This window comes from Arthrobacter sp. CDRTa11 (genome assembly GCF_026427775.1).
GTDB lineage: Bacteria > Actinomycetota > Actinomycetes > Actinomycetales > Micrococcaceae > Arthrobacter.
The window spans coordinates 4580432-4690375 of the sequence record NZ_CP044532.1 but is presented as its reverse complement, the minus strand read 5'-3'; the positions used below and the strand labels follow the sequence as shown (position 1 = coordinate 4690375).

General features: G+C 63.1%; 120 protein-coding genes and 3 pseudogenes (1 of these 123 running past the window's edge). 60 read left to right on the top strand and 63 right to left on the bottom strand.

The genetic code is table 11. From position 1 onward, the window contains the following. Positions 1 to 85: 85 nt before the first annotated feature. From F8G81_RS21345 to F8G81_RS21330, 4 genes are read right to left on the bottom strand one after another with little or no spacing between them, the layout of a single operon-like run. Complete coding sequence (locus F8G81_RS21345; protein ID WP_267276625.1) at positions 86 to 508, bottom strand: ATP-binding protein; 423 nt, start codon at positions 506 to 508, stop codon at positions 86 to 88. Beyond that, positions 501 to 833 carry an STAS domain-containing protein gene (locus tag F8G81_RS21340; protein WP_267276624.1) on the bottom strand — a complete coding sequence of 111 codons (333 nt, stop codon included), beginning with the start codon at positions 831 to 833 and terminating at the stop codon, positions 501 to 503. The genes F8G81_RS21345 and F8G81_RS21340 overlap by 8 nt, the downstream gene beginning before the upstream one ends. After that, positions 823 to 2793 (bottom strand): glycosyltransferase, encoded by a 1971-nt coding sequence (locus F8G81_RS21335; protein WP_267276623.1) that lies wholly within the window; start codon positions 2791 to 2793, stop codon positions 823 to 825. The genes F8G81_RS21340 and F8G81_RS21335 overlap by 11 nt, the downstream gene beginning before the upstream one ends. Beyond that, positions 2790 to 3905: a PP2C family protein-serine/threonine phosphatase gene (locus F8G81_RS21330; RefSeq protein ID WP_267276622.1), complete on the bottom strand. Its 1116-nt coding sequence runs from the start codon at positions 3903 to 3905 to the stop codon at positions 2790 to 2792. Before F8G81_RS21330 ends, F8G81_RS21335 begins: the two co-directional genes overlap by 4 nt. 376 nt (positions 3906 to 4281) lie before the next feature. Between F8G81_RS21330 and F8G81_RS21325 the strand changes: the two genes are divergently transcribed. Further along, positions 4282 to 4476, top strand: coding sequence for a hypothetical protein (locus tag F8G81_RS21325; RefSeq protein ID WP_267276621.1), 195 nt, complete (start codon positions 4282 to 4284; stop codon positions 4474 to 4476). A 166-nt stretch (positions 4477 to 4642) separates the two neighbouring features. Continuing rightward, positions 4643 to 4786, top strand: coding sequence for a hypothetical protein (locus F8G81_RS21320; RefSeq protein ID WP_267276620.1), 144 nt, complete (start codon positions 4643 to 4645; stop codon positions 4784 to 4786). Positions 4787 to 4798: 12 nt separating this feature from the next. Here F8G81_RS21320 and F8G81_RS21315 read toward each other — a convergent pair whose 3' ends face one another. After that, the gene (locus F8G81_RS21315) at positions 4799 to 5371 is read right to left on the bottom strand and encodes a GNAT family N-acetyltransferase (protein ID WP_267276619.1); all 573 of its coding nucleotides are present in this window, start codon (positions 5369 to 5371) and stop codon (positions 4799 to 4801) included. Between the two features lie 198 nt (positions 5372 to 5569). Between F8G81_RS21315 and F8G81_RS21310 the strand changes: the two genes are divergently transcribed. After that, positions 5570 to 5956, top strand: a complete 387-nt coding sequence (locus tag F8G81_RS21310) for a DUF1801 domain-containing protein (protein WP_267276618.1) — start codon at positions 5570 to 5572, stop codon at positions 5954 to 5956. 165 nt (positions 5957 to 6121) lie between these two features. Here the strand turns inward: F8G81_RS21310 and F8G81_RS23640 are convergent, their stop codons facing one another. From F8G81_RS23640 to F8G81_RS21265, 10 genes are all read right to left on the bottom strand, one after another. Next, positions 6122 to 6571, bottom strand: coding sequence for an HXXEE domain-containing protein (locus F8G81_RS23640; protein ID WP_416377154.1), 450 nt, complete (start codon positions 6569 to 6571; stop codon positions 6122 to 6124). Between the two features lie 300 nt (positions 6572 to 6871). Continuing rightward, positions 6872 to 7354: a hypothetical protein gene (locus F8G81_RS21305; RefSeq protein ID WP_267276617.1), complete on the bottom strand. Its 483-nt coding sequence runs from the start codon at positions 7352 to 7354 to the stop codon at positions 6872 to 6874. A gap of 120 nt (positions 7355 to 7474) precedes the next feature. Further along, positions 7475 to 7954 carry a thioredoxin-dependent thiol peroxidase gene (gene bcp, locus F8G81_RS21300; RefSeq protein WP_267276616.1) on the bottom strand — a complete coding sequence of 160 codons (480 nt, stop codon included), beginning with the start codon at positions 7952 to 7954 and terminating at the stop codon, positions 7475 to 7477. Positions 7955 to 8033: 79 nt separating this feature from the next. Continuing rightward, a complete protein-coding gene (locus tag F8G81_RS21295) occupies positions 8034 to 8408 on the bottom strand; it encodes a winged helix-turn-helix domain-containing protein (RefSeq protein WP_416377075.1) in 375 nt (124 codons plus the stop codon). A 10-nt stretch (positions 8409 to 8418) separates the two neighbouring features. Then, positions 8419 to 9762, bottom strand: coding sequence for an allantoinase AllB (gene allB / locus F8G81_RS21290; RefSeq protein WP_267276615.1), 1344 nt, complete (start codon positions 9760 to 9762; stop codon positions 8419 to 8421). Next, entirely contained in the window at positions 9755 to 10954 is a 1200-nt protein-coding gene (locus F8G81_RS21285; RefSeq protein ID WP_267276614.1) for a glycerate kinase, read from the bottom strand. Before F8G81_RS21285 ends, allB begins: the two co-directional genes overlap by 8 nt. A gap of 1 nt (position 10955) precedes the next feature. Next, entirely contained in the window at positions 10956 to 12746 is a 1791-nt protein-coding gene (gene gcl, locus F8G81_RS21280; RefSeq protein WP_267276613.1) for a glyoxylate carboligase, read from the bottom strand. A 133-nt stretch (positions 12747 to 12879) separates the two neighbouring features. Continuing rightward, positions 12880 to 13758, bottom strand: a complete 879-nt coding sequence (locus F8G81_RS21275) for a 2-hydroxy-3-oxopropionate reductase (protein ID WP_267276612.1) — start codon at positions 13756 to 13758, stop codon at positions 12880 to 12882. Positions 13759 to 13811: 53 nt separating this feature from the next. Beyond that, positions 13812 to 14612, bottom strand: a complete 801-nt coding sequence (locus F8G81_RS21270) for a hydroxypyruvate isomerase family protein (RefSeq protein ID WP_267276611.1) — start codon at positions 14610 to 14612, stop codon at positions 13812 to 13814. 170 nt (positions 14613 to 14782) lie between these two features. Beyond that, positions 14783 to 16063, bottom strand: coding sequence for an ATP-binding protein (locus F8G81_RS21265; protein ID WP_267279320.1), 1281 nt, complete (start codon positions 16061 to 16063; stop codon positions 14783 to 14785). 270 nt (positions 16064 to 16333) lie between these two features. Here F8G81_RS21265 and F8G81_RS21260 point away from each other — a divergent pair, with 270 nt between their 5' ends. Next, positions 16334 to 16711 (top strand): hypothetical protein, encoded by a 378-nt coding sequence (locus F8G81_RS21260; RefSeq protein WP_267276610.1) that lies wholly within the window; start codon positions 16334 to 16336, stop codon positions 16709 to 16711. A gap of 6 nt (positions 16712 to 16717) precedes the next feature. Here F8G81_RS21260 and F8G81_RS21255 read toward each other — a convergent pair whose 3' ends face one another. Next, positions 16718 to 16852: a hypothetical protein gene (locus F8G81_RS21255; RefSeq protein ID WP_267276609.1), complete on the bottom strand. Its 135-nt coding sequence runs from the start codon at positions 16850 to 16852 to the stop codon at positions 16718 to 16720. Positions 16853 to 17343: 491 nt separating this feature from the next. On the opposite strand from F8G81_RS21255, the gene F8G81_RS21250 reads away from it, so the two are divergent. The 3 genes from F8G81_RS21250 to F8G81_RS21240 all read left to right on the top strand — a co-directional run bounded on the left by F8G81_RS21250 (position 17344) and on the right by F8G81_RS21240 (position 20272). Beyond that, a complete protein-coding gene (locus F8G81_RS21250) occupies positions 17344 to 17916 on the top strand; it encodes a hemerythrin domain-containing protein (protein WP_267276608.1) in 573 nt (190 codons plus the stop codon). A 366-nt stretch (positions 17917 to 18282) separates the two neighbouring features. Beyond that, positions 18283 to 18681: a cupin domain-containing protein gene (locus tag F8G81_RS21245; protein WP_267276607.1), complete on the top strand. Its 399-nt coding sequence runs from the start codon at positions 18283 to 18285 to the stop codon at positions 18679 to 18681. A gap of 133 nt (positions 18682 to 18814) precedes the next feature. Then, positions 18815 to 20272 (top strand): cation:dicarboxylate symporter family transporter, encoded by a 1458-nt coding sequence (locus tag F8G81_RS21240; RefSeq protein WP_267276606.1) that lies wholly within the window; start codon positions 18815 to 18817, stop codon positions 20270 to 20272. A gap of 15 nt (positions 20273 to 20287) precedes the next feature. Here F8G81_RS21240 and F8G81_RS21235 read toward each other — a convergent pair whose 3' ends face one another. Next, positions 20288 to 20884, bottom strand: a complete 597-nt coding sequence (locus F8G81_RS21235; RefSeq protein WP_267276605.1) for a thymidylate kinase — start codon at positions 20882 to 20884, stop codon at positions 20288 to 20290. Positions 20885 to 21055: 171 nt separating this feature from the next. On the opposite strand from F8G81_RS21235, the gene F8G81_RS21230 reads away from it, so the two are divergent. The 8 genes from F8G81_RS21230 (at position 21056) to F8G81_RS21195 (ending at position 28883) form a co-directional block, all read left to right on the top strand. After that, complete coding sequence (locus tag F8G81_RS21230; RefSeq protein WP_267276604.1) at positions 21056 to 21319, top strand: hypothetical protein; 264 nt, start codon at positions 21056 to 21058, stop codon at positions 21317 to 21319. Positions 21320 to 21356: 37 nt separating this feature from the next. Beyond that, on the top strand, positions 21357 to 22289 hold the full coding sequence (locus F8G81_RS21225) for a threonine/serine dehydratase (protein ID WP_267276603.1): 933 nt from the start codon (positions 21357 to 21359) through the stop codon (positions 22287 to 22289). A 211-nt stretch (positions 22290 to 22500) separates the two neighbouring features. After that, complete coding sequence (locus tag F8G81_RS21220; RefSeq protein WP_267276602.1) at positions 22501 to 23538, top strand: LacI family DNA-binding transcriptional regulator; 1038 nt, start codon at positions 22501 to 22503, stop codon at positions 23536 to 23538. A gap of 186 nt (positions 23539 to 23724) precedes the next feature. Then, a complete protein-coding gene (locus F8G81_RS21215; RefSeq protein WP_267276601.1) occupies positions 23725 to 24957 on the top strand; it encodes a sugar ABC transporter substrate-binding protein in 1233 nt (410 codons plus the stop codon). A gap of 11 nt (positions 24958 to 24968) precedes the next feature. Continuing rightward, the gene (locus F8G81_RS21210) at positions 24969 to 25931 is read left to right on the top strand and encodes a carbohydrate ABC transporter permease (protein WP_267276600.1); all 963 of its coding nucleotides are present in this window, start codon (positions 24969 to 24971) and stop codon (positions 25929 to 25931) included. Between the two features lie 139 nt (positions 25932 to 26070). Then, positions 26071 to 26823 (top strand): carbohydrate ABC transporter permease, encoded by a 753-nt coding sequence (locus tag F8G81_RS21205; RefSeq protein WP_267279319.1) that lies wholly within the window; start codon positions 26071 to 26073, stop codon positions 26821 to 26823. Positions 26824 to 26892: 69 nt separating this feature from the next. Further along, positions 26893 to 27687, top strand: coding sequence for a ThuA domain-containing protein (locus F8G81_RS21200; protein ID WP_267276599.1), 795 nt, complete (start codon positions 26893 to 26895; stop codon positions 27685 to 27687). Further along, positions 27684 to 28883, top strand: coding sequence for a Gfo/Idh/MocA family protein (locus F8G81_RS21195; protein WP_267276598.1), 1200 nt, complete (start codon positions 27684 to 27686; stop codon positions 28881 to 28883). Before F8G81_RS21200 ends, F8G81_RS21195 begins: the two co-directional genes overlap by 4 nt. 70 nt (positions 28884 to 28953) lie before the next feature. Here the strand turns inward: F8G81_RS21195 and F8G81_RS21190 are convergent, their stop codons facing one another. Next, a complete protein-coding gene (locus F8G81_RS21190) occupies positions 28954 to 29595 on the bottom strand; it encodes an NADPH-dependent F420 reductase (RefSeq protein WP_267276597.1) in 642 nt (213 codons plus the stop codon). 55 nt (positions 29596 to 29650) lie between these two features. Next, complete coding sequence (locus F8G81_RS21185; RefSeq protein ID WP_267276596.1) at positions 29651 to 30325, bottom strand: FMN-dependent NADH-azoreductase; 675 nt, start codon at positions 30323 to 30325, stop codon at positions 29651 to 29653. A gap of 212 nt (positions 30326 to 30537) precedes the next feature. Between F8G81_RS21185 and F8G81_RS21180 the strand changes: the two genes are divergently transcribed. After that, positions 30538 to 30900, top strand: a complete 363-nt coding sequence (locus tag F8G81_RS21180; RefSeq protein WP_323809218.1) for a helix-turn-helix domain-containing protein — start codon at positions 30538 to 30540, stop codon at positions 30898 to 30900. A gap of 135 nt (positions 30901 to 31035) precedes the next feature. On the opposite strand, the gene F8G81_RS21175 is transcribed toward F8G81_RS21180, so the two are convergent. Together F8G81_RS21175 and F8G81_RS21170 are read right to left on the bottom strand one after the other, a co-directional pair. Next, a complete protein-coding gene (locus F8G81_RS21175; RefSeq protein WP_267276594.1) occupies positions 31036 to 31818 on the bottom strand; it encodes an SRPBCC family protein in 783 nt (260 codons plus the stop codon). 149 nt (positions 31819 to 31967) lie between these two features. Beyond that, positions 31968 to 32897: an SRPBCC family protein gene (locus F8G81_RS21170; RefSeq protein ID WP_267276593.1), complete on the bottom strand. Its 930-nt coding sequence runs from the start codon at positions 32895 to 32897 to the stop codon at positions 31968 to 31970. 190 nt (positions 32898 to 33087) lie between these two features. On the opposite strand from F8G81_RS21170, the gene F8G81_RS21165 reads away from it, so the two are divergent. Next, positions 33088 to 33588, top strand: coding sequence for a GNAT family N-acetyltransferase (locus tag F8G81_RS21165; protein WP_267276592.1), 501 nt, complete (start codon positions 33088 to 33090; stop codon positions 33586 to 33588). An 82-nt stretch (positions 33589 to 33670) separates the two neighbouring features. Here F8G81_RS21165 and F8G81_RS21160 read toward each other — a convergent pair whose 3' ends face one another. Beyond that, entirely contained in the window at positions 33671 to 33853 is a 183-nt protein-coding gene (locus F8G81_RS21160) for a hypothetical protein (RefSeq protein ID WP_267276591.1), read from the bottom strand. Positions 33854 to 34048: 195 nt separating this feature from the next. On the opposite strand from F8G81_RS21160, the gene F8G81_RS21155 reads away from it, so the two are divergent. After that, entirely contained in the window at positions 34049 to 34660 is a 612-nt protein-coding gene (locus tag F8G81_RS21155) for an NADPH-dependent FMN reductase (protein WP_267276590.1), read from the top strand. Positions 34661 to 34712: 52 nt separating this feature from the next. On the opposite strand, the gene F8G81_RS21150 is transcribed toward F8G81_RS21155, so the two are convergent. Continuing rightward, positions 34713 to 35186, bottom strand: a complete 474-nt coding sequence (locus tag F8G81_RS21150) for a sensor histidine kinase (RefSeq protein ID WP_267276589.1) — start codon at positions 35184 to 35186, stop codon at positions 34713 to 34715. A gap of 109 nt (positions 35187 to 35295) precedes the next feature. Next, complete coding sequence (locus F8G81_RS21145) at positions 35296 to 37329, bottom strand: glycogen debranching N-terminal domain-containing protein (protein ID WP_267276588.1); 2034 nt, start codon at positions 37327 to 37329, stop codon at positions 35296 to 35298. A 383-nt stretch (positions 37330 to 37712) separates the two neighbouring features. Here F8G81_RS21145 and F8G81_RS21140 point away from each other — a divergent pair, with 383 nt between their 5' ends. The 6 genes from F8G81_RS21140 to F8G81_RS21115 all read left to right on the top strand — a co-directional run bounded on the left by F8G81_RS21140 (position 37713) and on the right by F8G81_RS21115 (position 43824). Continuing rightward, positions 37713 to 38960 (top strand): sugar ABC transporter substrate-binding protein, encoded by a 1248-nt coding sequence (locus tag F8G81_RS21140; protein ID WP_267276587.1) that lies wholly within the window; start codon positions 37713 to 37715, stop codon positions 38958 to 38960. 59 nt (positions 38961 to 39019) lie between these two features. Further along, positions 39020 to 40108 carry a carbohydrate ABC transporter permease gene (locus F8G81_RS21135; protein WP_267279318.1) on the top strand — a complete coding sequence of 363 codons (1089 nt, stop codon included), beginning with the start codon at positions 39020 to 39022 and terminating at the stop codon, positions 40106 to 40108. Between the two features lie 86 nt (positions 40109 to 40194). Beyond that, positions 40195 to 41004 carry a carbohydrate ABC transporter permease gene (locus F8G81_RS21130; protein WP_267279317.1) on the top strand — a complete coding sequence of 270 codons (810 nt, stop codon included), beginning with the start codon at positions 40195 to 40197 and terminating at the stop codon, positions 41002 to 41004. A 189-nt stretch (positions 41005 to 41193) separates the two neighbouring features. Further along, positions 41194 to 42240, top strand: coding sequence for a LacI family DNA-binding transcriptional regulator (locus F8G81_RS21125; protein ID WP_267276586.1), 1047 nt, complete (start codon positions 41194 to 41196; stop codon positions 42238 to 42240). Between the two features lie 365 nt (positions 42241 to 42605). Then, complete coding sequence (locus F8G81_RS21120) at positions 42606 to 43655, top strand: glycosyltransferase family 2 protein (RefSeq protein ID WP_267276585.1); 1050 nt, start codon at positions 42606 to 42608, stop codon at positions 43653 to 43655. 4 nt (positions 43656 to 43659) lie between these two features. Then, positions 43660 to 43824, top strand: a complete 165-nt coding sequence (locus F8G81_RS21115) for a hypothetical protein (protein ID WP_267276584.1) — start codon at positions 43660 to 43662, stop codon at positions 43822 to 43824. Positions 43825 to 43920: 96 nt separating this feature from the next. Here the strand turns inward: F8G81_RS21115 and F8G81_RS21110 are convergent, their stop codons facing one another. Next, positions 43921 to 45012, bottom strand: a complete 1092-nt coding sequence (locus F8G81_RS21110; RefSeq protein ID WP_267276583.1) for a hypothetical protein — start codon at positions 45010 to 45012, stop codon at positions 43921 to 43923. A gap of 424 nt (positions 45013 to 45436) precedes the next feature. Here F8G81_RS21110 and F8G81_RS21105 point away from each other — a divergent pair, with 424 nt between their 5' ends. Both F8G81_RS21105 and F8G81_RS21100 read left to right on the top strand, forming a co-directional pair. Further along, positions 45437 to 46273 carry a response regulator transcription factor gene (locus F8G81_RS21105; protein WP_267276582.1) on the top strand — a complete coding sequence of 279 codons (837 nt, stop codon included), beginning with the start codon at positions 45437 to 45439 and terminating at the stop codon, positions 46271 to 46273. A gap of 57 nt (positions 46274 to 46330) precedes the next feature. Then, positions 46331 to 46765 carry a YkvA family protein gene (locus F8G81_RS21100; protein ID WP_267276581.1) on the top strand — a complete coding sequence of 145 codons (435 nt, stop codon included), beginning with the start codon at positions 46331 to 46333 and terminating at the stop codon, positions 46763 to 46765. A gap of 16 nt (positions 46766 to 46781) precedes the next feature. Here F8G81_RS21100 and F8G81_RS21095 read toward each other — a convergent pair whose 3' ends face one another. After that, complete coding sequence (locus F8G81_RS21095; RefSeq protein WP_267276580.1) at positions 46782 to 47711, bottom strand: aldo/keto reductase; 930 nt, start codon at positions 47709 to 47711, stop codon at positions 46782 to 46784. Positions 47712 to 47814: 103 nt separating this feature from the next. Here F8G81_RS21095 and F8G81_RS21090 point away from each other — a divergent pair, with 103 nt between their 5' ends. Beyond that, entirely contained in the window at positions 47815 to 48030 is a 216-nt protein-coding gene (locus F8G81_RS21090; RefSeq protein WP_267276579.1) for a hypothetical protein, read from the top strand. 30 nt (positions 48031 to 48060) lie between these two features. Then, positions 48061 to 48777 (top strand): putative glycolipid-binding domain-containing protein, encoded by a 717-nt coding sequence (locus tag F8G81_RS21085; RefSeq protein WP_267276578.1) that lies wholly within the window; start codon positions 48061 to 48063, stop codon positions 48775 to 48777. 18 nt (positions 48778 to 48795) lie between these two features. Here F8G81_RS21085 and F8G81_RS21080 read toward each other — a convergent pair whose 3' ends face one another. Further along, entirely contained in the window at positions 48796 to 49404 is a 609-nt protein-coding gene (locus F8G81_RS21080; protein WP_267276577.1) for a TetR family transcriptional regulator, read from the bottom strand. 99 nt (positions 49405 to 49503) lie between these two features. On the opposite strand from F8G81_RS21080, the gene F8G81_RS21075 reads away from it, so the two are divergent. Next, complete coding sequence (locus tag F8G81_RS21075) at positions 49504 to 50280, top strand: SDR family NAD(P)-dependent oxidoreductase (protein WP_267276576.1); 777 nt, start codon at positions 49504 to 49506, stop codon at positions 50278 to 50280. A gap of 81 nt (positions 50281 to 50361) precedes the next feature. Here F8G81_RS21075 and F8G81_RS21070 read toward each other — a convergent pair whose 3' ends face one another. The 8 genes from F8G81_RS21070 to F8G81_RS21035 all read right to left on the bottom strand — a co-directional run bounded on the left by F8G81_RS21070 (position 50362) and on the right by F8G81_RS21035 (position 59894). Further along, positions 50362 to 51435, bottom strand: a complete 1074-nt coding sequence (locus F8G81_RS21070; RefSeq protein ID WP_267276575.1) for a LacI family DNA-binding transcriptional regulator — start codon at positions 51433 to 51435, stop codon at positions 50362 to 50364. A gap of 27 nt (positions 51436 to 51462) precedes the next feature. Beyond that, positions 51463 to 52596, bottom strand: coding sequence for a Gfo/Idh/MocA family protein (locus F8G81_RS21065; protein WP_267276574.1), 1134 nt, complete (start codon positions 52594 to 52596; stop codon positions 51463 to 51465). Next, positions 52593 to 53345 carry a sugar phosphate isomerase/epimerase family protein gene (locus F8G81_RS21060; RefSeq protein WP_267276573.1) on the bottom strand — a complete coding sequence of 251 codons (753 nt, stop codon included), beginning with the start codon at positions 53343 to 53345 and terminating at the stop codon, positions 52593 to 52595. The genes F8G81_RS21065 and F8G81_RS21060 overlap by 4 nt, the downstream gene beginning before the upstream one ends. Before the next feature lie 54 nt (positions 53346 to 53399). Continuing rightward, positions 53400 to 55376 carry a discoidin domain-containing protein gene (locus F8G81_RS21055; RefSeq protein WP_267276572.1) on the bottom strand — a complete coding sequence of 659 codons (1977 nt, stop codon included), beginning with the start codon at positions 55374 to 55376 and terminating at the stop codon, positions 53400 to 53402. 97 nt (positions 55377 to 55473) lie between these two features. After that, complete coding sequence (locus F8G81_RS21050; RefSeq protein WP_267276571.1) at positions 55474 to 56370, bottom strand: carbohydrate ABC transporter permease; 897 nt, start codon at positions 56368 to 56370, stop codon at positions 55474 to 55476. Positions 56371 to 56382: 12 nt separating this feature from the next. Then, positions 56383 to 57342: a carbohydrate ABC transporter permease gene (locus tag F8G81_RS21045; protein ID WP_416377074.1), complete on the bottom strand. Its 960-nt coding sequence runs from the start codon at positions 57340 to 57342 to the stop codon at positions 56383 to 56385. Between the two features lie 2 nt (positions 57343 to 57344). Continuing rightward, complete coding sequence (locus tag F8G81_RS21040) at positions 57345 to 58640, bottom strand: sugar ABC transporter substrate-binding protein (RefSeq protein WP_267276570.1); 1296 nt, start codon at positions 58638 to 58640, stop codon at positions 57345 to 57347. A gap of 165 nt (positions 58641 to 58805) precedes the next feature. Continuing rightward, positions 58806 to 59894 (bottom strand): LacI family DNA-binding transcriptional regulator, encoded by a 1089-nt coding sequence (locus F8G81_RS21035; RefSeq protein ID WP_267276569.1) that lies wholly within the window; start codon positions 59892 to 59894, stop codon positions 58806 to 58808. Between the two features lie 103 nt (positions 59895 to 59997). On the opposite strand from F8G81_RS21035, the gene F8G81_RS21030 reads away from it, so the two are divergent. Beyond that, a complete protein-coding gene (locus F8G81_RS21030; RefSeq protein ID WP_267276568.1) occupies positions 59998 to 60588 on the top strand; it encodes a hypothetical protein in 591 nt (196 codons plus the stop codon). A gap of 46 nt (positions 60589 to 60634) precedes the next feature. On the opposite strand, the gene F8G81_RS21025 is transcribed toward F8G81_RS21030, so the two are convergent. Then, on the bottom strand, positions 60635 to 61162 hold the full coding sequence (locus tag F8G81_RS21025) for a class IV adenylate cyclase (protein WP_267276567.1): 528 nt from the start codon (positions 61160 to 61162) through the stop codon (positions 60635 to 60637). Positions 61163 to 61270: 108 nt separating this feature from the next. Here F8G81_RS21025 and F8G81_RS21020 point away from each other — a divergent pair, with 108 nt between their 5' ends. The 4 genes from F8G81_RS21020 (at position 61271) to F8G81_RS21005 (ending at position 63200) form a co-directional block, all read left to right on the top strand. Continuing rightward, positions 61271 to 61588: a pyrophosphatase gene (locus F8G81_RS21020; protein ID WP_267276566.1), complete on the top strand. Its 318-nt coding sequence runs from the start codon at positions 61271 to 61273 to the stop codon at positions 61586 to 61588. Between the two features lie 29 nt (positions 61589 to 61617). Next, on the top strand, positions 61618 to 62151 hold the full coding sequence (locus tag F8G81_RS21015; protein WP_267276565.1) for a hypothetical protein: 534 nt from the start codon (positions 61618 to 61620) through the stop codon (positions 62149 to 62151). 73 nt (positions 62152 to 62224) lie between these two features. After that, a complete protein-coding gene (locus tag F8G81_RS21010; RefSeq protein ID WP_267276564.1) occupies positions 62225 to 62755 on the top strand; it encodes an AAA family ATPase in 531 nt (176 codons plus the stop codon). Between the two features lie 268 nt (positions 62756 to 63023). Continuing rightward, positions 63024 to 63200, top strand: coding sequence for a hypothetical protein (locus F8G81_RS21005; protein WP_267276563.1), 177 nt, complete (start codon positions 63024 to 63026; stop codon positions 63198 to 63200). Positions 63201 to 63955: 755 nt separating this feature from the next. On the opposite strand, the gene F8G81_RS21000 is transcribed toward F8G81_RS21005, so the two are convergent. Continuing rightward, complete coding sequence (locus F8G81_RS21000) at positions 63956 to 64429, bottom strand: DUF1990 family protein (protein ID WP_267276562.1); 474 nt, start codon at positions 64427 to 64429, stop codon at positions 63956 to 63958. A gap of 94 nt (positions 64430 to 64523) precedes the next feature. On the opposite strand from F8G81_RS21000, the gene F8G81_RS20995 reads away from it, so the two are divergent. Next, the gene (locus F8G81_RS20995) at positions 64524 to 65306 is read left to right on the top strand and encodes an alpha/beta fold hydrolase (RefSeq protein WP_267276561.1); all 783 of its coding nucleotides are present in this window, start codon (positions 64524 to 64526) and stop codon (positions 65304 to 65306) included. 49 nt (positions 65307 to 65355) lie between these two features. On the opposite strand, the gene F8G81_RS20990 is transcribed toward F8G81_RS20995, so the two are convergent. Next, positions 65356 to 65760, bottom strand: a complete 405-nt coding sequence (locus tag F8G81_RS20990) for a VOC family protein (protein WP_267276560.1) — start codon at positions 65758 to 65760, stop codon at positions 65356 to 65358. 89 nt (positions 65761 to 65849) lie between these two features. Here F8G81_RS20990 and F8G81_RS20985 point away from each other — a divergent pair, with 89 nt between their 5' ends. Both F8G81_RS20985 and F8G81_RS20980 read left to right on the top strand, forming a co-directional pair. Then, the gene (locus F8G81_RS20985; protein ID WP_267276559.1) at positions 65850 to 66551 is read left to right on the top strand and encodes a TetR/AcrR family transcriptional regulator; all 702 of its coding nucleotides are present in this window, start codon (positions 65850 to 65852) and stop codon (positions 66549 to 66551) included. 143 nt (positions 66552 to 66694) lie between these two features. After that, on the top strand, positions 66695 to 67168 hold the full coding sequence (locus F8G81_RS20980; RefSeq protein ID WP_267276558.1) for a carboxymuconolactone decarboxylase family protein: 474 nt from the start codon (positions 66695 to 66697) through the stop codon (positions 67166 to 67168). A gap of 15 nt (positions 67169 to 67183) precedes the next feature. Here F8G81_RS20980 and F8G81_RS20975 read toward each other — a convergent pair whose 3' ends face one another. The 7 genes and pseudogenes from F8G81_RS20975 to F8G81_RS20945 form a co-directional block, all read right to left on the bottom strand. Next, complete coding sequence (locus F8G81_RS20975; protein ID WP_267276557.1) at positions 67184 to 67498, bottom strand: DMT family transporter; 315 nt, start codon at positions 67496 to 67498, stop codon at positions 67184 to 67186. Continuing rightward, the gene (locus F8G81_RS20970; protein ID WP_267276556.1) at positions 67498 to 67866 is read right to left on the bottom strand and encodes a DMT family transporter; all 369 of its coding nucleotides are present in this window, start codon (positions 67864 to 67866) and stop codon (positions 67498 to 67500) included. The genes F8G81_RS20975 and F8G81_RS20970 overlap by 1 nt, the downstream gene beginning before the upstream one ends. After that, positions 67863 to 68477 carry a TetR/AcrR family transcriptional regulator gene (locus F8G81_RS20965; protein WP_267276555.1) on the bottom strand — a complete coding sequence of 205 codons (615 nt, stop codon included), beginning with the start codon at positions 68475 to 68477 and terminating at the stop codon, positions 67863 to 67865. Before F8G81_RS20965 ends, F8G81_RS20970 begins: the two co-directional genes overlap by 4 nt. A 122-nt stretch (positions 68478 to 68599) precedes the next feature. Next, positions 68600 to 69349, bottom strand: coding sequence for a ThuA domain-containing protein (locus F8G81_RS20960; protein ID WP_267276554.1), 750 nt, complete (start codon positions 69347 to 69349; stop codon positions 68600 to 68602). Next, positions 69349 to 70317, bottom strand: a pseudogene (locus tag F8G81_RS20955) (Gfo/Idh/MocA family protein). The gene F8G81_RS20960 and the pseudogene F8G81_RS20955 overlap by 1 nt, the downstream one beginning before the upstream one ends. Beyond that, positions 70314 to 70529 (bottom strand): ABC transporter permease subunit, encoded by a 216-nt coding sequence (locus F8G81_RS20950; protein ID WP_416377073.1) that lies wholly within the window; start codon positions 70527 to 70529, stop codon positions 70314 to 70316. Before F8G81_RS20950 ends, F8G81_RS20955 begins: the two are co-directional and overlap by 4 nt. 14 nt (positions 70530 to 70543) lie before the next feature. Next, complete coding sequence (locus F8G81_RS20945) at positions 70544 to 71323, bottom strand: hypothetical protein (RefSeq protein ID WP_267276553.1); 780 nt, start codon at positions 71321 to 71323, stop codon at positions 70544 to 70546. A gap of 80 nt (positions 71324 to 71403) precedes the next feature. Here F8G81_RS20945 and F8G81_RS20940 point away from each other — a divergent pair, with 80 nt between their 5' ends. Then, positions 71404 to 72048 (top strand): LysE family translocator, encoded by a 645-nt coding sequence (locus tag F8G81_RS20940; protein WP_323809217.1) that lies wholly within the window; start codon positions 71404 to 71406, stop codon positions 72046 to 72048. Continuing rightward, a complete protein-coding gene (locus F8G81_RS20935; protein WP_267276551.1) occupies positions 72049 to 72579 on the top strand; it encodes an adenylyl-sulfate kinase in 531 nt (176 codons plus the stop codon). A gap of 20 nt (positions 72580 to 72599) precedes the next feature. On the opposite strand, the gene F8G81_RS20930 is transcribed toward F8G81_RS20935, so the two are convergent. From F8G81_RS20930 to F8G81_RS20920, 3 genes and pseudogenes are all read right to left on the bottom strand, one after another. Next, positions 72600 to 72998, bottom strand: a complete 399-nt coding sequence (locus tag F8G81_RS20930) for a GNAT family N-acetyltransferase (protein ID WP_267276550.1) — start codon at positions 72996 to 72998, stop codon at positions 72600 to 72602. 126 nt (positions 72999 to 73124) lie between these two features. Beyond that, positions 73125 to 73253, bottom strand: a pseudogene (locus F8G81_RS20925) (ATP-binding protein); the annotation flags it as partial. Positions 73254 to 73347: 94 nt separating this feature from the next. Further along, a complete protein-coding gene (locus F8G81_RS20920; RefSeq protein ID WP_267276549.1) occupies positions 73348 to 73779 on the bottom strand; it encodes a YybH family protein in 432 nt (143 codons plus the stop codon). A gap of 328 nt (positions 73780 to 74107) precedes the next feature. Here F8G81_RS20920 and F8G81_RS20915 point away from each other — a divergent pair, with 328 nt between their 5' ends. From F8G81_RS20915 to F8G81_RS20905, 3 genes are all read left to right on the top strand, one after another. Then, positions 74108 to 74419 (top strand): hypothetical protein, encoded by a 312-nt coding sequence (locus F8G81_RS20915; protein ID WP_267276548.1) that lies wholly within the window; start codon positions 74108 to 74110, stop codon positions 74417 to 74419. A 78-nt stretch (positions 74420 to 74497) separates the two neighbouring features. Next, positions 74498 to 74911 (top strand): four-helix bundle copper-binding protein, encoded by a 414-nt coding sequence (locus F8G81_RS20910; RefSeq protein WP_267276547.1) that lies wholly within the window; start codon positions 74498 to 74500, stop codon positions 74909 to 74911. A 100-nt stretch (positions 74912 to 75011) separates the two neighbouring features. Next, entirely contained in the window at positions 75012 to 75383 is a 372-nt protein-coding gene (locus F8G81_RS20905) for a hypothetical protein (RefSeq protein WP_267276546.1), read from the top strand. A 346-nt stretch (positions 75384 to 75729) separates the two neighbouring features. On the opposite strand, the gene F8G81_RS20900 is transcribed toward F8G81_RS20905, so the two are convergent. The 5 genes and pseudogenes from F8G81_RS20900 to F8G81_RS23635 all read right to left on the bottom strand — a co-directional run. Next, the gene (locus F8G81_RS20900; protein ID WP_267276545.1) at positions 75730 to 76113 is read right to left on the bottom strand and encodes a PAS domain-containing protein; all 384 of its coding nucleotides are present in this window, start codon (positions 76111 to 76113) and stop codon (positions 75730 to 75732) included. 833 nt (positions 76114 to 76946) lie between these two features. Beyond that, positions 76947 to 77456, bottom strand: a complete 510-nt coding sequence (locus tag F8G81_RS20895) for a universal stress protein (RefSeq protein WP_267276544.1) — start codon at positions 77454 to 77456, stop codon at positions 76947 to 76949. Positions 77457 to 77468: 12 nt separating this feature from the next. Continuing rightward, positions 77469 to 78842, bottom strand: a complete 1374-nt coding sequence (locus tag F8G81_RS20890; RefSeq protein ID WP_267276543.1) for an MFS transporter — start codon at positions 78840 to 78842, stop codon at positions 77469 to 77471. A 151-nt stretch (positions 78843 to 78993) separates the two neighbouring features. Next, a complete protein-coding gene (locus F8G81_RS20885) occupies positions 78994 to 79917 on the bottom strand; it encodes a LacI family DNA-binding transcriptional regulator (RefSeq protein ID WP_267276542.1) in 924 nt (307 codons plus the stop codon). 33 nt (positions 79918 to 79950) lie between these two features. Beyond that, positions 79951 to 80025 (bottom strand): annotated as a pseudogene (locus F8G81_RS23635) (LacI family DNA-binding transcriptional regulator); the annotation flags it as partial. 544 nt (positions 80026 to 80569) lie between these two features. On the opposite strand from F8G81_RS23635, the gene F8G81_RS20880 reads away from it, so the two are divergent. The 4 genes from F8G81_RS20880 to F8G81_RS20865 all read left to right on the top strand — a co-directional run bounded on the left by F8G81_RS20880 (position 80570) and on the right by F8G81_RS20865 (position 82416). Next, the gene (locus F8G81_RS20880; RefSeq protein ID WP_267276541.1) at positions 80570 to 80953 is read left to right on the top strand and encodes a hypothetical protein; all 384 of its coding nucleotides are present in this window, start codon (positions 80570 to 80572) and stop codon (positions 80951 to 80953) included. Next, on the top strand, positions 80953 to 81735 hold the full coding sequence (locus F8G81_RS20875) for a hypothetical protein (protein WP_267276540.1): 783 nt from the start codon (positions 80953 to 80955) through the stop codon (positions 81733 to 81735). The genes F8G81_RS20880 and F8G81_RS20875 overlap by 1 nt, the downstream gene beginning before the upstream one ends. Before the next feature lie 141 nt (positions 81736 to 81876). Beyond that, positions 81877 to 82254, top strand: a complete 378-nt coding sequence (locus F8G81_RS20870; RefSeq protein WP_267276539.1) for a hypothetical protein — start codon at positions 81877 to 81879, stop codon at positions 82252 to 82254. Between the two features lie 36 nt (positions 82255 to 82290). Next, the gene (locus F8G81_RS20865; protein WP_323809216.1) at positions 82291 to 82416 is read left to right on the top strand and encodes a hypothetical protein; all 126 of its coding nucleotides are present in this window, start codon (positions 82291 to 82293) and stop codon (positions 82414 to 82416) included. Positions 82417 to 82423: 7 nt separating this feature from the next. Here F8G81_RS20865 and F8G81_RS20860 read toward each other — a convergent pair whose 3' ends face one another. Further along, positions 82424 to 83008 carry a hypothetical protein gene (locus F8G81_RS20860; RefSeq protein WP_267276538.1) on the bottom strand — a complete coding sequence of 195 codons (585 nt, stop codon included), beginning with the start codon at positions 83006 to 83008 and terminating at the stop codon, positions 82424 to 82426. Positions 83009 to 83199: 191 nt separating this feature from the next. Here F8G81_RS20860 and F8G81_RS20855 point away from each other — a divergent pair, with 191 nt between their 5' ends. Further along, positions 83200 to 83478, top strand: a complete 279-nt coding sequence (locus F8G81_RS20855) for a hypothetical protein (protein WP_267276537.1) — start codon at positions 83200 to 83202, stop codon at positions 83476 to 83478. Here F8G81_RS20855 and F8G81_RS20850 read toward each other — a convergent pair. The 4 genes from F8G81_RS20850 to F8G81_RS20835 form a co-directional block, all read right to left on the bottom strand. Next, entirely contained in the window at positions 83475 to 84737 is a 1263-nt protein-coding gene (locus tag F8G81_RS20850) for a cation:proton antiporter (RefSeq protein WP_267276536.1), read from the bottom strand. The two genes, F8G81_RS20855 and F8G81_RS20850, sit on opposite strands and share 4 nt — an antisense overlap. Positions 84738 to 84886: 149 nt before the next feature. Beyond that, positions 84887 to 86296: an aldehyde dehydrogenase family protein gene (locus F8G81_RS20845; RefSeq protein WP_267276535.1), complete on the bottom strand. Its 1410-nt coding sequence runs from the start codon at positions 86294 to 86296 to the stop codon at positions 84887 to 84889. Positions 86297 to 86339: 43 nt separating this feature from the next. Then, positions 86340 to 87143 carry a MoaF C-terminal domain-containing protein gene (locus F8G81_RS20840; RefSeq protein WP_267276534.1) on the bottom strand — a complete coding sequence of 268 codons (804 nt, stop codon included), beginning with the start codon at positions 87141 to 87143 and terminating at the stop codon, positions 86340 to 86342. Positions 87144 to 87199: 56 nt separating this feature from the next. After that, the gene (locus F8G81_RS20835) at positions 87200 to 88618 is read right to left on the bottom strand and encodes an APC family permease (RefSeq protein ID WP_267276533.1); all 1419 of its coding nucleotides are present in this window, start codon (positions 88616 to 88618) and stop codon (positions 87200 to 87202) included. Positions 88619 to 88871: 253 nt separating this feature from the next. Here F8G81_RS20835 and F8G81_RS20830 point away from each other — a divergent pair, with 253 nt between their 5' ends. Together F8G81_RS20830 and F8G81_RS20825 are read left to right on the top strand one after the other, a co-directional pair. Continuing rightward, on the top strand, positions 88872 to 89480 hold the full coding sequence (locus F8G81_RS20830) for a TetR/AcrR family transcriptional regulator (RefSeq protein ID WP_267276532.1): 609 nt from the start codon (positions 88872 to 88874) through the stop codon (positions 89478 to 89480). 142 nt (positions 89481 to 89622) lie between these two features. After that, complete coding sequence (locus F8G81_RS20825; RefSeq protein WP_267276531.1) at positions 89623 to 90390, top strand: hypothetical protein; 768 nt, start codon at positions 89623 to 89625, stop codon at positions 90388 to 90390. Positions 90391 to 90663: 273 nt separating this feature from the next. Here F8G81_RS20825 and F8G81_RS20820 read toward each other — a convergent pair whose 3' ends face one another. Together F8G81_RS20820 and F8G81_RS20815 are read right to left on the bottom strand one after the other, a co-directional pair. Further along, the gene (locus F8G81_RS20820; protein WP_267276530.1) at positions 90664 to 91038 is read right to left on the bottom strand and encodes a DoxX family protein; all 375 of its coding nucleotides are present in this window, start codon (positions 91036 to 91038) and stop codon (positions 90664 to 90666) included. Positions 91039 to 91083: 45 nt separating this feature from the next. Then, entirely contained in the window at positions 91084 to 92130 is a 1047-nt protein-coding gene (locus F8G81_RS20815; RefSeq protein ID WP_416377072.1) for an LLM class flavin-dependent oxidoreductase, read from the bottom strand. An 88-nt stretch (positions 92131 to 92218) separates the two neighbouring features. Here F8G81_RS20815 and F8G81_RS20810 point away from each other — a divergent pair, with 88 nt between their 5' ends. The 5 genes from F8G81_RS20810 to F8G81_RS20790 all read left to right on the top strand — a co-directional run bounded on the left by F8G81_RS20810 (position 92219) and on the right by F8G81_RS20790 (position 97401). After that, the gene (locus F8G81_RS20810; protein WP_267276528.1) at positions 92219 to 92713 is read left to right on the top strand and encodes a MarR family winged helix-turn-helix transcriptional regulator; all 495 of its coding nucleotides are present in this window, start codon (positions 92219 to 92221) and stop codon (positions 92711 to 92713) included. A gap of 62 nt (positions 92714 to 92775) precedes the next feature. Beyond that, positions 92776 to 93228 (top strand): D-aminoacyl-tRNA deacylase, encoded by a 453-nt coding sequence (gene dtd / locus F8G81_RS20805; RefSeq protein ID WP_267276527.1) that lies wholly within the window; start codon positions 92776 to 92778, stop codon positions 93226 to 93228. 369 nt (positions 93229 to 93597) lie between these two features. Beyond that, positions 93598 to 94794 carry a methylhydantoinase gene (locus F8G81_RS20800; protein WP_267276526.1) on the top strand — a complete coding sequence of 399 codons (1197 nt, stop codon included), beginning with the start codon at positions 93598 to 93600 and terminating at the stop codon, positions 94792 to 94794. Further along, positions 94791 to 95873 carry a DUF917 domain-containing protein gene (locus F8G81_RS20795; protein WP_267276525.1) on the top strand — a complete coding sequence of 361 codons (1083 nt, stop codon included), beginning with the start codon at positions 94791 to 94793 and terminating at the stop codon, positions 95871 to 95873. The genes F8G81_RS20800 and F8G81_RS20795 overlap by 4 nt, the downstream gene beginning before the upstream one ends. Beyond that, positions 95866 to 97401 (top strand): PucR family transcriptional regulator, encoded by a 1536-nt coding sequence (locus F8G81_RS20790; protein ID WP_267276524.1) that lies wholly within the window; start codon positions 95866 to 95868, stop codon positions 97399 to 97401. The genes F8G81_RS20795 and F8G81_RS20790 overlap by 8 nt, the downstream gene beginning before the upstream one ends. 77 nt (positions 97402 to 97478) lie before the next feature. Here the strand turns inward: F8G81_RS20790 and F8G81_RS20785 are convergent, their stop codons facing one another. From F8G81_RS20785 to F8G81_RS20775, 3 genes are all read right to left on the bottom strand, one after another. Further along, entirely contained in the window at positions 97479 to 98477 is a 999-nt protein-coding gene (locus F8G81_RS20785) for a zinc-dependent alcohol dehydrogenase family protein (RefSeq protein ID WP_267276523.1), read from the bottom strand. Between the two features lie 362 nt (positions 98478 to 98839). Next, on the bottom strand, positions 98840 to 99664 hold the full coding sequence (locus F8G81_RS20780) for an aspartate/glutamate racemase family protein (RefSeq protein ID WP_267276522.1): 825 nt from the start codon (positions 99662 to 99664) through the stop codon (positions 98840 to 98842). After that, positions 99661 to 101013 (bottom strand): MFS transporter, encoded by a 1353-nt coding sequence (locus F8G81_RS20775; protein WP_267276521.1) that lies wholly within the window; start codon positions 101011 to 101013, stop codon positions 99661 to 99663. Before F8G81_RS20775 ends, F8G81_RS20780 begins: the two co-directional genes overlap by 4 nt. 551 nt (positions 101014 to 101564) lie before the next feature. Here F8G81_RS20775 and F8G81_RS20770 point away from each other — a divergent pair. The 6 genes from F8G81_RS20770 to F8G81_RS20745 all read left to right on the top strand — a co-directional run. Then, positions 101565 to 103616 carry a hydantoinase/oxoprolinase family protein gene (locus F8G81_RS20770; protein ID WP_267276520.1) on the top strand — a complete coding sequence of 684 codons (2052 nt, stop codon included), beginning with the start codon at positions 101565 to 101567 and terminating at the stop codon, positions 103614 to 103616. A gap of 10 nt (positions 103617 to 103626) precedes the next feature. After that, positions 103627 to 105300 (top strand): hydantoinase B/oxoprolinase family protein, encoded by a 1674-nt coding sequence (locus F8G81_RS20765; protein WP_267276519.1) that lies wholly within the window; start codon positions 103627 to 103629, stop codon positions 105298 to 105300. 44 nt (positions 105301 to 105344) lie between these two features. Beyond that, positions 105345 to 105800, top strand: a complete 456-nt coding sequence (locus F8G81_RS20760) for a GAF domain-containing protein (protein ID WP_267276518.1) — start codon at positions 105345 to 105347, stop codon at positions 105798 to 105800. Between the two features lie 63 nt (positions 105801 to 105863). Then, complete coding sequence (locus tag F8G81_RS20755; RefSeq protein WP_267276517.1) at positions 105864 to 107117, top strand: metal-dependent hydrolase family protein; 1254 nt, start codon at positions 105864 to 105866, stop codon at positions 107115 to 107117. 417 nt (positions 107118 to 107534) lie between these two features. Then, positions 107535 to 109283 carry an ABC transporter ATP-binding protein gene (locus tag F8G81_RS20750; RefSeq protein WP_267276516.1) on the top strand — a complete coding sequence of 583 codons (1749 nt, stop codon included), beginning with the start codon at positions 107535 to 107537 and terminating at the stop codon, positions 109281 to 109283. Next, on the top strand, positions 109280 to 109944 hold the start of the coding sequence (locus F8G81_RS20745) for an ABC transporter ATP-binding protein (protein ID WP_323809215.1). 1375 nt of this gene lie beyond the right edge of the window; the window shows 665 of its 2040 coding nt (coding positions 1–665); its start codon is at positions 109280 to 109282; its stop codon lies off the right edge, out of view. The genes F8G81_RS20750 and F8G81_RS20745 overlap by 4 nt, the downstream gene beginning before the upstream one ends.

The following is a 109944-nucleotide window of genomic DNA, read 5'->3' as shown; positions in this document are numbered from 1 at the left end:
GCATACGTAATAGTGAAGCTGACGGCGATACAGGCTGTCAAGGCAACGGCGTTCCAGTTCGGCCCTTTGGGCTGAGTCCTGGAACTTAGCCTTGGGACGACCGGGACAGGATCCAGGTGTTCGTGCCGTCCTGGCGCTCGAACGTCACAGTAGTCACCAGTGCCTGGATCAGGGCGAGCCCGCGGCCGGACTCCGATTCATCGTCCGGCACTCCCGGTTCCATGGGTCCGAACGGCGGTTTGGCGTTGAAGGCGCTGACCCGCGCCTGCAGGAGTGCCGCCTGTACGCTGATGTCCACCCCCAGCTCAACCGCCAGTTCCTTCGCCGGTTCAGCGTGCTGGACGATGTTGGTGGCGGCCTCGATCACGGCGGTTGTGAACGTCATCTGGTCCATGTCCTGGACGAAGGGAGCATCTGCCCAGAGCCCATCCAAGTGATCATGGATCGAATCGATGGCCTCTCCAGTGGCCAATCCGCGGAAGCTGCTGTGGGCCAGGATTTCAGTCATTGCCGAACGCCTCCTCCGGGGAAGTGTAGGAGGTAAGCACCCGGTCCATGCTGGTCAGCTCAAGCACCATCTTCACCTGCGGCTGGACAGCGGCGATCCGAAGGTCCCCGCCCGCCTGGCGGGCTGCCTTGAGACAGCCGATCAGGGCCCCCAGCCCGGAGGAATCCATAAAGGCGGTGTTTTCCAGGTTGACAACAATCCTGTTGGACCCGCCCGCGATGACGTCCGTGACAAACTCGCGGAGCTTGGGCGCGGACACCATGTTGAGCCGCCCGTCGGCCTTCACCTCCGCATACGAGTCCTTGATTTCGTAGCTAAACTCCACCGGATTTCCTCTCTTCAGGCTCTGCTTGCGGAACGGGTTCAAACCCCTTGTACCGAACGGCCTGGACCAGGACGCTCATCACCGCCAGGTCAAAAATAACCCAGGCAACGTTGACCAGCGTGCCTAGCGGCTCGGCCAGTCCCGCGGCGAGCCGCACCAGGCCGACGACGGCGGCCACCGCCAGGAGTGCGGACACCACGATCTGTGGCCGGATCAGGCTCCAGGAGGGACCGCCGCTTTGGCGCGACTTGGGCGTGACGGCGAACCCCAGGGGACGTCCGAACCAGACATTCCGGGCCGCCGTCGAGCAGGCCTTGATCCAGGTGGGAAACAGCGCCAGGCTGTACTGCTGGCCGCGCCAGGTGCTGATTCCGCGGCCGGCAACGGCAAACAGCAGCTGGTTCACCACCATGAAGGGGATGAAGCGGATAAAGAAGTCCGTGCTCAGGCTGATTACCGGCAGGGTTCCCACCAGGAGGTAGATGATGGGGGCTGCGAAGTAGATGATGGCCGCGTATCCGCTGAGGTAGGTCCACATGGTGGCGAAGTACATCAGGCGCTGGCCAATCTTGAGGCCGCGCTGGACCAACGGGTTTTCCCGCAGCATTACCTGGATGGTTCCCTGTGCCCAGCGGAGCCGCTGGGTCAGCATGGTCTTGAGGTCTTCCGGCGCCAGCCCGTAGGCAAGGATCTCGTGGTGGTAAACACTCTCCCAGCCCATCGAGTGCATGCGCATGGCCGTGGCCATGTCCTCGGTGACGGAAATGGTGGCGAGCGGCATCACGGGCTGCGCCTCGTCATTCCGTTCCACGGACAGCGCGTCCAGCACTGCCTGCACGGATTCCAGTGCGCCCAGCGGAGACCAGTCGCGGGCTGCCATCCGCTTCACGGCGTCATCGGCCACCACCGGTACGCCGGCTTCGCCAACATGTGCGAGCTCCATGGCGGCGATCTCCTCAAGATCCGCCTGGAGGGCCGAAACGTCAGCCATGACGAGGGCCTGGACGGCCTGGTCCACGCGGCGCCGGACCCGGTACGTGATTTCGCCCAGCGGGGCCCCGTTGTCCAGTTCCTGCTGGGCTTCCAGAGTGGCCACCTGGACCTCGTCCAGCACCTGGGCCACCAGCGGCGATTCCATGTCCGCCGATTTCCTGGCCTGCCTGATGGCCGACCGCGACGCCGCCAAGGCCCGCCGGATGCTCTTTTCGGTCTCCTTGACATAGCCCACCAGGCCCAGCTGCATCAGGGCCTCACGGCGCAGGATGGCGTTGGAGCCACAGAAGAAGGCCGCATTCCAGCCGTCCTTGCCCTGCTGGATGGGGCCATAGAACAGGGGAGCCTGGCTGCCCAAGGGGTCTGAGGGAGGGACGTTGCTGAAGTACTGCGGGGTCTGGACCAGCGCCACGCGGCGGTTGTTGAAGTAGCCCAGGGTTTTTTCCAGGATGTCCGGCTCGGGGATCTGGTCCGCGTCCAGGATCAGGAGGAATTCGCCGTGCGTCTGCATCAGCGCGTTGTTTAGGTTGCCTGCCTTGGCGTGCCGGGGAAAGTTGGAGGTCCAGTCCTCGCTGCGCGTGACGTAGCCCAGGCCGTGTTCCTCAGCGAGGGCTTTGAGTTCCGCGCGCGAGCCGTCGTCCAGGATCCAGGTGCTGTGCGGGTGGCGGATCCGTTGGGCCGCCAGCGCCGTGGTCATCACCATGTCCAGCGGCTCGTTGTAGGTGGTGATGAAAACGTCCACGGTGGCATCCCGGGGAGCCTCCGGAGCACCCTTGCGCAGCTTCAGTTTCCACACCGTCATGCCAAACAGCATGACGTCGATGAGGCTGTAGGTTTCTGCAATCACCAGCGGAACCGAGATCCACCACGCGTCCCAGTTCAGCGAGGCTGACCACCGCCAGGCCACATAGTTCAAGCCAAGGACAACCGTCAGAACTACTATCAGGCGGGTCCAGAACCGTGTCACGCTCCGGCTGCCACCGGAAGGCGCCGAACCACCACCACTGTGACGTCATCGTCTGCGGATTCCGCCGGTGCCAGGGACAGGATGGCATCGCTGGCGGCGACGGCGGAGTCCTGGCCGTGCGTGGCCTGCAGCACTGCTTCCGTGAACGCCTCCACGGAATCAAAGACATCCAGCACGCCGTCGCTCACCACCACCAGGGAATCGCCCGGAGCCAGGACCAGTGCCGATTGCGGCCAGGTTGAACCGCCCCATGCCCCGACCGGCGGGCCTCCGGAGGCAAGACGGCGGGCCGTCCCGCCGGCGTCCACGTGCAGCGCAAGCCCATGGCCGGCGTCGACATAGCTGACGGTTCCGGAGACGGCGTCAAGGCGGGCATGGAACAGGGTCACAAAGGAACTGGACGAATCGAGGTCTGAGGCGATGGCAGTGCTCGCGGCTGTAAAGGCCTCGTCCAGGTTGGTGAGAGGACCCATGGAGCGCATCACGGCACGCACAGTGGCAGCGATGAGGGCTGCTCCCATGCCCTTGCCCATGGCATCGGCGAAGGTCAGGTGCAGGCCATCAGGCGTGCGGTACCAGTCGTAGAAGTCCCCGCCCACGCTTCGGGAAGGGCGGAACATCCCGGCGAGGTCGTAACCGTCCACCCTGACGTCCTCCTTGGGCAGCAGGCTCAGCTGCACCTCGGTGGCCCGCGCCAGCTCATCCTGGGCGGCGGGGTCCGCCACCGCCGTGGGCTGGCGGCGCCGGAAGAGCGCATTGACCCGGGACTGGAGTTCCCGGGGGCTGAACGGCTTGCTGATGTAGTCATCAGCACCGTTGTCCAGCCCCGTCAGTTTGTCCAGTTCATCCGTCCGGGCGGTGAGCATCACAATAAAGGCGTCCGAAAATTCCCGAAGGAGCTTGCAGACCTCAAGGCCGTCAAGATCCGGCAGGTTCAGATCCAGGGTGACTAGGTCCGGCTTGGCTCTGCGGACTTCCTCCACGCCCGGCAAGCCCGCAGCCGCCTCGGTGACCTCGAAACCCTGCTTGGTCAGGACCCGCACCAGCAGCCCGCGGATGTCCGGGTCATCCTCAATCACAACGGCACGGCGGGTCTCGGGAAGGTAAGGCATGCTCCTATTAACTACTGTCTTTACAGGCTTGTCACGCCGGGCACGCATCCTGCGGTGAACTGCGACGCATATGACACCCGACGCAACGAATTTTCACTGCGCTGGTTGAGCCGGTTTTCGTCCAGGCGCCCCTGCCTGAGTCGCGCCTTCCCACAGGATTGTCGAAATCCTTGGTCCTCCTTGAGGGGATATTGAGCAACCCTCGGGACACTCGAAGTGAAGGTTCAACGGCCAAAGGTCGGCTTGCGGGAGGACGGTGCAGGAGCATATGCGGAGAATTCGAACCGGGTGGAGGCTGGTGGCCGTTGTGCTGTGGCTTTGGGAACTGATGGTGCTTCTGAGGCAGCGCCACTACCCTCAGCGAACCTTTCACTACTTGAAGCATTCATGGCGGATCCGTTTGCTTTCGCGTGCCCTGGCCAAAGCCCTGGGGGACTCCAGGGAGGCCTCGAGCTGGCCCGGCGACAGGCTGGCTGTGGGGATCGAATTCTCGGAGAAAGTGGAGCGGCTCACCCGTCTTGTCAACCGCGAAAACGAAGTCCATGGCCGTGTGGTGGCGCTCCTGAAGTAGCCACCCGGCAACGACCCGGCCCATACCGGCCAGCGGCTCTCGCCAAGGCCGCAAAGTACGCTGCGGTGACCCACATACTGTCGGGGACTACGTTCCTCGGCGGCCTTTTCCATGCCACACTTGGGGACAATCGAGCGGCTGGGGATTACAGGGTCAGGAGATTGCCATGCTGCTTATCGGGTGGGGCTACCTGATTGCAGGCCTTATGACGGTGGATGGGCTTCTTCTGGCCCTCTGGCTAATGGACATGGACTGGCGCAGGCGCTGGGAAAAAATTGCACGACTCTGGAAGAAAATAGTGCGGCACTGAAGAAGCGCGGCGTCAGTGCAGGTCCAGGCGCATCAGCACCCGCGGGAAGCCGTTAAGCACCGACTCTGTATCGGCGGCCTTGACGAACCCGGCCCGTTCAAAGAGCTGGCGGGTGCCCACGTAGGCCATGGTGAGGTCCACCTTTTTACCGTTGTTGTCCACCGGGTACCCCTCGATGGCAGGTGCGCCGTACGCGCGGGCCATGGCGACGGCGCCCTCCAGCAGGTGATGGGAGATGCCCTTGCCGCGGTGCCCGGGCCGGACCCGGATGCACCACACGGACCAGACGTCGAGCTCATCCACATGCGGGATCTTGCGGTTGCGGGCAAAACTGGTGTCCGCGCGCGGGTGGACTGCCGCCCAGCCCACCACGTCGTCGCCGTCGTACGCGAGGACGCCGGGCGGCGGATCCTGCGCCACCAGCTCCTTCACCAAGTCCCCGCGGGCCGGGCCCTGCAGCTCCAGGTTCTGTTTGGAAGGGATGCGGTAGCTCAGGCACCAGCACACATTGGCGTCGGGCCGCTTGGGTCCCACCACCGCCTTCAGGTCTTCAAACTCCGTGGCCGGCCGGATTTCTATCCCCATGCGGCAATCCTGTCACCGGCGCAGGACGCCCACAACGCTACCGGGGCGATTCTGGGCGGCTTTTGGTTGAGCTCCTTACTGTCGTAACCGTCGGATACGAGCGTTGAGGAGTCCTGGTCATGGCGCGGGTTCTGAGCAGTTCATCTCTTTGTGAGACGGCCCATTAGCCCTTTTACCCGCAGGGTGTTGACTAGCCTTATGACGCTAAACCGAAACCCGATTGTTGATTCGTTCCTTGAGACGCTGGTTCATCCCATGAAGCCATCGATTGAACACCTGCGGTTGGCTGTTCTGGACGCCGATGATGCAATAACCGAGCAGATAAAATGGAAGGCACCGAGTTTCTGCTTCAATTCCGTTGATCGGGTCACGTTTAACCTGCGGCCGCTGCATCACATTCAGCTGATTTTTCACCGCGGCGCCAAGGCCATCGAGGACGACATGCATTTTGATGCCCCGAAATGGAGTGGTCTGTTGGAAATGATCGGCCAAGACCGCGGCCAAGTAATCTTTCCAGATGCGCAGGCCGCGATGGCTCGCGAGCAGGAATTCGTCGAGCTTGTCCGGGAATGGGTCCGGGCCTAGATACAAACCGAACCCTGACGGGACTGCTTGTGGTAGCCGAAGCCTTGAAACTTAGTTCGCGTAATGAATTTCAGGGATAGCATCCCTCTCATAACACCAAGACTGCTTTCTTGAAGCAGCAGTTTCCCCCCGCCTGCCCAGTGCTGGAAGTCCTTGGATTTGTAGCTATTGGCGGTCGCGTCTGCCGCTCAAAACGCGAGCCAAGGTGTGGCAGGCAAAGGTTGCCGGCAGCAAGAGGACGCCGCCGAGCACGTATGGGTACGGGCCTTCGATCAGCGATCCATTTGCCCGCAACACGCGGCGGGCATGAAGGCTATAGGGGAGCATGACGGCAATAGCTGTTACTACGCCAGTCGAGTATCCTCTCAGGCGGAAGCTGGCGGCGATGTGAGTGTAAACATGGCCGTGCAGCCCAGCCAGGACGTATTGAAAAAACGGACTGCGCCCGTTGGTAGCCGCACCATGGACGGCGGCTCCTGCCACAAGTGTGCCCATCAATAGGATGGCAAGCGCCGATTCCTTGGTGCTTGTACGAACGTGGTTGGCCAAGGCAACGGCTGGGGCCCACTGCGTTCGCTCCAGCTGCGTTGCAAGGACTTCCGAGGTGGCAGGCATAGTCGCCATTTCCTCAAGGTCATGAATTGCCCACGCGACGAAAAGCCCCCCCGCCACGCAGGCAGGGTTACCGGTAGAGGACTTACTCACGTCCTAACCCTAGTGGTGCCGGTAAAGCGGCGTTCAGGCAGGGCAGCGGTTTGCGGAACACAGGGCAACATCTAGCGCCGCGAAAATGCAGCCAGGGATCGCTGCGATTCACACCTCATTCACGCTCCCGGTGGTCCCCCCTCTGCCCCTTGGCGCAGCAGAGGCCCATCCGAAAAGGATCGGACGGGCCTCTGTCAGGGAGCAGGCACATCAGCTGTAGGTGCAGGACCCCGTGCTGTGGTTGTAGCCGCCGGTGCCGTTCGCTTCCACGAGGTTGGTATCGAGGACACAGGTCAACCCGTCAGCGAAGGACAGGACATCAGACCCATCAACCCTTGCCACCTGGGGGTCAAAGTAGATGGTCCCGTCTGGAACTTCAACCCTCGACGAGTAGACGTAGACGTACCTGCGCGTCCCGTCACTTGTGTAGGAGCCGTCAGGGTACGTGGTGCTGGTTGAATACTCGCGGTAACCCTGGAGCACGCTGATGCCGGACGGCGCATGGACTTCGATCCGGCGCTCCGTCATCGAGAGGCATGACGTCATGTCAGGTGCCAGTTCCGTGCACGTATCGCGGACGGTGATTTTGGTGCCTTCGGTGCTGGCCGCCTGGGCCGGGCTGATGGCCGTGGCCATCAATGCCGCTACTGCCGCCCCGCAGGCCGAGAGTCGGAGCATGGTTTTTGCAGGCATAGGAGTTCCCCCGTTTTCACTGCGGCCCCAGCGGCCGCTCCCGTGATCTTACTGGGTCCTTCCGACAGGACTTATACGGCCCACTAAGACGCCCGTCCAGGCGCCCGCCTAGATGCCCGCCTAGACGCCCAGCGCTTCCTTGAGCGCAGCGACGTGGCCCTCGGCCTTGACCTGGTACTGGGTCAGAGTGACCTTACCCTCGGGGTCAAGGACCACGGTGGAGCGGACGATTCCTTCGGTGATTTCGCCGTTGACCAGCTTTTCACCCCAGGCGCCGTAGGCGAGGGCCACCCGGTGATCCTCGTCCGAGAGCAGCGGGAAGGTCAGGCCAAAGTCTCCTGTGAAGCTGGCCAGCTTTTCCGGGGCGTCGGGTGAGATGCCGATGACTTCATAACCGGAGCCCTGCAGGGATGCCAAGCTGTCACGGAAGTCGCAGGCTTCAGTGGTGCAGCCGGGGGTGGCCGCTGCCGGGTAGAAGTAAACAATGACGTGTTTGCCGCGGTAGGCGGCCAGGGACGTGGTGTTGCCCTTGGCGTCTTTCAGGGAGAAATCAGGGGCCTGGGTTCCGGGCTGAAGCTTGGTGGTCAGTGTGGGGCTCATGGCAATCCTTCGCGAGACTCTGGCATTAGAGGCAAAACAACAAGTGAAGCGGCTTCCCGCTCTAGCAACAACTCCGGCGTCATATGCAGTATTCCGCCGGTCCGCGAATGGTGGCACACGGACCTTGGATAAACCTGTATCCGCGGCCCCGCACGGTGGTGACGGCATGGCCTGCATTTCCGAGCTTCCGGCGCAGCCTCCCCACATACACGTCAATGGCCCGGAGTGAAGCGCCAGGGGTATCAAAAGAGTCAAGGAACCGCTGAAGTTCTGTTCTGTCAACAGCGCGCGAACAGTTCTGGGCAAGGTAGCGAAGCAGCTGGAATTCCACGCCGGACAATGGAACCTCCCGGCCGTCCAGCAGGACCTGGCAGGCAGCCAGATCAACAGCCATCCGGCTGACAGCACCGCGCGACGGCGGAAGCCGGGTGCCGCCGTCGGCCACCACAGTCATGCTGCCGCCCTCAGACCCCGCCGCGGCGGATGAGCTTGCCGGTGGGGGTTTTGCCGTCCACCCGGTTCCCGCGCAGGAACGTCTGACGGACCACACCGGAGAGCGCTTTACCGTCGTACGGGGTGATGGGGTTTTTGTGCTTGAGCTTGGAGGCGTCCACCACGAACGCCTCGTCCGGCGCAAAGACCGCAAAGTCGGCGTCGTAGCCCAGCGCCAGCTGGCCCTTGGTGGAAAGCCGGGCCAGGGCGGCCGGCTTCTCGGCCATCCAGCTGACCACCTGCTCCAGCGGAATGCCGCGGTGCCGGGCCTCGGTCCAGACCAGCGACAGGCCCAACTGGAGCGAAGAAACGCCGCCCCAGGCCACGGCGAAGTCACCGTTCTCCAGGTCCTTTAAGTCCAGCGTGGAGGGGGAGTGGTCCGAGACGATGCAGTCGATTGTCCCGTCCTGCAGGCCCTGCCACAGCAGCTCCCGGTTGGACGCCTCACGGATGGGCGGGCAGCACTTATAGGCGGTGGCGCCGTTGGGGATCTCCTCCGCCACCAGAGTGAGGTAGTGCGGGCACGTCTCAACGGTGAGGCGGACGCCGTCGCGCTTTGCGGTGGCGATCATGGGCAGCGCGTCCGACGACGACAGGTGCAGGATGTGCGCCCGCGCACCCGTCCAGCGGGCCCGCTCAATGACTTCGGCGATGGCCTTGTTCTCCGCGCCGCGGGGACGGGAGGCCAGGAAGGTTGAGTACTGGTCGCCGCCCGGGTGGGGTGCGTGGTCGATGGCGTGCGAATCCTCGGCGTGGACAATCATGAGTGAATCGAAGGACTTCAGCTCGGCCATGTCCTCCTCCATCTCGTCCGCGTCCAGGTGCGGGAACTCGTCCACGCCGGAGTGCAGCAGGAAGCATTTGAAGCCGAACACACCCTCATCGTGCAGGGGGCGGAGGTCAGGCTTGTTGCCCGGGATGGCACCGCCCCAGAACCCGACGTCCACAAAGGCCTGGTCCTCGGCGACCTCGCGCTTGAGCTTGAGGCCTGCCACCGTGGTGGTGGGCGGGATGGAATTCAGCGGCATGTCGATGATGGTGGTGACGCCGCCGGCTGCCGCGGCACGGGTGGCGGACGCGAAGCCCTCCCACTCGGTGCGGCCGGGCTCGTTCACGTGGACGTGGGTGTCCACCAGGCCCGGAAGCAGGGTTTCGTCGTCGGCAAGTTCGATGATCTCGGTGCCGTCCAGCCCGTTGCCCAGCGGCTCGATAGCAACGATCCTGCCGCCGCGGACGCCCACCTCCCGGGCCGCGATGCCGGCCGTGGTGAGGATCCGCTGGCCCCGGATGACGAGGTCAAAGCGCTCTTCAGACATGGAGGTCCTCCTTACTGCGAGCGGGCCGTGGCAGCCTGTTGGCCGCCAGCTGTCCGCCGATCTGCTTGCCCAGCTGCTCCAGAAGCTTTCCCGCCTCTGCTATGCACCTGTCTACATTGCTTTCAAGCCCAGTCAAAGCGTAAACATCCTGGAACCCGGCTTCCACCAGCTGTCCGCGGTCAAGGGTGGTACGGCCGCATACGGCAATTACGGGCACGCCGGCTGCCGCGGCCGCCCTGGCCACGCCCGTCGGGGTTTTGCCCAGCAGGCTTTGTTCGTCCAGGCTGCCTTCCCCGGTGATGACAAGATCCGCGCCCTCCATCCGCCGCGCCAGTTGGGTGAATTCAAGCACGACGTCGATGCCCGGCCGGCGGCTTGCGGCCAGGGCCGCTATTGCAGCGAAGCCCACGCCACCTGCCGCCCCGGCGCCTGGGGCCTCCGCGGCTTTGATGGCGCGGATCCCGATTTCCCTGGCCAGGACTTCGACGAACCTGGCCAGGGCGGCGTCGAGGAGCTCGACGTCCTGTGGTGTTGCGCCCTTTTGGGGCCCAAATACGGCGGCGGCGCCCTGGGCGCCCAGCAGGGGATTGTCGACGTCGGACGCCAGCACAAAGCGGGCGTCCACCAGGCGGGGTTCAAAGTGCGTGAAGTCGATGCTGTGCAGGTTGGCCAGCGCAGCGCCGCCCGGCGGGAGTTCGTTGTTCGTTGCGTCCAGGAACCTGGCGCCGAGCCCCTGCAGAAGCCCCGCGCCGCCGTCGGTATTCGCACTGCCCCCAACACCCAACACGATGCGCCGGCAGCCGGCGTCCAGTGCGGCACGGATCAGCTGCCCGGTGCCCAGGCTGGTGGCGGTGGTGGCCGCCGTCGAGCCTGGCCGTCCGTCAACCAGAACCCCTGCGGGGAGGAGCGCCAGGCCCGAGGCAGCCGCCATCTCAATGACCGCCTCGTGGCCGCGGACGGCGAAATCCGCCTCGATCACTTGGCCGGTGGGCCCGCTGACAGTGGCGATCCGGCGGGTGAAGCCGGAGCCGACGGCGGCGTCGAGGGTGCCCTCGCCGCCGTCAGCCACTGGAATGCCGACGACGTCAAGGTTCCCGCCAGAAGCCAGCTGCAGTCCCCTTTCCAGGTGCCTGCACACGTCCGGTGCCGAGAGTGATCCCTTGAACTTGTCCGGTGCAATCACGATCCGCATGTCAGGCCTGCAGCGCCAAGATGGCGGTGGGCGCGTCCGCGGCCGTCTCGGCCAGTTCTTCGAACTCGTTGATGGCGTTGATTTCCACACCCATGGAGATGTTGGTGACCTTTTCCAGGATCACCTCCACCACCACGGGAACCTGGAACTCGCCCATCAGGGCCTTGGCCTTGTCGAACGCGGCGGCGAGGTCGTTGGGGTCCTCCACGCGGACGGCCTTGCAGCCCAGGCCTTCGGCCACCTTGAGGTGGTCCACGCCGTAGCCGCGGGTGGTTTCGGACAGGTCCGCGCTGTTGATGTTCTCGAACGCCAGGGACACGTTCTGCTCCATGCTGAAGCCGCGCTGCGACTGGCGGATCAGGCCCAGGTAGGAGTTGTTCACCACCACGTGGATGTACGGCAGGTTGAATTGCGCGCCCACGGCCAGTTCTTCGATCATGAACTGGAAATCGTAGTCGCCGGAGAGGGCAACCACCGTCTCGTCAGGCTTGCCGCGCACGACGCCGAGGGCTGCCGGGGCGGTCCAGCCCAGGGGCCCTGCCTGGCCGGCGTTGATCCACTTGCGCGGGCCAAACACGTGCAGCATTTGGGCGCCGGCGATTTGGGACAGGCCGATGGTGGACACGTAGATGGTGTCGCGGCCGAAGGACTTGTTCATCTCCTCGTACACGCGCTGCGGCTTGATGGGGATGTTCTCGAAGTGGGTCTTGCGGTGCAGGGAGGCCTTTCGCTCCTGGCACTCGGCAACCCAGCCGGAGTAGTCCGGCAGGGACCCTGCCGCCTTGCGCTCGCGGGCGAGCTCAATCAGCCCGGCCAGCGCCGCACCGGCGTCGGACGCGATGCCCAAGTCCGGCGAGAACACCCGGCCGATCTGCGTGGGTTCGATGTCGATGTGCACAAACTTCCGGCCGGCCGTGTAGGTGTCCAGGCCGCCGGTGTGGCGGTTGGCCCAGCGGTTGCCGATGCCGATGACGAAGTCGCTGCGCAGGTAGTTCTCGTTGCCGTAGCGGTGGCTGGTCTGCAGGCCCACCATACCGGCCATCAGCTGGTGGTCGTCCGGGATGGTGCCCCAGCCCATCAGTGTGGGGATCACCGGAACGTTGAGGGTCTCGGCCAGTTCCACCAGCTGCGCGGACGCACCGGCGTTGATGATGCCGCCGCCGGCCACGATCAGCGGGCGCTCGCCGGCAGTCAGCATGTCCAGGGCCTTTTCCAACTGCTTGCGGGAGGCCTTCGGCTTCTCGGCGGGCAGCGGCTCGTAGGTGTTGATGTCGAATTCGATCTCGGCCAGCTGCACGTCGATGGGCAGGTCCAGGAGCACGGGGCCGGGGCGGCCGGAACGCATCAGCTGGAAGGCCTTCTGGAACGCGCCGGGAACCTGGCCGGGCTCTAGGACGGTCATGGCCATCTTGGTGACCGGTTTGGCGATGGACTCAATGTCCACGGCCTGGAAGTCTTCCTTGTGCAGCTTGGCCACGGGTGCCTGGCCGGTGATGCAGAGCATGGGGATGGAGTCGGCCCACGCAGCGTAAAGCCCGGTGATCATGTCGGTGCCGGCGGGTCCGGACGTGCCGATGCAGATGCCGATGTTGCCGTCCTTGGCGCGGCTGAAGCCGTCGGCCATGTGGCTGGCGCCCTCAACGTGGCGGGCCAGGGTGTGGCGGATGCCGCCGTGGGCGCGCATGGCCGAATAGAAGGGGTTGATGGCGGCGCCTGGCAGGCCGAACGCCTCGATGGCGCCTTCCTTTTCCAGGATGGCCACCGCTGCATCAACGGTACGCATCTTGCTCATGGTGTGCTCCTACTAAGTCTGGTGGGGAAGTCTGTTTTTGGGTGTGCCGAAGCGAGTTTTTGTCCAGATACGGCGAGATAAAGGGCGTTTTGGTCGCCGTATCTGGACAAAAACTCTTGGGGGCGGGAGGGGGCTAGTTGCGGCCGCTGAGCTGGAGGACCTGTTTGAAGAGTCCTGAGTGGTCCAGTGCGCCGTCGCCCTGGTTGACGGTGGCGGCGACGAGCTGTGCGACGACGGCGCCGAGGGGGACGGCGACGTTGGCTTCGCGGGCGGCTGAGGTGACGATGCCCAGGTCTTTGTGGTGGAGGGCCAGGCGGAAGCCGGGGTCGAAGTTGCGGTCGAGCATCTTCTGGCCCTTCTGGTCCAGGACCTTGGAGCCGGCCAGGCCGCCGCCGAGGACCTTGAGGGCGGCATCGGTGTCCACGCCGTAGGCCTCGAGGAAAGCGATCGCCTCGCCGAGGACTTCGATGTTGACCGCGACGATCAGCTGGTTGGCTGCCTTGACGGTCTGGCCGGAGCCGGAGGGGCCCACGTGGACGATGGTTTTGCCGACGGCGGTCAGGACCTCCGAGGCTGCGTCGAAGTCTTCCTTGTCGCCGCCGACCATGATGGAGAGGGCGGCGTCGATGGCGCCCTGTTCGCCGCCGCTGACGGGTGCGTCGAGGGGGCGGATGCCGGCTTCGCGGGCCTGGTCGGAGAGGCGCTTGGCGACGTCGGGGCGGATGCTGGACGCGTCGATCCAGAGCGCGCCCTTCTTGGCGTTGGCGAAGACACCGTCGTCGCCGCTGACCACGCCTTCAACATCGGGGGAGTCCGGCACCATGGTGATGACGACGTCGGCGTCCTTGACGGCGTCCGCGATGCCGGTGGCGCCCTTGCCGCCTTCGGAGACGAGCTTGTCGATCCTGTCCTGGCTGCGGTTGAAGCCGGTGACGGTGTGGCCGGCCTTGACGAGGTTGATGGCCATGGGCAGGCCCATGATTCCGAGTCCGATAACTGCAACGTTGCTCATGATGGTTCTCTTTCTGAAGTCTGTGAGGCCGGCTTTTTAGCGCGGTTGTGCTATTAGCGCGTGGCGCGCTGGCGGATGGCCCAGTTGAAGGCGGTTTCCTGCGGTTCCTTGTATTCAAGGCCGATGTAGCCGTTGTAGCCGAGTTCGCGGCTGCGGGCGATCCATTCGCCGAGGGGAAGCTCGCCGGTTCCGGGAGCCCCGCGGCCGGGGTTGTCGGCGATCTGGATGTGGCCGAAGTCCTTGGCGTGGTTTTCGATGACGGATTCCACGTCGTCGCCGTTGACTGCCAGGTGGTAGAAGTCGGCGAGCAGCTTGACGTTGGTTGCGCCGGATTCGGCCTTCACGCGGGCGATAACCCTGAGCGCGTCATCAGCCGTGAGGAGGGGATACCTGGGTGCGCCGCTGACCGGTTCCAGAAGGACAGTGCCGCCGATCCGCGCGACGCCGGCTGCCGCCGTCGCGAGGTTTTCCGCGCCAATGGCGTCCTGCTTCTCGGGCGATTCACCGTCGATCCTGTTGCCGTAAAGGGCGTTGAAGGCCTTGCAACCGAGCCGCTCACCGATGCCGGCCACAACGTCGATGTTGTCCAGGAATTCGGTGGAACGTTCCGGCCAGGAGACAAGGCCGCGGTCGCCGCCGGGCATGTTGCCGGCGTTGAAGTTCAGTCCGGTGAGCTGGACGCCGGCGTCGTTGATGGCGTTTTCAAACCCGTTTATCTGGGCGTCGGTGGGGACGGACGTGTCGAACGGCCACCAGAACTCGACGGCGTCAAAGCCGGCTGCCTTCGCGGCGGCGGGGCGCTGGAGCAGGGGCAGCTCCGTCAGCAGGATGGAGCAGTTCACTGTGTACGTCATGGGGTGGTCCTTCCGGGTGGGCTTTTCTCCAGATCCCTAAGCTTCAGCGTCCGCTGCTTTCCGCTTTGTGGAATTTAGATTCTGCTTTATGAAAAGTGTAGGGAAGGAAGGGCGGACCAGTCAAGGGGGCAGGCTTTGCTCACAGGCAACCGGGCAGACCGAAGAGCAGGCTAAACCCTCGCTATCCGGTCTATATCTTCGAAGAAGTCCCTGGCCACGACTTCAGTGATGGTGGCGCGGGTTCCGTCGATCGCCTGAAGGTAGGCCTCCGTCGTCAGTGCCGGTTCTCCGGAGTTGGCCGGGGCCTGCACTGCCTGCTCAAGTGCTTGCTGGGATGCTTTTCTGGCGGCGAACTCGATGTCCGCAGGGGAGAAGCGTTCGCTCGCCTGAGCCAGCGCGTCGAGGTTGATCCGGGGCGAGATGGCAGGGGGGATGTAGCGGTTCCAGATGGCTAACCGCGCGGTGAGATCGGGCGGGCCGATGGGGATCACATAATCGAAGCGGCCATGGCGCAGGAAGGCCTTGTCCAGGGAGCGGATAAAGTTCGTCGCGCAGATCAGCAATCTGCCTTCCTTCTCCCTGAAGGCCGGAATGATTTTCAACAGTTCGTTGGTGACTCCCTGCAGTGATGACGCGTCACCTTTACGGGCAGAGGCTATCTCCTCCACCTCGTCGATGAACACCACTGCGTGCTCAAGCTGGCCAATGTCCAGGAACACTTGTCGTAGAGCCCCGGCGAGGCCCCGGGGATCGGAGGCAAGCCGTGAGGGGAATACCTCCACGAAAGGCCAGTCCAGGCGGGACGCGACGGCCTTGGCAAACGTCGTTTTACCCGTGCCGGGAGGACCAAACAGGACTACGGAACGCGGCGGAATGACACCCAGGGACTTTGCGAGTTCGGTCCGGGCCAATGGCAGGATCAGGCGCTGTTCGATCAGGTCCTTTTCGTGTTGCATGCCCGCGAGGGCGTTCCACAGTCCATGCGGGAGGAGACGGCCTCCCAGTTGGCTCAAGGGTTTGATTTCCCGGGGCTGAAGCGGGACGGTTCTCTCAAAATAATGCAGGTCCTCCTCTACCCGGTATTCGCTGTTCCTGAAAGCCTCAATCCGCGTCTCGGAGGCCGGGAGAAGCGCTGAAATCCTTCGTATCCCCTGGCTGGTGAGCCTGCCTTCAATTCCGGCGAGGAGTGCGCTTCCCAGTCCCTGCTGCCGCCAATCCATGGCCTGGGCGAGCATGACTATCCACGCCCGGTCGTCCTGTATTTTGCAGGCTGCCGCCCCCACAACCCGCCCCTCGTTCACGGCTACCGCTGCCACCCCGTTAGAGCAGGCATCAATAATCTCCGCCAGGCTGTAGACCGGACGCACCCCCTCGATCCTGGACTCCTGCCAGACGCCAATGAGCTGGTCCAGATCGTCAGGATGGAAATCGCGGATGTGCCAGGGCTGCATGGCTGCCGTGGTTTTCGTTGCCCGGGTCATATCCGTCGTGGAATTCATTGGTGCGTCGCATTCGCTCGGAGGGAAAGGGGGCGGGCGGCGCGAACCTGACTCACGCCGTCGTGGTCTGTTCAGTATGGAACGTCCCCAACATAAGCAAAAGCAATGAAAACTGACGCGTAAGGATTAGAAAACCTGATGAAAGACTCAGCCTGCAGCCAGCCGGCATGACGACGAAAACAGGGTCTTCCTGACATCTTGCTCTGGTGGGACGATGCCAGTATGAGCGAGAAACAGCACCAGAATCCGCCGGAACCAAGCCACCATGTGGAGGGCTACGCCGGTTCATCAACCACCCAGCAGATGCGCACCGTGGGCCAGCGCCGGCGGGATGCAGAGGAGAAACTGGAGCACCATTTAGAGGAAGCGCGGCACAAGGAGCCCAGGCACGACGACGACGCTGCCCAGAAGGAAAGCACCGGGAAGGAAACCGAAAACACGAGCAGGGAACGGGATGACGCCGTCGAAAGTCCCGACGTCGCTGCTATTCAAAACGATGATGCGCTGACGGCAGCAGACCGCGTGGATTTGATCGCCAACCAGATTGTTCCCGAGCCCGGGGACAAGGGGGAAAAGCCGGGGACCTCCGGCAAGCCTTGATCCGTGTCATGGAGATGGAATAACGCGTTGGTAGGTTCCGTCAACGCGGAGTGCTTCAGCGTCGCCAAGAAGGACAAGATCGAAGCGGTCCCGGTAGGTTTCCACCGTTTGGGTGATGATTCCAGGCGGGAAGAAAGGCATTTTGCCATCCGCATGCGGTATGACTACAGATCCGATCAGCCCAAGGCCCTGATAGTCCGACAGGTCCGGCGCATCTGATGACGGCGTCCACATCTTCAGGGACCGCAGCTACCTCAGCGGACGAGGAAGTGGCAAGGGCAAGATCCACCACGTCGTAGCCGAACTCATGGATCCGAGCCCTTTCCTCTGTGGCGAAGGGAAGGTCAAGCATCGCGCCGGCGGCGTCCGCAATGTAGGCGAGCTTTAGAGGGTCGGCGCCGGAGGCGACCACATCCCTGAGGAAGCCAGGGATGGCTCCGGCACCAGAGGAGAGGAGAAGAAGGGAAGGCACGTTTCTACGGTAACGCCCCTGCACGAAGCAAAAACGAGCTAGCGGCACCTCCATCGGTGGCAGGGCCCGCATCAATGTGCCATGGATCGTGCCGGCGGGCGGTGGTACCTTGGCTCTCATATTTGCGTTCCCGAACGGCGATCTACAGGAGGGCCGCGTCATGACGGAATCCAATGTTGGGCCTGGGTTGGATGTCGTGGACATCCTCACCGCTGACCACCAGGAAATGGTTGACCTGTTCAGCCAAATCGAGGGCACCCCGGACGCTGAGCAGCGCAAGGACTTGGCGGACACCCTGATTGCTGAAGTGATGCGCCATGCTGTCGCCGAGGAGATGTACGTCTACCCCGCGATGGAAAAGCATATTCCGAATGGTGCTGAGGAGGTGGAGCATGACAAGAAGGAACATGCCGAGATCGTTCGGCTGATGAAGCGGATAGAAGGCGTCGATCCCGCTGAGCCGACGTTCATGGAGTTGGTTGGGCAACTGGAGGCACTGTTGCGCCACCATGCGAACGATGAAGAATCCGAACAGTTCCCGAAACTCCGGACTCATATCCCTGCCGAGAAACTCGTTGAAATGGGCGAAAAGGTGCAGAAGGCCAAGAAGCTGGCACCCACCAGGCCGCACCCCAGCGCTCCCCACTCGGAACTTTTCCACAAGACCGTCGGGCCGGGCGTGGGAATGGTTGACCGGCTCTTGGACAAGCTCACAGGAAGACATACCGACTAGCTGGACCACTAAATGCGGAGGGAGCGCGAGTCGCTGTCAGCGGATGCGCCTCGGCACTGTACAGTTGATGCCGTAGCCCGGAATGTCCCCCAATGTTCCGGGCTACACCTTTGTCCGGGGCATGCAGGTCTGCGACCTCTCCTGACGCTCCCTTGGCCCATTGACTTCAGGGGCCGGATGGATACGGTGGTAGATACATCTTCACCACTTAACGTCCGTGTGGTTCCGCGTCCACGGGACCACAACACCAGGGCCCGCCCCACATTGCTTTGCGCCCCCGCAGTGCTTTGCGTCGGCGGCCCGCGCCCTTCCTTGGTCTCGCCCCCAGGCATCCCGCACCCCTATTTCATAGGCAGCGTCTCAAAAATGGCCGCAAACTTTGTTAGAGCTTTGGCAGTGAAATCCTTTGATATTCCGGACAAGAAACGGTGTCCAGACAAGGCCGAGTTCGACTTGGTCACTGTGGACGACTATTCCGTGGCCCGGCTGATCCTGGCTCCGGGCTGGCGCTGGTCCACGTCCGTCAAACCCACCGAGATGACCGAGTTCTGCGAGCATAACCACCTCGGATACTGCGTCTCCGGCTCGCTGGAAATTGAAACGTCAGAGGGCGTCCGCTCAACCATCCATGCGAACGACACGTACGCCCTTCCGCCCGGCCACGACGAATGGGTTGTGGGCAGCGAACCTTTTGTCGCCGTCGAATTCCTGGGTGCCGCCTCATTCGGCAGGCCCCGGAGCCACGGACTGCATGCCCTGACCTAAGGTTGGCTCAAAATTCCGTTTTACGGTTAAACATTTCCGCATAGCGGATGTAGCTTTCCGGAAACACATGCTCTCTAGCGTTGCTGGTGACATCCGGCGCACACAGTGCCGTCCCCTCAGCGATAGGCAGCACATGATTCCCGTCCCCGCGCCCAGCAAAGTCCCACAGCCGGTCGAAACAGGTACAACCGGCAGGAAACCGCTGTACAAGTCCCTCTTCGCCCAGATCCTGGTGGCCGTTGTGGCCGGCATCCTGATCGGACATTTCTGGCCGGACCTCGGGTCCGGCCTGCGGCCGCTGGGAGACGGGTTCATCCAGCTGATCAAGATGATCATCGCACCACTGATCTTCCTGGTGATCGTCACGGGCATCGCGGCCGTGGGGGACGTGAAGGCGGTAGGGCGAGTGGGCGTGAAGGCGCTGATCTACTTCACGGCGGCCACCCTCTTCGCGCTGGTGTTTGGACTTGTGGTGGGCAACATCGTGCAGCCGGGTGCGGGCCTGAACATTGATCCGGCGTCGCTCTCCCAGGACGCCCTCAACGCCAAGACGGCCACCGCGCCGCCCAAGGACGCCGGCCAGTTCCTCCTGGGCATCATCCCCACCAGTGTGGTGGGGGCGTTCGCCTCCAACACCCTGCTGCAGGTGCTTTGCTTCTCGGTGTTCTTCGGCGCCGCGATCGTTGTGGTGGGCCGGGAGCGCTGCCTGCCGGTGGTCACCCTCCTGGAAACCGTCCTTGAACTGTTTTTCAAGATCATGACCTGGGTCATGCGGGTTGCCCCCATCGGTGCATTCGGCGCGATGGCCTTTATCATCGGCCAATACGGCCTGGGCTCGCTCAGCACCTACGCGCTCCTGATTGCGGCCTGCTACGGTGCTGCGATCGTGTTCATCGGGCTGCTCTTCATTGTGGCGTGGGTGTATCCGCGGGTGCCGCTGTGGCAGTTCATCAAGTACTCCCGGGAAGAATTCCTGCTGGCCCTGGGGACCGCCTCCACGGAGTCCGTCCTGCCGCGCATCATGACCAAACTGACCAACGCCGGGTGCTCCCGGGCCACCACCGGCCTGGTTGTCCCCACCGGATACTCGTTCAACCTGGACGGTGCCGCCCTTTACCTGTCCATTTCGCTGCTCTTCCTGGCCCAGGCCTTTGGGCACCAGCTGGACCTCGGGCAGCAGCTGGTTGCCCTGGGCATCCTGATGCTCACGTCCAAGGGTATGGCGGGGGTCCCCGGGTCTGCCTTCCTGGCACTTTCCGCCACCGCCGGGGCATTGGGCATTTTCCCGGTGGCGGGTGTTGCCCTGCTGCTCGGCGCCGACCGCCTCATGGACTCCATGCGCGTCTCCGTCAACCTGCTGGGCAACTGCGTGGCCACGTTCGTGGTGGCCAAATGGGAGGGGCAGTTCGACCGCGAGGCCATGCTCCGGGCGTTCCGCGGGGAACTGCCAGCGGAGGAACTGGCGGCGGATGCCGCCGAACTGGAGCCCGCCGTCGGCTCTTCAGTAACGCACGCAGTAACGGAAAACGCGGAAACGCACGACGGCGGGCCCTCCGCAGCGCCGGACAGCGTTCCCGTTCCGGCACGCTAGTTGCCGCCGTACCAACTAGCGGGGCTGAGGTGAGGCAGTAACGGCACTGAGGCTATTGACGATACCCGCCAGCCGGGCAACCAGCTGGGCTGGCGGGACGTTGGCGTCAACTTCCACAAAGTCTACATATTCGGGCAGCGAGCGGTAGGCGTTCTGGAAGGCCACCAAATCTGCCAGCGACTCCACATCGGTGCCGCGGGCCACGATCCGCCGGTGTGCCAGTTCCGGTTCGATGTCCAGGTGGATCACAGCATCGGGTGACGGGAGGGCCGAGAGCAGCCAGGGGAGCAGGCGGCCACGCGGCAGGTCCTTGGTCTCCTTCAGCGCCAGCTGGCAGTACAGGTGGCGGTCCATCACCACCAGTCCGTCAAACCTGCCGGCCCTGGCGTGGGAGACCAGAACATTCACTATGCGGAAGGTTGTTTCGACGGCGTCGGCCAGCCGCGCGGGAAGCCGGAGGCCCAGCTTGGCGCTGAGCACGGACATGCTCCGCCGCCCGGCGTGGTTGCTCAGCAGCAGTGCATTCCTGCCCCCGGCACGGGCAGCGGACACCAGGGCGTCGGCGGCCGTTGATTTTCCCGAACCGTCGATTCCCGTCAGAACAATAAGCATCTGGCCTCCTTTCGCCACCGGTTAAACGGCGGGCGTTGCCGGATTGTGCCGCTATCGGCCGCCTTGAGGCGGACCTCACACCTTACCTGTAGCCCGGCAGAACGTAGGCTGGAATCCTCCCGGGAACCTCCGGGGCCGACAAAGCGCAGTTTTCCCAGGTGAAAGGCAGCCATGACCACTTCAAGCGAAGAGCCGCAGAACTCCGCAGACCTCCGCGGCCCCGGCGATCCGGACCACGCAGCGGAGCCGAAGGGCGGACAGCAGCCCAAGCCGGAGGCGGGAACGGCCACAAACATCCGTGAGGAGCAACAGACTCAGGCGCCAGGGACGGTGCCGGCGTCGTACGTGGGCAGCGGCGGCCAGGCTGGCCAAACTGCAGAACCAAAACCGGAAGAGGCTGCCGACGAATCGGGAATGTGGGACGACCAGGCCTAGTTGTTCCCGTCCGCCCCGTCCCGAAAGAGGAGCACCGTTGATCACCCGCAACGACGTGGACCAGGCAGCAGCCAGGATCGCTGGACTGACCCGGCAAACACCCATCCTGGAAGCCGATTCCGGCACCTATCCCGGACCGCTCTGGTTCAAATGTGAATTTATGCAGCATACCGGGACGTTCAAGGCGCGTGGGGCACTCAACCGCATCCTGGCCACCAAGGAGCGCGGGGAGCTCAAGCCCGATGTTGGCGTGGTGGTGGCTTCCGGCGGAAACGCCGGCCTGGCCAACGCTTATGCCGCCGCCCAGCTCGGAGTCCCCGCCACGGTCTTCGTTCCTGAGACCGCCCCTGCCGTTAAAGTGAAGAAGCTCGAAGCGACCGGTGCCATGGTCATCCAGGCCGGTGTCGAGTATGCCGTGGCCTATGAAGCCGCCGTGAGGCATGCCGCCGAAACCGGAGCGGTCTACTGCCATGCCTACGACCAGCCGGAGATCGTCGCCGGTGCGGGGACAGTGGGACTGGAACTTCTTGAACAGCTCGACGGCGTGGACACAGTCCTGGTGGCGGTGGGCGGCGGCGGGCTGATGGCTGGGATAGCTGCCGCCGTTGAAGGCCGCGCCAGGGTGGTGGCAGTGGAACCGGAAACCGCGCCCACCCTGCACTCCGCGCTCGCCGCCGGGGCACCGGTGGACGTTGCAGTGTCCGGCATCGCCGCCGATTCCCTGGGCGCCCGGCGCATCGGCGAGATCGCGTATGCGGTGGCGGTCCGCGCCGGCGTCGAAAGCGTTCTAGTGTCCGACGCCGATATCGTCGCCGCCCGCTCGGAACTGTGGGGCCAGTACCGCCTGGTGGTGGAACATGGTGCCGCCGCGGCTTTTGCCGCCCTGCACTCCGGCGCTTACGTGCCCGGCGCAGGGGAGCGGGTGGTGGTGGTCCTCTGCGGGGCCAACACCGATCCCGCCACATTGTGAGGCGCTGACCGCCGCCGCGCACGGCTGTTTCCCTTCGCCTGCAGGGCCCAAAAAAATGAAGAAGGAAAAGGTCTTGCGCTAGGCCGTAACGGCTGTCACACTTTTATCGATACGCGTCGACGATACGCATCGACGACGCAAGCGTCCGGTCCCCGAAAGCGTACAGCGCAGGCGATGACCACGCCCGAAGCCCGTGGAGGAAGGAAACGCAGTGCCGACAAGCAAGGACGTTGCCGCCGTTGCGGGCGTTTCCCAGAGCACTGTCTCCTACGTCATGAGCGGGAAGCGGCCCATCTCGGAAAAGACCCGGCTGCGGGTGGAGGCCGCCATTGAGCAGCTGACGTACCGGCCGAACGCAGGGGCCCGTGCCCTGGCCAGCCGCAAGTCCCAGGTGATCGGCCTGGTTATTCCCCTCACACCGGAATCCCACTTTGGGTCCCTGATGGAGTTCATCGCGGTGATCGCGGCCACCGCCCGGCGCCACGATCACGACGTCCTGCTGGTGACGGATGAGGAGGGCAACCAGGGCCTGGAGCGGGTGGTGGGGCAGCAGCTCTGTGACGGGTTGATCCTGATGCAGGTCCACGCGGAAGACGAGCGGATTCCCGTGGTCCGGAAGCTGCGGGTACCGGTGGTGTTCATCGGCATCCCGAATGACTCCGCCGGGCTCAACTGCATCGATGCGGACTTCGCAAGGGCGGGCGAACTCTGCGTCGAGGAGATGTCACAGGCGGGGCATACCAGCGGAGTCATTATCGGCTGGCGCACCCAGCTGGTGGGAAGCAAGCTGAACTATGTGGACAGATTCCTTGGGGGTGCGAAAGGGGCCGCCCAGGGGCTGGGCGTGACACTTGACCATCTTCCGGCCAGCACTGACCGCAGAAGTATTGAAGCCGCCGTTGATGCCTGCGTTGCCGGCTCTGACGGAAGGCCGGCGTTTATATCTCCGGACATGACCACCCTGGAACTCCTTCCCCGGATCCTTCGTGAAAAGGGCCTGGAGCCGGGCAGGGATGCATCGGTCATCGGGGTTGGCGCCGTTTCGGAGGCCTTGGTTGAACTCCAGGAATCCACCATCCTGGACATCCAGCCCAGGCTGGTGTCCCAACGCGCCGTTGAGATCCTCTTCAACCTCATGAATGCAGACAACCCTGATGCGGGCGGAACGCTCGAACTGATACCACCGCTGGTAACCCACCGGCATGGCACTGCGGGGCATTCAGCCACTGCCCCCCAATCCACAGGCTAGGACAGGGTCGCGGTCCGGCTCATCCATACTTTGAAACCGGATGCACCATCTAGAAATGCACCATCTAAAAATGTGCATCGTCGATACGCATCGATGATCGCGTTTCCCACAAGTCACACCCTGCAGTTCCCTCCAAGAAATGAATAACCGCGGCGCAGCCCCGGTCCGTCAGAAAAGGATCTGATAATGAAGTCAGCTTTCGTCAGCACCAAAGCCGCCGCGCTCGCCGTCACGGCACTCGCGGGGATACCCCTGGTTCTCTCCGGCTGTGGTGCGAGTCCTGCACCAGGTGGCGGGGCGGTATCGGAAATTACCGTTGTGGACTACTACAACAACGAGCCGGACAAGTCGGTCATCGGCAACACCCTGGAGGCCTGTGGTTCCCAGTCCGGCGTGAGCATCAAGCGCGAAACCATCCCGGGCAAGTCCCTGATCGCCAAGGTGCTGCAGCAGGCATCCTCAAAGACCCTGCCTGATGTCCTGATGCTGGACAACCCCGACCTTCAGCAGATTGCCGGCACCGGCGCCCTGGCACCCCTGAGCGATTTCAAGATCAGCACCGACGGCTATCCGGAGGGAATCCTCAGCGCCGGAACGTACAAGGACAAGGTGTACGGCCTGGCCCCCACGGTGAACACGATCGCCCTTTTCTACAACAAGGACGTTCTGGCCCAGGCCGGAGTGACCCCGCCCAAGACCTGGGAGGAGCTGAAGTCAGCGGCGGCAAAGCTCACCTCCGGTGACCAGTACGGGCTCGCTTTCAACGCCAACGCGACCTACGAGGGCACCTGGCAGTTCCTTCCCTTTATGTGGTCCAACGGCGGCGACGAGAAAAACATTGACACCTCCGAAACCGCCGAGGCACTCCAGCTTTGGACCGATCTTGTGGATAGCGGCTCAGTGTCCTCATCGGCGTTGAACTGGACCCAGGCGGACGTTAATGACCAGTTCGTTGCAGGGAAGGCTGCCATGATGGTCAACGGCCCATGGCAGATTCCGGTGCTGGAAAAGCAGGCATCCCTTCAGTACGGGGTGGTTAACATCCCGGTCAAGGATGCCAGCAAGACGGCGGTCGGGCCGCTGGGCGGAGAAGTGTGGACCGTGCCGCAGACCGGCAACAAGGACAAGCAGGCAAAGGCCGCGGAAATCGTGGCCTGCATGAACAGCGATGAAAACCAGCTGGCCATGGCGAAGGCCCGCAACACCATTCCTTCCAAGACCGCGGTTGCCGAACAATTCGCGGCCGAGAACCCGAAGCTGGCTTCATTTGCCGATCTGGTCAAGGACGCGCGGGCCAGGACCGGCCAGCTCGGTGAGGACTGGCCCGCCCAGGCCACCAAGATCTACACGGCCATCCAGACCGCACTGACTGATAAGGCCACCCCCGCTGACGCCCTCAAGCAAGCCCAGGAAGGTTAAGGGCACCTCCCATGTCAACAACCGTCGAACGCGTATCCCACCGCGCAGCGGAGGCGATTCCGGGTCCCACCGGTGCCCGCCGCCTGGGATACCGGCGCCGGGAGCGGGTCTACCAGTGGCTGTTTCTCCTGCCTGCCGCCGCCTATCTCGTGCTGTTCTTTGGCTACCCGGTGGTGAAGAACGTCCTGATGAGCTTCCAGGACTACTCCACGAGCACTTTCTACACCGGGGAAGCCCCCTGGGTGGGGTTCGCCAACTACGCAAGTGTTCTGTCGTCGTCGCTGTTTTCCACGTCGCTGATCAACACGGCCCTGTTTACTGCCGGTTCCATTGCCGGACAGTTCGTGCTGGGGCTGGGCCTCGCGGTGTTCTTCAAGCAACGGTTCCCGCTCAACGGCATTCTCCGCTCACTGCTGCTTCTGCCGTGGCTGCTGCCGCTCATCGTGTCCAGTGCCGTGTGGCGCTGGATCCTGGATAAGGACAGCGGGGCCCTGAACAACTTCCTGGAAAGCCTTGGCCTCATCAGCACCGGCATTCCCTGGCTCACCAGCACCTCGCTGGCCCTGGCCGCGGTTGTCGGAGTCAACATCTGGATCGGCATTCCGTTCAACGTCACCGTTCTCTACGGCGGGCTGCAGGATATCCCGGATGAACTGTATGAAGCGGCAGCGCTGGATGGTGCCACAGGGTGGAGGGCTTTCCGCCACGTCACGTGGCCCATGCTCCGCCCCGTGGTCAGTGTGGTCCTGGTGCTGGGAGTCGTCTACACCCTCAAGGTCCTTGACATCATCCTGGGCCTGACCAACGGCGGGCCCGCCAATTCCACCCAGACCATCGCCACCCAGTCCTACGCCTTGTCCTTCCAAGACTTCAAGTTCGGCGAAGGCGCGGCCATGGGCAACGTCCTGGTGCTGATCTCCCTGGTATTCGCGGTTCTCTACCTGCGCGTAAACCGTCGCGCCGTTGACGAGTGAGGATTCCATGACCATCAAAACAACGCTCGACGGCGCCGGAACAGACCGACGGCTGCGCAGCACGGCAGGCCACGCCGGCCAGTCCGGAGGATTACGGCGGTGGGGGAACACGGGCCTGGCACTACTGTTCCTGGCCATCATGCTTTTCCCCGTCTATTGGATGATCAACGCATCCCTGCAGCCCAATGGGGCCACGTTGCAGACCTCGTGGCTCCCGTTGTCGCCCGACTTCAGCGGCTACGCCACGGCCATCAGGGAACAGGGGCGGAACCTGGCAACCAGCCTGGTGGTGGCACTGGGCAGTGTGCTGTTCAGCCTGGCCATTGCGGCACCGGCGGCGTATGCCTTGGCCTATTTCAAGGTCCGCGGTGCCGGCGTTGTGCTTTTTGCGATCCTGATCAGCCAGATGATCCCGGGCATTGTGGTGGCCAACGCTCTTTATACGGCGTACAACGACCTCGGGCTGCTGAACTCCATTCCCGGACTCATCCTGGCCGATTCCTCGCATGGAATCCCCTTTGCCATCCTCATCATGAGGGCGTTCATGAACAACATGCCGGCCTCCGTGATCGAGGCGGCCAAGGTGGATGGAGCGGGGCATCTCCGGGCTTTTTGGTCCATTGTGCTTCCGCTGAGCCGCAACGCGCTGATCACGGCCGGGCTCTTCACGTTCCTCTTCACCTGGAGTGACTTCCTCTTTGCCCTCACCCTAACCACCACCGACGCCGTCCGTCCGGTCACCCTGGGCATCTTCCAGTACATGGGTGCGTACGTGAACGACTGGAGCTCGGTCATGGCCACGGCGGTCCTCGCCTCCATCCCCGCCATCATCCTGCTGATCGCGGCGCAAAAGTACGTGGCTGCCGGCACCACCGGCGGAGCCGTCAAATAGCGCGCGGCAAGCCCCCACGCCGGCAACGCCTGCCGACGTCAAAAACCCATCAGAACCATAGGAGAAGCAATGACTGACACTGCCCCGATCCGGGTCACCGTCTGGAACGAAAACCGGCATGAGCAGGAACACGAGCAGGTGGCAAAGCTGTACCCGCAAGGAATTCACGGAGCCGTGAAGGAGGGCATCGAGGAGAACCTGGGCGCCGCCGTCGTGGTCCGCACCGCCACCCTTGACGAACCCGAACACGGCCTCACCGAGGAAGTCCTGGCCAATACGGACGTCCTGACCTGGTGGGGGCACATGGCCCACGGCGCCGTCGACGATGAAATTGTGGAGCGGGTCCACCGCCATGTCCTGTCCGGCATGGGCCTGATCGTCCTTCACTCCGGCCACTGGTCCAAGATCTTCACCAAGCTCATGGGCACCACCTGCACCTTGCGGTGGCGCAGCGAGCAGGACCGCGAACTCGTCTGGACTGTGGACCCCACCCACCCGATCGCCAAGGGCGTCCCGCATCCGATCATCATCGACGAGCAGGAAATGTACGGCGAGTTCTTCGACATCCCCGCGCCGGAGGAACTGGTTTTCATCAGCTCCTTCAGCGGCGGCGAAGTGTTCCGGTCAGGCTGCACGTTCCGCCGCGGCCACGGCAAGATCTTCTACTTCAGCCCCGGGGACCAGGACTACCCCGTGTACCACCACAAGGACATCCGCCGGGTCATCTCCAACGGCGTCCAGTGGGCCGTGACGGACCGGGACCGGCGTGAGCTGCCGGAACTGTTGCGTTACGACACCAACGAGTTCTTCAAGGGCGCCGGGTACCGGGGCGCTACTGCAATCTACGAGGAGAGCGACGCATGAGCCGCCCCTTTGCAACCATCGACGACGACGGCACGCCACTGAAAGTGGTGGTGGTGGGCGCCGGAGCCATGGGCCGTGCCTGGCTGGGTGCCGTGGAAGCCTCGCCGCTGGTGGAACTCCGCGGCATCGTGGACCTTGACCTGGCAGCGGCGCACGCGAGCGCCGCTGCCATCGGAAAGCCGGACCTGCCCGTGGGGACGGGAACCGCGCAGCTGGCGTCCGACGTCGGCGCCCAGGCTGTTGTCAACGTCACCGTTCCGGCTGCCCACCATCCGGTGACCACCGAAGCCCTTTTTGCCGGGCTGCCGGTGCTGGGGGAGAAGCCCGTTGCTTCCACGGTGGCCCAGGGGCTGAGCCTTGCGGCCGCTGCCGAAGCCACCGGCCAGCTGTTTATGGTCAGCCAGTCGCGCCGGTACAACCGCAACCTGTTTGCGGCCAAGGCTATGGCCGGCGGGGTGGGGCGGCTGGGAATCGTCTCCGCTGACTTCTTCAAGGCCCCCCGTTTCGGCGGGTTCCGCGATCAGATGGACCATCCGCTGCTGCTGGACATGGCCATCCACCAGTTCGATATGGCGCGCTTCCTCCTGGACGGTGATCCCGTCTCCGTTTTCTGCGAGGAGTACAACCCGCCCTGGAGCTGGTACCGCGGCGACGCGGCGGCCGTGGCGTCCTTCGAGATGTCCGGGGGCCAGCGGTTCGTCTTCAACGGAAGCTGGTGCAGCCCCGGGCAGGAAACGTCATGGAACGCGGCCTGGCGGCTGGGTGGCGAACACGGGACCGTGCTGTGGGATGGCGAGAACCAGCCGACGGCGGAGACCTCCCTGATGGGGGAGGCTTCGGGCTCGACCGGCACCGGCTTGCCCGTGGATGGCGGGGCTTTTGCATTGAGCAGCGTGGCGGACCCGGGGATTGAAGTCCACGGTTCCCTCCGGGAGTTCGCCTCCGCCCTCCGAACGGGAGCGGCACCCATGGGCCAGGTACACGACAACATCCTCAGCCTGGCCATGGTGGAGGCTGCGATTGAAAGCGCCGCCACGGGCCAGCGCGTCAGTATCGACGCTCTGCTGCAGCGCTCCTACGACCAGGCGATCCTGGACGAGAAACGGCCCGACGTCGCGGCAGTCCTTGCCTCCTGGGCCACCGTGGGCGCGTTTACCGCGGCGGCCCTTCGTCCGGCGCACCAACCCATCCACTGAGGCCCAACTGACTGGCAGCAGACGTCGTGAAACACCGGTTTCGCAGCGTCTGCTGCCAGTCACTTTCGAATCAGATGGTGCGGGTTGCGTTGGCGAGGTTTTCCTTGAGTTCGGCTTCGTCCTGGCGGATGACATATGCCGGCCGGTCCCGCTCCACCCGCCAGCTCTCGGACAGCAGCCCGATGTTGACAGTGTCGAAGCCGAACTCGTCATACAGCCGGGTGACCAGTTCAGCCGCCTCCGGGTAGTCGCTGGCCGTGGCCAGGGCCCGGCGGTTCGGCGTGCCGGCGGGGGTGCCGTCGGTGGTGATCTCCGAGGCCATGATGTGGTTGAAGCCCTTGGCCACCTTGGACTCCGGCAGGTGTTCCTGGAGGAGCCCGGAGGTTGTTGCCTCGCCACTGTCCAGAGCCGGAATTCGACCGTCGCGTTCCCAGTAGTAGTTGTTGGTGTCGACCACGATCTTGCCCGCCAGCGGCGCCACCGGGATGTCCCGGTAGTTCCTCAAAGGGACGGTGACGACGGCGTAATCGCCCGCCGCTGCTGCCTCTGCCGCCGTTGCGGCCTGGGCGTTGGGGCCAAGTTCCGCCACCAGGCCGCTGAGGGTTTCGGGTCCCCTGGAGTTGCTGATGACCACGTCATAGCCGAGTTCAACCGCCTTCCGGGCAATCTGGCTTCCAATGTGTCCTGCACCGATGATTCCTATTGTTGTCATGTCCGCCCCAACAGCCCCTCCCGCCAAGATATTTCAGCCGATCCGCGGGAATATTTCAGCCACGGGCTGCCAGTAGTTCTGCGGGGGTGAGTTTCGCAGCGAAAGCCGGCGCGGCGTCGTCGAGCTCTTCTTCCGCGAGGCGGCGCGTCTCTTCAGGGTTGGCGTTGAGGACGGTGGGCGCGAAGCGGACATGAACGGCATCGCTGATCCCCACGAAGTCCAGCCAGTCCGCGAAGAAGGTGCTGCTGAAATCCTGGCCGAAGGCCGGCGGAACTCCCGGTGAATACACGCCACTGGTGTGGATGGCCATGGCATGCTTGCCCTCCAGCAGGCCGCTGTAGCCATCCTTCGGATCAAAGCCGAAGCTCCAGCCCGGCTGCGTCACCAGATCGATCCACTGTTTGAGGGCATACGGGACGCCGGCATTCCACATCGGGATGTTGAAGACGTAGGCGTCGGCAGCCGCAAACTGGTCAAAGACGGCACGGGCTGACTCCCATGCGGTGAGCTGCTCCAACGTCTGCTCCTGGCCTGAGAACACCGCCATCTTGGCCGCGGCGGCGGTGGTGCCGAACTCGGGCAGGGCGCCGGGATCGAACACGTTCAGGGTCTGGATATCAATGTCCCCGGGGGTGGAGGCCTGCACGGTTCTGATGAAATGCCGGGCCAGTTGGAGGGAGCCGCTGCTGGCGCCTCGGGGGGACGCGTTGACATGGAGGATGGTGGCCAAAGGATTTCCTTTCGAAATGGGCGGGGCTGAACGCCCGTCCATCCGATCCTTCCTGCGCGTGGCGGGTGACGTAAGAACGCACTCTGAAGTGCCTAAGGCACGCTGAGGTGCCGCCCGCGGCGCGGCCGAGTACGCTGGTGTCCGCACGCTGGACTATGAGGGGGACATTGACCATGACGCTGACGGCCGATCAGAGGCGCCAGGAATCGCAAGTGGCCTACAATGCCGGGCTGGAGCACTGTCCGGCGCGCCAACTCCTGGAAACCATCAGCAGCAAGTGGGTCACCCTGGTGGTGCTGGAGCTCGCGGAGGGGCAATTGCGGCACAGCGAACTGCGGCGCCGGATCCCCGGGGCCAGCCAAAAAATGCTGACCTCCACCCTTCGGGCCCTCGAGCGCGACGGCCTGGTGCAGCGCCACATCACCCCGTCGGTTCCGGTGCGCACAGATTACGAGCTCACACCGCTGGGGCGCTCGCTGCTGGGCCTGGTGTACGGGCTCAAGGACTGGGCCGAAACGAGCATGCCCGCGGTGGCACTTTCCCGGACGGAGCATGACCGGAACTTGCCGTCCTGACGTCCACGCACAGGAACGGTGCTGCCCCGCATAAGCGTTGCGGGGCAGCACCGCCTGTGCGGGGCAGGACCGCTGTTGCCTGGCAGAACCGGTTACAGATGAGACTTCCGACGGCGGCCCGTTGCGGCCGGGTGGTCAGAACTGCCCTGTTGTTCCTCCCGTGGGCGGCGGGATGAAGCCCCGGCCGCGCTGCTCGTCCTCCCGGCGCTGGGCTGCGCTGCGGAGCTCGCCGTCGGCGGTTTCGTCGGACTCGCCCTCGACGTCCACCAGGCCGTTGGTCTGGTCAAACGGGTGGGCAAACCGGTTGTGCTCCGGCTGGTCCACGCCCGCCGGGCCCGCAACGCCCGGGCCCGCCGCTGTTGTCCCGGCCGCTGTTGTCCCGGCCGCTGTTGTCCCGGCACCGCCGGCGCCAGCGCCAATGCCTGCGTCAGCACCGGCGTCGTTGATTCCGGAACCCACCTTGCCGCCATGGACGGTTCCCCGCCAGGCGCCGCTCGCGTGGCCTTCGTGCTCGATAAACTCCTTGAATTTCTTCAGGTCCGCCTCGGCCTGCCGGGCCACCACGTGGAGCAGGTCGCCCACCTTTTCCACCACGCCCTCGGGCTGATAGTCCAGGGTCAACGCGATGGCCGTCTTGCCACCGCCAGCGTCCTCGAACTCAACGGCGCCGGCATTCGTGGCGCCGCCGGTGGATGCCCACGCTATCTTGCGGTCCGGCACCTGTTCCAGGATCCTGGCTTCCCATTCGCGGCGCACACCGGCGATCCGGGCAACCCATTTCAGGCGGTCATCACCGACTTGCCTGACGCTCTCCACACCGCCCATGAAGTGCGGGAAGTCCTCAAACTGGGTCCACTGGTTGTAGGCGGTACTTACCGGTACTTCCACCACAATCCGCTTCTCGACTTTTGTGCTCACAACGTCTCCTTACACGTGACGTGAATCTGACGAAGAAACCCGCAGGAGCGGCCCTGGCCCGCATAAGCGGTGCGGGGCAGGGCCGTCCAAGCGGGGCAGGGCCGCTCTCAGGGCGCTGCAATCAGCAGAGCCCGACGGCGACCGCTCACTCAGTGCTGGCCGAGGCCGCCTGCCACGGGCGGAAGGCCGCCGTCGGGCCTGCGGTCGTTCTCCCGGCGCTCACCGGCGCTCAGGTTTTCACCCTCAACCGTCTCATCGGATTCCCCCGTCGTGTCCACCAGTCCGTTGGTCTGGTCGAAGGCGTGCCCGATCCTGTCATCGCCCAGGTCGGCGACCGAACCGGTGGAGCCGGCTGCCGCCGTCGTGCCGGAGGTTGTGGTGCCTGTGGTGGTGGGGTCCGTCGTCAGCGGCGTGACGGTGACCGGCTCCCCGGGAGCGGTTGGCGTCACGGTTTCGTCGGCTGCGGCAGTCTCGCCCTTGTTGCCGCCGGCGGCCATGGCTGCCGCTGCGCCCGCTGCGGCTGCCACCCCGGCAGCTGCGGCCATCTTGCCCGAGACCCCGGCCTTGCCTGAATCGCCGCGGGATGCCGCCGCGTCCTCAACGCCCGGGGTGCCAACGGTGGCCCCCTCATTCACCGTGCCCCGCCAGGCGCCGCTGGCATACCGTTCGTCCTCGATGAACTCCTTGAACCGCTTCAGGTCCGCCTCGGCCTGCCGCTCCACGACGTGGAGCTTGTCGCCCACCTTCTCGATGATGCCCTCTGGCTCATATTCGATGGTCAGCCGCAGCGAGGTCTGGCCCCCGCCCACGTCTTCGAACTCCACGGCTCCGGCATTGGTGGCCCCTTCCGTGGCAGCCCAGGCCACCTTGCGGTCCGGGATCTGTTCCAGGATTTTGGCCGTCCATTGCCGGCGAATGCCGCCGATCTCGGCCACCCATTCCAGGCGGTCGTCAGTCAGTTGCGTCACGCTTTTGACGCCGCCCATGAAGTGCGGAAAGTCCTCGAATTGGGTCCATTGGTTGTAGGCCGTGCTCACCGGCACGTTCACCAGAATGCGTTTTTCCACCTTCGTGCTCACGATGTCTCCTTCGACTGGAACCGGAGCTGATGAGGCATGCAATAATTCATCAGCATGCTTACCATACCTTCCGGAGGAAGCCTGCGGCCAGAGCAAATGTACGACGCCGGGACTCGCCAATTGCTTCGAGGCTGGGTTCCGGGGCGCCTCCTTTGAGGGCCTCCCGGCTGCCGGGCTAGGCTTGGATTTTATGGAGTACAGAATCCGTCAGGCCACTCCTGAGGACGCCGAGGCCGTGGTCCGGATGCATACGCTGGCCCACGAGGAGTGCTACTCGCACTTGCTTCCTGCGGACTTTTTCGCCGCCCGCCGTGCCAGCATTCCGGAGCGCATCGAACGGCGCCGATCCTACCTTGCGGTCCCGGAGCCGCGGCTTATCGCGCTGGATCCAGGTGATCAGGTGGTGGGGCTGGCCGACGCCGGACCCGGCCGTGACCCGGACCATCCACACGGCCTGGAACTCTACTCCCTCTACACGCTGCGGCATGCGCACGGAACCGGCCTGGGCCGGGCGCTGCTGGAGGCCGCAGTAGGTGTTGCTCCCGCCTACCTGTGGGTGCTTGAAGACAACCCGCGCGCCCGCGCTTTCTATGGCAAGCACGGTTTTCGCCCCGACGGCACGCATAAATTGTTGCCGCCGGACTGGTACGGGCTGCCGGAGATGCGGATGGTCCGGGAGGCGGGTCAGTAGCCGTCCGTCGCCGGCTGTACGTCGCCGCGCGCGTCGCGCGGGTCAGGCCTCTGGCGCCGGGCCCAACGAAGCGCCCCAGACGCTAACGGCCGGAAGTGGGCTCTGCCTGTCCGGTGTCAGTGGTCGGGAAGTCCATGTTCGGGAAGTCGGCGCCTTCGGCAGGATCCTGGGAGTGCATCCGGAGATCAGTGGGGTCGGCGTCGAGGTCTCCTTCTGCCGGAGCCTCGTTGTGGATGCGCTCTGTCGCCTCTGGTTTGTCAGTCATGCCCTGCTCCCGGAGTGTGCTGGAAATCTTCGGTCAGCTTCATTCAGCGCCCCCAACTGCAGGCTGTCAAGCACCTCATCAACCTCTGGCCGGGTGAGACGTTCTGTGCTGGACTGGGTGGTGCACTGCGCCTCTATCAACCGTTCACCAACCAGTACCCAGCCCCCTTTTCCGCGGGCTGTTGGAAGGATTGTTATGGCAACGCACAAGATCGGATACTTCGTCGGCAGCCTGGCAACTGGCTCTATTAATAGGACTCTGTCCAAGGCCCTGATCAAACTGGCTCCGGCCGATCTGGAATTTACAGAGATCGCCATCAAGGACCTGCCGCTCTACAGCTACGACTACGATGCGGATTTCCCGCCTGAAGGCCGTGCCCTCAAGGAAGCCATTGAGGGGTCGGATGGCATCCTCTTTGTCTCGCCCGAGTACAACCGGTCCATTCCCGGCGCGCTGAAGAATGCCATCGACTGGGGGTCCCGCCCCTGGGGCACGAACTCCTTCGCCCGTAAACCCACCGGCATCATCGGCGCGTCACCAGGTGGCATCGGCACGGCGGTGATGCAATCCTCCATGCGCAGCGTGCTGAGCTTCCTGGATGCACCGCAGCTCAATGCCCCGGAGGCCTACGTCAAGTTCAATGCCAACGTCTTCGCTGAGGACGGCGAGGTCAAGGACGAGTCCACAGCCAAATTCCTGAGTCACTACATGGAGGAATACTGCGCCTTTGTCCAGCGGGTCCTTGCGGCCAACGCACCTGGCCACATCGGTGACCTGGAGCCGGACAGGGAGAAGCTGTCGCGCTGACGCACAGGTTGGTGTGACGGAGGAGGCGCTGGACGGGGAGCCTGCACATGACTTAGTCCAGCGGAAGGGTGACTGTTACGCAGGTGCCGCGTCCCGGACTGGAGCAGATGTCAACACTGCCTCCGGCCTCGTGGACTGCCACTGACATCAGCCGCAAGCCATATCCGTGGTGCCTGCCGCTGATGGCGATCCTGCTGTCAAAGCCCGAACCGTCGTCGGCCACTACCAGGCGAATGCCGTGGTCCACCGCGGCGAGCTGGATGGTGAGCTCGGAGGCGTCTGAGTACTTCAGGGAATTACTCAACGCCTCCCGGGCCGACTGGTACAGCAGGGACGCGCAGTTCGCCGGGATCTCGATGCCCCAGTGTGGAGTGTCCCAGCGGACCGCGGTGCCTTGCTGACGGAGGGGCGCTGTGAGCCGGTCAATGCAGCCCGCTAGCCCCAAGGTGTGGAAGTCGAGCGGATGTTGATCCGTAATCACGCCTCCCACAGCTGTTACTTCTCGAAGAGCTGATTCGCTTCCCATGACTTCCTGCTTCCCCGCAGCTGGTGGTCTTATGCTTCAAGACTGAACCGCCAAGCGCATGGGTTCCGAAGGGTTCCGTCAAGATCAGATCAAAAGTTAAAAAGCAGTGTCAGGCAGGAATAACGGTGGTACCGCCGTGTCGGTCAACGTCCACGGTGAAGGACAGCCCGCCGGCCTGAAGCCCGTCGAATGTGCAAGCACCAAACGGTGCCGGCACACGGGCGGAAACACTGGGCAGGAGTCCGGGCCCCTGCGGGGTCAGGCCAAGGATTGCCAGCATCAGGGGGATTGCCGACGCTGCAGCCCAGGCCTGGGGACGGCACGACGCCGGGTAAGGCTGGGGCCCGCCTTGGCCTTGGCTGTGGCCCGAGAACAGCTCCGGCAACCGGTAGTCGAAGATTTCGGCTGCGTCCATCAGTCCGGCTGCAAGCAGGGCTGCCTGGTCCGCATAGCCGGCTTTGGTCAGGCCGGCCAGGGTCATGGCGGTGTCATGGGCCCACACGGAACCCGAGTGGTAGCGCAGCGGCCAGTAGGCGCCGTTCCCGGTGTCCAAGGTCCTGACTCCATAGCCGGAAAACATGGTGGGGTGCATGATCCTGTGTGCAACAAGCTCGCTCTCTTCCGCATTCAGGATTCCGGTGCCAAGGAGGTGGCCCATATTGCTGGCCACACCGTCCACCGGCCGCTTGTCCACGTCCAGTGCTATCGCAGGGTAAGGGCCCAGTTCGTCCCGGCACCAGAAGGCCTCCCGGAAATTGAGGGCCATCTCTTCGGCGTAATCCCGCCATTCCTGTGCGCCGGGGAGCCCGAACGCGTCCAGCAGATCCGCTGCGTTGGTGGCAGCCTGGTAGGCATATCCCTGGACCTCCGCCAGGGCAATGGGACCGGTGGCCAGCGAACCGTCGCTCCAGCGGATGGAGTCAGCGGAGTCCTTCCAGCCCTGGTTGGCCAGGCCGTATCCTGTCTCGTCGATGTACTCAAGGAAGCCGTCGCCGTCCGGGTCCGCCCAGTCCCGGAGCCAGAGCAGGGCTACTTCCAGGTTGCCGATCAGGTCCTTGACTTCCTCTTCCGGCATGCCCCATTTCCAGGCGTCGTGAAGAAGGGAAATCCAGAGCAGGGTGGCGTCCACCGTGCCGAAGTAGACGGGCGGAAGCCGGATTTCACCATTGCTGGCGTCAGCCGGCATACGGAGCTCACCGCGGCGCACTTCGTGAAGGATCTTCCCTGGTTGCTCAGCCGTCAGGGGATCGTTCTGGGTGCCCTGACGGGCAGCCAGTGTGCGCAGGGTGCCGGCTGCCAGCGACGGGTCCACCGGGAGCAGCATCTCGGCCGCGATCAGGGAGTCCCGCCCGAACAACGTGAAGAACCAGGGGGCCCCGGCCGCTAGAAATGCGTCCTGGGGAGCGGAAACAGGGGACATTCGCAAACCCTGGAGGTCCGCGAGTGCCCTTTCTGCCAGTGCTGTGAGGCGTCGGTCATCGGCGCGGACGCGGAAGGCCGGTGGAGCGCTCTGCTCTGCCGCAACGAAGGGGGCCAGACTGTCTTTAGCCTGCACGTCCCAGCCAACCCGGACGGTACCCCGGGCCGGAATCCTCACGTCCCACCGAAGGCGGAGCTGACTGTTGTGCCGTTCAACCTGGGCTCCAGGACCGCTGATCAGCGAAGTGACACCTTCCGCGGCTGCCTGCCACGCGTCGCCCCTGAGTTCGGGCAGGACTGGGTGGGCCCTGCCGCCGGCCTTGACCGACTCCAGGGGTGAAAAATCGGACCCGAGTACCATCTCAACCACCGCTGTGACGGGCTTGCTCAGATCGGACCGCAGGATGATTTCCTCGCTGACACGATCCGTGGAGATACTGCGGCGGCGGGTCAGGCTGACCAGCGGATCGGGATTTTCGCTTCCGAGGGTCCGGATGAGGGCCTGGAAGGAAACAATATGGCCCTGAGCCGAGGATGAGCCGACAGGTTCCGGTTCCTCGCCATTGACGGTAAGAACAGCCTCATCGATGACCCTGGTATCCGCGCAGTAGATCCCCTGGACACCGCCGCTTCGCCGCAGCTGTCCATCATGCCCGGACCAGACCTGCATAGGAGCGGCCAGGAGGACATTCAGGTCGTGCAGGAAGGGCTGCCGGTTGTTCATTGATACTCCTTGACCGCGCGGGCGGAATTTTGCTGTGGGACGTACTACGGGTGCGAGATCGAAATTCGCCGGTCCAAGTGAGCGCAGATTCCAGGCTCACTCATTGTTGATCTCCAGGCCTTGACAGTGGCAGAACTCACAACCATCATGGTGAAACACCAGTTTGATCGTTCAAATACAGTTTTACAGCAAAATTTGATCGATCAAAAGCCCCTTTACCTTTCGGCACCAGTTCACCGGCTTCCATCGCGGCGTTCACTGCCCGACGGCGGAGGGCACCTTGGCAGCCCGCCCACAGGCGACTGCTGACCCCGAAGAACACGCAAGTACTTTCAGTGCGCCCATTGACGGACGCCTTCCAACGAAGCAGAGGATCCCAACGAATGAAAACACCACGCGCTTCACGCCTCGCAGCAGCGATCACCATTTGCCTGACCGGAGCCCTGAGCCTGACCGCCTGCGGTTCTGGCTTCGCCAGTTCTTCCCCAGAGTCATCAGGTGCGGGCTCCGGGCCGATCACCGTGTTGATCGCCGCCTCCGGTGATGCCGAGGCAACGTCAGTAAAAGATGCCGTTGCCGAATGGTCCAAAACCTCGGGTACCGAAGCCTCCGTCAATGTGGCGTCAGACTTGGCGCAGCAATTGAGCCAGGGTTTTGCCTCGGGAAAGCCTGCAGACGTTTTCTATCTGTCCCCGGACCAGCTCAGTGGCTACGCCTCCAACGGTTCCCTTGAGCCCTATGCGGACTCGCTTTCCAACAAGGACGATTTTCAGCCGAGCCTTACCAAAGCCTTCACCTATGACGGGAAGTTCTACTGCGCGCCCAAGGATTCCTCCACCCTGTCCCTGGTCATCAACAATGACTTGTGGCAAGCCGCCGGCCTGACCGATGCTGATGTTCCCACCACCTGGGACGAACTCGAGGCGACGGCCAAGAAGCTTACTTCCGGCAATACTGTTGGCCTCTCCTTCAGCCCGGAAGTTGCCCGCGTTGCCGCCTTCTTCCCCCAGGCCGGCGGGTCCCTGCTCAGCGCGGACGGTAAGAAAGCCACCGTCAACAGCGCGGAGAACGTGAAGGCACTGACCTTCGTCAAGAAAATGCTCACCGACGGATCAGCGAAGTTCTCCTCTGACTTGGGCGCAGGCTGGGGAGGCGAAGCCTTCGGCAAACAGCTTTCCGCGATGACGATCGAAGGCAACTGGATCTCGGGGGCCCTGTCCAAGGACTTCCCTTCCATCAAGTACCGCACCGTAGAGCTGCCGGCCGGTCCCAAGGGCAAGGGTACCCTCCAGTTCACCAACTGCTGGGGCATCGCAGCGGACAGCAAGAACAAACCAGCAGCAAAAGCATTGGTTGAACAGCTGACCGGCACCCAGACCCAGATGACATTCGCCAAGGCCTTTGGTGTTATGCCTTCGGTTGTTTCTGCAGAGAGCGAGTTCAAGAAGGCGTTCCCCGAGCAGGAAGCCTCCATCGCCGGCGTCGAGTATGCCCAGACCCTCCCGTCGCAGCCCGGCGCCGCCGACGTACTCAAGGACTTCAACGCCAAACTGGCAACCCTGCAGGCGTCAGATCCGAAAGCCATCCTGGATGCTATCCAGACCGAAATGACAGCGACGCTGTCAAAGTGAGCATCCTGACCCGTAGTGCCCGCACCGGCGGGACCCGCAGAACCGGATCCGGCAGCGGGATGCGCGGCAACGGGACGCGCAGGACCGGAAGCAGGGGCAACCAGACCGCCACCACCGGGTGGCTCTTCACGGCTCCCGTACTTATCATCCTCGGTGTATTCCTGGTCCTGCCTGTGGTCATGGCGGCCTGGGTCAGCGTTTCTGATTGGACAGGAAGGGGCAGTCCGTTCGCCGTCGGCACGCAATTTGTGGGCGCCAAGAACTTCGAGGCGATCGTTTCCGGCGGTGGCCTGGCCGAACGGGACTTCGGAACGGCCCTGCGGAACAACCTGTACTACGTGGTGCTGGTGGTTCCGCTGCAGACCATGGTGTCCTTGTTCCTGGCCGTGATGGTCAACGGCAGGATGCTGAAGGGGCGCGGATTCTTTCGGACCGCCTTCTACTTCCCCTCCGTCACCAGCACGGTTGCCATCACGGTCCTGTGGCTCTTCCTGTTCAATGCCACAGGCGCTGTGAACAAGTTCCTGTCCCTGCTGGGAGTTACAGGTCCGAACTGGTTCCAGGAGCCGACGGGGGTTTTCCATCTCCTGGCGCAGGCGGTTGGCATCGGCAGCCCGCCCCCGGCGATGGAGTCCGGAACGCTCCTGGGCGTGAGCTGGTGGGACTGGCTCTCCGGGCCGTCGGCGGCCATGTCCGCCTTTATCCTGATGGCCATCTTCACCACCTCCGGGACGTTCATGCTGCTCTTTATCGCAGCTTTGCAGAACCTGCAGGGCGAGCTGGAAGAAGCGGCAATGCTCGACGGCGCCAGCAGCTGGCAGCGCTTCTGGTACGTCACCCTGCCCATGCTCCGCCCCACGCTCTTTACAGTGATTACGCTCGGTTTGATCGGGACGTGGCAGATATTCGACCAGATCTACACCGGAACTCAGGGCGGCCCGGCCAAGACCACCATCACCCCTGCGTACCTCTCCTTCAGCACCGCTTTCAACAATCAGCAATGGGGGCAGGGCGCGGCCATCGCATTCATACTGTTCGCGATCATCATCGTCTTCACTGTGATCCAGCGGGTGTTGCTCCGAGAGCGTGACTCTGTGCCCCGCCGTAAGCGAATGAATCCAAAACCGAGCCGGGGGAGAGCATTGTGACCACGTTGATATCGGATACGCCGGATACCACCACCCCGGCATCCCCGCCGCCGGGTAAGAGCCGCCGGAAACGCCAGGGAAAGTTCATGTGGCTGGCCTACGTTGCTCTCATTTCGCTGGCAGTCGTCTATATATTCCCGTTTCTCATCAACCTCGCCACCTCATTTAAGACCGAACCCGACGCCGCAAGCGACCCCCTGTCACTGTTTCCGGCGACCTGGTCCAGCTTGGCGTACGGGAAGCTCTTCCTGAATTCGGATTTTCCCTTGTGGTTCGGGAACTCGGTGGTGGTCACGGTTTTTGTCACCTGCGGGCGGGTGTTCTTCGACCTGCTCGCCGGCTATGCCCTGGCCCGTATCCCTTTTCGCGGAAGGTCGGTGATTTTCGCCGGAGTTGTGGCTGTCATGGCTGTGCCCGGAGTTGTTCTCCTCATTCCCAAATTCCTGGTGATAAACCAGTTGGGACTGTACGACTCGTACGCGGGAATGATCATCCCGCTTATGGCGGATGCTGCAGGGGTCTTCATCATGAAGAACTTCTTCGAGTCCATCCCGGCCAGTGTCGAGGAACAAGCAAGAATCGACGGCGCAGGAACCTTCCGGACTTTTTGGTCTGTTGTCCTGCCCATGTCCATGCCTGCCGTGATGACCATCGTCATTCTCTCTTTTCAGGGATCCTGGAACGAACTGAGCCATTTCATCATCGCCGCCCAGAGCCCTGAACTCATCACACTTACCAAGGGCGTGGCCCAGCTCTCCTCCGGCCAGCTCAGCGCCGGAACCCAGTATCCGCTGAAACTTGCGGCGGCGGCCATCATGACCATCCCGGTGGCCATCGTGTTCTTCATCTTCCAGAAAAGGATCATGAACAGCACAGCAGGGGCGCTGAAGGAGTGAGCGCTCCCTTGCTCTAAAGGGTTGCTTTGGGCTGGCCCCTTCCCGGGCTCCAGTCCAAAGCAACCCGGCTGACAGGCGCCGTGTCATACACTGATGAACACATCGTTGATCGTTCAAAGGGTCTGTCCAGCCGTTTTGGAGCAGCAAGAAAGCAGAGGTTCGATGGGTTCCCGGCCAACCCTGGCGAGCTTGGCGCAGCAACTCGGCGTCTCCCGGCAAACCATTTCGAATGCCATCAACGCCCCGGAGCGAGTCAGTCCTCCCACGCTTGAACGGGTGACAGAGCTGATCGCCGCTTCCGGATACCGCCCGAACATTGCCGCCCGGCAATTGCGGACGCGACGGTCCCGTAACCTCGGCTACCGGCTCTTTCCCTCCGCGGACGGCATCAATGGTGCCATCATGGACCGGTTCCTCCACTCCCTCACCGCGAGCCTTCAACAGCACGGGTACCGGGTTACAGTCTTTGCCGTCCCCAATGACGACGCCGAAATTGAAGCCTACGGGGAGCTTCTGGAGACCTCCGATCTTGACGGATTCATCCTCGCCGACACCCGCCAGGATGATCCACGGACGCGCTGGCTCATGGATCAGGAAGTCCCGTTTGTCACGTTTGGGCGGCCCTGGAGCGCTGACAATGAGGCATGCCCGCACCCTTGGGTGGATGTCGACGGCCAGGCCGGGACAGCGGAAGCCACACACTACTTGCTCAGTCAGGGCCACCGCCGGATCGGCTTTCTCGGCTGGCCGGACAGTGACAGCCCGGCAAGGGAACGCCCCGCCGGTTATGACCTGGGACGGGACCGGAGGGAAGGCTGGAAAACGGCACTGTCCCCCCACCTGGAGCCGCACGAACTGGATCTTATGTCCGTGGGCGTCCCGGACAGTATCCGTGAAGGTGCAGCAGGAGCGCTGACCCTGTTAGCCAACGGTGCTACAGCCATAGTCTGCGCCAGCGATTCCCTGGCACTCGGCGCCTCGGAGCAGCTACGGGCCGCCTTCCCGGACAAAGTTCCTGCAGTGATTGGCTTCGACGACACTCCTGTCGCCGCCGCGGTAGGAATGAGCAGCATCGCCCAGCCGGTGGAAGAGGCCGCGGGCACGGTTGTGGACATCATGCGCTCCATCCTGGACGGACCAACGGCCCAGCAACGCGCGCCCGAGCACGTCCTTCTTCCCTCCCGGCTTGTCCTGCGCGACGGCGGCGGGCCGCTGGCCACTCCGCCAGGACTGTAAGGCCAGAGCCGCGCCACGAAGCCGCTGGGCTGAGCGGTGGGGGCTCAAGTGTTCGTTCGCGCCACGTAGATACCCGTTTATGACCTCCGGCGCAGGGGAATCTCAAGGCGGACTGCTGTAGCTCAAGGTTTCCGTGTTGAGCCTCCAACCGGGTGCGCTCTTCTTTATGAAACCTTGTTCAATCCCTTCCTTTTCTGTGCCTATGGTTTGCGTTCCCGTTGGAATAGTCAAAGTCAGTAGATATTTAATAACTTCGGGCAGGGATTGCGAATAATGAGTGACAGATCACATTGTGATGCGGTAAACCGGGCTGGTGCTCGGAAATCCCCGAGTTTTGTGAAAACGCGGCCCGGTATAACGCTCCGGTGATTACAGTCCTCATCCCGGCCCACAACGAGGCCGCAGGCATCACCTCAACACTCCAGTCACTTAAAGATCAAACTCTTTCGCCGGGCAGGGTCATTGTCGTCGCAGATAATTGCACAGACGCCACAGAGCAGCTGGCGCTTGCGCAGGGAGCTGAGGTTGTCCCGACGGCGGGAAACGTGGACAAGAAGGCCGGAGCGCTCAACTTTGTCCTCAGCAGGCTGCTTCCGGACGCTGCGCCCGAGGACTTGATCCTTATCCAGGACGCCGACTCCCAGCTGTCCCCTGACTTCATCGAACGTGCGGTGGCTCATCTGCAGGCGGATTCACGGCTTGGTGCGGTTGGAGGCGTGTTCAGCGGGGGAAGCGGCGGAGGATTCGTTGGCCACCTGCAACGGAACGAATATGCCAGGTATGCCCGCGACGTCAAGCGGCTCAAGGGGAAATGCCTGGTAGTCACGGGCACTGCTGCGCTGTTCCGGGCACGGACCCTTCGGGACGTTGTGGCAGCCCGGCTGGACGGTTCCCTGCCTCCAGGCAACGGACACGGCGGCGTATACGACACGTCCGTCCTGACAGAGGACAACGAGCTCTCCTTCGCCCTGCTCACCCTCCATTACCGGATCAAGTCGCCGGCAGACTGCACGTTGGTTACAGAGGTCATGCCGTCCTGGCGGGAGCTCTGGGCCCAGCGGCTCCGGTGGAAACGTGGAGCCGTGGAGAACTGCGTCCAGTACGGATGGACACGGGTTACCCGCCCCTATTGGGGAAGGCAGGCACTGGCCGTGGTTGGAGTGCTGGTGACACTGGCCTATTTCGGCACGGTGGCGTTTGCACTGGGCACGGGGGCAGGGCTGCACATTCAGCCATTCTGGCTTGCCGTGACCGGTGTCTTCGTGATCGAACGTGTGGTGACGGTACGGCTGCGGGGATGGAAATACATGCTCGCGGCCGCCACCATGTACGAGCTGGTGATCGACCTGTTCCTGCAGGTGGTCCACGCGAAGGCGTACGCAGATGCAGCCCTTAACAACAAGAAAGCTTGGTAACACTATGTATGACAACCCAGCAGCCCCGGCCGCAGCCGGACTAGGTTCTGGAACGCTCGCCATGACGGGGGCCGGCGACCTCTTCTGGTTCGCCCTCGCCGCGTTTGCCCTGGTGGCCCTTGGAATGGCCGTCAAGAGGATTGTTCCCGTCCGTGGGGGAAAATCCTAGCCAGCAACACGCTTTGAACCCCGTTCGGGGTAACAGCACAAGGCAGGGCGGCCAGGTGGCCGCCCTGCGTTGTGGGCCAACGGGGAAAACCGGAAGCTAGGTCACAACACTGACGGTGTTTGAGCACCCGCCGGCATCGCAGACCTTGTATGAGGTGGTGCTCCCGCCTTTGAACTTGTTCACATAGGTCCCGGTGTTGGCCACCGTCCGTGGCAGCCCGTTGATCCAGAGCGTGACGCTGGTTCCCACGGCTCCGCCCCACTTCAGGGTGGTGGTGTTAACCCCCTTCGACTTCGTGGTGGCGGCGGTGAGCTTAATGGCTGAGACAGGCGCCGGAGCCGGAGCAGCAGACGCCGCAGTGAAGGAGAAATCCCGGATCACCACGGCTTCCGGATTCACATGGGCAGGATCCCCGCCGCCTCCCCCCGTAACCCACAGGTTGAAGTGGATCTGTTCCTTGGCTGGGACGGGAACGGTAGAGCCTTCCAGGACGGTGCGCTTGAGCAGCGTGCCCACGAAACCTGCACCGGCGTAGGTTTCAAACGTCAGCTTCCCTGGCTCCCAGACCATCCTGTGGGTGGTGACGGGACTCGCCGTGACATCAAAAACTATGGTGTTGTTCCCTTGGCCTGGAGGTTTGCTTGCGTCAAACCAGTACCCGTGGCCCTGCGTGACGGGCCACGACTCGCCGTATGCAGCCCCGCCGCCCCAGGCAGAGGCCTCACACAGGTCAATTTCGTTGAACCCCGGTGCGGCCAGGGGATCGTAGGTGAACAGGCAACCCCACACCACTTCCTTCTGCAGCAGGCTCAGGTTCTTCTCCACAGTGGTTGAGTAGGTCCCGTACCCAAACCCTTGCCGGGTGGACTGGAACTCCGCTCCCACTGGAGCTTCCCCGGTGGGATTTGTCAGGGTCATGGTGATGTAACCGTTGGCACCCGGGTTGCTGACGTTCGCGGCAGCAAAAGCCTTGTTGTACTGCGGAGCACCGCCCCAAAACCGCTTCTCCCAGTTGAAGCCCTTCCAGCTGAAGTTTCCTGCCGGACCGGGATTTGGATCCATAGGAGTGGTGTCTGCCGCGGAAGCCGGCGGGACAGACACCAGCATCGCCAGCCCGGCCGCAGTGAACATCGCCAGCGCTTTCAGCCAGCGGGCATGAGCCGGAACGGAAAACCGAAAAGAAGCCATGTAACGCCCCTTACCTGTTGCTCCCCAGTGAGCAGCTTCGCGCCCCATTGAGCGCTCCTTGATCATGAGCCACATCTGACCCACGACGCAATAGCTTCAGTGTGATGAAATTTGGTCTCGAATATCCTCAAGAAAGACGCAATTTTTGCCCATCCTCAAGAATGACTCAAAGTAGGGGAAATTTGCGTAAAGGAGTGATTTCGGTCTGTAGGCTCATATTTAGTCTTCCGGGTTGAATTACTGCAATACCCATCCATTCGGTTTATGAATCCGAATACAACATGAAATAGCGTGATGTAGTGCCGATGCGGACTGCTGAAGCGCCGATACGACTGAACGCACGATTTTGGCGGCGCCGCCCTTGGGTGAGCGGCCTGCAAATCTCCTGCGTGCACAGGAATCTAACGGACTAGTGGGGGAGTAGATGGTTGAGCGGGGTATTGCTGTTGTAGTAGAGGACGACGACGACGTGAGGACATCTCTGACGGAGGTGCTGCAGCAGTCAGGTTTCGCTGTGCACGCAACAGTTTCCGGTATCGAGGGCGTGGAGGCGGTCCGGGAGCACAACCCCGTGGTGGTCACCATGGATGTTGGCCTGCCGGACTTTGATGGAATTGAGGCATCGCGCCGGATCCGTACGTTCAGCGATGCCTACCTCATTATCGTCTCAGGCAGAGTGGAGGAAGCGGATGCCCTGATGGGGTTCGAGGCCGGAGCCGACGACTATCTCACCAAGCCCTTCAGGCCGCGGGAGCTCAGGGCCCGGATCGCCGCGATGCTCCGCCGGCCTCGGGCCCTGAACGCAAGGGCAGCAGAAACCGCCTCAACACCGCAATCGGGGAACGGGTATCCGTCCGGGCACCAGCGGCCGGCGGCACCGCCGTCGTCCCTTGTCTCTCCTGCCGGCCACGGAGCCGAGCGGCAGGGGACAATCATCCGCTGCGACTTCGAACATAAGGGATTGACCCTGCACGAGGGATCGCGCATGGCTGCCATTGACGGCCGGCCGCTGGATCTGACCCGGACCCAGTTCGACCTGCTCCTGGTCCTGATGGAAAACGGCCGGGTGGTGCAGACCAAGGCTGACCTCGTCCGCCGGCTGCGGAACGAGCCCTACAACACCGGTTCCTATGTGGGCACTGGCGAGGAGCGCGCCGTTGAGGTCCATTTGGGAAATCTTCGCAAGCGCCTGGGCGACAACTCGCGCGACCCCCGCTGGGTAGAGACGGTCCGGGGCGTGGGCTACCGGATGGCTCCATAGCCGGCGTCTGAAGCCGTAGCGTTAGTCAAAGCACGGGCGATGGCAGATGGAGACGAAATGTTGTGGGAGAGCGTGGCCGGGGTGGTTGCCGGCATCCTGCTGGCGTACGCCGTCCTGCTGTTTTTGCTATGGCTTTACGCGCGCAGGCACCCGGAGACGGTCACCCTGAAGGAGGCGCTGCGGATGCTCCCGGACCTGTTGCGCCTGATCCGCCGGCTCGCTGAGGACCGGACCTTGGCCCTGGGGATTCGGGTCCGGCTGGTGCTCCTCCTGGCGTATCTGCTGTCTCCCATTGACCTGGTTCCGGACTTCATCCCGGTGATTGGCTATGCCGATGACGCCATCATTGTTGCCATGGTGCTGCGTTCCGTCCTCCGGCGGGCGGGGCCTGATGCGCTGGGCAGGCACTGGCCGGGGACCCCTGCCGGCCTGGAAATCGTCCTCAAGGCAGCGGGGCGGCCAGGGACTCCAGGCACGGCCGGGGCAGCATAGCCGGCGGGCGTTTTGGCTAGTCCAGTTCGCCGGTTCCGGCTGCCGCGAGCGGCAGGATCCGGGCCCAGGCCTCGGCAGGGATGTCCCATTCGGCCAGCCGGAGGGTCTGGTCAACACGCGCGGGCTCGGACATGCCAACAATCGTGGAAGTGATGCGCCGGTCCCGGGTTGAAAACTGCAGCGCGGCGGCAGCCAGCGGCACCGAGTGCTCGGCGCAGATCGCCTCCATCTTCCGGACGCGGCTGATGGTGGCTTGGCTTGCGGGGCGGTAGCAGTAGTTGGGTTCGGCGTCGGGGCCCTTGACCAGCATTCCGCCGCCAAAGGGGGCGGCGTTGACAAAGGCGACGCCACGTTCCATCGCGTCCTGGATCAGCGGTTCGGCAGTCCGGTCCACCAGGGTATACCTGTTGTGGCTGATGACGACGTCGAACATGTCGGTGGCCAGGTACTTCAGCTCCAGGTCGATCGGGCCGCCCGCTACCCCGATGTGTCCGATCACGCCTTGGTCCCGGAGTTCGGTCAGGGCTTCGAGGGGACCGCCGGCTGCGGTGCCTTCCTCGAACGTGATTTTCTCGGGGTCATGCAGGTACACCAGCTGGAGGCGGTCCAGGCCGAGGCGTTCCAGGCTTTCCTCCACGGAGCGGCGGACCCGGTCGCCGGAGAAGTCGCGGGTTCCCACGATAGGGTCCACCTTGGTGGCGATGACAACGCCTTCCGGCAACCCGCCGGCTTCGGCAATGGCCTCACCGATCCGGCGTTCGCTGTTGCCGCCGTTCCCATACTCGTTGGACGTGTCGATGAAGTTGAAGGGACCCTCAAAAACCCGGCGGATGGTGGCCACTGCGGTGTCGGTGCCGCGCGGGGCAGGGTGGCTGCCCAGCGAGCTGGTCCCAACGCAGACTGTGGAGACGGAGAGTCCGGTACGGCCAAGAATCCTGTATTCCATGCTTTCCTTCGGGCTAGAAGTATCGGGCTAAGAGATTTCCCTTCCGCTATTCTGCATGCTTGCCGGCGCTGATACCGTGGTTGCCACCCGTCAAGGAGGAGCCATGACAATCAATTCACCAGATTCATTGCCCGACGACGAAATGCCCGACGACGATCAGCAGCAAAAGCCAGCCGGCGGCGGAACTCCGGCCGGCAAGGATGCAGACCAAAAGGTCGACGGCGGGATCCCCGGCGGAGATAAGGGCGTGGGCCTGGGTGCCACGGGGGAGCCGAACACGTTTGAGCCCGAGGAAGACCCGGACGCTGCAGACAGCTAGCCCGCGGTGAGCCAGGCAAGGCAAGATGCGGTGCACCCGCAGCCAGAGTCAGCCACGGACACCGACGTCATCAGGGACTATGCCTGGCAGGGCGAGGACGACCCCGGCCGGCTGGATACGGCCACGGTCATTTTTGGACCGGACAGGCTCCAGGCACACGGGACGTCCCGCACCGATTGGTATGCGCTGAGCTGGGTCCTGGAAACGGGGGATGATTGGGTCACGAGGAGACTCGCAGCCACCGTCCACGGTCACGGCTGGAGCCGTCAGCTCGAACTTGAACTCAGCGACGACGGCGCTTGGAGTTCACGCGCGTCCGCTTCCGGAAGCGGTGCATCGGGAGGTGTTCGCTCCGAAGAGGGTGGGCTCGCAGTTGCAGCCATGCCACCGCCGGGTATCGATAACCCGGACGAGCTCCGCGACGCACTGGATTGCGACCTCGGCCTGTGCCCCATGACCAACACCATGCCCATCCTGCGGCTGAATCTGTTGGGTCAGGGAATGCGAGGTCAGGGAGCGTCCGAAGGGGAAACCATGCTGACCATGGCCTGGGTGGAAGTTCCCAGCCTTAGGGTGTTCCCCAGCAGGCAGAGATACAGCAGTTCCCTTGCCTCGGTAGGCACGGTCCGCTTCAGCTCCGAGAGCCGGGACTTCACTGCCGAGCTGACCACCGACCAGCACGGCGTGGTCACCCTGTATCCGGGGCTTGCCCGGTTGCTGCCTTTACCCCACGTGAAACGCGGCTGACGCTGGTAGGCCCTGCACTCAGTCCATTTCCGGGACCCTAAGAACTCCCACCGCCGCGGCGAGGTAGGGCGCCGGGTCGGCGTCTTCGCCGGCCGCCCACATCAACCACGCCTCAAACGTCGCACCCAGAAAAGCGGCGCACAGGTAGCGGGCCGTGTCATCGGGCAGCCCAAGCGACACCAGATGACGGCGTGCGCGCTCCCGCTGCGGCGCCAGGAATTCGTAGCTCCGGCTGGAGAGGTCTGGGTGCTCGGCGATGAGGCGCAGCCGCCCGCGGGTCACGGAAAGATCCGGGAGGGTGGTGACCCCGCCTGTCGCTGCCGCCCGCAGCCCCGCCAGGACGTCGCCGTCGGAACCGTACGTGCGCGGGGAATCGTCCCACTCCTGGGTCACGGCCTCAATGACAGGCTCCATCCCGCCCCACACCAGGTCCGCCTTGGTAGAGAAATACCGGTAGAGGCTCTTGCGTCCGATGCCTGCTTCCCGCGCCACGTCCTCCATGGAGGTGTTCTCGTAGCCCTGCTCGCTGAACAGCCGCAGTGCCACGGCGGCTACGGCGTCCGGATCAATGGTGACGGGCCGTCCGGTGGAGCGGGACACGGCAGCCGTGGACTCTTCAGTTCGCATCCGTCCAGTATTCACTCTTCCATAATGACACAGAGTGTCATAAGGTGGAAAGCATCAACACCACTATGTTCGGGAGCACAACATGTTCGGGAGCACAGCATGAGCAGCACGTCATGGCAGGAAGTCGCCACCGAGGGCCGCTTCACCGGCAAGACGGTCATCGTTACCGGCGCAGCTTCGGGCATCGGCCAGGCCACGGCCCTGCGCATCGCGAAGGAGGGCGGCCGGGTGATCGCGGCGGACATCAGCAAGGAGCGGCTGGATGACCTGATCGCCGACAACAGCGGCCTCGACATCGTTCCCGTGGCCGGAGACATCAGCCAGGAAGAGACAGTTGCAGCCGTTGTGGCAGCGGCGGGCGGCAGGGTTGACGCCCTTGCCAACGTGGCCGGCATCATGGACAACTTCGCTCCCATCCACGAGATCCACGACGACATGTGGGACAACGTCTTCCGCATCAATGTCACCGCACTCATGCGCCTCACCCGTGCGGTGGTTCCGCTGATGCTGCAGGCCGGAGCCGGCTCGGTGGTCAATGTCGCCTCCGAAGCGGGCCTGCGCGGGTCCGCCGCCGGTGCCGCATACACCGCGTCCAAGCACGCCGTCGTCGGCCTGACCAAAAACTCGGCAGTGATTTACGGGCCGCAGGGCCTGAGGTTCAACGCCGTGGCGCCGGGGCCCACCATGACCGGCATCGTGGCGAATTGGGGATCGAAGACTGCCGCCGAGCGTCTGGGGCCGATCATGCAGGCCACCGTCCCCGCCGTCGCCACCGCAGCGCAGCTTGCTGCGTCCATCACCTTCCTGCTCAGCGACGACGGCACCAACATTAACGGCGCCATCCTGGCGTCCGACGGCGGCTGGTCGGCACTGTAGGCTGCCGGCCGGGATCGGCACGCACTCGATCTCCGCAACGTGCCTCAAGACGTCTCTGTCCTACACGCCTGTAAGGGATTTCTACTGTGGCAGCCACACTGGCTGTTGGCCCGTTTCCAGTGGTGCTGCTGTTGACTGCCGGATCATGAGCTCTGGCGACCACGGGGCCGGGTGGGTGATGCTGTGGTCACCTTCCAAAGCGGCAAGGAGACTTTGTACTCCATTTGCGGCTCTCCGGGCTGAGCAGTGAATGACGGCGGTCAATTCCAGTGATTCGCCAAGGTCCTGGCCATCCATTCCCACGAGGGACAGGTTTTTAGGAATAGTCAGCCCCTTCCGTGCGGCTTCCAAGAACACGCCGAGAGCCATCTCATCGGAAGCGCAGACTATGGCGGTCGGCTTTGGCCCGGGTCCGGCCCACAGACGGCAGAACGCCGTCCGGCTGTGGGCGATTGCCCCGGCCGGACCTTCAATCCGGATTTCCCTTAGCTTTATGCTATTAGCGTCCAGGGAGTTCGTCCGGTGATCCAGTCCGCCTGCCTGTGGACGTATCCGGGGCATGGCCCCACGTCCTCCGTGGAAGAGGGCCAGGTCCGTGTGCCCGAGCTGAACCAGGTGCCGAATGGCGGTGGTGGCAGCTTCCAGCTCATCGTTGTCCGGCTCGCCGTGCAGACCGACCACCATGTGCGGCATCGCGCTCCGCTGCAGTTGCTCGATCGAATCCTTTCCCAGAGTGCCGGCCCCCAGGACCAGAAGCGCGTCCACACGTCGGCAGAGCACGTTCAAATCTATGGGGAGCCGGGCACTGGCCGAGGGATGCGGAAGATGGAGCAGCACCAGAGAGTAGCCTTGCGAGCGGAGTGCCCGCTCGGCTCCTTCAACAGCCGCGCCGTATGCAGGGTGGCGAAGGGAGGAAGTCACAACGCCAACGCTTCGCGTCCTGCCTGTGGCCAGTCCTGCGGCAGAGGCTGACGCAGCGTAGCCCAAGGCATGGGCGATTTCGAGGATTCTTGTCCGGGTGGGTTGGGCGACCCTGGGAAGGCCCCTGACTGCGCGGGAGACCGTGGCCGTGGAAACACCGGCCGCGGCGGCCACATCTTCAATGCTGGGCTGAGGGCGGTGCGCCCGCGTTCCCCTGACGGCCGGCAGTATCACTTGGCATCCTTTACATGGCGGGGTTTCCTAGAGTGTCTGGACTGACCGTTCCCAGTCCTCGGGAAGTGCAGCAGAGGCCGGGGCGGAACTTTCGACATCTATGAAAGCGCCGGAATCGATGGATTCAGAGATCGAGACCATGGTGTCCAGGACGTGGTAGGCAAGGTTGCCGGTGGCCCGGTGTGGAACGCCTGCCCGGATGGAACGCGCCATGTCCAGGACGCCCAGACCGCGGCCGTCTGCAGGGCCGCTGGCAGGAATCAAGGTCCAGTCCTGGTCCCCGGCTCTCCAGATACGGACATCGCCGCCGAATTCGTTGGGATCAGGAAGGGCAATGGTGGCGTCCGTGCCTGTGATCTCCACAAACCCCATCCGTTCACGCGGGGATTCGAAGCTGAAGACGCTGTGGGAGGACGCGCCGTTCTCGAATTCGGCCATGGCGGAGACATGGGTGGGAACGTCAACAGAGAATTCCTCACCTGCCTTCGGGCCCGAGCCGACCACACGTACAGTCTTTGCTTTTGACCCGAGCGCAGCCACACGCCGGACTGAGCCGAAGGTCTGAACGAGGGCCGTGAGGTAGTACGGGCCCATGTCGAAGAGCGGGCCGGCACCGTACTGGAAGAGGAAGGCAGGGTTGGGGTGCCAGGATTCCGGGCCGGGGGTCTGGAAAGTGGTCATCGCGGTGAGCGGCGTGCCGATGTCTCCCCGCTCAATAATCCGCCTCGCCGTCTGCAGCCCGGCGCCGAGGAACGTGTCGGGGGCGCAGCCGAGCCGGATCCCGGCGGCGTCCGCGGTTTTGAGCAGTCCCAGCCCGGATTCGCGGTCCAGGGAGAAGGGTTTCTCGGTCCAGACGTGCTTGCCCGCGTTGACCGCGGCGGTGGCGACTTCGACGTGGGCGGCGGGGATGGTGAGGTTGACGATGATTTCGACGTCCGGATGGTTCAGCGCCGCGTCCACTCCGCCGAACTCGGGGATGCCGTATTCGGTTGCCCGGGCGCGGGCGGTGTCTTCGAAGAGGTCGGCTATGACGTGAACCTTCAGGTCCGGGAAGACGGTCAGGTTGTCCAGGTACTGCTTGCTGATGTTCCCGGCACCGATCACGGCGACGCCCACCGGGCCGCGGCCGGTGCCTGCGCTGGTCGTGGCTGTGCCGGTCATGCCAGCTCTCCTGCGTTCACGGCAGCGGTCTGGAGGTAGGCCAGGCTTTGGGCGATGCCGTCGAAGATGTCGCCGGCGTAGTCATCGAACTCCACCACACCTACCTCCAGGGAGGTGGCGGCGTTGATGACGTCCAGGACTGCGAGCTTGCCCTGGCCTGCCGGTTGCTGGGCCTTCGTGTCGGTGTTCAGCGGGCCGTCCTTGATGTGGATGAACTTCACCCGGTCACCGAGGCGGGCCAGGATCTCTACGGGGTCCTGCCCGCCGACGGCCACCCAGTAGGTGTCCACCTCCAGCACGAGTTCAGGGTCCAGCAGGTCCGCGAAGTACTCCAGGGCGGTGCGGCCCTCAATGATGGACTCCAGTTCCCACTGGTGGTTGTGGTAGCCCACCCGGATGCCGTACTCCGCACCCTTCTTCGCTGCCGCGTTGAGCCCGGCGGCGGTGGCCTGGATGTCCTCGGCCTCCTGCCAGCGCTCGGCCGGGATGAACGGATCGATCACCGTCCCGATGCCGAGTTCCTTCGCCGCGGCAAAGATTTCGTCCTGGTTCTGGCTGAGCAGCGGTGCATGCCCGGACGGCGCGGTCAGGCCGTTCTCCCGCAGCGCCGCGCCGAGTTCCTTGGCAGTGGCAACAAAGTTGTACGGCTCCACCTGCATGAAACCAATCTCCGCCACCCTCCGGATGGTGCCGGCCAGGTCCTCCTGCATGGCGTTGCGGAGAGTGAAAAGCTGAAGTGAATACGACATTCGTGTCCTTGGGAGTGGCGTGATGGATGGGACTGGATACCTAAACCCGCGGGCTCAGCTGTACAGACGGACGTCGGCGATGCTCCACCAGTTGCCCGCGTCTCCGGTCGAGGAGATCCGCAGATACCGGGCCTTGGTGGCCGCCAGATCGATGTTGGTGAGCTGTGCGGTGCCGGCGCCGCTGGCCTGGGTGGTCCAGTCCGTACCGTCGGTTGAGGTCTCCAGCTGCCAGCTGCGGGCGTAGTCTCCGAGGTTGCCGCCGGAGTCCAGGGCTGCGCGGCGGAATTCCTTCTCGACGCCCAGGTCGATCGTGATGTTTTGGCCGGCCGTCTGCGCCTGGCCACTGGACCAGCGGGTGGAGGCGTCGCCGTCGACGGCCAGCGGCGCGTCACCTGCCGCACTGGTGGCGGTCGCCGTCGAGCCGGTGATGTCCACCGGGGCGAGGTGGTCGTCGAGTCCTTCCGAGGCCGGCCACGTGTAGGTGGCGAGGGCGCCGCCGGGCAGGGTGTATTCAAACGTGCGCGAGCCGACCGACACCGCGAAGGTGCGTGGTTCATCGTTCTCGTTGTGCACCACCAGGGCGGTGGAGCCGTCGGGGTTGCGGAAGGCGACGTCCATGATTTGGCCGTTCCATCCCGTGGTGCCAAAGGAGGTGCTGGCGATGCGCACGGCGCCGGGCTTCACGAACTTCGAGAGGTGCCCGATGGTGTAGTACTCGGCGTTGGTGGTCACGGAGCCGTCCGAGTGCGTGGTGACCAGGCCGGTGCAGGTCTGGCAGCCGCCCAGGCGCGGGCCGCCGTTCTCATCCAGGGCGATGTTCCAGTTCACCGCGGTCTTTGACCAGTTGCGGGTGACGCCCATCGTGATGTTGCGGGCGTGCCAGGTGAGGGTGTCGCGGAAGAATTTCGCGGGCGGATCGCCGGCCCCGTGCGAACCCGAGCATTCGGTGAACCAGATTCCCTTGTCCGGGAACTGGTTGTGCAGCGTTGTCTGGGCGCTGGGGTCTCCTGAGTAGCAGTGGAAGGCCGTGCCGGCGATCCACTTGGAGGCCTTGGTTGACAGCAGCCTCGAGGGATAGTCCGTCTCGGGGTCCTGGCCGGCGGGCGTGGCCGCGATATCGCCCGGATGCGTGGACCAGTTGTGGTCGTAGCCCAGGATCTTGGTGCCAGGGCTTTCCCGATGCAGGATGGGCCCGAGGGCGGAGATCACCTTGGCCTCATCAGCCACCGGCATGTCCGTGCCCGGGTACCCGTCCGGCTTCCGGAACTGCGGCTCGTTCTGCACGGTGAGGTAGTCAATCGGCACGCCCGCGTCCGCGTACGCGAGGACGAACTGGGTGAGGTACCGGGCGTAGGTGGACTCCATCCCCGGCTTGAGGCTCCCGCCCACCAGCGAGTCACCGGTCTTCATCCAGGCCGGCGGGCTCCACGGTGTGGCCACGATCTTCAGGGCCGGGTTGAGTTGCTTCGCCTGGCGCAGCAGCGGCAGGACCTGAACCTCGTCCCGGGCGATGCTGAAACGGCGCAGCGCGAAGTCCGTCCCGCCCGGCTCGACGTCATCGTAGGTGTAGTGCTGAGCGGCAGCAGTGAAGTCGGATGAGCCAATGGGCTGGCGCAGGAAACTGACCCCGATGCCGGTCAGGGGATCGAAGAGCTTGCGCATGGTTGCCTCCCGCTCCGCCGGGCTGAGGGCGGAGATCACGGCGGCCGAGGAGTCAGTGATGGAGGCGCCGAAGCCATCCATCGTCTGGTAGGTGGTCTCCGGATCGATCACGATGGTGGGCTGGGAGGAGGACGCAGTTCCAAACGTCACGGGCGCCTGCTCCGTCAGCAGCTGGGACTGGTCCACTGTGGTGAGCCACACCCGTGCCTGCGGCGGCTCCTCCTGCGCCACCGCACTGCTGCCGATTGACGTCAGGGCAAGGACCGCCGTCGCGGCCATAACCGCAATGGATCGGGTTCGAAACTTTCCGACAGGGCCGGTGGCCGGCCGGCCTGGCGTTGGGCAGGACGGTGCTGCGGGGATGGTCATGGGTTTCCTTGGGTCTGGGTGCGGGGGAGTACCAGCCCTGGGCGAGGGCTGAGGAGGGGGCCATGCACGACGGCGGTGCTGGTGTTAGGTGGGGCTCCTACTTGATGCCGGTGGCCGCGACGCCCTGGATAAAGAACCGCTGCAGGCAGATGAACAAGGTCACGATGGGGGCGATGACAAGCACCGAGCCTGCCAGCAGCAGTCCGTAGTCTGTGGCGCTCTCGCCGGTTGAGAACAGCGACAACGCGACGGGCAGCGTGTACTTGTCCTCGCTCTGGGCGGCGACTAGGGGCCAGAGGAAGTTGTTCCACGAGCCGAGGAACGTGAGGATCCCCAGTGTCGCCAGCGGCGGCCCGCAGAGCGGCATCACAATCCGGGTGAAGGTCCGCAGTTCACCGGCGCCGTCGATTCTGGCCGCCTCGATCAGGGAATCCGGGATCCCCATCATGAACTGCCGCATCAGGAAGACGCCCAGGGGTGAGACCAGGAACGGCAGGATCAGCGCCGGATAGGTGTTGACCAGGCCCAGCTTGCTGACCATGACAAACAGCGGCACGAACGTCACCACGCCCGGAACCATCAGGGTCACCATCACCAGCAGGAACAGGACCTTCTTGCCGGCGAAGTCCATCTTGGCCAGCGCGTAGCCCACCATGGAGCAGAACAGGAGGTTCCCCAGGACCGTGACAGCCGCAACAATGATGCTGTTCATAAAGAAGAGGTCTATGTGCAGGTCGGTGAACCAGCGGACGTAGTTGTCCATGGTGGGGTCCTGCGGCCACCAGGTGACTGGCCGCCGCAGGAGCTCACCCTGGGTTTTGAAGGATCCCAGCAGCATCCAGACAAAGGGCAGTATGGTCGCGGCTACGGCAAGAACCAGCAGCCCATATACCCAGGCCTGTTTGCCTATGGTCGATTTTTTCCGGCGGGCTGTCACGGTCCGCCGGGCAGCGGGGCGGGCCGGTGCTGCGGGAGCGGTTTTTGTATCGGTCATCGTCTACTCGCTTCAGTCTTTGGAGCGGAGGGTACGGAACTGGATCAGGCTCAGCAGGGCGATGGCTATGAACAGCACGTAGCTGGCGGCCGAGGCCAGGCCATACTTACCGAATCCGAACTGGTTGAAGGTGAAGTAACTCACCGAGAGCGTGGAGTCCAGCGGACCGCCCTTGGTCATCACGAAAGGCTCCTCGAAGAACTGCAGGAACCCCACCGACAGCAGGACCGCGCCCAGCAGCAGGGTGGGGCGCAGGATGGGGAGCGTGACCTGGACGAAGCGCTGCCAGGCATTGGCACCGTCCACCTGGGCCGCTTCCAGGACTTCGGTGGAGACGTTCTGCAGTCCGGCCAGGAAGATGATCATCAGGGTGCCCATGTTGCGCCAGACAGCCATCAGGATCATCGCCGGCATGGACCATTCCGTGCTGTTCAGCCAATCCGGCCCCGCGATGCCAACCCAGCCCAGGACGAGGTTCAGCAGCCCGTCCGGTTGCAGGATGAACCGCCATACGACGGCGATGGCCACGATGCTGGTCACCACCGGCGTGTAGAAGCCAACCCTGAAAGCGCTCCGGAACCGGGTGATGCCGTTGTTCAGTGCGACCGCCAGGGCCAGTCCGGCGGCCATGGTCAACGGGATTCCGACGACGACGAAGTAGCCGGTGTTGAGCATTGAGTGAAGGAACTGCTGGTTGCTAAAGAGTTCCGCAAACTGGTCCAGGCCGACAAAGCCGACGGCGAGTGGGTTGCGGACGTCCTTGCTGGTGAAGTCCGTGAAGGACATCACGAAGGAGGACACCAGCGGCATCAGCATAAAGAGCCCGAAGATGAGGACGAACGGCAGCGCGAACATCCAGGCCACCAGCGTCTTCCGGCGGCGCCTGGCGGCAGGACTGCGGTGCCCAGGCGTCCGGGGCGGGCCAGCGGACGGAGTCCTGCCGGTCTGCCCCGTGGCCGTTGTGGTGGCCATGATTACTTCCCGGTACCGATTGAATCGGCTGTGGCCTGCAGCTCTTTCATTGCCACTGCGGGGTCCTTGCCGGCCTTGACGATCTGTTCCAGCTGGGTGTCTGCTGCTGCCGCGACCTCGGTCCAGGTGGGGATGGTGGGCGGGAAGTTGGTGTCCTTCAACTGCTCACCGAAGACGGCAAGCTTCTTGTCGTCGGCCAGGGCGGGGTCCTTCCATGCACTCTCCAGCGCGGGCAGGCTCCCCGATGCCTTGTACCACTTGATCTGGACTTCCGGCTTGGACAGCCACTGTGCGAGCTTCCAGGCTCCGTCCCGGTTCTTGGCGTCCTTGAAGACCACCAGATCGGAACCGCCGATGAAGGACGTTCCGCTGACCTTCTTGGGGAACGGCGCCACCATGTACTTGTCCTCGAAACCGGGACCGCCTGCCTTGTTGAGCTGGGCGAGGCCCGACGGTCCCAGGATCAGCACCGGGGCTTCGCCGTTGACAAAGGCAGCTTCGCCGGCGCCCGCTCCTGTTGCGGGATTTCTGTTGGCCAGGTCGTCGGTGAAGAGGCCCTGGTAGTACTTCAGCGCCTCCACAATCTCCGGAGTGTCAAAGGTCCACTTCGAATTGTCCTCGTTGATGAACTGTGCGCCGTTGGACCACAGGAAGGGAAGCATGGACTGGAAGGAATCGGCGCCGGACACTGGCAACTGGAGCGGGTATTTGACGCCGTCCTGCGACTTCAGGGCCTTCGCCATGGAGGTCAGGCCGTCCCAGGTAGTGGGGAATTCCGGGTATCCGGCCTGGGCAGCCAAGTCCTTGCGGTAGTAGAGGACCCGCGTGTCGACGTACCACGGCACGCCCAGCGTGGCACCGCCGAGCTCTGTTGATTTGACGGAGCTGGCGAAGAATCCGGACGTATCAAGCTCGGCGGGCTTCGTATCGAAGGCGTCACTGAAATCGGTCATCCAGGTGGTGCCCATCTGGGCGAGGTCCGGGGTGGTACCTCCGGCAATGGCTGTCTGGTACTTGTTGTGGGCAGCATCCCAGGGGATGGCGGTAACGTTGACCTTCACCCCGGGGTTCTCGGCCTCGAAGTCCTTCATAAGCTCAGGGAGCAACGTCGCTTCGCCACCCTGCGCCCATACGTTGATGGTGCCGGTAGCGGCTCCGTCTGCGATCGCCTTGCCGGTCTCCGTGGCGCCGGAGGGCGCATCGTCGCGTCCGCAACCGGTCAGCAACAGGCCGGCGGCAAGGCCAAGCGCCGCAATTTTCCTTATTCGGACACGCGTGTCCAGGGTGGTTTGGATCATCGTTGTTCCCTTCAGTCAGACGCCCTGCGGCGCCGGTACAGAATCCGACTTATGCGCTTAGATGCGAATCCAAAAGAAAGGACTTTCAATGCGCTTAGATCGGGATGTGAAACTAATCTAAGCGCATTACTGTGACTTTGGCAACAGTTCTTACAGATCGGGATGTTAGGTTACATCGACCCGGCAGCCGCAGCTTTCCCGCACAGCAAGCTGTACCGGCAGCTTGCTGGTCACTGGGGCTGCAGCGGGGTTGGTGATGGCGTCCACGAGGATTTCCACGGCCGTCCGCCCCATCAGTTCCATCGGCTGGCGAACCGTGGTCAAGGTGGGGCGGACCAGGCGGCCGGCGACGACGCCGTCGAACCCGGTGACAGCCACCTGGCCCGGGACCGAGATCCCGGCGGCCTTGAGTGTCTCCATAACCACCAGCGCTTCCTCGTCATTGGCACAGACGAAGCAGTCGGGTAGGGTTCCGGCGTCCAGGAGATCTGCGATCAGGTCAGCAGTCACAGCAGTGGCGCCCGGCCGGCTTTCAAGCGCAGGAAGCACTTCCAGTCCGTGGGCGGACAGGGCGGCGGCGAACGCGTTGTACCTGGCTTCCGTCTCCACGTTCGGGATGCTGACAAACCTCAGTCTCCGGAACCCGTGGACGCCGATCAGGTGGTCCATGAGTTGCCGCATGCCGTCGGCGTTGTCCACCGTCACGTGATGGAGTTCGTCGATGCCGGACGGGTCAGCGAGTTCAAGAACGGGAATGCGGGCTGCGATGCGTCGGGTTACCTCTGCGGGAATTGTGCGGGGAAAAATAATCAAACCGTCAACCCGTCCGGCAATGTCAGTCACTGCCCTTTCGCTGCTGGCTTTGTTGCCTCCGCCGATCATCAGTGCGTAGCCCCGGCTGAAGCTCTCCAACTGAACGCCCCGCTGAACCTCGTCAACCCAGACCGGGAACAGCCGGCAATCATCATTAGGCGCCACCACAGCGGCCGCGCGGTCTTTCTTCATGCCCTCCGCATCGGGGAGAAAATTCAGGAAGTCGAACGCGAAGAGCCCCAGGGCTCCTGTGCGCCCTTTGGCCAGGCCCCGGGCACTGGCACTGGGCACATATCCAAGTTCGCGCGCAGCATTCAGGACCGTGTTCCGCGTTGAGTCCTTCACGCGGTGAGGCTGACTGAATGCAAAGGAAACGGTGGCTATGGAAACCCCCGCACGCTCCGCGACGTCATAAACAGTCGGACCCTTGACCACTGCCATCACTCCCCCTTCCCCTTGAGCCTATGCGCTTAACAATAGATGGACCGTGGGGCAGTTGCGCGATGCCCGCCTTAACGAAGTAGGGATCGCGCAGAATTACAACATGACAGGCGAATCTTCAACTCACCACAGCTCCGGACGTGCCAAAGTGATGGCGCGCAAAGGAATGGCGACGGCGGCCCTGGCCGTGACCGGCATCTTGCTGGCCGGATGCGCCACCCCCGGTGTCGCGCGGCCGGGAGGCACGACACCGGCAGACAGCCGTTTGGAAGCCTCCGGCACTACGACGACAGGACCTGACATGACCATGGATTCCCCTGCCCCCGGCGACGCAAGCAGCCTGGCGGCTGCGCTTTTTGCACCGCTGGTCCTAAGCCTTCCGGCGAGTGCCGACGGCATTGCGGTGGACCAGACTCCGCTTGAGCCTTTTGCCGGTGCTTCCCTGACGAGTTTCACGGCCGACACGGAGGAGATGAAGTCCATCTGTGCGTCGGCGGGTTCGATGGTGGCCCCCAATGCGGAGATCGTTGGGCAGGACGCGAAGGTGCTGCGCGGCGTCGGGATTGAGCCAGGCTCCACCCTGTGTTCCAAAGACACAGACTCCGGACGGGGGCCGGCATTCCGGGTAGTCATCCCGCCGAAAGACTCGGGAAAGATCCACGTGGCGATCTACCAGCTCCCCGCTGGGCGCTGACGACCCCGCCGGCATGCCTTGAATGACTACCGCGGAGCCGTGGGGTCTACTCCGTTGCGGCGCCCGCAGCAGCGAGGAGGTCAACGTAGGCCCCCTTGATGAGTGAGGAGTGGTCGATCTCAAGAGCAGCAAGCAGGCGGTGGGCTTCTGAGACCGCAGTGACAGGCTCCAGCGTGCCTCCGACAGGGACTTCCAGCTCCAGGAACTCGCCCAATCCTTCTACGCGGTCGAGGTGGACCCTCGTCTGGCCTACGTGAAACACGATGCGGTCCTTTCGAACACGGCCGATTTGGCCATAGGCATCAGTCAGGACTGATCGGAGCCCGTCTGGGTCTGACGTTTCTGAATGTAGATAGAACGAAGGCTTCGGGCCGGCTTCATCTGCCCTGCGGTAGTAGATCAGCACCCCGTGGCAATCGGAAAGCACTCGTAGCTTGAGCCGGCCGTTGGGGCAGGAGAAGAAGGTGTCGTCTTGCTCAACGTGCTCCGGTTCCCTGTCTGCCATGGACGCGACGGCCGGCAGCAGATTTTCGAGACTATGAACGCGCGCCTTGATTTCGATGTTGGTCGGCATGATTCCACTAGACCACGGGAGTGATTTCAGAGCGGGGATGCAGGACCGTCAGTTGGGTCAGATGGTCAGGCGGCAAGCATCCTCATCACGAGGAATAGGGTTTAGCGCATGGATATGAACCTATTGGCCCAGGAGCTCGAAGAAGTTTCCGTGGAATATGCGGGCAAGAACGGCATCGAGCGTGATTCGAACTGGTTCACTCTCAAGCTTCATGAGGAGCTGGGCGAACTGACGCAGGCCTATCTCATGAAGACAGGGCAGGCCCGGCGAAAGGGCCTGACGGACGCGCAGATCGAGATGACCTTCGAGGCTGAGATAGCGGATGTCTTCGCCCATGTGCTTCTCCTTGCGAAATATCATGACGTGGACGTGATCGAGGCTGTCGAGGACAAGTGGCTCCGCTGGCATCCTTCCAGGCAGCCCTGATAAGCCTCAGCTACAGAGAGAAGCCTCACTTGGACCACACTGACTTTGCGATCTTCCTCAACGGATCCTACGGCGCCGGGAAAACGTCCACCCTGGATCACGTTGGCGACCTCCTGGCCGAAGCGGGCAGACCCTTCAGCCTGATGGACGTTGACTGGTTTCACCGCTCTTGGCCTTCCTCCGTTCGGGACCCTGCCAACCTGATGACGGAGGCAGCAAACATGGCCGCCGTATGGCGAAACTACAAAAGCGCAGGACCTCGGCAACTCGTTGTGGGCGGTGTCCTTGCCAGCCGGCAAGATTGGGCGCGGTATGAGGACGCGTTCGGCTTACGGATACGATCCGTTCGGCTCGTGGCTGATGACAGCGACATGGAGGCGCGCCTTCGCCGCCGATATACACCGGAGCAAGACTCCAGCCTCAAGTGGCATCTCGAGAGGTACCGGGAACTCAACTCAGCACTATCCGATGCAGACTTGGACGAGGCCGTTATTGAGACCTCAGACCGCAGTCCCCGCCAGGTGGCAACAACCGTCTTGGCGCATTTTCTTCCAGGACACTGACCTGATGCTGCTGACCCGAGTACGGGACGGGCCCCTCTCGGCGTGCTGTCGGGCCAGGGGCCACAATGAAGGTATGGCTGAATCCGTGATTTTGATAAATGGTCTTCCCGGTTCCGGTAAGACCACCCTGAGCAAGCTTCTGGGCAGAACCTTGGATGTACCTGTTGTTTCCAAGGACGACATCAAAGAAGCCCTTGCAGAAATTAGTCAGGGACGAATTAGCAGCAGAAGGCTGGGCGGGATTTCTTCAGAGACGATGTGGCAGCTCGTGTCGGCAATTCCGGGTACGGTCATCGTGGAGTCCTGGTGGTACCGGCCCCGTGATCTTGCTTTTGTCCTTGAGGGATTAGCTCTGTCGGGCACTCCGGATGTCGTTGAAATTTGGTGTGGAGTTCCTTCCAACGTTGCTTGGAGACGCTACCTGGATCGTCAGAGACACGAGATTCATCCAGCGGTTCCCAAAGGTCAAGACTGGGACGAATGGTCGGCGAATGCCGTTCCACTTGGGATCGGGCAAACTTTTGGCGTCGATACATCGGAGCCGGTAGACGCGGCAATGCTCGTGGATCAGCTGCCGGCGTCCTTGAGGGTCGGGACCCCCTAGGAAGAGTAGGACGACGGCGGCCCCCGCCGTCAGAACATTCGGCGGTTGCCTGGCTGGTACCGCCTTCTGTGGCCAGTTCCGAGGAAGCGGACGGATGGCACGGGCCGTCTTTGGTGCTGAACCCGGATCCGCCCCGGTAGACTTGGCCGCTGGGGAAACAGCTTGGGGGAGCTATGAATTTACGCAATACACGGCCGTTGCAGTCACTTAACGGGTGCACAGCTGAAGCGCAGCCGGGTCATCTCGAGCGCTTCAGGGGCCAGGGGCGATGAACGACTCGTCCACCCTCACCTTTACCCTGACATACGCAGCCACCCTCGGAGTGGCAGCCGTGATGTTCCTGGGCCAAATCATCGCGTTCGGTGCCGTACTGGCGCTGGCGGGCGCTGCGGGCCTCCTCGGCTATGGAGCCCGCCTCATCACACGACGACGGCCCCGTTCGTAAATCGCTTTTCAGCACCTCAGGGTGTGGAAGAAGGCGGGTCACCAGGGGAGGGGGCAGGCGCTGGAAGCTCATGCTGGATCTTCTGAATCTGCTGGGCTTGATGGGTTTGCGGGCGGAAGACTTCATCCGCAATTCCAAGCAGGTCACCGCTTCCTGCGCGTCTGGTGCCGTTGCGCCGGTTCCTGCGTGAGGACCAGAACCAGACAGCCGCCAAAGCAGTTGGCGCACCAAGCACCGCTGCAGCTGCGATCAGGATGTCCATCTGGCAACCCTAACGGGAAAGATGCCCATTCATTCCATGCGCCCAGCCCGTACTAAGGCCCGCCCATGAGGGGGCACGGGAAGGTTCCTTCGCTGGTTCGCACCACAATATAGACCCTCGCTTCGGCTCGAGGCGGCTGCGCATAGATCTCTGCACCGCCGGCGGTCCGGCCCTGCGGGGTCAGCTCGCTCAGATCGCGCTGGGCCGGTTTCGCATCCGGGCCGCAATTGTATTCACGATCGGCAAACTGAACCTTGGACGGAACTTCCCTGGGCCACAGGGTCCAATCGGAGGTCTGCAGGTGTACGTGCCAGAGCCTCACGCCAGCCAGAATCCCCGCAACCACCAACGCTGAAACTACCAACAACAAGACGATGCTTTTCTTCCCCCGCGTCATCGCACCAACAATCCCCGAACACAAGGGCAAGGTCAACAGCGGGACGGAATGACTGAGGATCCCCTGGGAACGGCCAAGCGGAAGGCCCGCTTCTTATCAGCGGAACGCTCGCAAGTACCGCCGTCGTACGATTCGTTGGGCTACCAGGAGGAGTGGGAAGAGCCCCCGCCACGGATGCCTAGACGCCGCCCCGGTGAGTGAGCGAATGGTGAGCCGGACTTCATCGCCGTGGCGGTGGACGATAAACGCTTCCTCCCCATGGACGGGGTGTCCCGGCAGGGTGCGGTAGGAGAACCCGCTCCGGTTTGGCTCCTGCACAACAGCCACGACTTGAACTGGTTCCACAATCGTCAGACCGAGCAGGCCCGCCGTGACAGTGACACGGTCGCCGGGCGACACCGGACCCGTGGAGTCCACAGCAAAACCACTCGCGGTTTTTACCTTCCAGAGGAGTACTTCGCTGGCGACCCGCTGCCACACCGCTTCGCCATATCCGACCACCGCCGTCACCTCTGATCGGCGATGTGTGCCGTGGCCGGGAGGCCACCGGTGAAGGTCCGGGCTGGTCATGTCATCCTCTTCTCAGCTCCGCATTGGCGCGGAGAGGCGTAGGCGTATGTAGGTACCCAGCCTAGGGGCCGACGTCGGGGTGTAGCGTTCTAGGGTGCATTCCGTTGAATATGGGTCGGGTACCCCGATCCTGATGATCCATGGGTTCTGCGTCGATCATCACCTCATGCTGGCGCTCGATCCGGTGTTCGCCGCGCAGGGACATTGGCGGCGGGTGTACATCGATCTGCCGGGCATGGGCAAGTCTGCAGCGGGCCCGGAAATAGACAGCGCCGACAGCGTGGCCGAAGCGGTTGTGGCTTTCGCCAGGAACACCTTTGGAAATGAAAAGTTCGCGGTGCTGGGTAACTCATTCGGCGGAATGATCGCCCGATACATTGTTGCTGAATTTGGCGATCAGGTTCTGGGTCTGGCACTCATCTGCCCGGTGGCAGTGGCAGAGCAAGGGGCACGAAGTGTGCCACCCAAGACAGTCCTGCACAGGGATCCGAACCTTTTAGCGTCCTTGGACTTCGATGATGCGGCGGATTATGAAGAAATGGCCGTGGTCCAGTCTCGGGAGAACTGGGAGAGGTTCCGCGAATCGGTGCTGCCAGGATTGCGGGCATTTCACCCGGAGGCCATCGACCGGATTTCGGGCAACTATTCGTTCCGGATGGAGCCCGAGGCTCGCTCGCCCACGTTTCAGGGTCCGGCTGTCATTATTACCGGAAGGCAAGACGACGTCGTCGGGTTCTACGACCAGATCGCCCTCGCAGACCACTACGTGCGATCCACCATTGCAGTTCTCGACGGAGCCGGCCACAACGCCCACCTTGACCAGCCGGAACTGACTGGCCGTCTCCTCGACGAATGGATTGTTCGTATGGAACATTGAGCACCCAACGAAAGGACGCAGCTTTCAAAAACAACGGCTGCGAATGGTTCTACTGGGTGGCGACGAGCTCTATTTCGAAGCCGCCTGAATTCGACAGGTAGGCAGCGTAATGGTCCGGTCCGCCGGCATGCGGGTATTTCTCCGGGAACAAGGGCGTCCAGCCGTGCTTAACACTTTCTTCAGCAAGGGCATCCACGCGTGTCCTGCCTCCTGCTTTGAACGCGAGGTGATTCAAGCCAGGTGCCGTTCGTTGATGATGCCGGCCACTCAGATCCGGCGATTCTTCCAGCACTATGTAGGTGGAGCCTCTCAGCCAACTGATTCCATGGGACCAGGTCTGATACCTCTCGTATCCCAAGGTGGAAAGGATCCAGCCCCACTCAGCCGAGGCTCTTTTGAGGTCAGGCACCCACAGCTCGATATGGTGCAACGCGCCTTCTGAATCGTCATTCACTCTGCGAGTCTTTCATGCTCCCATCACAAGCTCGATTGCCGGGTGTAAGCTCCACAACTACAGGGCCGTGAGAGATAAAAGGACCTTCCATGAGTGCATCCAATGACGGAGTGGACAGCCGCCATCGATTCCGGCGGGCGATGGCAGGGTTTCGGGTGGCGCAGCGAAGCGCGGCGGATCCCGCCCATCCCCTGGTGGCCTCGCATGAGGCTGAATTGCGGCTTCGTGTTCTGAAAGCTGCCAGTGTCCTGGTTGACCGCTTAACGTACGACGCCGTCACAATGGACGCTGTTGCCCGCGCGTCTGGCGTGAGCAAATCAACTCTCTACCGGTATTGGCCCTCCCGCCAGGTTCTGGTGCTGGAAGCCTTCACGTTCAAGACGAATTTGTTGACCAACGTTGATGACTCCGGCGATGTGGCACGGGACCTGCACGCGTACCTCGTCGCTTTGACGTACTGCCTGAAGGTGGGCGGGGCGGCGTCGATAGTTTCCAACCTGCTGGCTGAGGCAATCCGCAGTGAACAGTTCGCCGGGCAGTTCCGGCAGACGCTGCTGCGGGAGCGCCGGCTGGGGTTTCTTGCGGTCCTGCGACGGGGCCAGCGCCGCGGGCAGATTCGCGACGACGTCGATCTGGTCACGGTGATCGACGCCCTGTACGGCGCCGTCCATCACCGGCTGATCGCTACCGGACAGGACATCGACGGGGCCTTCTTACGGCGGCTGACCGAATTCGCCATTGACGGGACAGCAACCGCCGATTATCTGACCAGCCACCGGGCGGAGAAGTAGTTCCTTCCGTGCCCGCCCATGGCAGCAGTGGGACGTTCAGTGCCATTTCATCCCATCCCTTCGCGCTGCCCGCGGGCCTGGATGGATGGTGGAACCAGTGCAGGAACACGCGCTGACTGACCACCATCAAACCAGGAGGACCAATGACCATAACCACCACAGTTAAGGCCCGGCGCACGAACGTCGGAAGCAGGCACCCGGAACTGTACGGGGCACTGACGGCGGTGGGGACATTAGCCGATAAGACCGCGCTCGCGGAAGGACTGTCGCCCCTGCTCATTGAACTGGTCAAGATCCGTGTCTCGCAGATCAACGGGTGCGCCTTCTGCCTGCGGATCCATACGAAGGACTCACTCGCGAAGGGCGAGACGCCGGAGCGGCTGAGCGTGCTGCCTGCCTGGCGGGAAAGCCTGTACTTCGACGAGCAGGAGCGCTCAGCCCTTGCCCTCGCCGAGTACATCACCACCATCCAGGATTCCCACAGCAACCGGGGACTATACGAATCGGCTGTAGCCCATCTGACTCCCGGCCAGGTGTCCGCGGTGACGTGGCTGACGATGACGATCAACACCTACAACCGCATCGCGATCAGCGGTGCCTACCCCGTCGCACCTTAGGGGAGGGCAGTCCTGTCAGTGGCCCAGTTCCACCAGGAACACCCCGGCGATGATGAGGCCGATGCCGGCACACATGGTCAGTGTCAGGGGATCTTTGAAGATATAGCGGGCCAGGACGGCCGTCAGGGCCACCCCTGACGCCGCCCACACGCCGTAGGCCACACCGATGGGGAGACCAAGCGACAGAGCGCCTGCCAGGAGGGTGAAAGCCGCAATATAGCCAACAGCCACCGGCACGTACCAACGCTTCTTGCCGTCGGTGGCGACTTTGAGGCTGATGGTTGCGCCGACTTCGGTAATGATCGCAATGGAGAGAAGAACCCAGCCCATCAGGCGTCCACCCGCTCTGCTGCGGGCGTCTGGTTCCTTCTTGCGGCCAGGGCGCGCTGGGACCCTATTTCCACCAGCAGGACCCCGCCGACGATGAGCACCATTCCCAGGATCATCACGCCGGTGAGTGCCTGGCCGAAAAGGATTGCGGCAAGAATCGCGGTCAGCGCCACGCCTGAGGCGCCCCAGATGCCGTAGGCGACGCCCACAGCCATTCCGGCTTTGAGAACCTGGACCAGGAGTACAAAAGCACCCACGTAGCCGATGACCACCAGGACGTACCACCCGGCGTCAAGGACAGCAGCCTGCATGGACAGCGCCGCGGCAACTTCCAGGAGAATGGCGCCCGAGAGGAAGAGCCATTTCACGGCGTGTTCCCTTTCAGTAAGGAGGAAATGGCTTGCGCGCCCAACTGAATGGACGAGGCGGCACGTTCATCGTCACGGTCGTTCAGCCATGCCGAGGTGATCCCGTCGATAAGCGCGATGAGCAGTGCAGCCACCTTTTCCGGCGGTGCCACCCACGGGATGTCGTCATCGGCGTACCACTTCTCCAGGTTTGAGCTGAGGGCTTTCAAACAGGCTGCCTGCTCCCAGCCGGTGAGATGCTGCAGTTCGGGGTCACGCCGTGACATCACGGCCAGCTCCGCCAGAGCCAGTTCATAATCGGGCCTTGCCTTGACTGCCTCAAGACGGGTGGTTAGTCCGCGCTCTATCCGCAGCTGGACATCCATACCGGTGCCCCTGGGTTCAAAAGCTGCTGCCATGGACTGGTGCAGCTCTCTTTCGAGCAATGCTGCGAAGAGATCGTTCTTGGAGTCAAAGCAGTAGTGGAACGCGCCATGCGGCAGTCCCGCCTGCTTGGTAATGGCGCGCGTGGTCGCTGACGCTACCCCTTCTGCGCACATAACCTGGACCGTTGCGTCGAGGAGTTGTTGACGCCGCTCCTGAATGCTCCGGTGCTCCCGTGTGGATGACATTCATCGAAGTTACCAGTGAGTTGGCCATGCGTCCAAGTCGTGTGGCCAACTTCACGCGCCCCCCGCCCACCGGCACCTTGTGCCGCAAGGCCGGGACGGCGAAGAAGCCTGCCATGTTCCGCCTAGGCCTCCTCGAACCAGCCCAGCGGAGTGTTGCTCACGGCCGGGGCGGAACGGTGAAGCCCGGGCTGGGCTGCCCACTTCACCCCATTGGCCAGAACCCGCTGGATCTGCGGGTGGTGGTACACGGGGTACTCCTGGTCGCCGGGGCTGAAGTAGAAGATGCGCCCCTTACCCCGGGTAAACGTGAGGCCGGAACGGAACACCTCGCCGCCCGCGAAGGAGCTGATAAAGATCAGGTCGTCCGGGTCCGGGATGTCGAACAGCTCGCCGTACATCTCCTGCTCGGGGATGACGATGGGGCTGTCCACCCCTTCGGCGATAGGGTGCGACGGTTTCACGGTCCATACGAGCTCGCGCTCGCCGTCGTTCCTCCACGCCAGTGAGCAGCTGGTTCCCAGCAGCTTCGTGAAAATCTTCGCGAAGTGCCCGGAGTGGAGCACTATCAGCCCCATCCCGCCCAGGACATGCCGGTGGACGCGTTCGACGACGGCGTCACTCACCTCGCCGTGCGCCATGTGTCCCCACCAGAGCAGGACGTCCGTCTCCGCGAGCACCTCCTCATTGAGCCCGTGTTCGTCGTCAGTGGCCAGCACCGCCGTCGAAATCTCTGCTTCCGGATAGTAGGAGCGCAGGCCTGCAGCGATGGCACCGTGGATGCCGTCAGGGTAGATCTCGCCGATGTGGGAGGGCTCATTGAGTGCCTCGTGCACGCCCTCGTTCCAGACGCGGATTCTCAGCTTGCCGTTCATTAGAGCCGAACCTCCCGTTGTTCGCGTGCCGACAGGTAGCACGCATCGATGATTTGGGCGCGGTAAAGCGCCAGCGATCCGTCATGTTCACCCCAGGCCCCCGGCCCGCCGCGGACGGCAGTCACAAAATCTTCGACGACGGCATCGTGTGCCCGGCCGGGCAGGCAGTCGGCACATAGTCCGCGTTTTCGCCGTCCTTTTCCGTGAACACCCTGAGCCGGCCCACCGGCGCGAATGGTGCACCCTGCACCTTGAGCTCCGCTCCGCCGTCGGTCCCGTAGACCGTGAAGTCCAGCAGGTCGTCTGTGTCCCGGTACGTTGCCCAGCCCGCCTCGATCAGCAGCGTTCCGCCGCCTTCCAGGCGCAGGAACGCAGATGCGAAGTCCTCTACCTCAAAGCGGGCCGCCGCCTGCGAGTTCGGGGTTGGTGAACCAGCTTCCCAGCGTGGGGATGCCGGAGCGGCGCAGCCAGGATGCCTTGGCGTCGTACGGGCGTCCCACGCCGCCGTCGTCGATCACTTCCTTGAGCGCCTTGATGTCCCCGCGGCGCCGGTGGTTGAAGGCGATGTCCAGGACGCGTCCTGCTGCGCGGGCAGCGTCCACCATGGCCTGGCCTTCGACGGCGTTGCGTGCGATCGGCTTCTCGCTGAGCACGTGCAGGCCCTTTTCAAGGGCGGCAATGGCGATGGGTGCATGCAGGAACGTGGGCACTGCCACGCTGATCGCGTCCAGGCCGCCGTGCTCCAGCATCTCTTCCCAGCCGTCAAAGGCGTTCGGGATGGAGTATTCGGCTTGCAGGGAATCGCGGAGGTCCTGTTCCATCCCTGCCAGGGACACGATGCGCACGCCTTCCAGGGAGTGGTAGGCCTTGAGGTGCTGCTGCCCCGCCCAGCCAATGCCGACGACGCCGACCCGCAGTTCTTTGCCTGATGGTCCTTGCAGTATGGCTGGCTGCTGCTGGTTGTTCACGGAGTATTTCCTGTTCTTGGTGTTGTATCTGGACAAGTTTTGTGACGTTCTACCGGGACAGGGCGGGCCTCCGGGGACGTGGTCAGGGTGACGGCAAGCAGGAATTCGTTCCAAACCGAGATAAACATCAGGATCGCCGTTGTGGCAAGGCCCGGAACCGCCAGCGGCAGAATGACCCTGCGGAAGGCGGTGAACGGCGTGGCCCCGTCCATGTTTTATGGACCTGTCAGCCCGTCCAGCCCTGGAGACGGTGGAGGGTCGCAGTTTTTGGATAGGTTCCACTGGGCGGTCCGATCTCAAAGTGGTCCACCATGAGGAAGAGCGGGTAGTCCGGGGCCTGCTGAATGCGCCGAAGGATGAGGCCGTCGCAGCCGATGATTGTTTGGCCGTTGCCCCAGATCGCCGTCCAGGTATGCGGCTTGGAGGCGTCGACGGGGATCTCGACGGTGGTCATGTCGGTGACGAGGTTCGGATCGCCGTGGGCTTTCACCCCCGATCGTGCGGAAGTCGTGGGGCCGACGGCGGCAGCGTCGATCTCGAAGATGCAAACCTCACCGGCATGCCGGGCATCCAGATGCTCGGTGCCGACAAGCCAGGCGGCGAGCATGCACCCCTCGTCTCGGGAGGCGCTGACGGTGATGTCGACGCGGCCCGCCGACGGCGCCCAGAGAAGCTGGGTTGGGGTCGGCGTACGAACACTCAGTCCGTCCTCCCGGTGACGGTGCGTACCCACACTCGACCCAAGATGGCCGGAGAAGTTGCCCGTCTGGAGGTTGGAGACCCGCAACGGGGCGTCCTCGGGGCGCCAGTCGAGTTGATCGGCGTCGATGCGCAGCTGCATCCCTGCCGGCGTCGTCTCGTAGCGGGCGGCTGACCGGTCCGGGGTGGTCCAGTGCGGCAGGTAGTGGTCCACCCATAAGTCGGTACGCAGTTGGCCGGAGAAGTCATCTTCAATGTCAGGAGGACGGTTCGGCGGCGTGGGCAGGAGATCGGGACTCGGAAGCATGGGGTCATTCTCCCGTAAGGGCCAAGCTTCGTTGTGACGGTTGCAGCCTTTTCCACACTTACCCTTGAACAGTGACTCTCATGACAGCTGTTCTTTCCTTCGGGCTGGTTGCCGGGCTTCTGACGTTGGTCCCCGGCCTGGACACCGCGCTGGTGCTCCGGTCATCCATTTCCAAGTCACGCCGCGTCGCGTTCGCCACAGCGTTGGGTATCAACACCGGTGCCCTGATCTGGGGAGCAGCTGCCGCCGTCGGCGTATCCGCACTGCTGGCCGCCTCGGAGCTGGCCTACCGCGTGCTGACACTCGCCGGAGCGGCCTACATGGTTTGGTTGGGGGCGTCCCTCCTGTGGAAGAGCCTGCGAAAAACGAATAAGCCTGCCACCCAGGCAAATGAAGCGGCTGCGCTCATCTCCGGGAAAAACGAGCTGTTCAAAGGCTGGCTTACCGGCACCGGAACCAACCTGCTCAATCCCAAGGTGGGCGTCTTCTACATCGCCACCATTCCCCAGTTCATCCCCGCAGGTGCCTCGCCGCTGTTGATGGGCGTTCTGCTCGCCGGCGTTCACTGCCTGCTGGCCATGGTCTGGTTTACCCTGCTGATCTTCGGCACAGGCTATGCCGCCCGCTGGCTCAAGGGTGCCCGAAGCGTCCGCTTCATCGACAGCATCACCGGAACCGTACTTGTGGGCTTCGGACTGAAACTGGCACTGGAACCCGCCCACTAGATGAACGCGGGGAGTGAAGTTCTTTTCCTTGGCGGCCGGTCCGGCGTGGGGAAGAGCTCTGTGGCGTTTGAACTCCATACCCAGCTCGCCGCCCTGAACATCAAGCACTGTGTCATCGAAGGGGACAACCTGGACCTTGCCTTCCCACACCCGTGGGAGCACCACCTGGCCGAGAAATACCTGGCTGCGATTTGGGCAAACTACCGGGCACTTGGCTACCGGCGGATGATCTACACCAATACCGTCAGCGTCAGATTCACCGAGGAGCTGGCGGCCGCCATGGGGGATGGTCCCAAAGTCACTGCTGTTCTGCTCACCGCCACGGACGAGACAGCGTCGGCGCGCTTGCGCATCCGCGAACAGGGAAGTGACCTGCAGGCGCATCTTGAGCGCAGCAACGATGCCGCCGGGGAACTTGAGCGCCTCACACCAGACTGGGTCCATCGGCGACCCACAGACAACCGTAGCGTCCAGGACATTGCCGCTGGCATTCTGCCGCTCACGGGATGGATTACGGACGGGGCTGGGTAAGATCCTTGTCCCGCCAGCAACTATCGGAGCTGGATAAGTCCGGCACTCGTGGGACTGAAGCCGCAGGCGTCGTAATAGAAACTCTTCAGGTGATCGTCGAAGTCAACGTGGAGCCATTCACATCCTGCTCCCTTGGCTTCCTCCGTTGCCACGGCAATGAGCCGTTTCCCGACGCCTTGCCGACGGGCACGATCAGCAACCAACGTGTCTTCGATAAAAGCGTGTGCCTGACCGTCCCAGATCACGTTGACGAAGCCGACGAGGCCCTCATGATCGCGCGCGGTGACCCAGCCCAGGCTGTGCCGCGAGAGCAGGCCAGTCCAGTCGGTTGGATCGTAGGCATGATCAAAGCCTTCCGCGTGCAGCCGACCGATCTCTTCGTTTTCCGCCGCACCGCGCCATTCAAAAGTGATCGTCATGCGGAACAGCATTGCAGATGGCGTCCACCACGTCTGACCACGATTTCGCCAACTCACCGAAAATGCGCAGAAGGGTCGCTTTCTGACCGTAGCGAATAAGGCACCTTCATCGGGCAGTTATACGGGATCGAGGAGCCGGAAGTTGCCGCGGGTTGTCCGCACGATTGCTGCAAAGGCTTGGGCGTCGGTGAAGTCGCCAAGGTCCAGTGTCCTTCCGAGGCGCTTCCAGTGACGGTCCACGACGAAGAGGAGCTTTGGGGCGGTCATGTTTTGTCTGTGAGGAGTTCGAGGACGGTTGGGGTGAGCCGTTCGTCCCGGCCGCAGGAAGCGACGTCCTGAGGCGCTCGATCTAACCCTGGATGATGGACTCGATCGGCCGCGGCGATGTGATCGGATCTGCATGACGATGGATAACCTTCCAATGACCGTCTTCCAGTCGGAAAATCGTCGTCACTCGAAGAGAGATCCGGGATAGTTCATCGGATCCGCCGACCTTGGCCTGAGCCCGTTCAATTTCGACAATGTATGCGAGGTCCGTCCCGATATACTCCGAGATTCGTTCGAAGGTCGTGGGCTCGCCTTCCCTCAGTTGAGAAACCGCCCGATCCATCGCCTGCTCAACTGCGCTCCGGCCCCGAACCGGCGGGCCGATGGGATTGGCTAGCGAGACATCCTCCCGCCCCGAAAACATCTTCTTCTGCAGCCCCGAGTCTCCCCGCACGATAGCGTCGAGCGCTCGATGATACTGTTCCACCACAAGATCGAGATCGGACCCCGACATTGGTTCCTCCAGCCTCGCTTCTACGCCGGCGCGGCGCGCCAAGCGCTATATAAGGCCATGGTGGCACCGTTCAGGAATGGTGTCTACAAAGGAGCTATCTTCCCCCGGGAGCACCGGAAATCGAACTCGCGTGCGGATTTAACAAACGCCCCACGGCCTCGCCGGGCTGCAATAAACGGTCGTCTTTGACTGGCTGGCATTGTGTGGTGTGGTGGTTGATTTCGTCTGGGGCGGCAGCCTTTTCGGCGGCTATTGCTTTGCCATCAAAGCGAGACGTTAATGGAGCTCGGAGCGCAGCCCGCGCTCCCGTTACTAGAGGAGAAAGCTAATGAATCTTACTAAGAGATCGCTTGCGGTTTCCGCCATCGTTTTCCTGGGAGCCTTAGGATTTGCACCGGCAGCGTCGGCAACGATCCACCCGATCGTGGAATCCTTTGACTGCGCCTCGCAGACCGCCTTTGACCATCATCCACTTGGAGACGTCGCAGATCCGCCCGGCGTGACACCCGGATACGGCAGCCATTCGGATAGAAGCTCCCTACGCTCACTCATCGTGATCACAGACGGCTTCCAGGATTTCTCGAGCCCGGCAATATCTGATTTCAAGCTCAATGGTGAATGCGGCCACTCTGGCCCTTAACCTCCGGCTCCGGAGCCCGGGCTGGGCCGGGTTCGGACCTTTTTCCAACTACTCAGCCCCTGGAAGACAGGGTACAAAATGACCCACGGGACCACCCACAAACTGCTCGACGCCTACCCCAAAGACCTTGGCGACATTGATCAGCACAAACTGGCCGAATGCATCGCCGCCTGTTACGCCTGTTCACAGGCCTGTACTGCCTGCGCAGATGCATGCCTTAGCGAGGACATGGTGGCCGAGCTGACCAAATGCATACGCACAGATCTGGACTGCGCGGACATCTGCACCACAACAGGAAACATCCTCTCCCGCCACACCGGCTACGACGCCAACATCACCCGGGCCATGCTCCAGGCCTGCGCCACCGTATGCAAGGGATGCGGCGATGAATGCCAACACCACGCGGGCAGGCATGAGCATTGCCGGATCTGCGCCGAGGCGTGCGAGCGCTGCGAGCAAGCCTGCAACGAACTCCTAACTTCCCTGGGCTGATTGGATACTGCTCATGGGCAGCCTGCACGTCCTGCTTGCACGTCCTAACGGCCATGACCGCTGAAAACAGGCAGCCGGCACGTAAGTCAGAGGAGTTGTGATGGTGTCGTTTATAAGGATCTACGCCGATGCAGGTGGCGAGTCTCATTTTGAGGATCTGGAGATCCCGTTCGAGGCGGCTGACTTTGTCCCTCCCGCGCCACCGGTTCTACTTTCACCATCGCAGCCTTCCGCTGCGTTCAGCTTCGAGCGCGTCCATCCCGGCTGGCATGGCGACTGGCACTCGGTTCCACAGCGCCTGCTCGCAATTTACCTTTCGGGGTCCGGCGAGATGGTCGCCAGCGACGGCGAAGCCAGGGAATTGGTGCCAGGAACGGTTCTCTTCGCTGAGGACACCACCGGGAAGGGCCACATGAGCCGCGTCATTGGAACTGAGGATATGTACGTCTTGATACTGATGCTGTCCGATTAATTAACCCTCGTCGGGATCGTTCAGATCGCCACACCAGCCAGGAGAATCGCCGAAAGTGGATACCCCTCGCGGGGCAAGACCGCCACTTATCGCTGCGAGTCACAGGGAGTTTACCGACGCTGCCCGTACTCGCGGTTGGGAGCCCCGATTTCCTAGGCCCTGACTATCCATGACGAGGACCAGCATCATCTCAGGGATTCACTAACCACCAGTGCGTCCGGCGGCGCTGTGCGCGGATACACGCTGGAGTACCGCCGCTACAATGGGGCAGTTCGCCTGCTGATGGAGCTTCTTCACCGGAACGGGTTGGGGCGGTGCACTCATCGCCCCCAATCTGCCCCTGTAGCTAGGCGCCGATCTGGCGGACGAAGTGGTAGGCCACGACATGCCCGGCGTACGTCAGCGGAATCATGTCCGTCTCCGCGTCGAAAGTTGACCCGTCCTTGCGCTTGCCGCGGAAGCGGAAGGACACCGGATACTGCAGGCCGCCGACTTGGTGCTGGTAGTGCCAGACGTACAATGACCGACTCTCATTCGCGATGAACGTGTCGGCGAAGTCGTCGGCCTCCTTCCACTCGCGGACGTCGTACCCGAACATGGCGGCCAACCGCTGGTTGCAGACCTTGTGCTGTTCGTTTAACCAGAGGTAAACGCCGTCAGGGCTTTGCTCGAAGACCGGCTTGAAATGCTCGGCCAGCTCCGCTAGTGCGGTCTCATGCGACATGGTCATCGTAAGGCTCCTTTCACTTGCCACCACGCTAGGAGGGCGACTTTGCTGGGTCAAGCCCCGAGAGACTCCCTGGGTCCCGAAAGCCCAAAGACGCGCGGTTGCCCAGGAATCACCAGAGCCGACACCTGGATGAAACCGGCATGATCGCCTTTCGGTGATGCACCCACGGGACCATGCTCGTCCGTCGTCGAGATGACGCAGAAGGGGCTGGCCGCCAGCCATTGCCTGTCAAAATCGCTGAGCGAGGTGCGCGGCCAGGAGCCGGTGGTTGATGTGCTTGAGGTCCGCGCGCATGGTTGGCGTGAGGACCGGCTGGGTAGTCATAAAGGCCTCTATTTTCATGCACACGGAGCGAAAGCGCGCAGGGTCACGTATTAGCGGGATACGGATTTGGGATTCTGAAATTACCAAGCGTGATTCTCGTGGGTCATACCGAAAGGGACACTATCGCTGAGTGCCACCGTGAATTCATCGGCAGCGTGCCTGGTAACAAGAATTCCCCGTCGCCTTTCCCCCGTTGATCTATCACGGATGGCAGACACGGCGGCGTTTAGTTGACTGTCCAGACTTTCTCGATCGGTGACAACAACAGTTATTGACGGGTTGTGCTCTGTGAGGGTTTCCATATTTCTCTCTTGGTTTTCGCGTAAAGGCGGGCATTAGCCGCGGAACGGAAAGGGACCGCTCCCTATTTTCCGCTCCATTTGGTTATTAGAGAGCTGAAGGGGCGGTTACTGACGACCCGGCCCCGCCTCCTCTCCGACGTCGGGTTGAGGAGGACGAAGCCGTTTTGACGTCGCGGCCGCCTGTCTGGGCGGCCGCGACGTCGGCCGTCAGCGCTGCGGTGTGTCCTCGGGGACCTCGAGGTCGCCTTCGTCATCGGTCGGGCGGACGACCAGCACGTCGCAGGTCGCCCGCTTGGTTACCTCGGTTGCTACTGTCCCGAGCAGCCGGTCTGCGAGCGAGCGGTCATGGATGGCCCCGAGGACGATGAGGTCCGCGGATCGCTCTTGAGCGGTGGCCATCAGCGCGGTGGCTGGCTCACCGTCGACGAGGAGAGTGGCGGAGACCGTCGCCCCCTCCTCCCTGGCTGTGGCCATGGCGGTCTCTACAGCAAGGGAGGCTGCCTCGCGGCCGAGCACTTGACCGCTGCGTGGGTCACCGCCGAGAGTGTGGACGTTCATGGCTTCTGCCCGTCGGGAAGCACGGGCGTATGCGCAGACGATGACGAGGTCGGCGTCGTCCCGCACTGCGAGCCAGGCGGCTCGTGCGACGACAGGTCCGGCGAGCCCGGATCCGTCCGTCCCGACGACGATCGTGCGGTAGTCCTTCATAGTTGTCATGTCAGGTCCCTCTCAGTGCGCGGAAATCGGCGTGTGGGTGACGTCGTCGACGTCGCTAATGATCCGCGGTTCCTTGATCCACAGCATGGTGAGCGCGGCCAAACCCAGGAGCACACCGGCGAATACGATCGCGTAGTTGGGGTTGGCTCCCAACAGATGCTCGTAGATCCAGCCGAACGTCACCGACTGGATCAGCATCGGCACCACGATCATCATGTTGATGATGCCCATGTAGACGCCGTACTGGGTTGAAGGGATCATCCGGACGGCCATGATGTAGGGCACGCCCATAATCGAGGCCCAGGCGATCCCGAGGCCGATGATCGGGATGAAGAGCAGGAACTTGTTATCGATGAACGGGAAGATCGTCAGCCCGACGGCGGCCAGCAGCAGGCACACGCAGTGGACCACCTTCGCGCCGCGACGCCGCGCGAAGGCGACCAGCGCGAAGGCGACGCTAAAAGTGACGATGTTGTACCAGCCGTTGACCAGGCCGGTCCAGGCGACAGCGTCCTCCTTGCCTTCCTGGGTGCCTGGGAACACTGACTGGGCGACAGAGAGAGCCACGAATTGCCAGTAGCAGACCATCCCGTACCACTGGAACAGGTAAACGACTGCCAGCTTGCGCAGCTGGGTCGGCATATCGCGGATCGCCTCGCCGATCTCCTTCACCGCGGCACCCAGGCCGCCCTTCTTGGCACGCAGTGCCGCGAGCTCCTCCTTGGACGGCGGGATCTCGGGCGTGGTCAGGACCGAGACGAGCACGGTGCCGATCGAGCAGACGGCACCAAGCATGAATGAGCCGACCACCCAGTACGGGATGCCGGCTTCGGTGGCCCCCTCGATGAACTGCTGGAAGACGAACAGGGAGATGTTGGCCAGTGTGATGCCGAGGCCGGTGAAGAACGCCTGGGCGAGGAAGCCCTTACCGAGCTGGGAGGGGGGCAGTTTGTCGGCGATGAAAGCGCGGTAGGGCTCCATGGCGGTGTTGTTACTGGCGTCCAGGATCCAGAGCAACATCACCGCCATCCAGACCGCGGTGACGAAGGGGAACAGGAACAGGCAGAGAGCGCAGCCGATGGCCCCGATGAGGAAGAACGGCTTGCGGCGGCCCCATCGAGGACTCCACGTACGGTCCGACAGGGCACCAATGAGGGGCTGGATAAGTAGTCCGGTGATCGGACCGGCGAGGTTGAGGATGGGCAGGTCATGGGGATTGGCGCCGAGGAACTCGTAAACCGGGTTGATCGCGGTCTGCTGCATCCCGAAGCTGTACTGGATTCCGAAGAACCCGGCATTCATCAGCAGGATCTGCCGCATGTTCATCAGCGGCTTCCGTCCCACGACCGCCGGTTGCTGCATGCTGGACTGCTTCGCCGAACTCATAGGCATTTCCTTCTCTGTAAAGGGGCCGGGGACCATTCGCCGTACCCAATCGGGCAACGTTGCCCGCGTGTCGACGCGCTTCGTCGACGCGCGTCAACAAAGACTATGGAGCATCCCAGGGAGTGTCAAGGATCACACGAATTGTGAAGTGTCAGGTGATGGGGGACGAACCGGATGGAGCGGGCGCCCTGCCGGCGCTGCCCCTGTCAGTCAATTCAGGCTTTAAGAGCTTCTGGAATGCTGCCGGATCCTCACCTTGGAGGCGTCGGATCAGATAATTGACCGCCAGCTTGGCGACGTCGCGGTGGTTCGGAGAGAAACTGGTCAAATTGGGATGGCTCGTCCGGGATCCTTCATCGCTGCTGTTCAGGCCTACCACCGACATGTCCCGCGGGATGCGGACGCCATGCTCAGCAGCTGCAGCTACGAAGCCCGGAACGGCAGGCTCATTGAACGTCAACAGAGCAGTCATCCGGGGTGATTTTTCCCGGATCTTCTCGAACGCGTTCCAGCCGTCATTAAATGTCGGAGATACGGTGAAGACGGGCAGCCGGACGCCCCTTGCCTCGGCCGCCGCCAGGACAGCATCCTGCATTCTCACGACAGGTCCGTGACCGGCATCCAGTTCTTCCTGTGACCTCGTCAGATACGCCAAGTCCGTATGTCCAAGTCCAAGGACATACTCAAGAGCCATGTTGCCGGCGGCTTCAAAGTCCGCATCAACGAATGGTTGTGACTGGAAGCCTCCTGTACGACCGATCGTGGTGAAGGGAAGGTGCGCGTCCAGAAGGAACGACACCCGCTCGTCCACGGTTCGCACCTCCATCAGCACCACGCCCTCCACGATGCCCTGGCTGACGACCCTCCGCAGTTCCTGGACGTCATTCGCGCTGTAGGGCCACAGCAGCAGGTGATAGCCTTCGCTGCGGGCCTGCTCGGAAGCAGCTTGGATGTACTCGAAATCGGTAAGGTTGAAACCAACCTCGCCGATCGGAAAGATCAAGGCAATGATTCCCGTGCGTTTACCGGCCAACCCCTGCGCCAGGGCATTTGGAGTGTAGTTAAGATCCGTCATCGCGCGCAGGACCTTTTGACGTGTCTCATCCGAAATCGGGCGTGTGCCGCTTAGAACGTAAGACACCGTGCTCCTGGAAACACCCGCAGCGCGGGCAACCTCCGCCATGGTACCCAAGTGTCTCTCCTCAAGATCCGCATCGGGCCAGGGCTACCGCAATCCTGCCCCCGAGCGAATTTCATCATCCTCCAAGCCAGCATATCGCCGTGCACTGTTGTTCCCTGAAACAGGGCCGCTGTTTGCCCCAGTCGGTCTAATTCCTGCCGGGCTTTTGATGGGGGTGGGAGCGTCTCACAGTGATCCGGATAGGAGACCGTGTGAGCGTATAGACCCGCTCCGCGAGACGGGTGTACTTTGAGCTGTGGACGGCTTCAGGCACTCTTCGGACGCCGACCGTGAGTTTTATGAGCTCCGCAGGCGGGCATACGGTCCGGACCCAGACATAAGTGTCGACCCTCCGGGCCTAGCGAGGTTGCGCGAACTTGAGGCGGCGGACCGCGCTGGCGTCGATTCTCTGCCGGTTGCCCCCGCGAGCGGGAATGCGGCAGATTCGGAGGCCCCCGCGGACGCTGCCTCGATGGAACATCCGGTGCCAAGGTGGAGTCGCCTGTACTGGGCCGGTGCCGCACTGGTCCTCGCGGGAGGGATCGTTATGACGACCCTGCTGTTATCCGCGCCGCGTCCTGATGCCACTCTTCATTCGACCGGTGCCGTCGCCGGTAACCAGTTCCCCGTACTGCTGGTTGAGGGGATGGAGGCCTCAACCCTTCGCGGACACGGTTCTTATCTCGGTCTCGAGATCTATTCCGGGGTGAACGCGTTCGACTCGCCGTGTCTGGTGGCATTGCACCAGGCGAGCGGTACGCTCTCAGAATATCGTTGTACTCCGGCGCCAGCAGATCTCATAATGGACGTCTCCTCACACGGCGACGGGTTTGAAGGATTCGAAGGACGCGCCGGGGACGGGATCATCCGATTCGTACTTCGTTACGACACGGTGGACGCTTACGTCTATCTCATTCCGGAGGAGGGCTGATGGACCCATCCTCACCCCGGTCCGACGCTCAGCGCGAGCTGGACGAGCTCCGCAGGAGGGCATACGGTCCGCACCCGGATATCCAGTCCGACCCGGCAGCACTGGCAAGACTGGCGGAACTTGAGGCGGCGCGCACCGCGAGTCCGCACGCCGTCACCGGCACCGACGTCAGAGGACCCGCTGCAGCACCGGATTCCGGGTCAGTTGCTCACTCCACCCGGACCACGTTCATTGACGAACGGCCGGACCCGGCAACCAGCATCGCGCCCGTGGCGGAGTCCAGGATTGGATGGACGTCGTTGACCTGGCGTCGTCTCACGGCGACACGTGCCCGACGCTACTCATTTGTGGCCGGCGCGCTGGCCGTCTTTCTTGCCGGTGTGTTCGCCGTGGCATGGACTGCAACACCCCATCCCGATGCCACGTTGCATCCAATCGCAGACGAGGCAGACGGCGTCGTGCTCTCGGTGCTGGGATTCCTGGGCGCGGATGAAGGCCAATCCAGCTTCCGCGGCTATCAACCGTATCGGGGGGTCGAACCCTGGTTCTCAGTGGACGGTCAGGGCTTCCAGTGCTTCATGATCATCGACCGTTCCGGTCCCCGTGTAGACGGCGCCAACTGTGTGCCGCCTGGGGTCGATCTTTTTGCAGACATCAACGGGGACTTCCTGTCGGTGGACGACGGCAGGGAACGTCTTCCGAATGGGAGCATCTTCCGGTTCCACTACCGCGGCGACACGGTAGAGGTCTTCCGCTACCCCGCGTCGTCGAAGGCAGAATGAGGCCACCACTTATAGGGCCTACGGCTTAGCGACGGCGGCGCGCGTCAGCAGGCTGATACGTAACCGATGCAGGTGCGGCATCAGGCCATAGATGACAATCGGGACTGCGAGAGTTGCCAGGACAAACCAATTGGGGAGCAAATGACAGAGACGGCAGCAGCAGGACAGAAGGAACAGACGAAAGCCTGGAACAAGCGGTGCAACAAAATAGGGCTCAAATACTTCGTGATCGCGCTTCCGCCCATCGTTCTGCTGATGGTTACATTCATGACGACGCTGCAATACTTGCTGGACGTGACAGGGCCCCTGGTTTCGGGGGAACTGGCATCCGGACAGCCGGGGTTCAACGAATACCAGGCGGCGAAGGACCAGGCTCTGATCATTCTGGCCGTACTCCTGGCATTCATAACCGCGGTTTTCTACTTCGCCCATCGCTGGTGGAAAAAGTCGATGCGCGCAATAGGCCCGCGCCCGGGCGGATATCCCGCCAAGTCGAAGCGTTGGCTGGGCGCCGCATAAAACCCCAAGAGCTCCTGGCCGTAGTTTCCGTGGTCCATGACTCATGACACCCACGTTCCGCACTGGTTTGGCAGCGACGGTGAGCAGCCGGCGGAAATTCTGAGCCTGTTCGGCGGACAAGGCGAACGCATGCATGTCCGTGCCAAGGCGGGTAAGGACTGAGCGCCGGCTATTTGTAGGCCGGGATGCCCAGATCATTGCAGACCTGGGCCGGGCCCGGGATGACGGCCACGGCGTTGTCCACGACGCAGGCGGTCAGTTCCGGCACGAAGTGGCCAGGGCCGACGTCGTACGGAACAGCGGTGGGAGGCTCCCCTTCGACGTCCCGGGCCTCCCTGGGATTGGCAGGGGCGGTGGGCTGCTGAAATTCTGACGGAATGAGATCGTCCGTGATGTTCCCGGGGTTCATGAGCCCCTGGTCCCAGGTATCCCTGCAGAGCGTGAGAGGAGTGGCGGCTTCCGATCCGGCATCCATTTCCCCCGCCAGGATGTAGGGCGGCAGAGTGACGTGGGGAGCGTAGGGGGCGGGGTAGGTGGTGGTCAGATCCGCGTGGTAATAGCAGCGCACGTCCCGTTTGTCCCCGGCGGGGGCGGACGCCAGGAAGACCACTGCAGCCGTAACCCCGGCAAACGCCAGCCCGGCCAACGTCAGGGATGCAGGCCGTCGCCACGTCGGCTCCGGGCGCGGTGATGCCCCGTCCCCCTGAAGCCGTTTGTCCCAGAACACCGTATCCAAACCCCCCAATTTCCCCATATCCATAGTCTTCCCTATGGCAGCCACCGCTTCGGCATACGGGCAACACCAGAGCCGGCGGGCTGTTCCGGAGACGCCGACGACGGCGGGACAGCCGCCGTCGTCCCCTCACCTGAGAGGGGCAGAACAGTCTGTCCGAGATCCGAGAGGGAAGGCCCGGCTTTCGCGGGGACTTCGCCGTTCGGAAGCCCGTGGTCCGGCAACGGACTATGGAGGTGGGCTACCGTCAGTCCAGGTACCTGATCCGTTGGCGGGAAGGCGCCTGGGCGTTGCTGGTCCTGCTCGCAGCCGTGCTGATTGCCTGCGGGTTAGCCGACGCGTTTACTTTCATCGTCCAGCCACCCTCGTATCCGGTGGGGCACCGGCTGGTGTTGATGGGCGCAACCCTGGCCGGCATCTTCCTGATCCCGGCCGCCGTGATCGCGATGCTCTTGGATTTGCTGAGCACCGAGAGCCGAAGACCAGCCTAATGCGGTGCCTCACCAGTGACGTTGGCCTGGTCCTGTCTCCTGCGGGATTTTTTGCTGCGGCCCTGGCGTCCCGACGGCGTTCGCTGAAGCTGGCGAAGTGCAAGCAGCGGAAACAGGAGTACCGAGAGCATCCCTGCGCCCACAAGTGCCGAGGAGATTCCACTTGAGATCAGCCCCTCGTTCCGGCCAATGGCTGTCACCGCCACAATAATCGGCAATCCCGTTGCCCCGAACAGCATGATGGCCCCCTTGCCGGCGGGGCTCGACTTTGGAGGAGCGGCCAGCAATGACGGCAGGCCGCGGGTGATGAGGAGGAGGATCAGAAACACGGGGACCAGCGCCAGAGCGGCCGGGCTGGCGGTGAGCGCGCGCAGGTCAAAGTCTATGCCGGTGTCAATGAAGAAGATCGGCACCAGGAACCCGAAGGCGATCGCATCAATTTTCATCTCGATGACATGCCGGTCGTGTTCCGGAGCACGCGCGATCGCAACCTTCCAGAGGACTCCGGCGGCGAAGGCACCCAGCAGCATGTCCAGTCCCAGAACCATGCTCAGCACCACCAGGGCCGTGAGGATGAACATGATGGACCGGACGGCGAACTGGCCGCTGGTGTGCAGGGTCCTGGTTACCTGCGAGTGGAGCAGTGTGTGCCGGGCCCGCGAGGCGAGGTAAATCGCCAGGCCGGTCAGGACAACAAACCCGAGGAGTACTGCTGTTGCCGGCCCCAGTTCCCTGCCACTGAAGAACAGGGAGATCGCAATCAGCGGACCAAACTCCCCGGCCGCACCCAACGCGGTGACCGCGATACCCATCGGGGATTTTGATTCGCCCGCGTCCCGCAGGATGGGCAGCAGCGCGCCCAGGGCTGTGGAGCACAGAGCGACGCCGATAATCACGGCAGCCTCCGGACCCGGGGCGAGGACGAAGCCGGCGCCAATACCCGCCGCCAAGGAGATGACCCAGCCGGCAGACGCACGGGCGGCCGGGCGTCCGCGGATCACGCCGAAATCAATCTCATTGCCGGCAACGAAGAAGAGCATGGCCAGCCCGAACTGGGCCAACGTGTCCACGAACTCGGTGGGTTGGATCCACCCCAACAGGCTGGGACCCAGCAGGATTCCGAGGACAATCTCGAACACCACAATCGGAACCTTGACCACACGATCAAGGGAACGGCTGGCCAGTGGCGCTGCGATGGCCAGCATAGCGATCAGAATCAATGACGTGGACAGGCCAGGCATCAGCGGTACCTCCGGCACTTCGGCTGCTTCGACGAAGAGACTCCAAAGCTACAGCCACCATTGGTGATGGCGCCATACTGTCGGGCGTTAGGCAGCAAGGATGCCGGACGCCACGCGCCGGCGGTCAGGCAGCTAGTGCCCAACCGCCGGCGTCGCGGTGGAAGTCCTCAGCCGTTGATGACCTGGGGGATGCCGAGGGCTTTGAGGCCTTCGACGCCGAACTCGAGGCCGTAGCCGGACTGTTTGGCGCCGCCGAAGGGGATGCGGGGGTCCACGGCGCCGTGTTTATTGATCCACACCGTGCCGGCCTGGATGCGGCCGGCGACTTCGCGGGCGGCGGCGAGGTCGGAGGACCAGACGGAGGCACCGAGGCCGACGTCGAGCCCGTTGGCCATTTCCACTGCTTCGTCAACGGTGCTGTAGCGGATGATGGGCAGCGCGGGGCCGAACTGTTCCTCGGCGACCAGCGGGTTATCGTTGTCGATGTCCGCCACCAGGGTGGTGGGGTAGAAGTAGCCGGGCTGGCTGGTATCCGGGTTTCCGCCCAGCAGCACACGGGCGCCGGAGTCCTTCGCTGCCTGCACCAGGTTCGCAACGACGTCGTACTGTGCCTTGTTCTGCAGCGGGCCCAGGACGTTGTTCTCATCCAGGCCGTGGCCCATGGGCATGGCTTTGGCCACGGTGGTGAGTTCCTCGCAGACGGCGTCGTAGATGTCCTCGTGGACGTAGAGGCGCTTCAGCGCGGCACAGGTTTGGCCGGTGTTGATGAAGGCGCCCCAAAACAGGTCTTCGGCGATGGCCTTGGGGTCGGCGTCGGGCAGGACGATGCCGGCGTCGTTCCCGCCGAGCTCCAGGGTGAGCCGCTTGACGGTGTCCGCGGATGATTTGATGATGGCGCGGCCGGCGGCGGTGGAGCCGGTGAACATGATCTTGCCGATCGCGGGGTGGTCGGTCAGGCGTGCGCCCACCTCGCGGCCGCAGGAAACGACCGACAGGATGTCCTCGGGAAGTTCCTCGTTCAGGACTTTCACCAGCGCCAGGACGGAGAGCGGGGTGTTGCCGGAGGGCTTGACGACGACGGCGTTGCCCATGCGCAGGGCGGGGGCGATCTGCCAGATGGCGATCATCATGGGCCAGTTCCACGGGCCGATGGCGGCAACGACGCCGATGGGCTTGTAGTTCAGCTCGGCCCGGGTCTCGCCGTCGTCCACAACCATTTCAGGTTCCAGGCGAATGGTGGCCGCGGCGCGCAACCATGCCGCGCAGGCACCCACCTCGAAGCGGGCGTTCGGGCCGTTCAGTGGTTTGCCCTGCTCGCGGGAGAGAATGTGGGCGAGCTCCTCGGCGGAGCGTTCGACGGCGTCGGCCGCCTTGAGGAGCGCGGCGGACCGGGCCTCGTGGCCCAGTGCTGCCCACGCCGGCTGGGCAGCCTGCGCACCGGCGACTGTCTGCTCAAGGTACCCAAGGTCATGAATGGGCGCCTCACCGACGATCTCACCGGTGGCAGGGTCAAGGATGGTGCGGGTCCTGCCGGAGACGGCGGTGACCTCGTCAAGCAATGATTCGTACGTTTTCATTTCGCTACTCCTCTTCGAGCAATTGTGGGTACTGTCCTGACCGTTAGTGCTTCTGGAAGTCCTGCGGATATTCGGTGGTGTTCAGGACGCTGAGCCGGGAGTTGAAGGGCAGGATGACAGGTTCGGCTGCAGGATCGTCCCACCCGAACATCCGGCCGATGGAGCGCTGCTCGCGCAGGTCCACCAGCAGCACGGCTTCGACGCACATGACCTTTTCGGTCCAGAAGAAGATGAAGAGGTCCTCTGCTACTTCCCAGGTCATGCAGCGGTCGGTGTCCGCCAGCCCTGCCTCGCCGCCGCGGATGCAGTTCCAGGTGAAGGTGCCCGGGTTCAGGTAGATGTGTTCGTACGTTTCGATATCGCTGTAGCGGTAGTAGATCCGCTTGCCAACTAGAGCCGTGGAGCGCTGGTGGCGTACGGAGGACCCCTCGGTGTTGGCCTGGCTGAAATCGGTGGTGCTCCGCGTCCTGCCATCCACAGTGACAAAGCGGGAAACGCCGGTTGTTGTGGCCCCCGTGGTGCGGTCGGCGATGATGGTGACGTTTTCTGCGGCGGAACCTTCGCCCCGGATGAAGTCAATGATGAAGATGCCGGGCCGGGCTTCGATCGCCTTGTAGCCCGCCGTTCCGCTGGTCGTGTCCCCAGCGCGGCTAACGGTCCACGCCAGCGAAGACTCATCGTCAAAAACGTACTCGGCCTGGGAGCCGTCCTCGCCCGGGAGGCTCAGTGTGGTGCCGGCCAGGGCGGGGGAGGCGGGCAGGGTCTGATCGCCGAAACCTTCAAGCATGGCCGAGACAGGGGGCCACTGATCTTCGGGGATGTAGTCCTGGATGTGAGCTGAAGTCATGTTCTTGTTCCTTGTTCTTTTGCTGCTGGTTTGTGCTGGTGAGGTGGAGGTTTGGGTCAGCCGATGACTGCCGCGAAATTGATGGACGGCTTTTGTGCGCCCCGGGCGACCCCGGCCACGAAGAAGAGGGGGATGCCGAGCAGGAGCCACCGGGCCACGCCGCCCGCTCCTCCGAGCAATGCGTCGTAGTTGTCCAGCGTCAGGTATCCGATGACGATGAAGGCCAGGAAAGACAGGGACGGTGCAATGACGGTGACCCAGAGGTTGTCCCGGATCCGGTTCCTGGCGAAGAAGACGACGATTGCCGCTGAGGTCACCAGCAGGATGGTGATGAAGCCTGCCGTGCCAAGGGCCACGAACCAGGCAAAGACGGTTGTAATGGGGTCGGCGCCTGCGAGCAGGAAGATACTGATGATCGCCAGGAGGACGAGGCCGTTGACGAGCCCTGCGAAGTGCGGGGCGCCGGTCTTGGAGACGGAGGACAGCTTGGCCGGCAGGGCTCCGGCACGGCCGAGGGAAAACAGGTACCGGGAGAACATGTTGGCCAGGCCCAGGAGCATCGCCAGGAAGCTCGTGACAACGAGGATCTGCATGGTCAGGTTCAGCCAATAGCCTGCGCTGGCTTCGGCGAGATCGAAGACCATTCCTGCGGGGTTTTCGGCGGCGACGGTTTGGATGTTGTCGATGCCGATGGCTCCGCTGATGGCCCAGGTGGAGATGGTGTAGAAGATGCCAATGAAGGCGATCACAAAGTAGGCGGCCCGGGGAATGGTGCGCCGCGGGTTCTTTGCCTCCTCGGCGAAGACGACGGTGGCTTCGAAGCTGGTGAAGCAGGCGAAGGCAAACAGCAGGGAAATGCCCAGGCCGGGACCGAAGACACTGGATGGGGTGAACCCTTCAAAGGTGAAGATGCCTAGCCCCTTCTGCGCAATCAGGGACACCACGAGGGCTGCTACCGCAAAGGCTTCGCCAAGGATGAGAACTCCCAGCACCTTCAGGCTCGCATCGACGCCCCGCATCGTCAGGCCCGTCACCACAGCGAGCAATACAGCAATCCAGAAGTAGACCGGCAGGCTGATACCCGTCAGGCCTTCGACCAGCAACTGTGCAAAAACGCCGAACTGGGACCACAGCCCAACTTGAAGGCTCAGGTAGGTCAGGATGGCGATCCCGGCCCCGCCGGTAGCCCACTTGTTGCCCAGTCCCTTGGCCATATAGGCGACAAAGCCGCCCGCGTTGGTGATGTGCTGGCTCATCCTCAGGTATCCGACGGAGAAGAGAGCAACCAGCAGCGCAGCAATCACGTAAATGACCGGTGTTCCCGGGCCGCTGGCCGAAAACAGTACCGGGCTGGCTCCCACCACCGCAGCCATGGGGGCTGCTGCGGCAATGGCAAAGAATGCAATGGCGATGACGCCGAGCTTGTTCGGCCTCAGCCGTGGGGAGGAGGAGGCAGGAGCTGGATCCTCTTGCACTGGGCGTGTAGAGATTCCGACTGGTTCTTGATTCATCCGTTGGCTCTTTCAGAAGTGTGCAAGGCGCAAGGCCTGCGCAGAAGTATTGGAAGGTCCCTGCTGGCACGCGACGGTGCGCTCCATGGGAAAGGAAATCTGCTCGAGCTGGCTGTACACATTGCGTGATATCAGCCACATTCCAGAACTATACATTTGTTTAGTTCTGGCTGTCAATGCTTTTTCCGGAGCCGACCAGGAGGGCTAGACTCGGTGCATGAACCAGCCGTCAACCCGCTTGCCCTATGGAGACGGGCGCGATGCCTTGCTGTCCGCGGTGATTGACGTCGTCGGAGAAAAGGGTCTGCGGGGTGTTACGTACCGGGCCGTTGCGTCGCGGGCAGGAGTGAACCACACCCTTGTCACGCACCACTTCGGCTCTATCGAGGGTCTTCTTGCCGCCACCATGGAGTGGGCCATCCAGCGGTCCATCGAGGAGACCGGCCTGGAAAAGATCGCGGACTTTGACGAGAGCTTCGCCGATTCACTTCTCGAAACTGTGTCGAAGGAACCGGAGCTGCAGCTGTTCCAGTTCGAGATGCTTCTCGAATCCCGGCGCAACCCCGAGGTGCGGGCATTGGTGGAACGGCTTTACGCGAACTACATGAGCACCGTTGAAGATGCCCTGAGGCAACGGGGCCTCAACGTGGACAACGGTGCCGCCTTGGCCATCTTTGCTGCCCTGGACGGCCTTATGCTGCAATTCCTCACCATCAGCGACCCCCAACGGATCAAGGCCGCCGTCATCCAGGTGGGCAAGCTTGTCGCAACTCTGGAGAGCACAAGCGAAAGCCCCGGCAGCAGCAGCCCCCTCCCGGTTCAATAACGACGGCTGATCGCCAGATAGCTGCGCAGGAGCCTTTTGTTATCACCGCAACGGTTCGGCGCCAATCGTGCCGCCGCCGGATCCTAACGCGCCCGGCAGCCCCACAATTTAAGGATCCAGCTCGGACCCTGAGGAGGGTGTGATGCGCAGCCCGGCCGCCTCAGTCGCGGTTTTTCCCACAGCCATACTGATGGCGCTACTGTTCACGGGCTGCGGCCCGCAGGCGGGACCGACGACGACGTCGAGTCCCAGCCCCACCGTCACCTCCACCACGGCCACCGCGACGGCCACCGGGACAACAACTGCGACGCCGACGGCGACAGGCTCGCCGAGCACCACCGGCACGGCATCGGCGTCGGAAGCCTGGACAAGCTACACCACGGCGGACGGCCAGCTGATGTTCGAGCACCCGGCCGCCTGGAGCGTCAGGGACCCCGCCGGGGAGCTTCCCGAGGGCGGAGGCGCGTTCGCCGAGGTGACCAATGAGGCCGGCCAGCCGCTGGCGACGCTCCGGACCAACATGGCCGTCGGGTCCACGTGCATGGACCGGTACCCGTACGCCGTGCTGGATTCCCAAGAGTTGCCGGACCTGATGCAGGGCGAGGGGACCCCGCGGTTCGCTTACGAGACCCGCGGGAATGACGCGACCCCAGGGCCGGCGGATACGCCCGCGGCGGCCTACGGCATCACCTCGGTCCCGGCACCGACCGGAGACTCTGCGTCGTGCATCTTCCACTTCTTCAACTGGCCGCCCACTGCTGCCATGTTCGGCGCCTTCTTCAACCCGGAGAACAACGTAACGCCGGGGGCCGCGTCCCTGCCCTATCTGGAGCAGGCCAGGAAGTACAAGGAAACGGCGGAGTACGCGGACATCCGGCGGATGATCACGTCACTGCGGCCGGCGGGGTGATGCCGGTGGTGATGCGAGCGGGTGATGCGAACGGCGCTCAAGATTCACTCAAGAATCCTGGGAAGCGGGCGGATTCAGGTTCGGAGGAGGTGAACAGCCGGTAAATTGTTCTCGGCTTCCCCGTTTCCCAAGAACTGGTGGCCCCCGGAAGCCCCCACGCTGGAGTTTGACTCGCGTGGGGGCTTCCACCCGGAACGTCATGCTACGGCCGTCGTGCGACTCGGAAGGACAGGCGCCAGGTTATCCACTGTCAGAGACCTTGGCGCGTACGAATCAGAAGCCGTAGGGTCCGAATCGTGCGATGGCGACAGCAGCAGCAAGGATGCCCAGGATTGCGTTGACGATGACGTTGGTCTTTTCGCCGCGTCGGGCGTGGGTAATGGCTGCACCGACCATAAGGACGAAGAGCCCGGCGGCAGCCAGGGGAACCAGTACGGTAGCGATGTTGAGAAGCGCAGGGAGGACAAGTCCCAGCGCCGCAAGGACTTCCAGCCGGCCGATGCCCTTGACGGTTCCGTCGGAGAAGTCCTCAGCCCATCCCTGGCCGGAGGCGGCCAGCTTTGCCTTGGGCTGGGCGATTTTCATGGTTCCGGCGGCCAGGAAAAGTAGTGCAAGAAGTGCTGTGACGATCCAGAGGGTGATGTTCATGGTGTTGTACTTTCTCGAGGAATGATTGGTGCTCAGGAAGGGGAGTTAGGCGCCTGCTGTGTGGCCGCCGTCGGCGAGGATTTCGCGGACCATGGGGACCACCTTGCTGCCGTAGAGTTCCACGGCTTTCAGCCGGGCGCTGATGGGTTGGGCTCCAGAGGTGTAGATAAGGTCAAACCGCCCGATGTCCAGGGCTGCCACCGCGCGGGCGATCTTCTTGGCTACTGTTTCCGGGGAACCGATGTACATGGAGCCGTGCTCAATCTCCGCTTCGAACTCTTCGCGGCGCACCGGCGGCCACCCCCGGAGTGCTCCGATGCGGTCCCGGACCACTTTGTAATGTGGCCAGAACACCTCCTTGGCCTCGTTATCGGTGTCTGCAATGAAACCGGGGGAGTGCATCCCTACAGGCCAGGCCGTGTTTCCGAATTCTGCGGATGCCCGCTTGTAGAGGTCGATGAAGGGCGTGAACCGCTCCGGCTGGCCGCCGATGATGGCGAGCATCAGGGGGAACCCGTATTTCGCCGTCCGGACTACTGACTCGGGTGTGCCTCCCACGCCCACCCAGGTCTTGAGGCCGTTTTCCGTCTTCGGGTACACATCGGCGTCAACCAATGGTGCCCGCATGGTGCCGTTCCAGGTGACCGGTTTCTCCTTAAGGAGTTGTGCGAAGAGTTCGATCTTCTCTTCAAACAGGACGTTGTAGTCCTTGAGGTCGTAGCCGAAGAGCGGGAAGGATTCCGTAAAGGATCCCCTTCCGAGAATGACTTCGGCCCGGCCGTTGGACAGGGCGTCCACGGTGGCAAACCGCTGGAAAACCCGCACCGGATCGTCGGAGCTGAGGACTGTTACGCCCGATCCCAAGCGGATCCGGGATGTCACTGTGGCCATGCCGGCCAATACTGTCTCCGGTGTTGACACGGAATATTCGGGGCGGTGGTGTTCCCCCACCGTGAAGACGTCCACGCCGAGTTGATCGGCAATGACGGCCTCGTCTACCAACTGCCGGATGGCCCTGGCCTGGCTGACGGGCACGCCGGCGTCGTCCAGCGGGACATCGCCAAAGGTATCCAAACCAAAGATCACGCTCATCACTGCCTTAATTGATACGTCAATTACTTAATTGACGCGTCAATCATCACCCGGCTATGGTTGACATGTCAAGCAAGGAGAAAATGTCATGGAGCACAGCAGCGAAACGGGACGACGGAGCCCCACTGCGGACGAGCTGGCCATCTGGCGCTCGTACGTGGAGACGAGCGAGGAGATCCGGCAGGCGATGGCGGCAGGACTGCAGGCCACGTCTGGGATTTCCCCAGGGGACTACGCCGTTCTTCTGGCGCTGAGCGAGGCGGACGAAAACAGGTTGAGGTCATCAGCGCTTGCCGAGGGCATCGGCTGGGAGCGGAGCAGGCTCTCCCATCACCTGGGGCGCATGGAAAGCCGCGGCCTCATCTGCCGGAAAAAGTCCGACAATGACAGCCGCGGGGCAGTGGTGGAACTAAATGATGAAGGCGCACGCATCTTCCGGGCATCGTCCGCCCCGCACCTTCGCCTCATCCGCCAGCTGTTTATCGAGGCACTGACTCCGGAGGACCTGGAAGAGCTTGACAGGATTGTGGGCAAGCTGAGGCAACACCTGAAGGAGGAAGCTGGCCTGGAGGCCCCAAGCTGAGGGCTGCCGCCAGCGGCCTGACCCGCGCATAACCCGGTGCCGGACTCCGTTAGGGTTGATGCGTGCGAGCCATTCTTCAGCGGGTCACCCGAGCCGAGGTCACTGTCGACGGCGAAACGGTGGGTTCCATTGACCGCCCGGGACTCGTTGTCCTGGCCGGCGCCACCCACACGGACACCATGGACGATGCGGCGGCCCTCGCCGCCAAGATCTGGACTTTGCGGATCCTTGACGGCGAGAAGTCGTGTGCCGACCAGAACGGGCCCCTTTTGGTGGTCAGCCAGTTCACGCTGTACGCGGACACACGGCGGGGAAGGCGCCCGTCCTGGTCGGACGCGGCGCCGGCGGACACCAGCGAGCCCTTGATTGACCACCTGGTCGCTTCCCTGCGCGGCCTTGGGGCGGAGGTGTCCACCGGGCGGTTCGGGGCAATGATGCAACTGTCCCTGGTCAATGACGGACCGTTCACGATCAGCCTCGACACCGCCGATTTTTCAGCTCCCCGCCGCGGTTGAGAGCGGTGGGCCGGATACCGACCCGCGGTGACGTCCGGAAGTTCCTGACGTCTGGTGGGGTGTAGTCAGCTTGATGGCGCTGGGTATCTTGCCAACGTCTCGATAGGCTGAGGAGCATGCGACGATGCTTTCGTCCGTGACCTGCGGGAGCCTTAGAGGACGACTAGTGGTGGACCCTATGCACATGGAAACTATTCACCACCCGGCAGATACTCACGTTGGTGGACGCCAGGCAGGTACTGACAAATGAGAGTGGGACTCCGGCTGCAGGGAACCAGCTGCCGGACTGTTGTGCTGGACGGGCGGACTGTAGTTTCCGCCGGTCGGGAGGTGCACGCGGGCAGCTTGTCGGAAGCGTTGGAAACGTCCTTGTCAGGGCTCCGTCGGGAGTTCGGCCCAGGCATAACGGAGATCACCGCCGACGTCGGGCGGGTCCTGGTGGAGCGGAAACTGTCCGACGTCGTCGCCATCCGCATTTCGCCCCGTCCCCCCGCGGACGCCTTCCACACGACCGTGCTGCCACCCCTTGTTGAGCCGGCAGTGACCCGGACAGTTCATGTCCGCGGGGGTCACGACCTGCGGGGACGGCCCCTGGCCCGGTTGGACATGGAGGGGTTCCTGGCCGATCTCCCCGGCATCCTCGCCGGTGACGTACGGAACGTGGCGATCACTTCCGTCGGTTCGACGGCGTCAAAGAACCATGAAACGCGCACAGCCGATGCCATCCTCAGCAACGACAGAGATATGCGGATCAGTATTTCCAGTGACTTCTATTCCAGCGTTTTCCGCGATCGCGACTACACCGCCATCCTTAACAGTGCCCTGATGCAGACGGGGGAAGAACTGGCTGTCATGCTTGAGGCGGCAGGCCGGAGCCAGTTCCCGGCCGCCCTCTTATCGTTTGCAAAGAACGACGGCGGCCGCGCACCTCTGTCCCGGCTGGCTTTGGCGCCGGTGCACGGGTTGCGCGCCGAGCCCGCGATGGGAATCCTTGGCGCCGCCACGTTAGCGGGAATCACCGAGGGGGAGGTCATTCTCTCCATGGAGGCTGGGGTCATGGTGGGGCACATCCATGGAGGCCTGCCTGTCACCAGAAGCCTCATTCGCCAAGGATTTGAAGCGAGCCTCGCCAGCAACGCCGCCATTCTGGAGCCATACACCGCCCACCATTCGGTTCGCGCAGACATCACCTCTGTGATTGCCGACCTCCGCGACCGGCAGGAGGCTGCTCTGCCCTTCGGGCTGGTGCCCACTCTGCCGGCGGCCAAGGACGTCGCGCTGATGGGATCTGCCGCCGCGCCGCTGACAGCCTGGATCGACCGGCTGGAGACCGTCAGCGGGCGGGTCGACCTAAAACGAGTACAGAACCTCGCCGAAGACGACGCCCACTCAGCGGCCGTCCAGTTAGGCGCCACCCCCGGGCAAACCCACATCATTGAATCGAACGTCTATGCCATGCCCTATGGCAACCCCGGAATCGTTCGAATCCGGGTCCAAGCGGCAGGAGAAACGTCCGCCAACGAGGAACACGTGCTGCCCACAGCCGCGCGGGGAGCCACCCCATGAGCACCGTACTCACTACCGAGGACGTCCAGAACCTCCGCACCGGGGCCCACTTCCTGACCTGCACCATCGACCCGACGGCTATCTACATCTACGCAGAAATGATCCAACGGGCTATGCAGGACCGGGCATTGGAACTCATCACCGTCGACGAGCTTGCTCCCGACGATCTGGTGGTGGCGGTCGGAATGGTAACGCAGGGGCTTTTCATCGCCGACATGCCTCCCGTGGGCGATGAGTTCCTCGGTTGCATCCGTGCCATCGAGGCCAGTCTCGGCCGGCCGGTGCGGGCGATTTATTCGCTCGCTGCCGCCAACATCAACGGAATCGTCCCTCTCATGGTTGGGCTGCAGTCCTCACTGCCCGTCATCGATGCCGACCCCATGGGCCGCGTCTTCCCCTTGATCAGCCAAACGACGCTGAACATTGGAAACGTGGCGATCGGCCCTATCGCGCTCATGGGGGTAACCGGGGAACGGGCGGTGATAGAGGTCGAAAGCGCCCAGCGGGCCGAAACGCTGGTGCGTGCACTAGTGACCGAACTCGGCGGCTGGGCAGCCACCGCCATGTATCCGTGTTCCGCACAACAGCTGATGGAGCATGGCGTCCATGGCTCCATCAGCCGAATGATCCGGATCGGACAAATCCTCAACGCGGGCACCCCCGTTGAGAGAAAGCTGCTGTTGCTCGCCGATCTCCTCGGCAGCACCCGCATCGCCCGGGCCCGCGTGAGCCACATCGAAAGCCTCTCCCGGCCCACAGACCTCGGTCTGCCGGCGCAGCCGTCCAGCCTAACGCTGGAAGACGAAACCACCGGACGCATCGTCCGTCTTGAAATTCAGAATGAGATCCTGCTGGTCCTCGTGGACGGTGCGGTAACAGCAGCCGTCCCGGACATGGTGACGCTGCTCAATTCCGTGCAGGGCACGGTGGTCAACATCGACGACGTCCAGGTGGGCGACGTCATGGACATCGTGAAGATCACGGCAGCGGCGCAGTGGTACACGGAGGCGGGGCTTGATCTCACCGAGCCAAAGGCCTTTGGCATTCCGATCGTGCACCCAAGGCGGCGACATGCGTAGATCGAAAAATGAAAACCGGCTCGATGTCACCGGTCTATTAGCGCACGGCTCCCTCCGTGGCACCTCGCCGCTGTATCTCACTCCATCCAGCGGGTTGATTGAAAGTGTCGTTCTCGTCTCCCAGCTTGAGGCAATCCGGCAGGTGCGGCCCAATACTGTGGTCGTCCTCTCCTCAGAGATGGGATCCGGGGGTTGGCTGGTGTCCGCGGCTCTGCGACAGGCCTGGGAGCGGAGGGCCAGCGCCGTCGTCGTGACCGGCAGCGCTTATGCAAGCGCGGCGGTCGGACTGGCGGAGCGGTTGGGCATCACCCTGCTGGCCACTGACGGGGACCCCGCTGCGCTTGCCCTGGCACTGGCGGCCGAGATCGGAGCGGCCCTGTCAGTGGTGGATGCGGAACTGGCCAGGGTCGCCCGGGCAGTCGCAAAGGACGCCACGCTCGGTGACGTCCTCAAGACCATTTCCAGAGAGCTGGACGGGGTCGGAGTTTCGCTGGAGTACGACGGCGTGGTTCTGGCCTCCGCTGGAATGCCTCCACGGGAGACTGACGAAGTCATCGTCATGGAAGTCGGCGAGGCCAATAGCTCCGTCCGGTTCACCCTCACGGCCCGCGTGCCCACTTCCGGCGTCCACAACCTGCGGCTGGTGCGGTCAGTCCTTGAGGTGGCCACCCCCGCGGTGAAGGCTGCCTGGCTGTTGGAGGACCTGCTCAGCAATGCCCGGGCCGTTCCCACAGCAGCGATCGCCGGGTTGGATCAGGACCCTGACGCGTCAGGCCCGGAATTCGAGGAAAAACACCGACATCTGCTGAACCAGTTGGGCTGGCGCGCAGGGGAGCCGTACATGGCCGTCTGGTTCCGCAGCGGGCAGGTGCAAGACCATCGGCCCGAGCTGACCGCCGTGTTGCGCCTGCTCTGGCGCAAGGTCACAGTACGCAGCCCCTTGGCCGAGGTTCAAGGTGGCTGGCTGACGCTCGTACCGGCCGGGGATCAGGATGCCTCGACCCAGCTCGAAACCCGAATCAGGACACGTCTGGGGCCATCTCTTGCCGAGCTTGGCTTGATGGCGGGGTTGTCGCGATGGCAGGAGGATGCCCCGGCGCTGGCGTTGATCGTGCGTGAGGCGCGGTTGGCTTCTGAATCCGCCCGGTCAACGGGGCCCGGCACGGTTCTAGGCTTCGCCGGCCTCGGGGTGGTCGCGGCCACGACATTCGTCGACATGGACGCCGTCGCGCTCGTGGCCGAACTAACACTGCCGCGGCTGATGGCCTCCCCTGACCGCGACGTGATTATTACCGCCCTGGCCGCCTTCCTCGATCACCGCGGCTCAGTCAGCCTCGCTGCGAAATCCCTCAACCTGCACCGGAACACCCTGCAGGCCCGGCTTAACCGGGCAAGGGAACTCGGTGTCCCGCTTGATATCCCCGCTGAGCTGCTGTCCGTCCACCTCATCGCCAACGTGCTGCGGCGATCTATGCCAGACAAAACGAGTTCCGAAGACCCCCTCGAAAACCAGAAAGGACTCCCCTGAAGGCGCGGTCCATGCCCGCGCCAGGCGCCGGTCCGTGTCCGCCGGTCTGTCCACGGACACGGATCCAGGCGCGCGGGCTAACTTATTTCGACGACAATCTTCCCTGACTGTTCGTTCGATTCCATATAGCGGTAAGCGTCAAGCACTTCGTCGAAAGCAAAGACCCTGTCGACTCTGGGCCGCAGGGCGCCGGAGCGAATCCGCTCGAGGATGAAGTCGATACCTCGCCTCCGCTCATCGGCCCGTCCAACGTGGTTGAACATTGAGTACGGGTGGAAAACCGATTGGGTTCTGCACATAGCGGCCATAGGGATCACGGGCTGCAAATCGCTCAATGTTCCGTAGCCGAAAACGACGGCGTTGGGTGCGAGGTGATCGACGTAGGCGCCCAGGGATTCTCCTCCGACAGGATCGAAAGCGACCCGAACGCCTTTGCCATTGGTGGTGCGGTCGATGACCTCGCCGAGGTCATCGACTCCCACGAGGGCTACTTCGTCTGCGCCGGCCTCAAGGAGGAGCGATCGCTTCTTATCGGAGCGTGTCGTCGCGATCACCTTCGCCCCCAGCGCGCGTGCGATCTCGATGGCGCCAAGCCCGGCTGAACTGGCGGCGGCAGTGACGAGCACTGTGTCTTCGCTTCCGAGATTGGCTACTTCTGCGAAGGCGAAGTACGACGTGAGATATTGCATCCAAACAGAGCAGGCCTGGGCATCCGAAAGTTCCGGTGGGGCAAGGGTGAGGTAGTCTGCCGGTAGGACGGCTGTTGTTCCCTGCACGCCGTCGGTTGCGGTGAAGAAGGGAATGCTCGTGACGCGGTCGCCGATGTTGAATGCGGTGACGTTCGCGCCGATCTCGGTGACGGTTCCCACTGCCTCGGACCCGATGCGCGAGGGAAACACCGGGACGGTGTAGTGCTCTCCGTGGATGAACATTAGATCTGCCCGGTTGAGTGCGAAGGCTGCGACGTTGATGCGTACATCGTTTTCGGCGACTTGACGTGGAGAGGCAGCTTCGACGGCCAGCACTTCGGTGCCGCCTATTTCGCGGAAGACAACCGCGGATTCCGGCCTGCTCATACCTGGACCATCGAGAGGTTGGGCGTGAGGGGGGACAGCAGTCCGATAGGGACCTGGTAAACGTGCGTCACTATGGGGTTGATGCATAGGGTCTTTCTGAACATCGCCGTACCTCCGTTTATGCGTAGTGCCATATGGTCTGATTTTGATCGGGTTAGCCGGCGCAGGTACCGCCGGGGTTAAAGGAAGGACGCGGTTACTCGTCCCCGCATTGCTGGTGAGCTGCAAGGGCTCCCTCGCCTGCCTCGATCACGGGATGTCAAGGCAAGCGAGGGTATCGGGGTAACCTCCGGCCAAAGAGGCCCCAGGGGTGGAGGCGCTCTGCGGCGCGCAAGCAGTCGGCCTGACGAGCGGGAAATGTATTAGGCGGACACCGCGGTCATGGACACCAAGTGCTTTGGCTCGAGAGCCGGGAAGAACCGCTGGCGTTCCTGGGTGGTGGGCCCGTCGTAGCCCAGGCGCTTGCTGTGCGTCCAACCAAACCGACGGACCGAGTCGACGAGCTGCTCGGCGTGTTTCAGCGGGGCCACAGTCGCGTCGATCACGGGTACGCCAATTTCGTCTTGAACCGTTCGGAAGAATCCGAATTCGGCCGTGCAGCCGAGGATGACGACGTCTGCACCGTCCTCCTCCACGGCCTTGCGGGCTTCGGTCATGATCCGCTTCTCCGTGAGTGCCGGGTCCTTTTGGAAGTCATCGACGCCCATCTCGAGCACGCGCCACGAGGCAAGACGTTCTGATGCGCCACAACGATGGACATTCTCGGACATCTCGGGAATCCACTTTTTCCGTCCGACCAGGATGGAGAAGCGCTCGCCCAGACTCCCGGCGATGCTCAGCGCTGAGTGCGCCGGGCCTACAACCACCATGCGATCAGTGATTTCGCGTGCCGCCCGCAGCGCCGGGTCGTAAAAACAACCGATGACGGCGGCGTCATAGCCTTCTTCTTCCGCCCACCGCACCGTGCGCAACAGCTGTGGAAGCATGAGCGCTTCGAAAGCGTTGTATTCAACGTGGGAGGGGCCCTCTCCGTCAAGGGAGACGACATCAACTTCGGTGCCGGGACGGACTATCTGGCGAAAGGAGTCCGCCATCGCACGGTTGTACACATCGGCGTAGAGGGGGTTGATCCACAGGATCCGGGCATTCTCCGACAGAGCATCGAAATTGTCGTTAGTGGTGATCATTCCAATTCACTTCCTTCTGTTTCGGGCAAGAACAGGCCGAGGACGACCGTGACAAACAAGAACGCGTTGATAAACAGAATTGTCGACGTTGCTCCCGTGGCGGAGGCGAGGAGGAACCCGACGAGGCTCGGCGCGATAGTGTTCGCAACCCGCTGGCCGAAAATCCCGAGGCCGAAGCCCGAGCCACGCATGGCGGAGGGGTACAGCTCGCCCATCCACGTGTCCCAAACGCCCCAGGCTCCCATAGCAAAGAAGGCCAGGGAGAACATGCCGATATACATCTCGGTTTCAGTTGAGGCTGTCGCGAAGAAGAAGCCGCCGCCGGCTGCCGCGAGAACGTAGCCGGTAAAGATCCATTTGCGGCCAAAACGTCCGGTCAGGTAGGAGGCTGTCATATAGCCGGGGATCATGAGGACCGCGCTCAGGGCGATAAAGGAAAGGCTTGATGAGGCGCTCAGTCCTCTCCCTTCAAGCAACGTTGGCATCCACGATTGAAGTCCCCAGTAGCCCCAGGAGAACGTGAAGTTGATGAGGACCTGGATGACCGTGATCCGGCCCATCTTGCCCCTGAAGAGGCTCCAGAAGGTCTGCCTCTTGTCCACCGAGACCGTGAGAATGGTGCTGCGGGAGATGTCTTGTGCGCCGAGACGTTCGAGGACATCGTGCGCGTCTTCGTTCCGGCCCCGCCTCGCAAGCCAGTACGGGGATTCCGGAACGACCTTGTACACAACGATGCCCCATAGGCTGGCGAGTGCGCTGACAGCAACGACCCAACGCCAACCGTGCCCTCCAATCAGGGCGGTAGTTCCGAGGGCGGCAAGGATGCCAATAGGCCACCCCGCAGCGAGATAGACCGACGCCTTTCCGCGGACCTTGACCGGGAGGAGTTCTTCAAAGTACGGGAAGGTCACAGTGAAGACGCCGGAGAACAAAAACCCGGAGAGGAAGCGGGCTATCGCGAGGGTCTCGAAGTTCGGCGCGAAGCTGCTCAGCAGTGTGATGACGCCGTAGCCGGCGAAACTCCACGCGCACGTCGCTTTCCGGCCGATCCGGTCGGAGATGGGGCCCCATAGGAGAGATCCGGGGATCATGCCGAGGAAGAGTGCCGAGATGGCGATTCCCACCTGGGTCGCACCGACCTGCAGGCTGGTCGCCAGATCACCGGCGACGTAAGTGAGGATGAGCATCTCCCAGGCTTCAATCGCGAAAGCGAAGAAGAGGACGGCACCGATTTTGAAGTGAATGGACCCGAATGGCATGTCGCGGAACGCATGCCCGACGGCCAAGGAGCGAGGTGGGCTCGCCGTCCCGGGCGCTTGCCCTGAAATGAGTGGGTCGATACTTGACACGTTTTGACCTCCGATATTTTGGACAGGATAAGAAGTACACGCAGGGTTTCTGTGCACGGAGAACAGCCCGGATATCAAGGAATCCACCTCGGAGCAGCTATCCAAGCCTCCACTCGGAGTAGCTGGTCCTAGCCTCCCGCCGAGTGATTGACCTCACACTACAAACGGTGCGCGCCCCGATGGTGTTCACTTTGCACTTATTTGATTTGCCTGTTTGGGCGTAAAGCACTGCTCTTCTAAAAGCGCACGTCTCTGCGCAGGTCAAAAGCATTTTCTTGATCTGGGGATATCAGGCAGATTCCCGATCCACCGCTGCCAGGCCCTTCATGGCTGGCGCCAGCCATGCAGTAGCCTCACGCCCATTCTTTGGAGCCCGCAGGCCCCGACAATTCCGGTGCACGCGCAAACCTGTTATGCACTCTGCCCGTCCGACTGCAGCCGAACCGTGCACTATGCCCACCACCTCGGTCGGCCCCATATGTAGCGTGATCTTCCACACACAGAGTTCCATTCCAGAACCCTTTCCATTCCAGAACTATGAGGAGATACACATGCCGAACTACAGGGTGTCGATGGATATCGGCGGAACCTTCACGGACATTGTGGCGTACGACCAGGACGCCGGAACCTACGCGGCTACGAAGGCGTCCACTACGCCGGGGAACCTGAGTGCCGGCGTCATCGCAGGCCTCGAATCGATAGTTGAGGATCTCTCTGACATCGATTTCCTGGTCCACGGCACCACCCAGGGCCTGAATGCGTTCCTGGAACGTCGTGGGGTTCCCGTGCTACTGCTGGCCACGGCCGGCATCGAAGATACCTATCACATTGCCCGAGGCCCCCGTCTTGAGCTCTACAATGCCCAGTACCGCAAGCCTGCCCCGCTGGTCGAGCGCAAGGACGTCATCGGCGTCGGTGGCAGGTTGGACAGTCAAGGCCAGGAACTCGTGCCCTTGGATGAACTGGCAGTCCGCCAGGCAGCGCGCCGGGCAGTGGATGAGGGGTACGGCGCCGTCGCCGTTGCGTTCCTGTTCAGCTACAAGAACCACTCGCATGAACTCAGGGCCCGCGAAATCCTGATCGAGGAACTCGGGGAAGACTTCACAGTCTCCCTTTCGCACGAAGCAGCCAAGGAATGGCGCGAATACGAGCGCACGTCCTCCGCCGTCGTGGAGGCCTATACGGGGCCGGTTGTACGCAATTACCTTTTGGACTTGGAAGAGAAGCTCGCCGACCGGGGAGTGGAAGCCCCGCTGCACATCATGCAGTCCTCAGGCGGCGTCCTTACAGCCGAGTCCGCCCGCAAGCGGCCGCTGCAGACGCTACTTTCCGGCCCCGTCGGCGGTGCCATGGGCGATGTCGAACTGGCGGGTGTCTCGGGCAACCGCAACCTCATCGGTGTGGACATGGGCGGTACATCCTTTGACGTTTCCTTGGTGGTTGACGGCAAGCCGGACGTCTCCACGGAGGCCCACCTTGAAGGTCTGCCGATGCTCATGAGCGTTGTCAATATCCACACCGTCGGCGCTGGCGGCGGCTCCGTCGCTTGGCTCGAAGCCGGGGGCCTCCGGGTTGGACCGCGTTCCGCAGGAGCCAATCCCGGACCGGCCTGCTACGGCCGCGGCGGGACGGAACCCACAGTTACCGACGCCAACCTGGTGCTCGGCCGTGTCGATCCGGACTGGTTCGCCGGAGGACAGGTCGCCTTGGACCGTGAAGCCGCGATAACAGCCCTGAAAACAGTAGGTGACCAACTCGGGCTGGATCCCATCGCCATGGCCGAAGGCATTTGCGACGTCGCCAACTCACAGATGGCGCAGGCCATCCGGACCATCACCATCTCCCGCGGCATCGAACCCCGCGACTTCTCCCTCGTAGCCTTCGGCGGAGCCGGACCCATGCACGCCGTCTTCCTTGCTAAGGAACTTGGCATCCCGGAAACGATCGTTCCGCGCTTCCCCGGCGCTTTCTCCGCCTGGGGCATGCTGCAAACCAACATCCGCAAGGACTTCTCCGAACCCTACTTCTACCTCGACGAAGACATCGATGTGGCAGACATGGCCGGCATCCTGCGCTCGATGGAAGTCGACGGTTTGTCCTCTCTGGTCTCGGAAGGAGTCCCGGAGGAAAGCCGCGCCACGACGGCGTCCGTGGACGTCCGCTACCAATCGCAGGAGTTCTCCCTGAACGTTCCCCTGACATCCGCTGACGAACCCGAGTCTCCCGACTTCATCGCGAACCTCGCTGTCCGCTTTTCCGCGATGTACCACGAGCGCTACGGCCACTCCAACCTCGGCGCCCCGATCGAAATCGTCACACTGCGCACCCAGGCCGTCGGCGACCTGGGACGACTGGAAGCTCCCAGTCACGCCACCGCACAGGACCCGGAGTTCAAGCACGAAACCCGCCGCGTGGTCTTTGACCACGTCGAGCACGACACCACCATAGTCCGCCGGGATGACCTCGGGGCCGGCCACACTTTCGAAGGACCCGCCATCATCGTGGAGCAGACCGCCACCACCGTGGTTCCACCCGGGTTCAACGTCGAGGTCGACGAGTTCGGCTCCCTGGTCATCCGTTCTGAAAACGTCGAAGGAAACTGAGGTACCAAAAATGACAATTACAGCAGTCAAAACCCTGGATCCCGTCACCGTGGAAATCATCCGCAACGCGCTCACCAGCGCTGCGGATGACATGAACGCCACCCTGATCCGTTCCGCTTACTCACCAATCCTCTATGAGGGCGGGGACTGCGTGGTGGCCCTCCTCGACACCGAACACCGCGTGCTCGGGCAGTCCGCCGGCCTGCCGCTGTTCCTCGGCAACCTCGAAACCTGTTCGATCGCTGTGGAAGAGATGTACGGCCGCGCGGTCTGGCAGGAAGGAGACATCTGGATCCTCAATGACTCATACCTGGGCGGCACTCACCTGAACGATGTGACCCTTTTTGCTCCGATTTTCGACGACGGCGCGGTGGTCGGGTTCGCAGCCACCCGTGCGCACTGGATGGACATGGGGTCCAAAGATGTGGGCGGCTCGATGGACTCGACGGATATCTTCCAGGAGGGCTTCAGGATGGGGCCGGTCAAGCTGGTCGAAGCCGGAGTCGAGACTTCGGTTGTGGACCTGATCCGGACCAACGTGCGCTTCCCCTACCAGACCATTGGTGACATGCACGCGATGATCGCAGCGCTCCGGATGGGAACCACCCGGATGAAGGAGCTCGTGGGCAGGTACGGAATGGAGCAGCTGGATGCCGCCCGGGATGAGATCTTCCGCCAAACGGAGGAAATTGAGCGTGCGACCGTCCGCAACATCCCGGACGGGGTCTACGAAGCCGAGGGCTTCCTGGACAACGACGGCATCAATTTGGATACTCCCATTCCGATCAGGCTGCGGATCACTGTAGCCGGCGACACCGTTGACTTCGATGTCACCGGTTCGGCGGACCAGACCATGGGCCCGGTCAATTGCGGTGCCGCCCAGGCCGTCTCGGCACTGCGGGTAGGCTACAAACTTCTAGTCAGCCCGGAGTCCAACTCCAACGGCGGCTCATTCCGGCCAATGACCACCCAGGTTCGGTCCGGCTCAGTGCTCGGCGCCGTTACGCCGGCACCGTGCCAGTGGTACTTCTCCCACCTGGGGCTGCTGATCGACCTCGTCTCCAAGGCAATGGCCCCTGCCATGCCCGAACGCGTCGCCAGCGCCAGCCACGGTGACTCAATGATCATCACCGCCGCCGGTTTCGACGCCCGCTTCGGCCGGAACTTCGTCACCATGGAAGCAACCCTGGGCGGCTGGGGTGCCTGGCAGGGCACGGATGGTGAATCAGCCATGATCAACAACGTCAACGGCTCCCTCAAGGACCTGCCCATCGAGATGCTGGAGACCCGCTACCCGTTCCGGATCAACGAGTACTCCATCCGCCCCAATTCCGGAGGCCCCGGGCAGTACCGTGGCGGCAACGGCGTGGTGCGCGAATACGAATTCCTGGCTGACTGCGTGGTCGGGCTCTGGTTCGAGCGGTCGAAGACCCCCGCCTGGGGGCTCTTCGGCGGATCCGACGCCCAGGGCCCGGAAGTTGTCATCAACCCCGGCCGCTCTGATGAGGTCCGTACCCTGAAGGCGAACGCCCACAAGATCAAGGCCGGCGACGTCGTCCGCCTCGCCGTGGGAGGGGGCGGCGGTTTCGGAGAGGTTTCCAAACGCTCCCGCGATGCCATCACCTATGACATCGTCAACGGTTTCATCACCGAAGACTACGCCAAGACCCACTACGGCTACTAGGCACCGCCAGCGGATGGGCTCCCATCAAGAAAGATAAGGACGTTATGAGTTCCCAATTTGAATCCTTTGACGACGTGTACGCTCACGCCCGGGAAGCAGTCGGTGTCACGCTCTTTACCGCCTCCGTCATTGCCGATAACGGTGCCAGTATGGCCCGCGTCTACACCACCCATCCCGATGTCTATCCGGTCGGCGGGAAGAAGACCCTCGCCGGGGACACGAACCGGGTGTGGCTGGAGCAGGTGCTCATTGGACAGCAGCCGTTCCTGGGAGCGGATAAGGAAGCGGTCCGCGCGTTCTTCTTTGATTCGGCAACCATCGAGTCACTGGACTGCGGCGCCATCGTCAACGTTCCGGTCGTAAGCAACGGCCAGACCATCGGATCCATGAACTTCCTCGCACCTGAGGGCAGCTACGACCAGAGTTCGGTGGACGCAGCCGTGGACGTCGCACGGCGGTCCGTCCATCTGCTCGAAGAAGCCCTTACCACCGCCAACTAGTTCCTCAGCGGGCGGGCACCAATTGGGGGGCCCGCCCGCTGGGACAACAGGAAAGTAACGCACGTGACCACTCAGGAAAGCCTGACAATACGGAACGCCCTAATCTTCGACGGTGAATCACCTGACCTGATTGAAGGCTCGATCAGCATCCAAGATGGCCGGATCAGCGCCGCAGGGCGGGAGGTGGAAGAGACAGGCGTCGTCCTTGACGCCGGCGGCCGAACCGTGATTCCAGGACTCATCGATGCGCATTTTCATGCCTACGCCCTCAGCCTGACGTCCGCCACGAACGAGACGGGACCACTGAGCTATTCCGCACTTGCCGGGGCACGGCGCCTTGAGGCTGCACTGCTCCGCGGCTTCACTGCGGTTCGTGACGTCGCCGGGGGTGACGTGGGCCTTGCAAATGCCATCGAGGAAGGACTGTACCCTGGTCCCCGCTACTTCTTTACCGGTCCCGCGCTGAGCCAGACCGGCGGCCATGGTGACATCCGCGCCGCGAACGATGGCAGCTGCTTCCATGGCGGCCACATGTGCGAGGTAGTGGACGGCGCAGAGGACTTGCTGCGGGCGGTCCGCCACAGGTTCCGGACCGGTGCCACCGCCATCAAGCTCATGACCTCCGGAGGTGTGATCTCCCCGGTCGACCCGATCCGTGTCCCGCAGTACAGCGCCGCTGAAATCCGCGTGGTCGCAGAGGAAGCAGCACGCCGGGGCAGTTACGCCACCGCTCACGCCTACTCGCCGGAAGCCATCAGGCACTCAGTCCTTAATGGAGTTCGCTGCATCGAACACGGCAACCTTCTGGATGCTGAAACCGCCCGGCTCATGGCGGAGTACGACGTCTACCTCGTGCCCACGTTGGTCACGTACGACGCGATGGGCCGCCGCGGAGAGGAAGTCGGCCTCACCAAAGTGGGAGCGGCCAAGAACCGGGAAGTGCTGGAGGCCGGGAGGAACGCCGTGGCACTGGCCCGAGATGCAGGGGTCCGGATTGGGTTCGGAACAGACCTCATGGGTGAGCTGGAGGATGAGCAACTGGCCGGACTCCGTCTGCAGTGCGAAGTGCTTGGTGTGTACGGCGCACTCCGGTCGGCAACATCAACCAACGCCGCCTTGCTTCGGCGTGGTGACCTAGGACGCATCACGGAGGGGGCCTGCGCGGACTTGGTGATGCTGGACGGGAATCCCTTCCACGAACCCTCGATCCTCTGGGACGAGAGCAGGACACGTACCGTGATTAAGGACGGGGAGATCATCTCCACCGGTGCCCTTTGGGGCGCGGCGGACATGCCGTTAGACGTTCCGGTTGCCTAAGAAGCCGCGAAAATACCCGTAAATAGGCGCCGGTCCGTGCAGATCAAGGGGCTTTTGGCCTCCCGGAAAGAACGGTCAACACTGATGGCGCTCTGAGGCCGGATGCGGGCCTATGCGCACGGATAACTTCCTGGGGAACCGCCTCAGCCAGGAAGCGCTGCGTAGCGCATGGAACGTCGCGGCCGGCTCGTCCTGGTACGCGTCCTACGCCGTCGTCGACTCATGGCTGACAGACTTCCGCTCCGATATTGAGCAGGTCACCGTCCGCCGCACTTCGCCGTGGACCGGCTTCAGGAGGCGAATACGCTGTCGGAGAACCGCCCGGTTTTCTCCAGCGGACACAGGTCTGGTTCCCAGCCTCCGGACGTAAACTGACCTTCGCATCACGTTCCGTGAGCCCTGGACCAGGAGCCGCTTTTGCTCTGGAAACTGCTTGTTGAATACCTGCGGCCGCACCGGCAGCTGCTGGCCGCCGTCGTGGTTTTCCAGCTGGCGCAGTCCATCGCGTCCCTGTACCTGCCCACCCTGAACGCGGACATCATCGACGAGGGCGTGGCCAAGGGGGACACCGGCGTCATCCTGAACCTGGGCGGCCTGATGCTGGCCATCACGCTGCTGCAGATCGTCTGCGCCGTGGTCGCGGTGTACTTCGCAGCGAAAGCGGCGATGGGCGTGGGCCGGGACCTGCGCGGGGCTGTTTTCCAACGCGTGGGCGAGTTCTCCGAGCAGGAAGTCACCAAGTTCGGCGCACCAAGCCTCATCACAAGATCCACCAACGACGTCCAGCAGGTCCAGCAGCTGGTCCTGATGTCCGCCACCATGCTGGTCACCGCACCCATGCTCAGCATCGGCGGGGTGATCATGGCCGTGCGGCAGGACGTGCAGCTGTCCTGGCTGATCGCCGTCGCCGTGCCCGTGCTGCTGATCGGGGTGGGCCTCATCATCATCCGGATGGTGCCGCTGTTCCGGAAGATGCAGAAGCGGATCGACACCGTGAACCGGGTGCTCCGCGAACAGCTCACCGGCATCCGCGTGGTGCGGGCCTTCGTGCGCGAGGACATCGAAACGGAACGCTTCGCCCGCGCCAACGAGGACGTCACGGACACCGCCCTCCGCACCGGCCGCCTGATGGCGCTCGCATTCCCCGTGGTGATGCTGGTGCTGAACGTCTCCAGCGTGGCGGTGATCTGGTTCGGCTCCTTCCGGATCCAGGACGGCTCCATGCAGGTGGGCACCCTGATCGCGTTCCTCAGCTACCTCCTGCAGATCCTGATGTCCGTCATGATGGCCACGTTTATGGCCGTCATGATCCCGCGGGCGGCCGTCTCGGCTGACCGGATCGGCGAGGTGCTGGGCACCGAATCCAGCGTCCTGCCGCCGCTGCATCCGGTTGGCAGCGCCCCGTCCAGCGACGGGCACCGGCGGGGAGAGCTGGAAATGCTCGACGTCGGATTCGCGTACCCGGGTGCCGACCAGCCCGTCCTGTCCGGCATCAGCTTCACCGCCCGCTCCGGCCAGACGACGGCGATCATCGGCAGCACCGGCGCCGGCAAAACCACCCTGGTGAACCTCATGCCCCGGCTGTTCGACGCCACCACAGGATCGGTCAGGATCAACGGCGTTGACGTCCGCGAGCTGCACCCTGACCTGCTCTGGGGGCACATCGGCCTGGTCCCGCAGCGGCCCTACCTTTTCACCGGCACCGTGCGCAGCAACCTGCAGTACGGCAAGCCGGACGCTACTGAAGATGAGCTCTGGGAAGCGCTCCGCATCGCCCAGGCCCGGGACTTTGTGGAGGAGATGGAGGGCGGGCTGGACGCACCCATCTCGCAGGGCGGCACCAATGTCTCCGGCGGACAGCGGCAGCGGCTGGCCATCGCCCGGGCACTGGTGAAACGGCCCGAACTCTACATCTTCGACGACTCCTTCTCCTCGCTGGACACCGGCACCGACGCCCGGCTCCGGCAGGCCCTCAAGCGCAGCACCGCCGGCGCCACGCTGGTGATCATCGCCCAGCGCGTGTCCAGCATCGTGGACGCGGACCAGATTTTAGTGCTCGACGGCGGCAGGATCGTCGGGCGCGGAACGCACAGTGAGCTGCTGGAGACGTCCGAGACGTACCGCGAAATCGTCTCGTCCCAGCTGGCAGCGGAGGAGACGGTATGAGCTCCCCGCACCGGCCGCCGTCGAACGCTTCCGGAACCACCGGCGGGACGGCACCCGCCGCTAAAGGCGGGCCCGCCGTCGTCGAACGCATTCCCCGTCCGGCGGGCGGGCCGGGACGCGGCGGACCCTTCGCGGGGATGAACGTGCCCGCCGAGAAGGCGATGAACTTCGGGCCGTCGGCCAAACGGCTGCTGGGCACGCTGCGGCCGGAGCGGGGGTGGCTGCTGCTGGTGCTGGCGATGGGGGTGGCCAGTGTGGCGCTCTCGGTGATCGGGCCGCGGCTGCTGGGGGAGGGCACCAACCTGATCTTCGCCGGGGTGGTGTCCCGGGACCTGCCGGCCGGGGCGAGCAAGGCGGACGTGATTGCGCAGCTGCGGGCGTCCGGGCAGAACCAGCAGGCGGACATGCTCACCCCCATGGCGCTGACGCCTGGGCAGGGGATCGATTTCGCGGCGCTGTCCAGCGTGCTGCTGTGGGCGCTGGTGCTGTATGTGCTGGCGTCGGCGTTTATGTGGGTGCAGGCGTATGTGCTGAACGCGGTGGTGCAGCGGACGGTGTTCGGGCTGCGGGAGCGGATCGAGGCGAAGATCAACCGGCTGCCCCTGAGGTATTTCGATTCCATCCAGCGCGGCGAGCTGCTGAGCCGGGTGACAAACGACGT

Excerpts from the sequence above, each read along its gene's own strand:
- F8G81_RS20915 (WP_267276548.1), top strand. The coding sequence starts at position 74,108 with ATGAATCTTACTAAGAGATCGCTTGCGGTTTCCGCCATCGTTTTCCTG.
- F8G81_RS21315 (WP_267276619.1), bottom strand. The coding sequence starts at position 5,371 with ATGGGGATAGAAATCCGGCCGGCCACGGAGTTTGAAGACCTGAAGGCG.
- F8G81_RS20945 (WP_267276553.1), bottom strand. The coding sequence starts at position 71,323 with ATGCTTCCGAGTCCCGATCTCCTGCCCACGCCGCCGAACCGTCCTCCT.
- F8G81_RS21025 (WP_267276567.1), bottom strand. The coding sequence starts at position 61,162 with ATGCCGACCAACATCGAAATCAAGGCGCGCGTTCATAGTCTCGAAAAT.
- F8G81_RS20785 (WP_267276523.1), bottom strand. The coding sequence starts at position 98,477 with ATGAGCAGGCCGGAATCCGCGGTTGTCTTCCGCGAAATAGGCGGCACC.
- F8G81_RS21285 (WP_267276614.1), bottom strand. The coding sequence starts at position 10,954 with ATGCGGATCGTGATTGCACCGGACAAGTTCAAGGGATCACTCTCGGCA.
- F8G81_RS20905 (WP_267276546.1), top strand. The coding sequence starts at position 75,012 with ATGGTGTCGTTTATAAGGATCTACGCCGATGCAGGTGGCGAGTCTCAT.
- F8G81_RS21275 (WP_267276612.1), bottom strand. The coding sequence starts at position 13,758 with ATGAGCAACGTTGCAGTTATCGGACTCGGAATCATGGGCCTGCCCATG.
- F8G81_RS21250 (WP_267276608.1), top strand. The coding sequence starts at position 17,344 with ATGACGGAATCCAATGTTGGGCCTGGGTTGGATGTCGTGGACATCCTC.
- F8G81_RS21130 (WP_267279317.1), top strand. The coding sequence starts at position 40,195 with ATGTGGCTGGCCTACGTTGCTCTCATTTCGCTGGCAGTCGTCTATATA.
- F8G81_RS21060 (WP_267276573.1), bottom strand. The coding sequence starts at position 53,345 with ATGTCGTATTCACTTCAGCTTTTCACTCTCCGCAACGCCATGCAGGAG.
- F8G81_RS21345 (WP_267276625.1), bottom strand. The coding sequence starts at position 508 with ATGACTGAAATCCTGGCCCACAGCAGCTTCCGCGGATTGGCCACTGGA.
- F8G81_RS21010 (WP_267276564.1), top strand. The coding sequence starts at position 62,225 with ATGGCTGAATCCGTGATTTTGATAAATGGTCTTCCCGGTTCCGGTAAG.
- F8G81_RS20830 (WP_267276532.1), top strand. The coding sequence starts at position 88,872 with ATGAACCAGCCGTCAACCCGCTTGCCCTATGGAGACGGGCGCGATGCC.
- F8G81_RS21045 (WP_416377074.1), bottom strand. The coding sequence starts at position 57,342 with ATGGCCACCACAACGGCCACGGGGCAGACCGGCAGGACTCCGTCCGCT.
- F8G81_RS21005 (WP_267276563.1), top strand. The coding sequence starts at position 63,024 with ATGAACGACTCGTCCACCCTCACCTTTACCCTGACATACGCAGCCACC.
- F8G81_RS21235 (WP_267276605.1), bottom strand. The coding sequence starts at position 20,884 with ATGCTTATTGTTCTGACGGGAATCGACGGTTCGGGAAAATCAACGGCC.
- F8G81_RS20975 (WP_267276557.1), bottom strand. The coding sequence starts at position 67,498 with ATGGGCTGGGTTCTTCTCTCCATTGCGATCATTACCGAAGTCGGCGCA.
- F8G81_RS21215 (WP_267276601.1), top strand. The coding sequence starts at position 23,725 with ATGAAGTCAGCTTTCGTCAGCACCAAAGCCGCCGCGCTCGCCGTCACG.
- F8G81_RS21080 (WP_267276577.1), bottom strand. The coding sequence starts at position 49,404 with ATGCGAACTGAAGAGTCCACGGCTGCCGTGTCCCGCTCCACCGGACGG.
- F8G81_RS21135 (WP_267279318.1), top strand. The coding sequence starts at position 39,020 with ATGCGCGGCAACGGGACGCGCAGGACCGGAAGCAGGGGCAACCAGACC.
- F8G81_RS20810 (WP_267276528.1), top strand. The coding sequence starts at position 92,219 with ATGGAGCACAGCAGCGAAACGGGACGACGGAGCCCCACTGCGGACGAG.
- F8G81_RS21205 (WP_267279319.1), top strand. The coding sequence starts at position 26,071 with ATGCTTTTCCCCGTCTATTGGATGATCAACGCATCCCTGCAGCCCAAT.
- F8G81_RS20820 (WP_267276530.1), bottom strand. The coding sequence starts at position 91,038 with ATGAACATCACCCTCTGGATCGTCACAGCACTTCTTGCACTACTTTTC.
- F8G81_RS21000 (WP_267276562.1), bottom strand. The coding sequence starts at position 64,429 with ATGACCAGCCCGGACCTTCACCGGTGGCCTCCCGGCCACGGCACACAT.
- F8G81_RS20960 (WP_267276554.1), bottom strand. The coding sequence starts at position 69,349 with ATGAACGGCAAGCTGAGAATCCGCGTCTGGAACGAGGGCGTGCACGAG.
- F8G81_RS20815 (WP_416377072.1), bottom strand. The coding sequence starts at position 92,130 with ATGAGCGTGATCTTTGGTTTGGATACCTTTGGCGATGTCCCGCTGGAC.
- F8G81_RS21075 (WP_267276576.1), top strand. The coding sequence starts at position 49,504 with ATGAGCAGCACGTCATGGCAGGAAGTCGCCACCGAGGGCCGCTTCACC.
- F8G81_RS20965 (WP_267276555.1), bottom strand. The coding sequence starts at position 68,477 with ATGTCATCCACACGGGAGCACCGGAGCATTCAGGAGCGGCGTCAACAA.
- F8G81_RS21230 (WP_267276604.1), top strand. The coding sequence starts at position 21,056 with ATGACCACTTCAAGCGAAGAGCCGCAGAACTCCGCAGACCTCCGCGGC.
- F8G81_RS21040 (WP_267276570.1), bottom strand. The coding sequence starts at position 58,640 with ATGATCCAAACCACCCTGGACACGCGTGTCCGAATAAGGAAAATTGCG.
- F8G81_RS20795 (WP_267276525.1), top strand. The coding sequence starts at position 94,791 with ATGAGCACCGTACTCACTACCGAGGACGTCCAGAACCTCCGCACCGGG.
- F8G81_RS21035 (WP_267276569.1), bottom strand. The coding sequence starts at position 59,894 with ATGGCAGTGGTCAAGGGTCCGACTGTTTATGACGTCGCGGAGCGTGCG.
- F8G81_RS21115 (WP_267276584.1), top strand. The coding sequence starts at position 43,660 with ATGTATGACAACCCAGCAGCCCCGGCCGCAGCCGGACTAGGTTCTGGA.
- F8G81_RS21140 (WP_267276587.1), top strand. The coding sequence starts at position 37,713 with ATGAAAACACCACGCGCTTCACGCCTCGCAGCAGCGATCACCATTTGC.
- F8G81_RS20780 (WP_267276522.1), bottom strand. The coding sequence starts at position 99,664 with ATGATCACCACTAACGACAATTTCGATGCTCTGTCGGAGAATGCCCGG.
- F8G81_RS20900 (WP_267276545.1), bottom strand. The coding sequence starts at position 76,113 with ATGACCATGTCGCATGAGACCGCACTAGCGGAGCTGGCCGAGCATTTC.
- F8G81_RS20890 (WP_267276543.1), bottom strand. The coding sequence starts at position 78,842 with ATGAGTTCGGCGAAGCAGTCCAGCATGCAGCAACCGGCGGTCGTGGGA.
- F8G81_RS20980 (WP_267276558.1), top strand. The coding sequence starts at position 66,695 with ATGACCATAACCACCACAGTTAAGGCCCGGCGCACGAACGTCGGAAGC.
- F8G81_RS20845 (WP_267276535.1), bottom strand. The coding sequence starts at position 86,296 with ATGAAAACGTACGAATCATTGCTTGACGAGGTCACCGCCGTCTCCGGC.
- F8G81_RS21100 (WP_267276581.1), top strand. The coding sequence starts at position 46,331 with ATGTTGTGGGAGAGCGTGGCCGGGGTGGTTGCCGGCATCCTGCTGGCG.
- F8G81_RS20770 (WP_267276520.1), top strand. The coding sequence starts at position 101,565 with ATGCCGAACTACAGGGTGTCGATGGATATCGGCGGAACCTTCACGGAC.
- F8G81_RS21165 (WP_267276592.1), top strand. The coding sequence starts at position 33,088 with ATGGAGTACAGAATCCGTCAGGCCACTCCTGAGGACGCCGAGGCCGTG.
- F8G81_RS21270 (WP_267276611.1), bottom strand. The coding sequence starts at position 14,612 with ATGACGTACACAGTGAACTGCTCCATCCTGCTGACGGAGCTGCCCCTG.
- F8G81_RS21055 (WP_267276572.1), bottom strand. The coding sequence starts at position 55,376 with ATGACCATCCCCGCAGCACCGTCCTGCCCAACGCCAGGCCGGCCGGCC.
- F8G81_RS21210 (WP_267276600.1), top strand. The coding sequence starts at position 24,969 with ATGTCAACAACCGTCGAACGCGTATCCCACCGCGCAGCGGAGGCGATT.
- F8G81_RS21260 (WP_267276610.1), top strand. The coding sequence starts at position 16,334 with ATGAGCGAGAAACAGCACCAGAATCCGCCGGAACCAAGCCACCATGTG.
- F8G81_RS21245 (WP_267276607.1), top strand. The coding sequence starts at position 18,283 with ATGGCCGCAAACTTTGTTAGAGCTTTGGCAGTGAAATCCTTTGATATT.
- F8G81_RS21030 (WP_267276568.1), top strand. The coding sequence starts at position 59,998 with ATGACAGGCGAATCTTCAACTCACCACAGCTCCGGACGTGCCAAAGTG.
- F8G81_RS20765 (WP_267276519.1), top strand. The coding sequence starts at position 103,627 with ATGACAATTACAGCAGTCAAAACCCTGGATCCCGTCACCGTGGAAATC.
- F8G81_RS21065 (WP_267276574.1), bottom strand. The coding sequence starts at position 52,596 with ATGACCGGCACAGCCACGACCAGCGCAGGCACCGGCCGCGGCCCGGTG.
- F8G81_RS21150 (WP_267276589.1), bottom strand. The coding sequence starts at position 35,186 with ATGGGAAGCGAATCAGCTCTTCGAGAAGTAACAGCTGTGGGAGGCGTG.
- F8G81_RS21295 (WP_416377075.1), bottom strand. The coding sequence starts at position 8,408 with ATGACTGTGGTGGCCGACGGCGGCACCCGGCTTCCGCCGTCGCGCGGT.
- F8G81_RS20790 (WP_267276524.1), top strand. The coding sequence starts at position 95,866 with ATGCGTAGATCGAAAAATGAAAACCGGCTCGATGTCACCGGTCTATTA.
- F8G81_RS20840 (WP_267276534.1), bottom strand. The coding sequence starts at position 87,143 with ATGACTTCAGCTCACATCCAGGACTACATCCCCGAAGATCAGTGGCCC.
- F8G81_RS21020 (WP_267276566.1), top strand. The coding sequence starts at position 61,271 with ATGGATATGAACCTATTGGCCCAGGAGCTCGAAGAAGTTTCCGTGGAA.
- F8G81_RS20875 (WP_267276540.1), top strand. The coding sequence starts at position 80,953 with ATGGACCCATCCTCACCCCGGTCCGACGCTCAGCGCGAGCTGGACGAG.
- F8G81_RS21160 (WP_267276591.1), bottom strand. The coding sequence starts at position 33,853 with ATGACTGACAAACCAGAGGCGACAGAGCGCATCCACAACGAGGCTCCG.
- F8G81_RS20865 (WP_323809216.1), top strand. The coding sequence starts at position 82,291 with ATGACTCATGACACCCACGTTCCGCACTGGTTTGGCAGCGACGGTGAG.
- F8G81_RS21190 (WP_267276597.1), bottom strand. The coding sequence starts at position 29,595 with ATGACAACAATAGGAATCATCGGTGCAGGACACATTGGAAGCCAGATT.
- F8G81_RS20880 (WP_267276541.1), top strand. The coding sequence starts at position 80,570 with ATGACGACCCTGCTGTTATCCGCGCCGCGTCCTGATGCCACTCTTCAT.
- F8G81_RS21050 (WP_267276571.1), bottom strand. The coding sequence starts at position 56,370 with ATGACCGATACAAAAACCGCTCCCGCAGCACCGGCCCGCCCCGCTGCC.
- F8G81_RS20935 (WP_267276551.1), top strand. The coding sequence starts at position 72,049 with ATGAACGCGGGGAGTGAAGTTCTTTTCCTTGGCGGCCGGTCCGGCGTG.
- F8G81_RS21200 (WP_267276599.1), top strand. The coding sequence starts at position 26,893 with ATGACTGACACTGCCCCGATCCGGGTCACCGTCTGGAACGAAAACCGG.
- F8G81_RS20950 (WP_416377073.1), bottom strand. The coding sequence starts at position 70,529 with ATGGACGGGGCCACGCCGTTCACCGCCTTCCGCAGGGTCATTCTGCCG.
- allB (WP_267276615.1), bottom strand. The coding sequence starts at position 9,762 with ATGTCTGAAGAGCGCTTTGACCTCGTCATCCGGGGCCAGCGGATCCTC.
- F8G81_RS20940 (WP_323809217.1), top strand. The coding sequence starts at position 71,404 with ATGACAGCTGTTCTTTCCTTCGGGCTGGTTGCCGGGCTTCTGACGTTG.
- F8G81_RS20825 (WP_267276531.1), top strand. The coding sequence starts at position 89,623 with ATGCGCAGCCCGGCCGCCTCAGTCGCGGTTTTTCCCACAGCCATACTG.
- F8G81_RS20910 (WP_267276547.1), top strand. The coding sequence starts at position 74,498 with ATGACCCACGGGACCACCCACAAACTGCTCGACGCCTACCCCAAAGAC.
- F8G81_RS21195 (WP_267276598.1), top strand. The coding sequence starts at position 27,684 with ATGAGCCGCCCCTTTGCAACCATCGACGACGACGGCACGCCACTGAAA.
- F8G81_RS21090 (WP_267276579.1), top strand. The coding sequence starts at position 47,815 with ATGACAATCAATTCACCAGATTCATTGCCCGACGACGAAATGCCCGAC.
- F8G81_RS20870 (WP_267276539.1), top strand. The coding sequence starts at position 81,877 with ATGACAGAGACGGCAGCAGCAGGACAGAAGGAACAGACGAAAGCCTGG.
- F8G81_RS20885 (WP_267276542.1), bottom strand. The coding sequence starts at position 79,917 with ATGACGGATCTTAACTACACTCCAAATGCCCTGGCGCAGGGGTTGGCC.
- F8G81_RS21255 (WP_267276609.1), bottom strand. The coding sequence starts at position 16,852 with ATGCCTTTCTTCCCGCCTGGAATCATCACCCAAACGGTGGAAACCTAC.
- F8G81_RS20895 (WP_267276544.1), bottom strand. The coding sequence starts at position 77,456 with ATGACAACTATGAAGGACTACCGCACGATCGTCGTCGGGACGGACGGA.
- bcp (WP_267276616.1), bottom strand. The coding sequence starts at position 7,954 with ATGAGCCCCACACTGACCACCAAGCTTCAGCCCGGAACCCAGGCCCCT.
- F8G81_RS20860 (WP_267276538.1), bottom strand. The coding sequence starts at position 83,008 with ATGGGGAAATTGGGGGGTTTGGATACGGTGTTCTGGGACAAACGGCTT.
- F8G81_RS20920 (WP_267276549.1), bottom strand. The coding sequence starts at position 73,779 with ATGTCGGGGTCCGATCTCGATCTTGTGGTGGAACAGTATCATCGAGCG.
- F8G81_RS21105 (WP_267276582.1), top strand. The coding sequence starts at position 45,437 with ATGGTTGAGCGGGGTATTGCTGTTGTAGTAGAGGACGACGACGACGTG.
- F8G81_RS21110 (WP_267276583.1), bottom strand. The coding sequence starts at position 45,012 with ATGGCTTCTTTTCGGTTTTCCGTTCCGGCTCATGCCCGCTGGCTGAAA.
- gcl (WP_267276613.1), bottom strand. The coding sequence starts at position 12,746 with ATGAGCAAGATGCGTACCGTTGATGCAGCGGTGGCCATCCTGGAAAAG.
- F8G81_RS20930 (WP_267276550.1), bottom strand. The coding sequence starts at position 72,998 with ATGACGATCACTTTTGAATGGCGCGGTGCGGCGGAAAACGAAGAGATC.
- F8G81_RS21265 (WP_267279320.1), bottom strand. The coding sequence starts at position 16,063 with ATGCAGCCCTGGCACATCCGCGATTTCCATCCTGACGATCTGGACCAG.
- F8G81_RS23640 (WP_416377154.1), bottom strand. The coding sequence starts at position 6,571 with ATGCCTGCCACCTCGGAAGTCCTTGCAACGCAGCTGGAGCGAACGCAG.
- F8G81_RS21320 (WP_267276620.1), top strand. The coding sequence starts at position 4,643 with ATGCTGCTTATCGGGTGGGGCTACCTGATTGCAGGCCTTATGACGGTG.
- F8G81_RS20985 (WP_267276559.1), top strand. The coding sequence starts at position 65,850 with ATGAGTGCATCCAATGACGGAGTGGACAGCCGCCATCGATTCCGGCGG.
- F8G81_RS21155 (WP_267276590.1), top strand. The coding sequence starts at position 34,049 with ATGGCAACGCACAAGATCGGATACTTCGTCGGCAGCCTGGCAACTGGC.
- F8G81_RS21305 (WP_267276617.1), bottom strand. The coding sequence starts at position 7,354 with ATGCCTGCAAAAACCATGCTCCGACTCTCGGCCTGCGGGGCGGCAGTA.
- F8G81_RS21095 (WP_267276580.1), bottom strand. The coding sequence starts at position 47,711 with ATGGAATACAGGATTCTTGGCCGTACCGGACTCTCCGTCTCCACAGTC.
- F8G81_RS21310 (WP_267276618.1), top strand. The coding sequence starts at position 5,570 with ATGACGCTAAACCGAAACCCGATTGTTGATTCGTTCCTTGAGACGCTG.
- F8G81_RS21240 (WP_267276606.1), top strand. The coding sequence starts at position 18,815 with ATGATTCCCGTCCCCGCGCCCAGCAAAGTCCCACAGCCGGTCGAAACA.
- F8G81_RS21145 (WP_267276588.1), bottom strand. The coding sequence starts at position 37,329 with ATGAACAACCGGCAGCCCTTCCTGCACGACCTGAATGTCCTCCTGGCC.
- F8G81_RS21330 (WP_267276622.1), bottom strand. The coding sequence starts at position 3,905 with ATGCCTTACCTTCCCGAGACCCGCCGTGCCGTTGTGATTGAGGATGAC.
- F8G81_RS20760 (WP_267276518.1), top strand. The coding sequence starts at position 105,345 with ATGAGTTCCCAATTTGAATCCTTTGACGACGTGTACGCTCACGCCCGG.